The sequence below is a fragment of the Halobacillus sp. SY10 genome, from assembly GCF_045401165.1.
GTDB classification, from domain to species: Bacteria; Bacillota; Bacilli; order Bacillales; family Halobacillaceae; genus Halobacillus; species Halobacillus aidingensis.
This window is the reverse complement of sequence record NZ_CP174345.1, coordinates 3,896,092-4,011,434: the sequence shown is the minus strand read 5'-3', so window position 1 is coordinate 4,011,434 and position 115,343 is coordinate 3,896,092. Positions and strand designations below refer to the sequence as shown.

Here is a 115,343-nt window from a genome sequence, read left to right as displayed (position 1 = left end):
GCCTGAGGAGGCTCACCGCGCTCCCGCGGAAAGCGAGCCATTCCCCGCAGCACCATCCACTAAACAAAGGCTCGAAACAGAGTCTTCAACAAAACGGAGCATATGTATGATATAAGAAATCCCCTCTTCACGAATGGTGAGAGAGGGGATAAGAGTTAACCGTTGATGCGGTCGTATTTATCAATTTGTTTCTTGCGGACAACATCCCAGCGGTTTTCCGGGTGTTCTTTACATTCTGCTGTACATGCAGCATGCTGCTCTTCTTCACACTCTTTACAGCATACATATTGACGGTTACATACCGGGTTACTGCAGTTGATCATACGATCTTCTGCTTTCCCACAATGTTCGCACTCTGCAATGACCTTTTCTTCCACTTGGTTGATTGGAACAGCGATACGCTCGTCGAATACATACATTTTACCATCGAAGAGCTCACCTTTGACTTCTGGATCTTTGCCGTAAGTCGTGATTCCACCTTCAAGCTGATAGACATCTTCGACACCGTTTTTCTTAAGAATACCTGTCAATTTCTCACATCGAATTCCGCCTGTGCAGTAGGTAAGGACTTTCTTATCCTTCCACTGGTCAGCATTCTCGGCAATCCATTCGGGGAATTCACGGGAGTGATTGACATCCGGCTGAATCGCATTGCGGAAGTGGCCGATGCGGTATTCATATTCATTGCGGCCGTCGATGACGATGGTATCTTCATCTTTCAGCATTTCATTGAACTCTTTAGGTTTTAAGTGTTTTCCACCGAACGTTTTCGGATCAATATCATCTTCTTCAATACTCCAGTTGACCAGCTCAGGCTTCACGCGGCAATGCATCTTCTTGAATGCGTGCCCTTCATGCTCATCAATTTTGAAGTGGATATCTGCGAAACGCTCATCAGAGCGAACATAGTTCATATATTCTTCCACTTGTTCAACAGTACCTGAAACTGTTCCGTTAATGCCCTCGTGAGAAACGATGATACGTCCCTTCAATCCAAGGTCTTTACAGAATTTCAGGTGGTTTTGGCAATATTCTTCATAGTCAGGAAGGTCGACATACTTATAATACAGCAGAACTCGATAATCTTTTGAGCTCATAAGTGATTCCTCCTAATATTTATATCTATACAGTAGTAAATAACATAAATGTCCATAGTCCATCATATTCGATTCTTAATCGGATTTCAAATGTCAGTTTTTTGAACAAATTCCATACGTCTGATCTTGTATGAATACAGCCACAGGACCAAGGTGGAAGCCGTCATTAAAACGATCAGGGAACCGAACGGTAGGATAAAGTTCTCGGCGGTATAAGGTTGTGAACTAAATTCTAATAATATACCGGCAAGAACAGAACCGGTCGCACTTCCAATGAATTGCATCTGTTGCTTGAGTCCGATTCCGGCACCGATCTGTTCTTTAGGCAGGATTCGTGAAACTTCATTGGTCGAACTTGAAGATAAACTAGAGAACCCGAAACTTGTAAACATATAAGCAATCATAATCATATACGGACTCTTGCCAGCCAGGAAAAAGAAAATTAAGGCTGAAATCATCAGTAAAATTTGAGACAAAAATAGAATTTTGATGTTTCCGTAGGCATCAATCAGTCGTCCTACGTAAATCGCGGCTGCGGCGGATAGCATAGCGCCAGGGAAAATGATAAATCCGATGGCGGCTGCCCCACGTCCATACACTTGCTCCAGCATGATCGGCATTAAAAACAAAACTGCGAAGTGCAAAGTAAAGCCGATGTAGCTTGTAAAGACAATGCGGCGGTAGTGGCTGTTTTTTACAAGTTCTGGCTGGATGAAAGGCGCTTTCGTCCGATTGACTCTCCACCATAGGAGAGAAGCAGACAGGAGACCGCCCAGCAAGTAGTATGGAGTTAATGTTGAAATGTAAAGCAAAAACATGGTGGCGCTGATTCCGGATAACAAACCTCCAATGACATCAAAACGCCCTTTCTCAGCTTTTTCAACAGGCATAAACTTGTACAAAACCGGGATGACGATGAAAACCATAATGGTCACAATGAACAAGTAGTTCCAATCAAGATAGTCTGTAATCAACCCACCAATGACTGGACCAAGGCCGAACCCTAAGGATGTTGCAGAAGCAATCAGCGCATAGGCGCTTCCTCGTCTCGTCATCGGGATGTACCTCCCGGCGAAGACCATGGATAAACCAGGGATCGCTGCCGCTCCTGCCGCCTGGCATAACCGAGCAATCAACAACCAGACGTAACTGTCCGCCAAAAATCCGATGATGGAAGAAAGGCTGAAAATACAGATCCCTATCGTTAATAATGTCCGAATCGGCATATAGTCAGACAGGCGTGTAAAGGTAATCGTGAAAATCGCTAACACAATCGAATAGCCGGAAACAACCCATGCTCCTTCTGAAGGCATGAGCGAGAAATCTTTTAATATATTTGGTAAAGCGATGTTGAACATCGTCGTATTCATAACAACAATTAAAATCGTAGCGGCTAAAATGAAGACCGTACGAAAATGTTCCTGGGAAGGACGAGAGGTCAGTGGCATATCGTCTCTTCTTCCTTTCTATTATTTCATTAGACACTCGAAATACTATACCACAAGTTTCATAGAGAGAAAAATGACACGCGTAAAAACTCCCGTTGCCGGCAGCAACGGGAGTTTTTTATGATCTGGAAATTTCAAGCTGGACATACTTTCCTTTGGAGATACATCCAGGCAGAGCCTGTGGTGTTATAGAATTTTCGCGCCCAGAGTGGACTCGAAGTGTGAAAGAGCCCATGTATGGCCAGCTTCATTAAAGCTTGCGACTCCATCCTTGTGTACATGAATGTGGTAACCAAGATTATAAGCATCGATGGCTGAGTGGAGCACACAGATATCTGTACAGACTCCGACAAGGTGGAGATCCGTGATCCCGCGTTCTCTCAGTTTCAAGTCCAAGTCTGTTCCGGCGAAGGCGCTGTAACGGGTTTTATCCATGTAAAGAGTATTCGGCTCATGCTTATTTTCTTTATAGAGTTTTTGAAGCGATCCGTACAACTCCCGTCCTTTCGTTCCCCGGATGTTATGAGGAGGAAAAAGGTCTGTCTCGGGATGGTAAGGGTCACCTTCTTCGTGAACATCTACCCCGAACACGACTAAGTCATCCTCATTCATAAATGTCTCCGTTACATCATGGATGTATTTTTCCAAAGCTTGAGCGGGTGGTCCACAGGTCAATGCTCCATCATTTTCTACAAAGTCGTTCGTATAATCGATGATGATTAAAGCCCGTTTCATTATATCCCCTCCGATGTCTTTACACTTATCTTAACAGATGTAAAAAAGAAACGTGCACTTAATAGCCGGGAATATGCTTTGCGGAGGTCATGCTTTTATTCATTGCCAGAAACAATAGTGATCCCGAGATAACAAGGAGTGCACTTGTAACGAAAAATACCATAGAAAAGCCATAAAACCCTGCAATCATTCCGCCCATTGACGGACCGATGATATTCCCAAGGAAACGGATGCTCGTGTTGTAACCTAATACCTCACCTTGCATAGCAACTGGAGCCTCTTGTCGGATGTAAGCGGTCCGGACAGGAATAATACCACCGATGGATACGCCTAATAGAAAGCGGAGAACAACCAGCTGCCAGATATTCGTAACGAAGGCAGCGGGGAGGTAAACGATTCCTGCCATGAACAAAAGGAATACGAGAATCTTCACATAACCGATTCGATCGGCGATTTTCCCCCATTGTTTGGCCATCATTAAGTTCCCGAGCCCTGCAGCTGAGAAGGCGATTCCTGAGAATAAGGCTAAATTTTCTGGCCCGTGTAAATCACCAACGAATAATGAAAGAATCGGTTGAATACTGAAATGGGCAATTTGGACAAATAAAGAAACAATCATAACCATTAATAACACAGGGTGCTTGAAAATATGCGCAAGAACCTCTCTGGATTGATAGCTTGTTTTTTCATGGTCTCCTTCTTTTTTAATACGCTGTTCATGAATGCCAAAGTAAACTATAAGAGCAGACAGAGCGACTGTGATGGATACATATTGAAAAGTGGTCGCATAGCCAATGGAATCAGCAATCCAACCTCCGAGCAACGGCCCCATTAAACTTCCGGTAATGCTTCCTGTCTGCAATGAACCTAGAACTTGACCGGCGATATTTTTAGGCGTTTGGGTAGAAATCAATGCTTGTGATATGGGGATAAATCCCGTGAAGATGCCCATGAATAAACGGAGAAGAAAAAGCTGCCACACGGATGTGACGAATCCCATAAGAAATACGGAGAGCGCGAGCCCTGTAGCAGAGATAATTAAAATGTTCTTTCTTCCATATTTATCTCCAATTTTCCCCCAGATTGGGGAACATAGAAAAGCGGACACGAACGTAATGCCGAAAACCCATCCAGACCAGGTCTGGACATAGGCCTCTGTATAATTTCCGAGTTCTTCGATATATAAAGATAAAAACGGCAGGACCATTGTAATACTTCCGGCTATAAAGAAATTGGCAAACCACATGATCCACAGGTTCCGTTTCGCCCGAGATTCGTTAGTAAGGATAATATCCCTTCTTCCTATTTATTTCGACACCCTAAATACATAACATAATTCTTAAAAAAGGGGAACCGTAAACGACCTAATTCCAGCAACTTTTTTACATTTATAAGTTTCTTATTGATAAGGAAGGGAATTCCATTTATATTGTCGGGTTGTTAACGGTTGCAAAACATGTATATACAAATTATAATCATAATTAATTGATGTATATACAAGTTATAAGAGCTTCATTGAAAGCGTTTGAGGAGGAGAAACATATGTTTAAGAAATTGTTTGGAAATAAAGAGACAGAATTGAAAGTGGCTTCACCATTAACTGGAAAGAAGGTAGCATTGGAGGAAGTGCCGGATCCTGTGTTTTCTCAGAAAATGATGGGTGAAGGAATTGCAGTGGAACCAAAAGACGGTGAAGTACTTAGCCCTGTAGAAGGTACAATTGTTCAATTGTTCCCAACGAAGCATGCGGTAGGCTTGGAAACGAAAAGTGGTGCAGAAATTCTAATCCATATTGGTCTTGAAACCGTTGCAATGGAGGGAGAAGGCTTTGAAGCTTTTGTGTCTCAAGGGGACAAGGTGAAAGTAGGAGACAAATTGATTTCATTCGACTTGGATCTCGTGAAAGAAAAGGCGAAGAGTACAGTAACACCAATCATTGTCACAAACAGCGATGATTTTGATACGCAGGTAGCTGAAGAAGTTGAATTGATCGCCGGTTCTACACCATTAATGACTGTGAATAAAAAGTAAAAAACACATCGGGAGGTAGGGAAAATGAACCATAAAAAACAGGCCGAACAGATTTTAGAAGCGATCGGCGGGAAGGAAAACTTGTCTGCTGCAACCCACTGTGTCACACGTCTTCGTTTGGCGTTACATGATGAAGGCATTGTCGATCAGGAAAAACTGAACAATATTGATGCTGTGAAAGGATCTTTTTCAACAAACGGTCAGTTTCAAATCGTCGTCGGACAGGGGACTGTTGATAAAGTTTATAAAGAGTTTGTAGCTCTTGCCGGTGTTGGAGAATCTTCTAAAGAAGAGGTGAAAGAGGCTTCCAAAGGGAATATGAATCCTCTTCAACGAGCAATCAAAACACTTGCCGATATTTTCATTCCGATTCTACCAGCGATCGTAACCGCTGGTTTGCTGCTTGGTATCAATAATATCTTGACTGCGGAAGGAATCTTCTGGGACAAACAGTCCATTATTGATGTGTATCCACAGTGGTCAGGAATAGCGAACATGATCATCATCATAGCCAATACTGCCTTCGTGTTCTTACCCGGGCTCATTGGTTGGTCCGCGGTTAAAAAGTTCGGTGGTAGTCCCATTTTAGGTATTGTCATAGGTCTTGTGCTTGTACACCCTGACCTATTGAATGCCTGGTCTTACGGGGATGCCGTAGCTGAAGGATCTGTACCAACATGGGACTTATTCGGATTAACCGTTGAGAAAATCGGTTACCAGGGACAAGTCCTGCCAGTCCTTGTTGCGTCTTATTTGTTGACTAAGATCGAACTATTCTTACGTAACCGTATCCCTGATAACATTCAGTTGTTATTCGTCGGACCGATTTCCTTGTTAGTGACAGGTTTCTTGACGTTCATCATCATTGGACCAATTACATTTGCAATCGGTAACTGGATTACAGACGGCCTTGTCGCTACCTTTGATACATTCGCTTGGTTAGGCGGTCTTATTTACGGTGGTCTATACGGTGTACTCGTCATTACAGGAATGCACCATACGTTCCTTGCCGTTGATATTCAGCTAGTTGGCAGCACGGGAACAACGTTCTTGTGGCCGATGCTTGCTCTATCCAACATCGCTCAAGGTTCTGCCGCATTCGCTATCTGGTTAGCTTCAAAAGATGATAAGCTCAAAGGTTTGAGTGTATCTTCTGGTATTTCTGCATGGCTCGGGATTACAGAACCAGCTTTATTTGGAGTGAACCTGCGCTTTAAGTATCCATTCATTATTGCCATCACCTCTTCCGCTCTTGCCGGCCTTTATATCTCAGCCCAAGGTGTATTGGCAAGTTCCATCGGAGTCGGTGGTGTGCCGGGGATCTTCTCGATCGTTGCGGAGTACTGGCTAGACTTTGCTATCGGTATGGTAATCGTCATTGTCCTGCCGCTAGTAGGAACGTATCTCTATGCGAAGCGTAAAAAAGACGTATAAAAATTAAAAAACGGTGGTGCTACAATGATTGAACAACCTTGGTGGAAAAAAGCTGTCGTTTATCAAATTTATCCGAAAAGCTTCAATGACACGACAGGAAACGGTGTCGGAGATATCCAGGGAATTATTGAGAAACTGGATTACTTGAATGAACTCGGGGTCGACGTCCTTTGGCTGACCCCGATGTACAAGTCTCCACAAAATGATAATGGATATGACATTAGTGACTATTACGATATCCATGATGAATACGGGACAATGCAGGATTTCGAAACACTGCTTGAAGAAACACATAAGCGTGGCATGAAACTGATTATGGACATCGTCGTCAACCACACCTCAACGGATCATCAATGGTTCCAAGAGGCCAGAAAGTCAAAAGACAATCCGTATCGTGATTATTACATTTGGCGTGACCCTGTGAATGGAGAGGAGCCGACGAATTGGCAGTCTAAATTTGGAGGCAATGCCTGGGAGTATGATGAAAAAACAGGCCAGTATTACTTGCACTTGTTCGATGTCACTCAGGCCGATTTGAACTGGGAAAATGAACAGATGCGTGAAGATATCTATGAAATGATGCGCCTCTGGGGGGAAAAAGGGGTGGATGGCTTCCGTCTGGATGTCATCAACTTGATCTCGAAAAACCAGGAGTTCCCTAACGATGATGGAAGTGTTGCCCCTGGTGACGGGCGGAAATTTTATACGGATGGACCTCGGGTGCATGAATTCATGCAGGAAATGAACCGTGAAGTTTTCAAACCTTATGATCTTATGACCGTTGGAGAAATGTCTTCGACGAGCATTGAACATTGCGTCAAATACACGGCTCCAGATCGTGATGAGCTGAGTATGACGTTCAGCTTTCACCATTTGAAAGTGGACTATCCGAACGGTGAAAAATGGACAGTCGCTGATTTTGATTTTCATGAGTTGAAGCAGATCCTTTCAAGGTGGCAGCGCGAAATGAATGCAGGAAATGGCTGGAATGCTTTGTTCTGGTGTAACCACGACCAGCCCCGCGTATTGTCAAGGTTTGGGGACGATGAAAACTATCCGGTAGAGTCCGGGAAAATGCTTGCAACGACCATTCACATGATGCAGGGAACGCCATACATTTACCAGGGTGAAGAATTCGGAATGACAAACCCTAAATTCGCAAGCATTGACCGTTACCGTGATGTCGAGTCCCTGAATATGCATGAAGAGTTAAAAGCAAAAGGTGTCAGTGAGGAAGGAATCATAGAGATTTTAAAACAGAAGTCTCGTGACAATTCTCGTACTCCTGTACAATGGAATAGAGAAGAAAATGCCGGCTTTACTGAAGGAACCCCTTGGATTGATGTCGCGGATAATTACAAAGAAATCAATGCAGAAGTGGTGATGAACAAAGAGAACTCCATTTTCAACCACTATCAAAAATTGATCGAACTGCGTAAATCTCACGACATCATAACCCATGGAGATTATCGTTTGTTGGTACCAGACCATAATCAGGTCTTCGCTTATCTTCGTGAATGGAATGGGGAACAGTTGCTTGTTGTGAATAACTTCTATGGTGAAGATACGACGTTCACATTACCAGAAGATGTTCAGGTATCTGGTGAGGCTGACATTCTTCTAAGCAACTATGAAGATTCAGCAAAGGATTACCGTGAAATCAGCCTTCGCCCATACGAGTCGGTCGTTTATCATCTTACCGATTAACAGGTGAGGGGGCATAGAATGAAAAATAAATATGTCGAGATTTATCATAAACTCGTCAAAGACATACAAAAGGGAGAGTACGCCGCAGGTGGTACTCTCCCTTCTGAACATGATTTGTGTGCACGATTTGAGACATCAAGAGAGACGATACGTAAAGCTTTAACCCTGCTTTCCCAGAATGGTTACATTCAAAAAGTACGCGGGAAAGGTTCTGTGGTGCTGGACCGGGATAAATTCGAGTTTCCGGTTTCAGGTTTGACGAGCTTCAAGGAACTCTCGGAACGATTGGGCCAAAGTTTTCAAACACATGTCCATGAACTGACTCTTGTCAAAGAGGCGGAAGTCTGCCGTCAGCTCAACTGCCAGGAAGGTTCTCACCTATGGAAGGTCGTACGATCAAGAGAAATTGGCGGTGAACGAATCATTTTAGATAAAGATTTTTTGAGGCAGGATCTTGTCCGTGACCTGACAAAAGATATTGCCGAAACTTCTCTTTATCACTATATCGAAAATGAACTCGGACTTGATATCAGCTTTGCGAAAAAGGAAATTGTTGTTGAACCGGTGACGGTTGAAGATGAAGAATTTCTGGATTTGAATGGACATGATCAAGTCGTGGTGATTCGCAGTTATGTCTATTTAGGAGATACGACAGCCTTTCAATTCACAGAATCCAGACACAGACCGGATAAATTTCAATTCGTCGATTTTGCGCGGAGAACAAAGGTATAAGGTGAAGAGGAACCACTTTTTGGTTCCTCTTTGTTTTTTAACCTATACACGTTAGAATAAGAATATCGACTAGTAAGGACGAGGTGGACAAATTGTTCGTAATCGGAGCAACAAAAAAGTTACAAAACGAAATTGATCAACCGATTGAAAATGTAGAAGAATATCAGAATGTACCAGAGATTTACCAATGGCATGCGAATGTCGTTACCATTAATCGAAGGAAATGTCTTCTCTTAATGAATAATGCAACAGGATTGAACTTGACATTGTTTGGCTTAAGAAAGCAGCAATTCCAACATCTCGACAGTGTCATTAAAGGTTCCCTAAAGCAATTGTTTCAACTGTTAGGGGTAGAGAAAAAGGTCGCTGATCAAATGTTAGACGCGGCTGATGAAATCGTTTATACGAAAACGAAGAGCCGGAAGGTACTTGGTATGCTGAACGAGATTAAATTTTTCTCTGAAGATATGGCAGCAGGTAAAGCCTACGAAGATATAGATGCTGCTGAAATTAATCAATTTAATAATAAAGAACTTGTATTTTCTAATTTGGAACACATCAAGCCTTATAAAGAATTTATTCATTACTTTGAACAGCAGTAGTGCCTAGTCACTGCTGCTGTTTTTCTTTATCGTTGTTCACGAATTTGAATACGTATCCTTTATGAAGGATTTTATAGCTTAGGTGGATAATAATAATAAAGGGTTATGTTTCTTTTATACACATGAGGGTATATTACATAACAAGGATTTCATAAATGGAGGGTTATTGAATGTTTTTTAAATCTTATTTTGATGAAGAGTTAGCGCAAATGTCTTACATGATTGGCTGCCAAAAGACAGGGGAAGCCATGGTCGTTGACCCTGCCCGGGATTTATCTCCTTATTATGAAACAGCCAAAAATGAAGGGTTTCACCTGGCTGCAGCTGCCGAAACCCATATCCACGCAGACTTCCTTTCAGGTGCGAGAGAACTGGCTAACGCCGAAAAGGATTTGAAATTGTATCTATCCGATGAAGGTGATGATGATTGGAAGTATCAATACCTTAATGAAATCAATCACGAACTTGTGAAAGATGGCGATGAAATTTATGTAGGGAATGTGAGACTTGATGTTATTCACACCCCTGGCCATACCCCTGAAAGCCTTTCTTTCTTATTGACTGACGAAGGGGGAGGTTCTTCGGTACCTATGGGAATATTTACAGGGGACTTTGTCTTCGTTGGTGACGTAGGGCGTCCGGATTTGCTCGAGAAATCTGCCGGAGCCGAGGGCACAGCAAGCAAAGGTGCTGCGGATATGTATCAATCCATCCAGCGCTTCAAAGAACTGCCTGATTACGTGCAAGTATGGCCGGGGCACGGGGCAGGTAGTGCCTGCGGGAAATCATTAGGAGCCGTCCCTTCTTCAACTGTAGGTTATGAAAAAGAGAACAACTGGGCTTTAAATCACACAGATGAAAAAGCATTCACAGAAGAATTGCTGGATGGACAACCAGAACCGCCTAAGTATTTCTCCATGATGAAAAAGCTGAATAAAGAAGGCCCGTCTCTTGAAAAGGAAAGAGATGTGGAGGGAATTTCCGTGTCTGATGTGGGGAGCTACATGTCTGATGAGTATATGGTTGTGGACACAAGACCATCATCTGAGTTCTCAAACGGTCATTTAAAAGGGACAATCAACATTCCTTATAATCGTTCATTTACAAATTGGGCAGGCTGGCTGATTGAATATGATCAAAAGATCGTAGTCGTCGCATCCAAAGAAACCATTCCAGCGATTAAGCGTTCCTTAGAATCTATCGGTTTGGATGATCTAGTCGGTTATGTGGATGAATCAGAAATCAATGGCTATGGTGGATTAGAAACGTATGCAAGCATTACAGCAGAAGAACTCGAGAACAAATTCAGAGGACACGAAGATTATGTCATCATTGATGTAAGAAATGATAGCGAATGGGATGATAATCACATCGAAGAAGCCCAGCACATCATGCTTGGGAAGTTAAAAGAAAGCATCAAGGACGTACCTGACGATAAAACACCGATTGTTCATTGTCAGTCAGGCATGAGATCAGCGATTGCTGCAAGTTTACTGCAGGCTTTTGGTTATAAGGATGTTTTGAACTTGAAAGGTGGATTTTCAGCCTGGAAAGAGCATAAAGAAAAAGTGAACTCTTAATTACTCAAAAGCCTGCCCTGTTATCAGGGCAGGCTTTTTTGTGCAAAAAAAAGACCTCTACCATAAAGATAGAGGCAAAAGTTTGTATAGGTATAGGATTAGGGGAGGTGTTAATTATATAAAAATTGAATTAACACACAAAATTAAAAACTTAAATCAATATTGCAGAAAATTAAATTTGATCCACAACTAGTGGTCGAGGATGAGCTTCATCTGCAGTATTAGTATAATTAATATCCGCAGTTAATGATAAAACAACCCCTAGTATAGCAAGTAAGCCTACTAGTTTTTTCATAATAACATTCCTCCTAAATTAGAGTATTTATTTAGTAAATCAATTGCTAACCTTAGGTATCTTGAAGATTTTTTATAACTTCTCTCAGCTTCTAGAAGGTCTGAAACGATCATGCAATACCTTATAACAAAGCGATGTTGTTTTTTTTCTTGGAAATGTGGGATTGCAACATTTTCTAAATACTGAGCTGTAGTTACATCTTTATTAATTAACATAGTATAGATGTTCAAGTGTATTCTAGCAGTAGATGTATCCCTTGTAGTTGAATCCAAATAAGTTTGACCCTCACTGATCCATTTCTTACAATCATCTAATCTGCCAATTTTGTATGTTTCAAATACTAAACAGTAAATAGCTTCAAATATTTCATGTACTGATGCTCTACCTGTTTTATAAGATAAGCTTTTTTGGTAATTCATTAGAGCTGCCTCAAAATTACCTCTTCTGGACTCTATGACTCCAATATTATGATATACAAGTCCTAGCTGATAGTTGTCTTGTGTTTGAGTAGCAATCTTACTAACAAGATGATAGTTTTCTAGTGCTTTTCCATAATTTTTAAGTCTGCCATAATTAATACCTAAAAGAATATGACAATCCGCGCTTTTTACCAAGTTGTACTGTTGCTGGTATATGGTTAAAGCTTGATCAGCATTAAAGATTGATGCTGAAATATTGTTTGCTTGACTAGCACTCAGAGCGAGAAGATAGTACAAATCACTTTCTTCCCATCCCTCTAAACTGATTGAAGCACTGTAATTTTTAGCTTCCATCAACTTGAGGTAGGAGTCTTCAAAGTCTCCACGGTAATAACTGACTAGGCCTGAACTTAAGTGGAAATAATACTCCATCTCTTCATCAAATGTATCCTCATGCTGGCGGATATTTTTCCATGCTTCATAAGCCTCCTCCACCTCGTTTTCTAACAGCAGATGGCGAATGCGGAACAGCTCGAAAAATATATACAAATGATGATTATTCAGCGTATCTTTTTGGTGTTTAAGTTCTTCCTTTAACTCCCTGGCCTCTTCTTTCCGTTTAAAGACGATCATCTCATACCATTCCTTCAATCTTTCCTTGGAAGGGTGATGATAAGAAGAGTCATGGAAATCGAGTCCGAGACGTTCGTAGAGGTGTTCAAGTACCTCGAACGCGGGAACGGTTTGGTCGTTCTCAATCTTAGACAAATACGCCGGCGAGATTATCCCATCTGCAAGCTGGTTCTGTGTCAAACCCTGCTTCACACGATGGAATCGAAGCACTTTACCATATTCCATTTTTCTCACACCTAGTTGATCAACTGTTGATTTTTCAGAGTGTTTGCTCTTTCAAATCTATATTTAGAATACATGTTCGTTCTGGGATTTTCAACAAAATTCACTAGTTTCCCAAGTCGGGAAAATTTTGTGGCTTTAAGGGGACTTTGGAAGGGGGACTTTCATAGAATTCCATTTAATGGGACTTTTCACATTTGTAAAGGAACTTTTTGGAACCTATGAGTAATCATACAACATTAAGGGTATAAAAGGTATAGGAATTTTATAAAAAGTATCATCAAGACCGTCATCAACTACAAGTGAGAAGGAGGAATAAATGTGGGATATAATGTCACACAAAAATTGATTAAGGATCACTTAGTAGAGGGGGAGATGAATCCGGGATCGGAAATTGGTTTGAAAATTGATCAAACGCTTACACAGGATGCGACCGGGACAATGGTTATGCTTGAACTGGAAGCGATGGGTATTGATCAGGCAAAAACGGAAGCTTCCGCTCAGTATGTGGATCACAATTTAATTCAGGAAGATAGTAAAAACCCTGATGATCACCTTTTCCTTGAAAGTGCAGCTAAGCGGTTCGGTCTGCATTTCAGTAGACCTGGAAATGGTGTGAGCCACCCTGTTCATATGCAGCGATTAGCGAAGCCTGGGAAAACGTTACTTGGTTCGGACAGCCATACATGTGCGAATGGCTGTATGGGGATGCTTGCCATGGGTGCTGGCGGGATTGACGTAGCCATGGCTATTGCCGGTGAACCTTTTTATGTGAAAATGCCGAAAGTCTGGGGAGTGAAAGTGACTGGAGAGCTTCCGGACTGGGTGAGTGCAAAAGATGCCATTTTAGAAATGCTCAAAAGGCATGGGGTTAAAGGCGGGGTCAACCATGTCTTTGAATACTATGGTCCTGGTTTGAAAAACTTAACGGCTATGGACCGTCACGTAATTGCAAACATGGGTGCTGAGCTTGGAGCCACAGGCACGGTCTTTCCATCAGATGAAGAAACGAAACGCTTTATGAAGCTTCAAGGAAGAGAAGATGAGTGGCTTGAACTTGTCGCAGATGATGATGCGACCTATGACGTTCACGATGAGCTGGATCTTTCTTCATTAGGTCCAATGGTGGCCAAGCCATCGAGCCCGGGTAATGTGGTTCCAGTAGAAGAAGTAGAAGGGGAGCCAATTTATCAGTCTTACATCGGTTCGTCAGCGAACCCTGGATACAGGGACTTTGCGATTGCTTCGAAAATCGTAGAAGGACGGCACATTGCAGATGGGGTATCTTTTGATTTGAACCCAACTTCGCGTCAAATGCTGATTGATTTATCTCAAGAAGGTCATATTGCTAACTTTCTTCAAGCAGGAGGGCGGTTGCACCAGGCCGGATGTAACGGTTGTATCGGAATGGGACAGGCACCTGCGACAGGAAGGAATAGTTTGCGTACGACCCCGAGGAACTTCCCGGGACGCTCAGGTACGAAAGAAGATAGTGTTTTCTTATGCAGTCCTGAAACCGCAGCTGTTTCGGCACTGACAGGTAAAATTACAGACCCTAGAAAATCAAACTTTGGATTTCCACAGGTAAAGGACTTGGATAATCCAACGGTGGATACAAGATTACTTGATGAACCTTTACCTTTTGAGGAAGCCAAAGATGTAGAGTTGGTCAAAGGTCCAAATGTGGCCTCCATTCCTGAGATGGGTGAACTGCCTAATGATATGGAATTGCCTATTTTACTGAAAATGGGAAATGATATATCCACGGATGAAATCTTAGCGGGCGGAGCACGTGTTCTTCCATATCGAAGCAATCTGCCCGAAATCAGCAAGTTCACATTCGAAATTGTTGATGAAACCTATTATGATCGTGCTATGAAAGTGAGAGATGACGGAGGACATGCAGTCGTCGCTGGAGCAAACTACGGACAGGGATCGAGTCGTGAACATGCGGCTCTCGCACCGAAGTACTTGGGACTTAAGGTGGCCATTGTGGAAGATTTTGCCCGTATCCATTGGCAGAACCTTGCTAACTTTGGAGTGTTGCCATTAACCTTTACAGATCCATCCGATCTTAATGACTTAGAGCAAGGAGACGTACTTGTATTCAAAGGTCTGAGAGACAAAATCAAGCAGTCTCCTCAAGTGGAAGTTGAAGTGAAAGGGAAAGATAAAACCCTCAAACTTGAACATGCCCTTTCTGATCGTCAAATTGAAATTATGCAGATGGGCGGTTTAATCAACTGGGTCAAAAAAAGGTTAGAAGCATAAAAAATTCCGGCAGGTTACGAACCTGCCGGAATTTTTTTGCTTGCTTTTATGACCGTGACGTATCCAAAGGAGTCAAGTCTTCTTCAATCTCCTGACGTTTGTGCTCTAAGAAAGGGGGAAGAGCAAGTCTCTCTCCAAGATGATCGATGTCCTCATCTGTAGCAAATCCAGGTCCATCCGTAGCTAGTTCAAAAAGGATGTGATTGGCCTCCCTGAAATAAAGGGATTTGAAGTAATAACGATCGACAAGGCCAGAGTTAGGGTAACCTGCGGCTTGGATGATTTCATGCCATTTCTTGAGTTCATCTTCATTATTTACACGGAATGCCACATGGTGAACGCTTCCGCGGCCAGGTTTTTCGGGCTGTTCATCGGGCTTTTCTTCCACATGAACTTCTGCACCTGTTCCTCCTTCGCCGGTTTCATAGACGTCCCACTGCTCATAGGATCCTTTTTTTCGAAATCCTAAGAGCTCGGTCAGGACTTTTTCTGTTTTAGCTGCTTCGTTCACGGTAAGGTGAACGGGACCAAGTCCGGTAATTCCGTATTCCTCAGGAACGGAAGAATGTCCCCATGCTTTGCCGGCTTCCACTCCACTGTTGTTTTCATCGGATATGAGAATGAGCCGCTGTCCCTCAGGGTCTCGGAAGGAGAACGTCTTTCGGCCGAGTCTTTCTTTTATATCATCTTGTTCGACAGAATGCTCTTCAAAGCGTTTCTTCCAATACTCCAGAGCTTCATCGCTTTTTACACGAAGCGATGTGGTAGAAATACTTCTCGTTCCAGGATACGTATGTCCTGCTCGGTGGATCTCGAAAAAGGTGAGGTCCGTTCCGGGTCGACCTTTCTCATCTGCATAGAACAAATGGTACATGGATGGGGCATCCTGATTGACCGTTTTTTTGACTAAGCGCATGCCCATAACATTTGTATAGAAATCGTAATTGCGTTTTGCATTAGCGGTTATAGCTGAAACGTGATGAATGCCCTTGAGTTGCATGGTCATTCCTCCTTGTTTTCAATAATCTTGAATTCGAGATAATTATATAATCTTTACATGAAACTGTCAAAATCTCTGTTTCAGCCTTTTCTTTCAAAAGGGAAGATTTTTGTATGCAGGGATTTTGAGGAATAAGTGATAGGCTTGGTTGCAAATAAAGAAGGGGGAAGGAAATCCACAAGTTGATTCACGTGGATATCAGCTTCCGCTTTTTGCAGCCTCCAATTCTTATGGAGAATAGGACCTTTGTAAATTTTAGAACGGCCTCTCACCAACCACAAGGCATACCTTTCTGTTAACCAATAAAGGAGAGATCCTGGCTGAGCATGTATAGGTTCCGATACCGTATGAAAGTTTGCATGAAAATGAGAAGCAGGATACCCCTTATGAATTCGTCTGCTCGTAAACTGATATCCCGCCTCTGTTTGGTCCATTCTCATTTTCGCATGGACATAAGGTAGTCCAAACAGCGTGCGGGCTAAAAATACACCAAGGGGATGGTTGGCATCAAGAGTGATGAAATAGACCCCTGGTTCACCATTGAACGTCACGTATGTTCGAACATTTAATTCAAGCAGTTGATTTCCAAATGGGAGAGAGGGGAGAGTGCGGAAGCGGATATTTTGCATGCGGAAGGGAACGATGGCAATCCATGCGGAATCGTCATATTCGTCGATAGTAAAAGCAGGCGGAATGAAAGGGCGTAATACTTCTGCTGGGACAGGCCAATGCATGAAAATCAAGTCATCCCACTCTTGATGCATAATCCAATGATTTCGGTCCATGTGTATCACCTCTGTCATGGTTTACCCTCACGATCATTGAATCATACATCTGGGTGTGTGCATTAGGTAATGTATCAAAAATCATAGTTTTTTGATCGTCTTGTCTTCCTTTTCTCTTTTTGAAATTTCCTCTTTTAACATATAAATGAAATCGTCTTCCAGCTTTAAGTCTATCGCTCTTAGGAGTGTATCTTTTAACAACCTTGAAGAGAGCTGTTCAATGATCATTTTATGGCCCCCTACATGCGCGGTTTTATCATTTCCATCGAAACACTTGCTGTTCCTATGATATTGCCATTCGAATCATAGATCGGCTTGCAAAAAATATCATAGGCGATGGCTCCCTCTGATAGTGGGAATGATACCACTTTTCTTATTGGTTTCTTTTCTAACACCACTTTTTTCTTTATGTTCAGTAATTCTTCTGTGGATTCATGTGGGAAGATTTCATCCACTCTTTTTCCAATCACTTTACTCATTGTAAAGTCAGGATGATTATTGAAAAGCCATGTATAACGATGTTCAAGGTCACAATGGGCGATTGTAATGGGGGAACCTGTGAGTGCTGCTTCGAAAGGTTCACTCAAATGTTCGGAAAAAAAGAGTGAAGGATTAATATGAAGATAGGAAGCAATGCGAGAAGCGACCGTCATGCTTGGATTTCGTGTGCCGTTTTCAAGTTGAGCATAATAGGCCCGGTCAATGTGAGCTCCTGCTGCAACTTCTTGTTGTGTTAATTGTTGTTCTTTTCTTAATTGAATAAGCCATCTTCTCATTTTTCCACATCCTGATTTCTATTTTCATATAATTAGTTCGATTTTCTTAGCTAGATTCCTTGTGGCAGATTGCTACAATTTCAAGGATTTTTCTTATATTAATCGTTATATTTTCCATTTCAGGTGATAAAAGGGACATGTGGGGGTGTATCCTAATCCATTCTCTTTCTAGCATTAGTATTCTAGCAAAAATATAAAAAAACACCTATTTTGTGGATGAGAATTTGTTATAATCAATCAGTCTGAAATAAACGGAAAGAATTACAAAGAAATGCATCTTCAGGGAGGGGGAAGACAATGACATGGGAAATATTGAACATACTAGCCGTGTCGGCGTTTGCTTTTAGTGGAGCGATTGTAGCATTAAATGAAAGATATGATATATTTGGCACATTTATTCTTGGTATTGCGACACCATTCGCGGGAGGAATCATCAGGAATATTGCCCTGGATGTACCGGTCGTCCATGTTTGGGAACAAGGCTATCTCTTTTATGTAGCCCTCGGTACGATTGCCATTGTCTATTTCTTCCCTAAGACGTGGGTCATGACCTGGGACCGTTGGAATATATATCCCGATGCCATCGGCTTATCTGCATTTGCTCTTCAAGGGGCATCTTTTGCTATAGAGAATGGTTTTCCTCTTGGAGGGGTTATCTTTGCAGCTATTCTGACAGGCGTAGGGGGAGGGGTCACAAGGGATGTACTCGCTCAGCGACGTCCTATGGTTATGCACCAAGAAATTTACGCTGTGTGGGCATTGATGGCAGGGCTCCTTATAGGAGTAGGTTGGATCGATATCGAAAGCGCCTGGCAGACCTATATGATTTTCCTTCTCGTCATCATCTGCCGTGTCGCGTCCTTCCACCTTGGTTGGCATTTACGCTTCAGAGACCTATACCGCCTGTAAATCACTCAAGCTCATCTTAAGCTAAATGGCAGGATTGTGGAAGACTCAGTTTCGAGACTTTTGTTGAGTGGATGGGGGCTGCGGGGAATGGCTCGCTTTCCGCGGGAGCGCGGTGAGCCTCCTCGGACTGCGTCCTGTGGGGTCTCACCAAGCACTTTTTTCCCGCAGGAGTCTCCCCATTCCCCTCCGCCCCTTTGCCATGGAAGATTCTCGAAACCACTTCTGGAAAAATCAGCTTGTATGATTGAGGGAAGTGGATAATATAACCCTCTCCACACCTGGCATTCACAACGTAAAAGCTTGATACAGAGCGCTTTATGCATGCTTAGGAGAGAAGAGTGGTAGAAACTCCTTCTCGGTATAGGGGTTCGTTTCTTCCTTACATGGAATGGGGTTGTTGGGAAGCTGCGAGACTCCCGTGGGAGAAGGAGATAGGCGAGATCCCGCAAGGCGATAGCCTGAGGAAGCTCGGCGCTCCCCCACAGGAAGCTCGGCGCTCCCCCACAGGAAAGCGAGTAGCTTCCCAACCACCCCTGACTCCAAATACGGCAAACGAACCCCGGTTATCGAAACTAGGTCTTTCAGAAAAGGGAACTATGGTGAAAGAAGGATATAAAAAAGCACTCAGAGATCTCAAACTCTGAGTGCTTCGTTGTTTTTAGTAGCGGAATAAGTCTCCTGAGAGGTAACGCTCTCCGGTGTCTGGGGCGATACATACGATCACTTCACCCGGCTTTTTCTTTTTTGCGACCTGAATGGCTGCCCAGCAGGCGGCCCCACAGGATGTTCCAAGGAGCAAGCCCTCTTCTCGAGCAAGCCTGCGAGTGATGTCATAAGCATCTTCATCTGTCACTTGGAAAATCTCGTCGTACACTTCCTGATTTAAGATTGAAGGGACGAAACCCGGGCTCGTTCCTACAAGCTTATGCTTTCCGGGCTTTCCACCGGAAAGTACAGGGGAGCCAGCAGGTTCTGCCACATGGATGGTCAGATCTTCATAGCGTTTTTTCAGCTCTTCCCCTGTCCCTGTAATGGTCCCGCCAGTTCCGGCAGTGGAAACGAAAGCGGATAGAGGTTTGCCGAGCTCATCCATAGCTTCTATAATTTCTGCGGCCGTCGTATGGCGGTGGGCGTCTGGGTTGGCCATGTTTTCAAATTGCATGGGCATAAAACTTCCTTCAATTTCACCGACCAGTTCTTTCGCTTTGGCGATGGCTCCTGGCATTTTTTCATCTCCAGGTGTCAGAACGATTTCGGCACCGTATGCTTTCAAAAGATTGATGCGTTCTTGGGTCATTGTATCGGGCATAACAAGAATGGCTTTGTATCCTCTTGCAGCCGCGTTCATAGCAATTCCGATTCCTGTGTTTCCACTCGTCGGTTCGATAATCGTGGCTCCCTTTTTGAGGTGTCCATCCTTTTCCGCCTGTTCCATCATATTGAAAGCGGCGCGGTCTTTGACACTTCCGCTTGGGTTGTATTTTTCCAATTTCATATAAATGTCGGCTCCGCCTTCTGGCGCAATACGATTCAGCTTAACTAAAGGTGTATCACCGATGAGATCGGCAATATTGTTTACAACGCGCATATCTGTCACTTCCTTATCCTTGGGAATGGTAGTCCAATTTTATCATAGTTGAACAGCGGCATTCATCTGCTTTGCTTTTCACTCCAAATGATCGTTTACAACTCGTTGTGCGAATTGGAAGCTATTGCTCGGTACGGCAATTTTGAATGCAAGCTGGTTGGAATTCAAGTTAAAGCGATCGACCTTTACATTGAAATTGCTTGCCGTGTCCATTTGAGTGACAGCTACATAAATATTTTCTTCATTTGGATTTACGATGACCCATTCAGGTAAGTTGTAGTTGTCTTTCACGAATTCCAATACTTTTTTATTTGGGAGGGGGAGCTTCCCTAAGGAGATCTTCTCTTGTCTTAACACAAGATCTCCGTTTTTCTGCACTTCAGGATGTAACTCTACATTAATGGGGATGACCTGATCAAAGGCCTTGATGTTCCCTGATAAAGTAACATTTCGGTCTAAGGAGATGGAGTAATCGAAGACCGTTTGGGTTGAGAGTTCTGAGAGGTACTCATTGGCGAGTTGCTCCATATTCTCTTTTGTGGAAACGATGGTGAACTCTGCATCAGGGCTTTCTTTCTCCTGATCCACATTAACAATGGTATAAGAGCTTGGTAAGAAAACTAAAGCGACAAGCCAGATGACAACCCCTACATTAATCAGAGCTAAAAGCCAAAAGGATGTTCTCCATTTATTATTTAACAATAGTCGTTTCATCTTATACATTCCACCTGTTATTGTTCGATGTCTTCTCTAATGTATTGTAACACGCGCTCCGCCATCTTTTTATAACCTCTTTCATTGGGATGGAAAAGGTCTTCTTCCCAAAGAAGCTCTTCTTCGTTTCCTTCAAACAAGTCTCTAATGGGTATGAAGGTGGCCTGTTCGTAGTCAGCGGTGACTCGACGACTGATGTCATTCCAATCCCCCATAATTTTCCCGAGTTCGGGAATGTTAGTGAAGTATTGGTTAAAAGGATTATAGAGACCCACTAGATACACAGGGGCATCAGGATTCAATTCCTGGACCCGACTGAAAATGTTACGCATCCGGTTCTCATAACCTTCTTGTTCCTCAACGAAGTCCTGATAATTCAAGCTTGTAAAATTATTTTTCACTACTTTCATGACATCGTTGGCGCCGATGGTAATCAGAATCAGGTCCGCTTCTTGGAGGGACTCGGCAATTTTTTCGTCTTCCATTCGTTCAAGCATTTGGTCTGTCCGATTTCCTCGTTTTCCGTAGTTTGTTATATTGAGGGTTTCTGTATCCGGGTTAGCATTGAAAGTTTTTTCAAGGATCCCTATATATCCGCCATTTTCTGTAGAGTCGCCCACACCTTGTGTCAAAGAATCACCAATAGCTACGATATTCAGGTCATCTTTTATAAACACATCCCGGGCACTTTCAATCACACTAGTAAAGACCTCACGTAATCCTTCACTCAGTTTCCCTTCTTTTTCTTCACTTTCCTGTTCATCTTCTTCGGGTTCATCGGTTTCAATCTGTTGTTCTTGAGCGGGGATGGTTTCCGCTGGTTGCTCTGATTCTTTCGGTTCAGTCGACAGTTCTTCTTCCGGGGTATATATAAAAGCTGCTATGATAAAAAAGGCGATCAAGAAGGAGAGTGCGACGGCTGCCATCCATCTCCATTTTTTCAAGGCTGAATCCCTCCTGAAGGGTAATCTCACTTCTATTATATGTGCTTCCCATCTAATGGGAAATGAAAAGTTTTAACCACAATTATATCATGGTCCTATACAATAGACATACGGAAAAGAGTGTAAGAAGATGAGGGTAAGAAAATAAAACCGCTAAGCAGGGAGGGAAATCGATGGACACACAAATGACGATTTCCGTTAGAGACCTTGTCTCCTATGTGTACAGGACGGGAAGTATTGACGAACGTTTCCAAACGAATACAGCGCTTGTGGAAGGAACGGCCATACATCAAGAAGTACAAAAGAAGTATAAAGAAAAAGACGAATCAGAAGTCTTTCTGGAATATGAGTTTCAACAGGAAGGGTTGAATCTTAAGGTACAGGGACGGTGTGATGGTTTATTGGACACAGAAGAAGGTCCGGTGATTGATGAAATCAAATCCACCTCAAGGGATCTTGAAGAAATTGATGATACCACTTATCCCCTTTATTGGGCCCAAGCCAAAGGGTATGCCTTTATTTATGCAGCACAAGAAGAGCTTCAAAAAATCCAGGTGCAGTTGACGTATGTCCAGAAAAGAACAAAAGACAAAAAGCGGATTCTACGTACATTTACATACGAGGAATTGCATCAATTCATGGAAGAAACAGTCAGCGAATACGCGTCTTATGCGCGGATTCTTCTTCATATACGAGAGCAAAAAGAAAAAACAGTCCCTGATTTGAATTTTCCATTTCCGAGTTATCGTGACGGCCAGCGGAAACTAGCAGGAAGTGTCTACCGCACGATTGAAGAAAAGAGGAACCTGTTTGCCCAAGCGCCGACAGGGATTGGGAAGACGATATCCACCCTTTTTCCAGCTATTAAAGCGTTGCAGTTGGAAGGTTTGGAAAGAATTTATTATTTAACGGCAAAGACAATTACAAGAGCGACGGCAGAAGAAGCTCTACAGAAGATGGGAGAAAGGGGACTTAAGCTCCGATCAGTTACATTGACAGCAAAAGATAAAATCTGTTTCCAGGAAGAAACAATTTGTCAGCCGGACTACTGTGAATTTGCCGACGGTTACTATGATCGAATCAATGGAGCAATTGTTGATATTCTGCTCCATGAAACACAGATGACACGTTCGGTTATTGAATCGTATGCAAGGAAACATAAAGTTTGCCCCTTCGAATTTTCACTGGACCTTACGGATGTGTCTGATGTGATTATTGGGGACTACAATTATATCTTCGACCCTCGGGTTTCTCTGAAAAGATTAATGCCCGATCGGAAGAAAAAAACAGCGCTGCTCGTGGATGAAAGTCATAACCTTGTAGAGCGTGCTCGCGAGATGTATTCCGCCTCCATTGCCAAGCAATCCTATGAAAGCGTTGCGGCTGAATGGGATGGGGAAGAAGATAGCTTAGTCAAAGTGGCTGACGCGATCGGAAAAGATTTAGAGCGTTTTTATTCTTCCACGGAAGAATTCACCCAACTGGATCAGGTGCCCGGAGAGTTGGAGGAAAACATAGAACGTTTCCTTTCAGAGGCGGAGTCGCTTTTGCAGGAGAATACGGAAGGGGAAAGATCTGAACGGCTGATGGATGTATATTTTCAGTCTCAGAGGTTTCTAAAAATCCTCGAATATGTAGATGAACACTATCGTTTGTTGGGGGAGAGTACGCGAGAGGGAAACTTCATATTAAAGCTGTTTTGTCTTGATCCTTCTCACGTACTAAGCGAAACGACGAAAACTTTCAGGTCAGGGGTGTTTTTTTCAGCGACTCTTTCACCATTTGCTTATTATAAAGAGATGCTAGGGGGCACCAAAGACGATTATATTTTACATTTGCCTTCTCCATATGACTCATCACAAATAGATGTGATGATCACTCCGTTGTCGACGAGGTATAAGAGCAGGGAGAAGACGGTTGGTGAACTGACCAAACGCCTGTATGAACAGGTGGAACTCCATGAAGGGAATCATCTTTTCTTTTTCCCTTCGTATCACTATATGGAAATGGTCTATCGTGAATTCAAAAACTTCTCTCCTGTGGATGCGGTCATGCAGGAGAGAGGGATGGATGAAGAAAGAAGAGAAGACTTTCTTGCTCAATTTGAGGAAGGAGGCCGACTCGTCGGTTTCGCTGTGCTGGGAGGGATATTCTCTGAAGGTGTAGACCTTCGTGGGGATCGGTTGAACGGTGTAGCAGTGGTAGGTATTGGGCTTGCTCCCAGAAGCTTTGAAAAGGAATTGATCAAAGATTATTTTAATCAAAAAGGAAGAAACGGCTATGATTATGCCTATGTTTATCCGGGAATGAACAAGGTGTTGCAAGCAGGCGGGCGGTTAATCCGTTCAGAAGAGGATCACGGATCGATTCAGCTTGTCGATGACCGCTTTCTTTCGCGCAAATATTTGCAGCTTCTACCTGATGATTGGGGAAATTATCGAATTCTTAAATGATTTGATTTCCCAGGAAATATTGTGCCGGAAAATGAGAGGGGAGGTGGAGAAGAGTCAAATCTTCTCCATAATATCATGGCAGAAATCATGGACTTTCGAACGACTGAAACTCGATATTCCATAGATTTCATAAACGGTTTGATCCACCAACGACTGCCATTCACCGGTTTGAAAAGATGGATCCTCTTTCTTCTTATCAACGATATTCCGAGCTGTTTCAATCATTACCTGCTTTTGCAGAGGATCAGGTTCTATGTAAGGAATCTTCTTGATGTAGCCGGAGGTAATCATGTTGGTTCGGTTGAGAACTTTTCTTACCATATATTTGATCAACTTGCTGTTTAACAGCCCGAGGAAGTAGTATAGATCTTCCTCATGTTCTGGAAAGAGGTTGGCGTTCACACCGAACAAGGAGCCTTCCGGAAGTAAAGCAGCCGAGAAATCTACTCCCATGGACGAGCATGTAATGCCTCTCTGATAGAAATACGACCGGTTCCGTACCGTGAAGTTTTCCCCTTTATTGACATATTCAGGCCAATTTTTATGGATGTAGTATTTAGGTTCATAATACCAGGCATCTTTTCTACCGCCATTTTTGTAAAAAGGAATCCAGTCCGAGGGCGCATGCTCGTTCTTGAATTCCCGTAAGAAAGAACGGTCATCTCCGGTAGATATGCCTGTCCCTCCTTTCAGGACACTTCCAAGTGGCTGGTAGGGGACTTTGAAGTGCCTCAAGATATCTTCAGGAACATTGATCGCAAAGTTATGAGCAGGCATCTGCTCAAACGTTTGCTGGGATAGATATTGAATGTTGTCCTCTGGTGGATGATTGTAATTTTGCTCATTCAGGCGGTCGACTAACCTCATTTGTTTGAAGGCAGCTGCTTCCATGTCTCTTTTCTTTAGAGTAATGATAGCTGTACGCACATCCGCTTTCCCTATATGGAAAAGGCGTCTGGGAGCAAGAACGATTTCTTTGATTTCGGTCTCTTTTAGTAGAAATTCACGAAAGTTTTTGTAGTAAATGTTTGTAAGAAATGAGTCCTGTACAATCATGGTCATCACTCCACCAGGCTTCAAGCATTGTATGCCTTTGTGAATAAAGAGGGAATATAAGTTATGGATGCCGATTTTTCCAAATTCGCGTTCTATTCTTTCACGGTTTTCGGAAAAGTAAGGGCTTTGGCGCTTGGACTTATAGGGAGGATTACCTATGATTGCATCATATTGCCCTTGTTGATCAACCTTTAGAAAATCTTCATAGTAGAAATGAACATCTGGGTGAGGAGACGCTGTTTTCTGGTCGATATCAAAGGCATAGAGGTTCTCTGCTGTAAGGCCTTCTTCCAGCAGTGTATGGATGAAAATACCATCCCCGGTAGCAGGGTCTAGAATCTTCAGGTCGCTCTTCTCTGGAAGTTCTGATAGAAGTTTCCGAGTCATATATTGCACCGTTTCTTTCGGGGTCGTATATTGACCCATCATCCTTTGAGGAGAAAACATATACTCCCCCTCCTACTTTTTGAGTCTATATTACTACATTAAGAGGGAGAAGTCACCATTTAATAGGTTATAATTACCTAGTTAAAAAGAATGATAGAGGAGTGGTATAGCGATGCCATGGATTAAACCTGTAAAACAAAAAGAAATGAAGGAACTCAATGTACAACATAACATGCCGAATCCAGCCCCTTTGTTTGATCGGCTGCTGGCGAATGATGAGAAGTTATATGAAGCTTTTCTTCCCTTGCAGAAAGCGATCAAAGAGACAGACTTCCCAGACGATTTGAGAGAAGCTGTAATCACGTTCGTTTCTATGAAGAATGGCTGCAAATACTGTACCGATAGTCACTCCAAATTACTTGAAGAGCTGGTAGATCAAGAGGATGTGCTGAAATGGCTTAACAATTATAAGGAATCCAACATGAGTGAGGAATGGAAAGCGGTACTCACCTATGCGGACCGCTTAATTGCAAAACCAGTAAAAGTGACAAAAGATGATGTGGAACGGTTGAAGGAATATGGGTATGATGCTCAGAAAATGGCAGCATTGAATCAAACCGTTGCTTATACAAGTTATACGAACCAACTTTCTATGGGGTTGGGACTATAAATATTAAAAAGGAGTGCCGGTTATCATGGCACTCCTTTTGTTAACTATAAAAATAGTTAGTTGACATTATGAGGTGAATTCTCGTATCTTAATAATAGTTAAAGAGATTTTATATATAGGAGGACACCGTAATGAAACCATCTCGTTTATCGGCTTACGACATTACTTTGGGAAGCTTATTCGTTGCTCTCATGGCGATCGGAGCCAACATCACCGCATTTATGCCATTCTTGCAGGTCATGGGCGTACCGCTGACGCTTCAAACATTCTTTGCCATCCTGGCAGGACTCGTCCTGGGGAGCAGGTTAGGCTCATTCTCTGTTCTTGTTTATGCCCTTCTGGGACTGGTGGGTGCACCCATTTTTGCTGGATTTAAAGGTGGAGTATCCACACTCATATCGCCAACATTTGGATTTATTTTATCTTTTATTGTCGTCGCTTATGCTGTTGGAAAGATTGCAGAGTCTAAACGGAACCTTCCGACCTATATCACCGCAGCCCTTGTCGGAATTGTGTTGAACTATTTTATTGGTGTCAATCTATTCTATCTCGCTATGAACTTCTGGGTTGGAGGGGATGGTATTGGATTTGTTCTGGCCTGGTCAAGCATGGTGCCATTTTTAATTAAAGATGTCGGCTTAGCCATCGTGTCCGCATTTTTTGCTATCCGATTAGAAAAGTCGTTGTTACAACGTACTCCGTTAAGACAAGCCGCATAAGAAAAGAGATCCGCTATGGGGAGCGGATCTCTTTTTATGCGTTCTCAGAAATTTGTTTACCGTGAACGAAAGTCATAATCGCAAATAAGACGAATGCGATGAGAAGAACTGTCCCTCCAACGATGAAGAAAATTGTGTTGAATGTGCTCAAACCTGGAAGTGGCTGGGTATAATACAGCCACATACCAACCGTTAAGCCGAATACACCAAAGAACGATGTCCATACGTGGGCTGTTGCGAGCTTAGAATCTTTGGGTATGGAGAACACTCTATAATAAACACCGAAAGCAAAAAGAGAAAGCCATCCAACAACAAGGATGTGAGCGTGAATCGCGCTCAATTGCAGTCCCCCTCCGCCGGCCATATGGGAACCCATAAATGCGCCGATCAATGCGTAAATCGCAGCTACCCGCACAAAAAAACGAGTACGGTCCATATCAGTTCACCTCCTATTTTTTAATCACCTTTCGCCATTATATCGAATGCTTCTCATTATGAGAATGAAAAAGATAAAAGTGTCGTTAAACGTTCACTCCTATTTTTGGACTTTTGTGTGATTTGGATTGCTTGAAAGATTGAGCTATGATGAAAAAAGAAGCGAAGAGGAGTGATGAATGTTGGAACATCGATTGGAACTATTTTCTCAATACTTAAAAGATACAAACGTTGATGCAGCGTTTATTAATTCAACAGAGAACTTTTTTTATTTGACGGGATTTCATACAGACCCACATGAAAGGTTGCTGGGATTGCTCGTTTTCCCTGAAGCGGATCCGATTGCTGTCCTGCCCGGGATGGAGAAAGGTCAAATCCGTGATGCTGGATGGACAAAGGAAGTGATTGGTTATGCCGATCACGAAAACCCATGGCAGATGATGGCGGACAAGATGAAAGAGAACGGAATTGCCAATGTGAAAACAGTAGGGATAGAAAAACAAGTCCTTTCTTATGGCAGAAGTGAATCGTTTTTCGAGCTCTTTGAAAATGTGAAAGTGGAAGACATCGAAGGACAATTGAACAACATGCGTGTTGTCAAAGACGATCACGAAATCGGCATTATGAAAGAAGCGGCTGAGCTTGCAGATTTCGGTGTGAGCGTAGGTGTTGAAGCCCTTGAAGAGGGAACCACCGAAATGGAAGTGCTCGCAAAGATTGAATATGAACTGAAGAAGAAAGGCGTTGCGGAAATGTCCTTTTCCACGATGGTCCTGTTCGGCGAAAAATCCGGTCAACCCCACGGGAACCCTGGGGACCGCCGCCTGAAGCCGGGGGATTTTGTCTTATTCGACCTTGGCGTCGTATGGAAAGGGTATACGTCCGATATTACCCGCACGTTTGCTTATCGTTCGGTGAGTGAGGAACAAAAGGCGATTTACAATAAAGTGAAGGAAGCCTTGGAAGCCTCGTTTGCAATCAGTAAGCCGGGAACACGAATCGGGGATCTTGACCAAGTCGCACGTGACGTCATCACAGATGCAGGTTACGGAGACAAGTTCCCACACCGCATCGGTCACGGTCTTGGAATCAACGTGCACGAATTCCCTTCCATGAGTCATTTGAATGATGGCGTCTTGAAGGAAGGCATGACGTACACGATCGAGCCTGGCATCTATGACCCGGAAGTCGGCGGCGTGCGTTTAGAAGACGATGTACTCGTTACGGAAGACGGGTATGTGACATTGACAAAAACACCGAAAGAACTGCGTATCATTGAATAAAAGAAAGGCCGCCTTAGTTAGGCGGCCTTTTTGTGTGTTGCGGTGGGGATTGTCCTCCTCTAATTAATGGTCAACTTCCTCGTTCTACTGCTTAATACCCTCTACCATTTGTTCTGTCTCCACATTTTCAAACCTACTATACGCCTCTGGTCTTAGTAGAAAATATATCTCTGGCTCATTACGACATGATTCTAATCTCGATATGATAAAAACAAGAAATCAGCAAGGAGGGAAAAACGATGAAGAAATTTTTACTGTTCCTGGCTGGATTAGTCGCTCTTACCGTATTGCTCGCCAATTTAGGACCGATGATCCTCCTGGGTGTAAGTGTCTGGCTGCTTTATGTCGTGTTCAAGCAGTTCATGAAAAGTGACTCCACGGCCGGAAAGATTGGCTGGGGCGTGGTTGGACTGATCATCCTCAGTATAGCCGTCTCAAATGTCTATGCAGTGATTGGTGTCGCCGCTGCTTTTGCGCTTTACTGGATCTATAAAAATTGGACAAGCAAAAGCGAAGAGGTACGTTCAACCAAATCCGATGATCCTTTTACCAACTTTGAACGTCAATGGGCAGAAATGAACAAATAAACTAAAGGAGAGATATACCGTATGGCTAATTTATTTACAAGGTTGAAAGATTCCATTACTGCAGATTTGCATGAGGCGTTGGATCAAAAAGAACAAAAAAATCCAATCGCGATGTTAAATCAGTATTTGCGTGAAAGTGAAAAAGAAACGGAGAAGGTAAGGAAGCTTGTAGAGCGTCAGTACCGGTTAAAAGATGAGTTTTCCCGTGAGTTCCAGAAAGCACAGGATATGGCGGACAAGCGCAGACGCCAGGCTGAAGTTGCCGAAAAAGCCGGGGAAACCACGATGTATGAATTCGCCGTCAAGGAGCAGCAGGAATATGAGGCAAGGGCCGATCGCCTTCAAGCGTCAAGAAGGGACAGCATCGAACAGCTGGAGACTCTTGAGCGCAAATATGAAGAAATGAAACACAAACTGAAGGACATGCATTTGAAACGGATGGAACTGATGGGGCGTGAAAACATTGCCCGTGCTCATCATCGTATGAATCGTGTGATTGAGGACACAGCGGACAAGCCTTACTCCAGATTTTCAGAAATCGACCGCTACATCGAGGACCTGGAGTACAAAGTGAACAGCGCGTATTACCACAATACGTTTGACAGTAAAATGGCCCAATTGGAAAAAGAAATGGAGAAACGGGAGGAAGTACCCGCTAAATAGAAAACATGGTATGATGAAGGCGCAGATTTCTGCGTCTTTATCGATTTAAGGGAGGAGGATGACCTTTATGCTTAAAAAGCTTTCGACCGATACGATCAACACGATTTTAATCATAGGGGTGATTCTCCTCGTTGTGGAAATCGTCTTCTTCAACGGGGGACTTGTATTTTCTGTCGTTTTCTCTGGAGTCCTTATATATATCGGATGGAAAAACTATCGTCCATTGTGGAGGAAAATCCTTTTCTGGATTGGTTTGATCAGTTTAATTTTCACCGTATTAAGTATGATTGCTGTTAGATTCCTTGTTATTGCATTGATTCTCATGTTCCTAAGAGATTACTTTAAATCAAGGGAAAAGCCGGAGCACATCCGACCTGAGATCATTGATCATCACCAGGAGATCCCTGATCAGGAACCATTGTTAAGGCAGAAGTTCTTTGGAGATGATGCTACACCGAAAACCTCTTATGAATGGAAGGATATCAACATTCATGGCGGTTTTGGGGACAGAATTGTCGATTTGAGCCAAACGGTTCTTCCTCACGATGAGGCCGTCATTTCCATACGCCAGTGGATTGGTAATCTGACCGTTTATGTCCCTTATGAAGTAGAGGTAAGTATTCATCATAGTGCTCTCATTGGCCGGGCTTCCATTTTTCAATATAAGAAGTCGAAAGTGTTCAACCAGGTCATCTCCTTTCAAACCGAAGGGTATCGAAAAGAAAAGCCACGCGTGAAAATCATAACGTCTATGGTTTCCGGTGAGCTTGAGGTGAAGCGCGTATGAACGTATGGCATAGACAATTGTTGTCCGGCACCCTTACTTTTTTCGGGTTCACCATTCTGTTGTTGACCATTACGTTCTATGCCTTTCCTTTCGGCTCGTGGGGAGAGCTTTGGGAAAGGGAGGTTTTTGATCTTCCTTATATTTTCTTTGCTTTGTTCATTTCTTTATCTTTCGGGTTTGTGGTCGGCGTCATCCAGGGATGGTTTTGGCGCAGGCAGCTCTTCACCATCGAACATCGCGTGTCTGAATTGACAAAGGGGAATGAGCTTGCGGAAGAAGAGGTTGCTTTGAAAGAGATGGAGCAGATCGACCTCGCCCTTAAACAACTGGAAGAAAAAATGACGAAACAAACAGAGCTTGCTCAACGTATGGTTACAGAAAGGGCAGAAGAACGCGAGAAGAGCCTGCAGGAAGTGGTGATTCAGGAAAGGAATCGTCTTGCAAGAGAACTTCATGATTCCGTCAGTCAGCAATTATTTGCAGCTTCCATGATGATGTCTGCCATTAATGAAACAGATCCGGATGATTGGCAGGCAACGAAAAAACAAATGCAGATGGTCGAACGAATGATTCACCAGTCTCAGCTTGAAATGAGAGCTTTGCTTCTTCATTTAAGACCGGTGGCCCTCAAGGATAAGTCTCTGTCGGAAGGAGCAGAAGAGCTGCTTTATGAACTCACACAAAAAGTACCCATGGAAATTGAATGGTCCGTGGAACCTTTAACCCTTGAAAAAGGCATCGAAGATCAGCTTTTCCGGATTCTTCAAGAATCGGTTTCAAACACCTTAAGGCATGCGAAAGCTCATTTATTGAATGTCATGCTGATTGAAAGGGATCAGAACGTCATCCTGCGTATCGTTGATGATGGCATCGGTTTTGATGTGGAAGAAGCGAAGACGAGTTCATATGGACTGCAAAACATGCAGGAACGAGCATTTGAACTCGGAGGTACATTAAAGATTGTAAGCGTGAAGGAACAGGGGACCCGGTTAGAAGTGAAAGTTCCTCATCGAATAAAAGGAGGCGAGGAAGAATGATTACCGTATTATTTGCTGATGATCATGAAATGGTGCGCATCGGCGTATCCGCATACTTATCTGCACAACCAGATATCGAGGTTATTGCGGAAGCGGACGATGGAAAAGCAGCCGTGGACCTTGCGTTGGAGCATCGTCCTGATATTATCTTGATGGACTTAGTCATGGACGAGATGGATGGCATTGAAGCGACGAAACGGATTACTGAACAATGGCCGGAAGCCAAAGTCATTATCGTCACGAGTTTTCTGGATGATGAAAAAGTGTACCCAGCACTTGAAGCGGGAGCGACGAGTTATATGCTCAAAACATCAAAAGCAGAGGAAATCGCCAAAGCCATTCGCTCTACATACGCAGGTCAGTCCATCCTAGAACCTGAAGTGACAGGCAAAATCATGACAAAAATGCGTACGCCAGGTGGAGCTGAACTTCACGACCAACTGACAGGAAGAGAAAAAGAAGTCCTTCTTTTAATGGCAGAAGGGAAAACCAACCAGGAAATCTCAGATCAATTGTTCATCGCCCTGAAAACTGTAAAGGTACACGTCAGCAATATCCTTGGAAAACTCCAAGTATCCGACCGTACCCAGGCCGTCATCTATGCCTTCAAACACGACTTAATCAAGTAAAACCTCGACCATGGAGCGGTCGAGGTTTTTTGAATATATATGGGGTAATGATTCAACATTAATTAAACGCTTGTTCAACAATATGGCAGGATTCTTGAAGACTCAGTTTCGAGACTTTTGTTGAGTGGATGGGGGCTGCGGGGAATAACTCGCTTTCCGCGGGAGCGCGTTGAGCCTCCTCGGACTTCCGTCCTGCGGGGTCTCACCCAGCACTCTCTTCCCGCAGGAGTATCGCCATTTCCCTCCGCCCTATGCCATGTAAGTGTCTCGAAACTTTTTCTGGAAACGCTGCTTGTGTACTCAAGCAAAATGGATAATATCATACTCTCTCCAGTAGTCATTCAAAGGCTCGAAAGTCTGATATAGAGCCCCTTATGCCTGCTTCTGAGTATGGTGTGAATACCACGCATCTTGGTATAGGGGTTCGTTTCTGCTCCACATCGAATGGGGTTGTTGGGAAGCTGCGAGACTCCCGCGGGAATGGATTGGCTGGCGAGATCCCGCAGAGCGAAGCTCGAGGAGGCTTGCCGTCATCCCCCGCAGGAAAGCGAGTAGCTTCCCAACCACCCCTGACGTACAACCCAAGCAACGAACCCCGGAACATCTCGAAACTGAGTCTTCAACTAAAGGGAGCTTTTATGGAGAATCATCGTAGTGTTTATTGATTGAATGTGACGAGTACGATGGCGGCGATGAGGATGAGATAGAAGATGAACAACTTCCAATACACTCGTTTCAATTCCATCCCCTTCTTTCTGCAGAACAATGGATTACCTTATATTTATGTGAAGACAGCGTTAAGAATGACAAAGTTTTGGCGTAGGAACGGGAATGGGCTCCTTCATCTGATACACTTTCTTTACCACCCATGCTTGTTTTCCAAGTCATTCGGGAATACCAAAGAAAGAGGTGATACCTGTGAAATGGAAGAATAATCTAGCCGATCAGCCGGTCTGGTCAGGGGAGATTTCAAATCGTGAACGAAAAGAAAAAGTCGCTCAACAAGTGAGCCGTTTTGTAAAGGATGGAGATGTCATCGGCATCGGCTCAGGGTCGACATCATTTCTTGCTCTCGAAAAGATTGCAGAAAGAGTAGCGGAGGAAAAGCTGGAGATATTGGCTATTCCTACTTCTAAAGAGGCAGAGATGAACTGTAGTTATTATGGACTGACAACGACTTCTCTCCTCAATCACCAACCGGATTGGGGATTTGATGGCGCGGACGAGGTGGACGGAGAGCATCGTCTCATTAAAGGAAGAGGAGGCGCTCTTTTTGCGGAGAAGCTCGTGATGGCAAGTGCTGCAAAAACGTATATTTTAGTTGATGGAAGCAAGCATGTTGAAAGACTCGGGGAGAAGTTTGCGGTTCCTTTAGAGGTGGATCCACGAGCGGTTCATCTTGTAGAAACATCCCTTCAAACTTTTGAGTGTGATCACATTCAGCTGCGCATGGCTGCAGCGAAGGATGGCCCGGTTTTGACAGAAGCTGGCAACATGCTCATGGACGTAAGGTTCGCTCATATACACGATACGTTGGAAAAAGAGTTGAGCGCGATTCCAGGTGTCATAGAAACGGGGCTCTTCATTGGGTATTCCGTGGAAATTTTAACAGTATGACGCCCATTTTACTTATATTTATTGGTACATCGTAATACTTTTTCTATAATAGTAGTAAATCCTTATTCAAAGGGGAATCATTATGGGACTGCCAAACAGGATTGCTTACCAGGATCAACGATACCCGTATGTAGTACTTGCACCGATCGGAAAGAAGAACAAACAAATCCGGTCGATTGGACATAAATTTGAACGGGGGTTACTATCCAGGCTTAACGACGCAATCGTGGACCAAATCAATGACAAAGCTCTTGATGTTGCGAAAATTCGCCCCTACCTAGGGTTGTCAGGAAAAGCTGTCCTAACAGTTTCTTTTGAAAAAGAAGAGACGATCCATCCACATTTGTTGCGCCCAGAATTGTTTTTATGGAGGTCCTTGTCGGAAGAACATGGACTACCATTAAAAGAAGAATTTTTATACAGTACAGATTTCACTCAACTCTCCTCGGAACAACTTTATGAACACGTAGGGGAAGTACTTGAGGACTATCTTTTTTTATCCCATATAAGTGAACACGACCGCAAGGATTGGATTGATAAAATATCAGCTGCTTTCCACAATCACCCGATCGTACGATTGTTCCATGAAAAAAGGGACGTCATTGATGCGGTTGAAGTCATGAATCAATCCGCTCTTATATCGGTTCTTAATTACCCGGAGGATGTGGCCTATTGGCGTCACAGAGTCAGCATCGTTATGCGTCCTTTCCGCACTTTACCAGCCGATTGGTTGGAAGGAAGGGAAGGGTGCTGTTCACATAGGAAATCGCTCACCTTTCTTTCAAAGGAGCGATGCATCTGTTGTTCTTGTGAAAGGTGTGATTATTCCCTGCTTTATTATATTGATGATGATAGAGTTGCTCTTGAAGAGGAATTCGATGTGGAGCGAGCAACGAAGCGAGTCATGACCATTGAGAAACAGTTCAATGAGATCGCTGCACAAAACCAGCGTCTTCTGGAACAACTGATTCAGTTAAATGGTTTGAAAAAACAGTTGACCGTCGCCAGAAAAACGCTCGATGAAAGTTTAGATGTTGTCAAACAGATTGAACGTTATCAGCGTAAAGCAGAAGATATGAAATCACATCCCCTGCTCTATATGTATGACAAATTAAATCGGAGCCAGATCCCAGAGCGTACGTCTGAATCTGAGCTGTTATGGCTTTCCGGAATAGTACTCGACGACGTAAGAATGTTGAAAGAACTACGGGATTGGCAGAAGATTGTTCCTGAAAATGTATATCCAATGACAAGCCATGTCTTAGAAGAGTTGAAAAATAAGCTGACTGAAGTTCGTTATGAAGAGAATGATGTCATCATTACTGTCAAAGGAAGATCACTGACGTATGCAGAAACTCAACAAGTGCTTGACTTGATCTATTATTATGGAACAGATTATCCGGCCCATACCTTAGTACAAGTGCTTGCAGGAAAAGCGACCAACAAACTTAGGCAGCTCCATTTGCACGAAACACGGTGGTTCGGCATCCTTTCAAGTTGGCCTGAAAAACATATTCAAAAACTTTTCAACCAGCTCGAAAAACAAGGATGGCTTATGAAACAACAAAAAGGCTACTCTATCAGTGACTACGCAGAAGAAGTCATGTGATTGTGTTATATGAGAGTGATTCGACGGAGACACATAAGCAAAGTCGTGAGTTGGTAGTCTTTACTGCATCTCGGGGCGGCTAATGTCACCAAGGACTGCCTCCAGGCACAACATAAGACGAAATGAGGCAAACGTTTTTGTAGACCTTCGTTATTCCACAAATACAAGCATAAAGACCTGCTGAAAGGCAGGTCTTATTTCATTGCATGTTTAATGGAAAGCGGTTACTTATGCTATAATGCCATTACATACATCAAAGAAAATAGGTTTCTAAATAAAACCATATTCTGATCTGAATCATTTCATACCTGCTTTGTTAACCCTGTTTAAATATGGAACATTACATAAATGGCACGGGGCAGATAATTTAAAACCATCCAAAAAGAAACACGGATGGAAACCTGTTTTGGGAGGAGTTTTTCCATGAAGTCGATTTTTCATCGAGCACTAGGTGAGCAATTCCACAATCTTCATCCAGAGCTACAAAAGAAGTATGGATTGACGAGCAAACAAAATCTAATGATCCTTGGTCAAGGGAGAATGACTGAAATCAGAGGGACACATCCTTTGCTGCGCCCTTTTCTTCAAGTGGGAACAAAAGATCATCTTGTGTTTGCAGAAAGAGGAAAAGATGTCCCCTTCACTCTTGAGAATTATATCTATGTAGATGAAAAAGGACGGGAGACGATTAGTTGGATTCGGAGGTTTTTCTTTCCTTACTCTATTCGAGGTTTTGATGCAGCGATGCGATTTGATGAAGAGAAAGGTTGTATCGTTGATGATTTAGGAAAGACAGGCCTCATACAAACCGAGCTGGAGACCCATGTCACAGCAGAAGGTGGACTATATATGGAGTCGAAAGCAATGCATGTGGATGGCCTCATGTCTATGGCCAATCCGACGACCAGTGTGTACGAACATTATGATGAAGAGGAAGAGGCTTTTCGTGTCCATGTGCACGCAGAGCACCCTGTTTTAGGAACGCTTCTTATGTATGAGGGGACGGTTCATACGGAATTTTTACCGATGACTTTTACCAACATTCCTGAACGCGGCGTGTTGGATTGAAGGAGGGACACCAGTGACAAATCATAAAAATGATGGCAGCGAGAACATCCATACTGATTTTTCCAGCCGGATGACCTATGGTGAATATTTGAACTTGGATGAACTGCTTTCTGCGCAAAATCGTCTGTCACCTCATCATGATGAGATGCTTTTTATTATCATTCATCAAGTCAGTGAATTATGGATGAAGCTGACTTTACACGAACTTCATGCAGCTATAGAAGCAATTAGAAAAGATCAAATGCAGGCGGCTTTTAAGATGCTGGCACGAGTATCGAGCATTCAAAAACAGATTATTCAAGCGTGGGATGTCTTATCAACATTGACCCCGTCAGAATATATGGAGTTCCGTGATCACCTCGGACAGGCTTCCGGCTTCCAATCCTATCAGTACAGAATGATTGAATTTGCACTGGGGTATAAAACCCCTCACGTGTTAAAGATCTACGAAAAAGACCCTGAGTTGCATCATCGACTTGAAGAGGCATATCGTGCACCAAGCCTTTACGATGCTGCCATCGAAAAGCTATCCGACTCCGGTTTTCCGATTTCAAAAAAACTGTTGGACCGTGATTACACGCAGCTGTATGAAAAAGACTCCAGCGTAGAAGCTGCCTGGACGAACGTCTATAAAGATGTGGAACAATATTGGGACTTGTACCAATTAGGGGAGAAGCTTGTTGACATTGAAGACAGTCTCCAGCAATGGCGTTTCCGTCACATGAAAACAGTCGAGCGAATCATCGGTCATAAAAAAGGCACAGGCGGTTCCTCAGGTGTCGGCTACTTAAAGAAAGTCCTCGATCACCGCTTCTTTCCCGAACTATGGGACGTCCGAACCAATATCTAGAACTTTCCTTATTGGAGAGTTCTTTTTTTATTCCGCTATATGAAAGGATTTTTGAAGACTCAGTTTCGAGACTTTTGTTGAGTGGATGGGGGCTGCGGGGAATGGTTCGCTTTCCGCGGAAGCGCGGTGAGCCCCAACCACCCCTGACGCTCAACATAGGCAGCGAACCCGGTTATCTCGAAACTGAGTCTTCCACAATCGGGAGCATTTAGGAAGAAGGGAATTGTTTGAATTAACTTAATTTACTGAATATATCGAAGTAATTAAGTCATTGTTACATTTATGTTACAATAGATTGTGTGACTATGAGATAAAGAGGGAAAAGCATGAGACAACCAATTATATATACCATTTTGTTTGTTTTGTTGACGGCGTCCGGCTGTTCTTTCATTGCGAATGCTAATGAAGAGTCGGGAGAGAAGATGGGTAATCAGGCGATGTATGACGTAAGTATAGAAACAGATATCAGTGAATTTGAAGAGTATCACATGACCGCCCATTATCCCCAAACACCGAATAACCAAATTGACCAAACCATTATAGATTATGTGAATCAGCAGAAAGCTTTGTTTAAACAAGAAAGCTATAAAAGTAAACAAAAAAATGATGGAAGCCAGGCGCATGAATTGCACATTGATTTTGAAGTCATTCATCAAAATCAACGTTTTTTTGTTGTGAGGTTTATAGAAACGATCGACCTTGGTGAAGGCGGAGTCATGACTAAACAAACCGTCTTGAATTTCGATAAAAAGAATGGAAAAGCTTTGTCGCTGGAAGAATTATTCAAGGAAGACATCTATTATGTCGATCGTCTTCACGATTGGACGAAAGAGAAATTGATCGATGCAGGTGAAGAAAACGCGAAGCTTCTGGATAAGCTTGAGGCTAAACCTGCATTTTACGAAGATGTCGCTTTGACGGGGGAAGGGGTCCTTGTTTTTATAAATGATCCTGCAAGTGAGGAACCACTCCGTGTGATGATTGAGAAGGATAAAGTATCCAAACTTCTTCGTTCAGATTATGCAGATGCCTTTAAAGAGGCCGCTGAAGTAGGAGCTAAGCCAACTTCAGAGAATCAGGGAAGCGATAATAAATATCAGGACTTTTCTTTAGAGAACCATTTACATGGGGAAGGGAAAGAAGTGGCTTTAACCTTCGATGATGGCCCTCATCCGGAAGTGACCAGAAAAATCCTTGATGTACTGGATAAGTATGAAGCAAAAGCCTCTTTCTTCATGATCGGAAAACGGGTAGGTTACTATCCTGAAGTGGCTCGTGAAGTGAGTGAACGCGGGCACGAAATTGGAAACCATACGTGGAATCACCCCCGATTGGGACGCTTGTCAGATGAGCAGATCAATCAGCAGATCTCATCGACTCAAACAATTCTGGAACAAGTAACCGGACAGAGGGTGGATTTACTGCGATTGCCTTTTGGAAACCTGCCTTCTGCCAACTATCAAGAAGAAGGCAATGTTGTTCCGTGGACCATCTATTCTGAGAAGTGGGAAGATCAAAAACCGGAAGCGGTTGCTGAGGATATTCTTTCAGAAGTAGAAGAAGATTCCATTATTTTGCTTCATGATCTTCAACTGTCTACAGTGGAAACCGTAGATCTCTTACTGGAAAAACTGTACGCTAAAGGGTATGAAGTCGTTCCTGTCGGTCATTTAATCGATAAACAAGAAAACCGTTCCGTTTTAAACTAAAAACGGAACGGTTTTTATTTTGATTATACACGTGGAGGAACAATTAGTTTAATTGTTCTTCCACCCATTTGCCCCAACGTTCAAACTCTACGAGAAATCCATCATGCCCATAGTCGGTGGGTATATGGTGATGCTTCCCTTTTTTACAGAAGGTAGAGAATGGTTGGATCAAGGCTTCTGGATAAAGGAGATCGTGTTCAAAACTGAAAGTGTGAACCTCTGCTTTGTATTGCTTCGCTGCTTGGGCCCATCCGTTTCTTCCTCGTCCGATGTCATGGTTGTTCATCGCCTCAAGAAGGTAAAGATAGCTGTTGGCATCAAAGCGTTCTTTGATCTTATCCCCCTGGTAATCCAAATAAGATTGAATCTCATAAGAGGTATCGGCATGATAGGAACGGTCGAACCTTTTTTCAAATAAGGTACTGCTGCGGTACGTGACCATCCCGGTCATCCGGGCGATTTCAAACCCCTTTAGATCTTCATTTGAATGATAGTCCCCATTATGGAAATGAGGATCACTCTTTATGGCTCGAGCACCGATATGATTAAAAGCGATGCCATAATCACTTAAATAAGGGGTAGCTGCGAGAATGAATAATTTTTTCATGAAATCAGGGTAAAGAAGTCCCCATTCGTACGTCTGCATACCTCCAAGTGATCCGCCTGCTATAGCGTGGACATGAGTGATGCCTAAGCGATATAAAGCTTCATACTGAGCGTGGACCATATCCCGAATGGTAACTTTGGGAAAGGTTTGACGGTATGGTTTGCCGGTGTCTGGATTAATGCTCGCAGGCCCTGTAGATCCGTGACATCCACCCAAAACATTAAAGGTGATCACTTGATAGCGATTGGTGTCGATCGGACAATCTTCACCAATCAAACCGGCCCACCAGCCACGTTCTTCCCTTGAACCGACGGCGAGCTGGTTGCCCGTTAATGCGTGACATACGAGGATGACGGGAGCATTTGTCGGCCCGTATCTTTCGTAGGCAAGCTCGACATGCGAAAGCTTTTCACCAGACTCGCAGGTGAAAGTTCCAATCGATATCGTTTGATTGGTTCTTGGGTGACTGGTGGGGTTTTTTAATGACATGCTTTTCATTCTCCTTTCTTTCACTAGACCGATACGAGGGAAGTAGAAAAATCTTTCCCTGACCGGATATTTACAACAGCGTCATAGAGGCTTACCCCTGATATGATGGCTGCATCTTCGTGAGTGATTGGTTTTCGTGACCAGAGTAGTGTCGGTTTTACTTCTTTCGTTATGTTCAAGACATCCTCATTCGCTTCCTCAACATAGACAATATCCCAGTGGACATTCGTTACTTTTTGAAGGTCCTCAAAGTGAGAGAAGGCAACGACTTCAAATCCCAACCTTTCCAACTTGTTCTGCTCCGCAAGAAGAGCACTTGTTCCAACAATTCCGATTACCCTTTTTCTTAATTCCCCGTTCGAACGATCCAGGGAGGATGATAAAACCGGCTCTGCCACATGCTTACTTTTACCGTAGGATCTCCTATATCCAGTGGCATGGAAAATGGCGTTGTCCAGGTCCTGAATCAAGTCTTCTACAGACTCTAACCCGACAGACAAACGGACAAGTTCTTCTGTTACACCAGATTTACTCAAGTTTTCGTCGCTTAATTGCTGGTGAGTCGTAGAGGCCGGATGGATGATTAAAGATTTGGCATCCCCTACATTGGCTACATGCGACCAGATAGTGCTCTGATCAATCAGCTTACGCCCTGCTTCGCGTCCTCCTTTAATCCCGAAGACAACGATCGACCCATGGCCGTAGTGGAAATATTTTTCGGCTAGAGAATAAGTGGGGTGATCTTTCAATCCTGGATAATTCACCCATTCGACACCTTCGTGATGGTTTAAATATTCGGCGATTTCTAAAGCTTGATCCGCATGTGTTTTCGCTCGCAAGTGTAAAGTCTCCAGTCCTTGCAAAAGTAAGAAAGCGTTTTGCGGGCTGAGACATGCGCCAATGTCCCGAAGCAGCTGTACGCGCAGTTTTATGGCGAAAGCGGCCGGACCCACATCGACCCCGAAGCGTATGCCGTTATAGCTTTCATCAGGCTCTGTGAACCCTGGGAATTTTTCATGATTCCAGTCAAAACGTCCACTATCAACAACAACACCTCCAATGGCCGTGCCGTGTCCACCAATCCATTTAGTAGCAGAGTGGACAACGATGTCTGCTCCCCAGTCGATCGGTCTGCACACATACGGGGTGGCGAATGTGTTATCGATAATGAAAGGGATGTGATGATCATGCGCGACATCTGCGATCGCTTCAATGTCCAGTACATTCAAACTCGGATTCCCAATGGTTTCGGCAAAGATTGCTTTTGTATGAGGAGTAATCGCCTTGGCGAATGATTCGGGGTCATCTCCTTCTACAAAATGTACATTGATTCCATAGCGGGGGAGGGTGTGGACAAACAAATTGTATGTCCCTCCATAAAGGTTCGTAGAAGTAACAATGTCATCCCCGGCTTTAGCGACATTCAGAATGGCCATCGTGATGGCAGACATGCCTGATGCTGTCGCCACCGCCGCGGCACCGTCCTCAAGAAGAGCGATTCGTTGTTCGAATACATCCACGGTCGGGTTTCCGATTCGTGAATAAATGTTGCCGGGTTCCGCAAGTGAGAAAAGGTTTTGAGCATGCTCTGTATCATTGAAAACATACGATGTCGTCTGATAAATCGGTACAGCACGAGAACCTGTAGCGGGATCAGGTTCTTGACCGCCGTGAAGCAAATTCGTTTCAGGACCGAACGTATGGAATGGTAAACTCATGGAAAAATTCCTCCTCTGATTTTTTCCTAGGGCATCCACTTTATAGAAGAGGGAAATCGAAAAGCCCTCTTCTGTAAGTAAGAAGAGGGCTTTATGTATCTCATACCTCCCCTTATCTTTCAGATCATGTGACCTGTAGGATGTAGCACCTTTTCAAGGTTTTGCCTTGAAGGTTGCCGGGCGTCGTAGGGCCTAGTCCCTCTGCCGCTCTCGATAAGAGTTGTTTTTATTAAATTTTTCTGACTTGTTTGAAATTATAAAGCCGTCCTTTCTCATTGTCAAACAATTTCGATACGTTTGAACCCTCCTTGCTGTGGGAATGGTTAATTAAGTCTATGAGATAGGAGTGAAGTTCATGAAACAATATAGTGTCGTACCTAATAAAGATGTAACCGGTTGGTTTGTAAAAATCGAGGATGTCGCTCCGACAGACCTTTATGATGAGCGTGATACCGCTGTTGCCAAAGCAGAGGAAATCGCAAAAGAAAACAAACCGAGCAAACTTCAAATCTTGGATCAAAACCATGAAGTTGAAGAAGAACGCACCTACTAATTAAAACTCCCCATCGCGGGAGTTTTTTTATGTACATAGAATGATTAGTTATTAAAGGAAATGGCAGGATTGTGTAAGACTCAGTTTCGAGATAACCGGGGTTCGTTACAAAGTTGAGCGTCAGGGGTGGTTGGGAAGCTACTCGCTTTCCTGCGGGGATGACGGCAAGCCTCCTCGAGCTAAAGCTCTGCGGGGTCTCGCCAGTCAATCCATTCCCGCGGGAGTCTCGCAGCTTCCCAACCACCCCCTTCGATAAGTGTGAAAAACGAACCCACTTTGCGCAGGATGAGTGTCTTCCATCATCCCAGTTCTGGATTGATAAAGCGCTCTGTAGCAGCCTTCCATGGAAAGTGTACACTCTTTAGAATCTACACGCTACTATTGGAAGCTCCGCTATTTGTTGAAGTGGTTTCGAGATCCTTATATGGCAAAGGGGCGGAGGGGAATGGCGAGACTCCTGCGGGAAAAAAGTGCATGGTGAGACCCCACAGGACGCAGTCCGAGGAGGCTCACCGCGCTCCCGCGGAAAGCGAGCTATTCCCCTCCGCCCCCATCCACTTAACAAAAGTCTCGAAACTGAGTCTTCAACTAAAGGGAGCTTATCTACAAGAAACCCAATGTAGCTGCCTCTAGAGTTTTCATAGTCATCCAGTTATGATGGAGGTAAACGATACATAGAGGTGTGTGCAATCATGAATCATCATTATGATGTCATCATCGTCGGTGCACGTGTGGCCGGCGCGAGTTTAGCTATTTTACTAGGAGAGATGGGGAAGAAGGTCCTCCTTGTCGATAAAGCCAGTTTTCCGAGTGATACATTGTCCACTCACTTTATGTCCCATACAGGATTTTTAGAAAAATTAGGCGTGCTTGAGAAACTCGAAGATTCGGGTTTGAGAAAAGTAACGAGGATGCGGACCTATATTGGAAGCAGTTTCGTAGAAGGGCCGAGGACCTCTTATACCATCATTCCAAGGAGAGACAAGCTCGACTCGATGCTGATTGAACGAGCGCTCACATTCCCATCCGTCCATTTCAAACCCGAAACGGCGGCACGAGAATTGATATGGGAAGAGGGAAAGGCCGTTGGCATCAGTCTAATAGAAAAAGGGAACCTCCATGATGCCTATGCTGAATTGATCGTTGGGGCAGATGGGAAAAACTCAAACCTTGCTCACTGGACAGGGTCAGAAAAATATGAAGAAACGAAGCCTTTGCGCCCGGTCGTCTACGGATATTTTGAGGGGATAGAGCCTCTACCGGAACCTGCCACAGAGATCTTTCTTCATGAAGGTCGAATCGGCTTTGTTTTTCCAATGGAGCCCAATCGAGACTGCCTGGGCATAGAAATCCATCCAGAAGAATTCAAAACGATGATGAAAAACCCGGAAGAATCGTTTAAACAAACGTTTGATCAAATGTACGGAATGAAAGAAAGAATGAAAGGTGCCAGACTTCAAGGGAAAATGATTGGAACACCAGGCATGCCGAATTTTTTTCGAACGGCCTATGGAGATGGCTGGGCATTAATTGGCGACGCTGGTCACAGCAAAGACCCGAGTACAGGTTTAGGAATCAATGATGCTTTTATGCAGTCATTTTTACTGGCCGATGCATGCTTGAAAATAGATGAAGGAATCTCGAAAGAAGAGGCGATGAAAGAATTCGCAAGGAAAAGGGATGAACAGCTTCTACCAGGTTTCCAAATGACACTTCATTATGTTCAGTCCCTCAGAAAATGGACAGATAATGAAGTGGCCCTGTTTCAATCAATGGCCGCAAATCCAATGGTATGGAACAAACTCGTCCCGAATTTGTCCCGTCATTTAGAAAACGATGCTGCTGATTTTCCTCTTCTTCATACAGCGATGCAAATGGAAGCAGAACAGTTCGGTTTTAAAAAGGAATCCTAGCAAGAAAAGTCGAATGTAGGTAATGAGGTGATCAAGGTGGAATGGACAAAAGAAACCGCATTTGCAAAATTGCAGGAAATTTATAATGATAAAGTCATGCAGGACGAAAAACGGAGAGTTTTCCAACAAGTGCACAACCATTTGCAACAACATCTCGATGATCTTGCGGTCCAATCGGGGTTGAAGGAAAAAGCGCAGGAACAGCTGAAATTCTTTAAGGAATATACGTTTATGCCTGGAGACAACTTGTTTCAGTCGATGCGCTACGTGTTCCTAATTGCTCGGGGTGAAAAGGAAAGAGATCCAGAAGAGACAAGGCAGCACTTGAACCGCATCTACCGTTCGCTTTACCAGCCGGCAGGGCTGAAAAACCCTTATATTCCTGATTCCTTTTGGGAAACCCCGCTTGGTGTCGCTTGTTTAGTTGCAGAAGAAGGTGTAGAAGCTGTCTATCCAATTCTCGATGAAGTATTAGAAGCAGAGCGCGTATAACAAAAAAGCTCAGGCAATGCCTGAGCTTTTTTGTTATAACTATAGGATTGTAAAAAAACTTCTTTATAACTGGTAGAACTTTTTGATGCTAGTGATAGCTTCGGTGAAACGCGAGGACCCTTCGAGGTTTGCGATCATTCCCTTTAGAATGGCAGAGCGAGGCTGATCCCTTTTCATTTCTTCCGTCAGGACATGCACGGTGTCTTTAATCTCCTGGTCCCCTTCATTGGCTAGTTCTTCTAAGTTTGATAGTAGTTGCTCTTTTTCTTCTCCATAGAGGTTAGTAGGTAAGAGCTGACGCATGGTTCCTCCAGTTATGACTGGTTGGTCACCGCTCTTTTCGAAACCTTCCACAATGTAGTCTGTTCTACGTAACATGGCTTCCGACAGGGCCTCAAGGTCCAAATCAGCCCCCTCGATAATGATGAGATCCATATACCCTTTGAACATTCCCTGCAGAATCAAACTAACCTCCCATACGGTTTCATTCACCCGCTTTTGATAGATATTTTGCAGATGGCTTTTGTAGAAAAGATAGGAGTTCACCCGCATTTGAGTGAGGAATTGTTCAATATTTTCATTGAAGGGAATGGCCTGCTCCCGGATTTGCATAATGATGAATTCACGGTGATCGGCCAGTTCTTCGAATGTGACCTGCAATTGTTTCTTAAACTTCGTACGGTCATCAGCATCGAGTTTTTGAATCTCGTCAATGCGCGTCTGGATTCGCTGATAATAATAATTGAATATGTCGAGAAGCAAAGCATCTTTCGATTTGAAATGGAGGTAAAAAGCTCCTTTGGATATTCCACATGCACTTGCGATTTCTTGGACGGAAGTAGAGCTGAATCCTTTTTTCGCAAACAGCTTGATGGACTGTTCGATAATATATATTGATTTTTGTTCCATGGTTGTCGCTCCTTCAAACTTGGAGAAGTTGATGTTTTCTCTTGACCTCTGACCAGTTGGTCATTTATATTTTATAGTGTTATGACTAACTGGTCAATAAAGGGGAGAGTTGAGTATGAAACGAATCATCGATTTTTCGATGAATAACAAATTTGCGATTTGGCTTATGACAATTCTCATTACCGCTGCAGGATTATATGCAGGATTGAATATGAAGCTTGAAACGATACCGGATATCGAGCCACCGATCATTACGGTGACAACAACCTATCCAGGGGCTACACCAGAAGAGGTGGCTGATCAAATATCAGAACCACTTGAAAAGCAAGTGAGCAATTTGAGTGGAGTGAAAACGGTCAGTTCTTCCTCTTTTCAAAATGCTTCTTCGCTTCAGTTGGAATATAGCTTTGATAAAAGTTTAGACGAAGCAGAGGATGAATTGCAAGAAGCTGTCGATCAGGTGACTTTGCCGGAAGGAGCAGAAGATCCTTCCGTATCACGTCTGAACTTCAATGCCTTTCCTGTCGTGAGTTTAAGTGCGATCAATGGAGATGGATCTCTTGAACAATTGACGAAGACAGTAGAAGAAGAGATTGTGCCGTCTCTTGAAGGGCTTGAAGGTGTCGCGGATGTGCAAGTTTCCGGACAGCAGCTTGAAGAAGTCCGAATTGATTTGGATGAGAAAGCATTGAATGAACGTAGTCTGGATCAAGATACCATTACAAGTTTCATTCAAGGGTCTGATGTTTCCTTCCCGTTAGGTTTGTACACGTTTGACGATACTCAAAAATCTGTCGTCATCGATGGAAATCTTACAAGTGTGGAAGAATTGAGAGAATTGCAGATCCCTGCCATTCCTTCTGCGGGAGGGACTGCTTCCGGTCAGCAAATGCCTTCACAAGGGGCAGGTCAAGTTCCTTCAGAAGCGCAGCAAGGAGGCCAGGGGCAGGGAGCAGCGACTGGCGACATGCCGGCCATGGATGGCATCCCGACCGTTACCTTAGGTGAAATTGCTGATGTGGAGGTCGTTGGAGAAGCTGAATCTATCTCCCGTACGAATGGGGAAGATTCCATTTCCTTGCAGATTGTCAAATCTCAAGAAGCGAATACGGTTGATGTCGTAAACCTTGTAAAAGCAGAAACAGAATCTTTCCAGGAAGAACTGGATGGAGTGGAGTTCGTGTACTCCTTCGACCAGGGCGAGCCGATTGAAGAGTCTGTCAGTACGATGCTTAATAAAGCATTGTTTGGTGGAATATTCGCCATCCTCGTCATCTTGTTGTTCTTACGCAACATCAAGACGACACTGATCTCAGTCATTTCCATTCCGCTATCCTTACTGATTGCCATTCTATTCTTGAACTGGATGGATATCACGTTGAATATCATGACCCTTGGAGCCATGACGGTTGCGATTGGACGTGTGGTGGATGACTCCATTGTTGTTGTCGAGAATATATACAGGCGGATGTCGTTATCGGAGGAGAAGTTAAAAGGAAAAGCACTGATTCGCGAATCGACGAAAGAAATGTTCATGCCGATCCTTTCTTCGACGCTTGTAACGATCGCTGTGTTCCTACCGCTGGGTCTTGTTGAAGGTACAGTCGGTCAAATATTCTTACCGTTTGCACTTACCGTTGTTTTCGCCTTGTTAGCATCTCTACTTGTGGCTGTTACCATTGTTCCGATGCTGTCACATTCTCTATTAAAAGAGTCGAAAATAAAGGGACGTACACATGAAGAAGGGGCAGGGAAACTCGCTCTCTTTTATAAAAAGGTCCTAAACAGCACGCTGAACCATAAAATCATTTCAAGCATCATTGCTGTCTTGGTTCTTGTCGGAAGTATCGCTCTTCTTCCACTTGTGGGAACAAGTTTTCTTCCTGAACAAGAACAGAAGATGGTCGTTGCAACCTTCAGCCCGGAACCGGGGCAGACGTCAGAAGACGTGGAAAGAATTGCTGAAGATGCACAGCAATTCTTTATGGACCGTGATGGAGCGGAGACAGTTCAATATTCAGTCGGTGGCGAAAACCCGATGAACCCTGGGGCTTCCAACCAGGCAATGTTCTACGTGGAATATGCCGATGATACCGAAGAATTTTCGGAAGAAACGCAACGCGTCATAGACAGCCTGAATGAACAAACGGAAAATGGCGAATGGATGAGTCAGGACTTCTCTGGCGCAGGATCAAGCAGTGGTCTTGAACTGCGTGTGTACGGAGATAATACAGAAGAAATCAAACCAGTCGTTACCGAAGTTGAAGAACTTCTGGCAGATGAAGGGAAGTTGAGAAACGTCGATTCCAGCCTTTCCGAATCCTACGAGGAATACACGCTCGTCGCTGACCATGAACGTTTAAGTGAATTAGGACTTACAGCCGCACAAATCGGTATGGAGCTCGGGCAGAACCGTCAGGAACCCGTGGTTACGACCATTGAACGGGATGGAGAGGAACTGAATGTCTATCTGGAAGTAGAGAAAGAAGACATTACTGGAATTGAAGACTTAACAGAGAAAGAAATTACTTCCCCAATGGGTCAGACAGTCACAATTAGTGAACTTGTCGAAGTCGAAGAGGGAACAACAGCTGATACGATTACACGGAGGAATGGACGTGTGTATGCAAGTGTCAGCGCAGAGATAACGGTTGATGATGTAGGTGCTGTCTCACAAGAAGTCAATGAAAAAGTACAGAAGATTGACACGCCGTCCGGTGTTGAAATTACTCAAGGCGGGGTAGCTGAAGATATCAATGAGTCCTTCTCCCAATTAGGTTTAGCTATGCTCGCGGCGATCGCGATCGTGTACTTGATTCTTGTTGTCTTCTTTGGCGGAGGACTGGCGCCATTAGCAATTCTATTCTCTTTACCGTTTACCATTATCGGAGCGGTTCTTGGACTATTGATCAGTGGAGAAACGCTTAGTATTTCAGCCATGATCGGTGCATTGATGCTGATCGGAATTGTTGTAACCAATGCGATCGTTCTTATTGACCGTGTCATTTATAGAGAAAAAGAAGGCTTCTCTACACGTGAAGCGTTACTCGATGCAGGGATGACAAGACTCCGTCCAATCTTGATGACAGCCCTGGCCACAATCGGAGCCCTGCTTCCACTAGCGCTTGGATTTGAAGGAGGTTCGATTATCAGTAAAGGTCTTGGAGTTACGGTGATCGGAGGGTTAGCGAGTTCCACACTCCTAACACTACTCATCGTACCGCTTGCGTACGAAACATTAATGAAGTTCCGTAGACAGAAAAAGACACAAACTCCGAAATAGATTTTGGTAGAATAAGAACATCCTCACATGACGAGGATGTTCTTTTTTTATACATTAGTAGAAAGTTCATCGTTTTTAATTATATGGCAGTGGGAATGGACTATAAATCGTTTAATGGAGGGGTTCGAATGGAACATTATGAAATTACGATCGTAGGTGCTGGACTGGCTGGCATCACAGCAGCACGAAGATTAAAGAAGCAAGGAAGAAGCAATCTATTGTTAACAGATAAAAGTAAAAGTGTTGGTGGACGATTGGCAACGAGAAGAGTAGCAGATGGACGAGCCGACCACGGGGCGCAATTCTTCACCGTAAGAACAGGTGAATTAGAAGAAGAGGTGCAGGATTGGCTCGATCAAGGATGGATTAAACAATGGTTTGGAGAGAAATACCCTCGCTACACCGCTGTTCAGGGCATGAACGGCCTTGCGAAGCAGTTAGCCTTAGATCTTCCTACCTCCCTACATACGAAAGTAGTCAAACTGCTTGAAGTAGAGGGAGGATACCGTATGTATAGTGAAGACGGGAAGGAATGGCAGTCAGATAAAGTACTTCTGACGATGCCGGCCCCTCAAATCATTGAACTATTGAAAAATAGTGAGGTGGAGGTTGATGAAGAAGAACTGAAGCAACTCAGGAACATTTATTTCGAACCGACGTATGTGGGCATTTTCCAATTTAGAGAAGAAACGGAATTGCCGGACGGTGGCCATGTAGATGTTGGTCTGCCTGAAGGGATGGAACGGATGGTTGATCATCGGAAAAAAGGGATATCAGGTGATACGATTGTGAGCGTCTATATGGAAGCGGACTGGTCACGTAAACATTATGGGGAAGATTATGTGATGTCTTTAATTAAAGAAAAAGCAGCAGGGTATTTGAACTGGAAGCAGCTGGAGTCCGAACAGTTGAAACGTTGGAGATATGCCCAGGCCAAAAAAGTGATGCGGCAGCCTTATGTTGATCTTTCAGGAGATGGACGTCTTGTAGTCGCCGGGGATGCGTTCTTGCGACTGAATGATGAAGCAGGGCGCACGCGCTTTGAAAGTGCTTATCTGTCAGGGAAAGATGCGGCAGCCTACTTGAGTTGGTGAGCTTACTTTAGGCGTTTTGCATAAAAAAGCGAAAGGTCATCCGTTTCGAGGATGACCTTTCGCGCCAAAGGAGCCCCGGATCGCGCCAAAGGAGCCCCGGATCGCGCCAAAGGAGCCCCGGATCGCGCCAAAGGAGCCCCGGATCGCGCCAAAGGAGCCCCGGATCGCGCCAAAGGAGCCCCGGATCGCGCCAAAGGAGCCCCGGATCAAACGAGAAAAAGGTTGGGCGGAATGTGTATGCATACCACCCAACCTTTTTTAACTTGCTTTCGCTTCGTATTTTTTCAGTCTTTTCATTCTCGTGACGGTATAAACTGCAAGTCCTGCCCATATAAGGGTGAAGGATACAGCGTGAACATCCGTAAATGGTTCATCATATAGGAAGATGCCTATGATCAGCATGATGGTGGGTGCGAAATACTGAAGGAATCCTACCATCGATAATGGAATTCTTTTGGCCCCTGCCGAAAATAGAAGGAGAGGAATCGCTGTGACGATGCCGGCTCCGAAAACGATGGCCGTCGTCCATGACCAAAAGTCGATCGTAGACCATTGGCCTGTCTGCTGTTGAAAAAGAAAGACCAGTGCAACCGGCGTGACAATCAGCGTTTCAATCGTCAAACCGAACATGGCATTCAAAGGGACGAGCTTTTTCAAAAGGCCGTACGATCCAAAACTGAAGGCAAGCAGCAAAGCAAGCCACGGGACGGAACCGAAGTTGACCGTCATATAGATCACTCCGAGTGCGGCTAGTAAGAAGGCGAGCCATTGGGCTTTTGAAAATTTTTCTTTTAACACGATCATTCCAAGCAAAATACTGACCAGCGGATTGATGTAATAACCGAGACTTGCTTCAACGACATGGTCGGTGTTGACCGCAAGAATGTACGTGACCCAGTTAATGCTGATCGTGATGGAGGCAAGGGTGATGCCGACCAACTGTTTTTTATTTTTTATGATTTGGCGGCATTCTCGCATGAATTCTTTCTGTTTCCTTGCAATCATGATTACAATTCCCATGAAGAGGAAGGACCAGACGATGCGGTGAGCTAGGATTTCGAAAGCGGGAATCTCTTGAATCATCTTCCAGTAAATGGGGAGCACACCCCACAATATGTAAGCTCCGGCCGTATAGAAAATGCCGAGTTTTTCTTCATTGATCATGGTTAGGACCCTTTCGTATGTCAGGATATTTGTTCATCCGCTTTATTATATCACCGTTCGAAAGGGGAAGCTTGAAAAATGCATGGCCCAAATTACGGGCCATGCATGTTAAGGTTGTTCACCGTGTTCTTCCTCGTTGCTTTCTCCTAATGGAGCATGCATATCCTGGGTTCCTTCCAATGCAATCTTCATCAGAGGCTTGTCAGCAGGTCCTTCGACAACCGCTCCGTCATAGGAAAAGCGGGAGCCGTGACATGGACAATCCCACGTATGTTCACCACTATTCCATTCGACTTCACACCCCATATGTGTACAGGTCGTGTCCAGTACATGAAGTTTGCCTTCATCATCTCTGTACGCACCGGCTCTTTCTCCACGCCACTGGACGACCATCCCTTCTCCTTTTTTGAGTGAATTCGGACGATCGGCTACGAGTTCCAGTTTCCCTTCGGCCAGATGTACAGCGACATCGAAGTTCTGGGATAAGAATTGTTTCATGCTTGGATCTGACTTGAAGCGTGTAGGTTTGAATAGTTCGTGAAAAAGAGATTCCTCACCAAGGACGTAATCACAAATCAGCTTAGCTGCGAGTGTACCGTTCGTCATCCCCCATTTTCGGAAGCCTGTAGCGATGAATACGCGGTCATTGTTCCGTGTGATCGGTCCGATATAAGGGACTTTATCAAGTGTCGTGAGATCCTGCGCCGACCATTGGAACAGTTTTTCTTTAATGCCAAACGTCTCGGCAGCGAATTCCTCCAAGGCGTTGTAATGGAAGGACGTGTCGACCCCTTGCCCTGTCTTATGGCTTTCTCCACCAATTAGCAGCACAGGTTTTCCATTGTAGTCAGCCGTGCGGATGGAGCGTTTCGGCTCATCGATCGATAAATACATCCCCTCAGGCACTTCTTTCTCGGGCTCAATAGCAAGGAGATAGGAGCGCTCGGCATACATGCGGCTGAAATAGAACCCTTTTCCATCGTAAAAAGGGAAGTGGCTGCATGAAACCAACTTCTCACAGGCAAGCGTATGCCCCTCTCCTGTTTGGACCTCGATGCGGTCCTTTTCTTTCACATCTGTCGCTTTTGTATGTTCAAAAATTTCCCCGCCCAGTGTAACGAATTCATCAAGGAGTGCAGATAAGTATTTGATGGGGTGGAAGCGGGCCTGGTTCTTCATGCTGAGCGCCTTGGTAGCTTCCATATCAAAAGGGAGTGCGTCAATCATGCCACCTGGAATGCCCAACTTTTGATAGGACTCATACTCATTTTCCAGTTTATGTGCGCCTTTTTTTGTAGTAGCGAAGAGATAAGCATCCTCTTTCACCCAGTTACAATCAATCTGATATTTATCAATCCATTCTTCCATGGATTGCATGGCACTCATTTGGGCCTGATAATAGAGCGAAGCTTCTTCTTCACCAAAGTGTTTCAACAATTCGTGGTAGATCAACCCGTGTTGAGCGGTTACTTTTGCTGTCGTATGACCTGTCGTACCATTCAACAACTCGTCCGCTTCGATCAGGGTTACCTTTTTTCCTGCTCTTGCTAGAAGGTAAGCGGTCGTAATCCCGGTGATCCCGCCACCTACGACAGCCACCTCTGTCGTTGTATCCTCTTTCATAGCTTCAAAAGTAGGCAATGACATATTCTCACGCCATAATGGTTCTGGTTGAGTCCATTTCTCGTGTTGTTCCATGACTTTCCCTCCTGAGTGACTCGTTTCTCTCAGTCTTTCCCTCTCCAAAGGTTTCATGTATTTTTCCATGGAAAAATTAACAACATTTAGGCTTTGTAGTATACTTGAACAAGATGTGAAGAAACACATGAAGGTGGTAAGCAGGATGGAAGTATTCGTGGCGCGGCAGCCGATTTTGACAGTCGAGAATAATGTGTATGCCTATGAACTACTGTACCGGAACAGTGAAGAGAATCGGTTCGTCCCTATGGATGGGAGCCAGGCGACTTCAGAAGTGTTGATGAACAGCTTTGTTACGATCGGCTTAGAGCGTTTGTCAAACAACAAGCCATGTTTTATCAACTTCACGGAGGATCTTTTGCTCGAACAAGTCCCTGAATACTTCGATTCTGAACAACTGGTCGTGGAAATCCTTGAACACGTTTCCTTCAGCCTCGATCTCATCAGAGTGTGCAGAACATTGAAGGAAAAAGGGTATTTAATTGCTCTTGATGATGTCATCGATATTGATCGGCCGTCCGTCTATGAACTCCTGCATTATGTCGATATTTTAAAAGTGGATATACGTGAAGTGACGGACGAGAATCGGGCGCGGATCATTCAGTTGGGGGAAGAGTATGGATTGACGTTGTTAGCAGAAAAAGTGGAAACCCATGAAGAGCACCAACGTTGTATAGAGGAAGGTTTTTCGCTCTTCCAGGGATTTTATTTCAGTAAGCCAGTGATCGTGAAAGGGATGGATATTCCTTTTCTTTCTTCGACCTATTTTCAAATGATCAAAGAGCTCACAGCTACGGATGACGAAATTAATATTGAAAAAGTAACGGAAATTATGGAACAGGATCTAGCTCTTACTTATAAATTGCTGCGCTTAATCAACTCTTCTCAACAACGGACAAGAGTACCGATCCAATCGATCAGACAAGCCGTGATGCTGTTAGGTACAGAGGGCTTGAAAAAGTGGCTGTACGTATTATCGGTTGAACAAACGACGGCGGTCACTTCAACACAATCCCAGCTTGTCATCAAAACAAGTCTCGTTCGTGCCAAATTGTGTGAACAAATGGCCGTAAGAATCAGGGCGGAAAAGAAGGCGGACGGATATTTCCTGACCGGGTTCATGTCGCTGATCGATGTGATAACCCAACGCCCTGCCCACGAAGTGATTGGTTCGCTGCCGCTCGATGAAGAGATAAAGAAAGCGTTAGAAGGAAAGCAGAATACGTATCGGCTCGTATTGGATTTGGCTGTAGCGATGGAAAAAGCGGATTTTGAGTGGTTGGAAAACCACTTGGCTGAATGGAATTTGTCCTATTCGGAAGTGTTTGAAGTTTACGGCCAGGCGATTGCGTGGTCTGAACAGCTCTATCACGAACATTTTACTGACATGGTGTGAAAATAGCTGAAACGATCGATCTATGTTAAAATTTTGTAAGATGCTCTCGTAAAGAGAGCCCTTTTTTTGTTAAGAACGTTACCTAGGTAACGAAAAGGAGCGGTCATCATGAGTTTAATTTTTCACCATATTCAACAATTGTCGAGAAACGTGAATCAATTCTTGAATGAAGGATTGCAAGGTGAAGACATTTATATGTCTCACTGGGCGGTATTATTTCAATTGCATAGCCATGGAGGATCAATGACACAAGCGGAGCTTAAAAACCGGTTGAATATCGAAGCCCCTCCATTATCGAGGGTTATAGCTAAACTGGAGACCCAAGGGTATGTCCAAAAAAATAAAAGCAGCGATCAGCGAACGAATGATATAACGCTGACGAAAGCAGGGAAAGACAGATATCCGGTGTGGGAGCAGGCCATACAAAAAGCAGAAACGCGTTTGCTGGAACGTTACGGCGAGCGGAGGGAAACGGTATTGGAAGAGCATGTACTCTCGCTCTCCCGCCTGATTGAAGAAGAAAGGGGGAGGGACTGATGGAAAGACAACCTCGTTTATGGACGTCGAGTTTTCTTAATGTATGTGCGAGCAATTTCCTCGTATTTTTAGTCTTTTATCTTCTGTTCGTCACGATGCCGATCTATACGATTGAATCCATTGGAGTGGCCGAGGGAGAAGCGGGGTTGATTATTACGGTCTTCTTGCTTGCAGCCATTCTCATACGTCCACTTTCAGGGCAGTGGGTGGAATCCTTTGGACGGAAGCCAGTGGTCGTGACTGCTTTGAGCATCTTTTTAGGAAGTTCTTTTTTGTATCTATGGTTTGACGCCTTTTCTGCGCTTCTAATCGTTCGCTTCATACAAGGCATCGGTTTCGGGATGGGGACAACGGCTTTGGGAGCTATTGCTGCAGATGTTGTTCCAGATCAAAGAAAAGGGGAGGGCCTTGGTTATTTTGCGATGTCCATGAACTTCGCGATGGTCATTGGTCCTTTCCTTGGTCTTACTCTGATTCAAAATGCAGGCTTTACCGTGATGTTTTATGTTTGTGTCTCCCTTGCCGTTATGGCTTTACTTACAGGGCTTGTTATTCGGGTGGATCCTCTCGCTGAACCTGCAAAGAAAAGCTTAGTCCCAAGCATGCACAATCTTCTAGAGAAACCTGTGATCCCTATAGCGTTGACCGGGGCCGTCATGGCGCTTGCGTACGCGGGGGTATTATCGTTTGTTTCTGTCTATGCAAACCAACTCGGCCTTGCGGAGGCGGCTAGTTACTTCTTCGTCGTTTATGCTCTTGTGCTGCTTGTCTCCCGGCCATTTACAGGAAGATGGTTTGATCAATATGGAGAAAATGTGATCGTCATTCCATCCATCCTTATTTTTGGTGCAGGGATGATGATTTTAAGTTTTGCCAACACAGCTTTTGTCCTGTTATTGGCAGGTGGATTGATCGGACTGGGGTGGGGAACGCTCGTCCCAAGTATGCAGACGATTGCTTTGAAGAAAGTACCAGAAAGAGCAGGTTCAGCTACAGCGACCTTCTTTACGATATTTGATATTGGCATTGGGGTAGGTTCCTATGTCGTTGGGGCGATCGCAACAGGTATTGGATTTTCCTCCCTTTATTTCAACAGTTCTTTTGTTGTCTTCGGGGCTGTCGTCCTTTATATTCTCTTGCATGGAAGGAAGGTTCGCTCGAACGCTGAGCATAGGGTTGAATATAGTAGTTAAGAAGGAGGTCTTTTTCTCCTTCTTTTGTTAAAATTAATTGAAAACGCTTACAAAGTAAAGGGGGAAGACCATTTTGAAAAACAAAGAGAAGCGGATAGAAACAGCGATGATCCATAATCATGAAAAAGCAGAGAAGTATGACGGAAGCTTGACGACACCAATCTTCCAAACCTCTACCTTTTCTTTTTCTTCTGCCGCTGAAGGTGAAAGGAGATTTGCCGGAGAAGAGGAAGGTTACATTTATACGAGGCTCGGAAACCCGACTGTACGAACATTAGAAGACCGCATCGCCACTCTTGAGGGTGGAGAGCGGGGCCTTGCTTTCGCCTCAGGCATGGCTGCGGTATCCGCAGTTTTAATAGCACTCACAAAAGCTGGTGATCATGTGTTGTGTTCGAACGGTCTTTACGGTTGTACTTATGGTTTACTGCAAATGTTTGAAGAAAAATATGCGATCACCCATGACTTCAGCTATATGGAAACAGAAGAAGACGTGAGGGCGAAGATCACTCCTGATACCCGCTGCATCTTTATTGAAACCCCCATCAATCCGACGATGAAAATCATCGATTTAGCTATGGTGGCACGGGTGGCGAAAGAACATGGCATCCCTGTCGTTGTCGACAACACTTTTTGCACCCCATACCTACAGCGCCCGTTGGATCTTGGGTGTGATATCGTTTTGCATAGTGCCACCAAATACATCGGTGGACACGGGGATGTCATTGCCGGACTTGTCGTAGGGGAAAAAGTGTTCATGGATGACTTAGCCATGTCTCAACAGAAAGATATCGGGGGTGTCCTTTCTCCATTTGATGCCTGGCTTTTACTCAGAGGCTTGAAGACTCTCCATGTCCGTATGGATCGCCACAGCATAAACGCTCATGACCTGGCCAAAAGGCTGGATAACCATGCAAAGGTGAAACAAGTGTTTTATCCAGGAATGGAAGGGAACGAGCTATACAACATTGTCCGAAAGCAAATGAAAACAGGTGGAGGCGTACTAGCTTTTGAGATCGGAGGGGGTAAAAAAGAGGCGCAGCAATTCATGGACCGGCTGAATTTGATTCAAATTGCGGTCAGCCTTGGGGATGCGGAAACACTGATTCAACATCCAGCCACCATGACCCACGCAGTCGTCCCGGAAGAAAAGAGACAGGAAATGGGCATTAGCGACACACTCATCCGCCTATCCGCCGGCCTCGAATCCGTCGAAGATCTATGGGAAGATCTCGAGCAGGCTTTGAAGGAAGTATAATTTCATACACACAATCAAGAGCTCTATGGTCAAAGCATGGAGCTCTTTTAGTTTTCTTAAGAAGTTCTTAAACAATATGGCAGGAATGTTGAAGACTCAGTATCGAGATAACCGGGGTTCGTTTGCCGTGTTGAGCGGTAGAGGTGGCTGGGAAGCAACTCGCTTTCCTGTGGGGGAGCGCCGAGCTTCCTAGGACTACGTCCTGCGGGATCTCGCCTATCTCCTTCTCCCACGGGAGTCTCGCAGCTTCCCAACCACCCCATTCGAGAGATGAGATAAACGAACCCATGTACACGAATGGGGCGTCTTCCATAATAACTGCTTTCTACTGCTTGTTTGAGAGTTGAATACACTATACACTAACTCCCATTACGATGGAGAGCTGCTTATTCTGGAAGTGGTTTCGAGATACTCTTATGGTCAAGGGGCGGAGGGAAACGGTGAGACTCCTACCATGAAAATAAAGTTCTATAATATGGAAAAATGGCAATACTAAAGTAGACGCAGCTCATTCTTCTTTTTTCGAGGAGAGCGTCTCATACAAATGGCTAGTGAGTTGGAGGGTGGATTTAAGATACCTTTGGTTCCTCAATCCTCACGGTGTAACCTAACCCCTCTAACCTACGCAATGAGTGCTTAACAATGGCTTGTTGTTTTTGTTTATCGAAGTAATCTTCTCCTAAATCTACATACATTTCCTTTCGTGTTAAGAGGTAGTAGGAGATTCGTAACATCGCATGAGCTACAACGATTCCTGCGCGCTTTTTACCTTTACGTGAAGCCGTTCTCCGGTAAAGAGCGCCAAGGTAGTTCTTGGATCCTCGGACGGAATGAGCTGACTCAACCAGTGATGATTTAAGGTATTTGTTTCCACTCAACGTTTTAGAAGACTTCCGTTTCCCGGCACTTTGGTTATTTCCGGGAACTAACCCTGCCCAAGAACACATTTGAGGTGCCGTAGGAAATTGCTCCTTAATATTTGTGCCAAGTTCGGCAATCATTTGTTCCGCCACTTTTCTCCCAATGCCAGGAATGGAATCTAAACGTTCGATATCCTCTTGAGATTCTTCCATTCTTTTTGATATCTCACTGTCTAATTTATCAATTTGATCCGTAAGTAAATCGATATGATCCAGGATCGTCTTTATCATGAATCGTTGATGGTCTTTAATGCATCCTTGAAGAGCGAGTTTCAAGTCCTCTTTTTTATTTTTCATAACGCCTCTCGCCAAGTTTGATAACTCTTCAAGGTCATCATTTCCTTCAGCTATGGAACGAAGCATCTCACGAGCAGAAACTCCTAAAACGTTAGAAACAACAGACCCAAGCTTGATATTAGCTCCTTCTAACACTTTTTGCATTCGATTGTGTTGTCTGGCACGTTCTTCAATAATACTCCGACGATAACGAACAAGTTCACGTAATTCCCGCTGATTTCGATCAGGAATGTAACTCGCTTTAAGCAACCCATGGCGAAGAAGTTTGGCAATCCATTCGGCATCTTTCACATCGGTTTTACGTCCAGGAACAGCCTTAATATGTTGAGCATTCACAACTAGAAATTCAATATCTTCGGCTTCAAGTAGATTAACAATAGGTTTCCAGTAGACACTTGTACTTTCCATGGCCACATGGGTACAATTCCGTTTCTTAACCCAGTCCACCAACTCAATGAGATAGATGGTTTTCGTTGAAAATGTTTCAATCTCCTTTCCTTCCGGTGTAATGGCACAAGCAGTAATGGTATCTTTGTGGACATCCATACCACAAGCATTCTCAATGACTACATCCATTGAAAACATCCTTTCTGCGGCAAGTAATTGTAGAGGCTGGCGCAACAACCAGAATAGGGTTAATCTACCATGAGTGCTTCCTATAAAGGAGCAACAGTCTGTGATGCACCGTGGTCGAAGGAGTCAGACTATGGGGAGGGCTCTCACGCACCAAGGAGTCTCGACCTTCCTCATCCAGCCGTAGAATCAGTATAGGCATACCATAACCATTTTCATTCTCTGTGGTGTAGAGCTGTTTTTTGCGATACATGAATGGCTATGGGACGTGTGGGACAGCTGAGACCCCGGAAGGCGTAGCCTGAGGAGGCTCAGCGCCCGCCCCATGGAAAGCGAACTGTTTCCCGGAGCCCCTAAACTCCAACAAACATCTCGAAACTGAGTCTTCAAGAATAGTGAGCTTATATGGGTTTATTCATGAACACATAGGGAAAAGTATTAACAGTTTGATGAAACATTGAGTGCTCATGTATATTGCCATAAGAATTCATATAGAAAGGGACGATGGAGAAATGCTTAAGAAACTATTTGGCGGAAACAAAAGTGTGGAGGAACAGATTGTTGCTCCGGTAAGTGGAAAAGTGGTTCCTTTAGATGAAGTAGACGACCCTGTATTCAGTCAGCGAATGATGGGGGACGGCGTAGCAATTGAACCGACAGACGGAAAAGTAGTGAGCCCGGTTTCTGGAGAAATCGTCCAACTGTTCCCTACCAACCATGCCGTTGGAATTAAAACAAAGTCAGGTGTGGAAGTCCTTGTCCACATCGGCCTTGAAACGGTTTCTATGGAAGGGGAAGGTTTTGAAGGCCATGTTACTACCGGAGATAAAGTAAATGCCGGCGACCATTTGATTACGTTTGATATGGATCTTGTTAAAGAAAAAGCGAAAAGCACCATCACTCCTGTAGTCATTACAAACTATGACGATGTAGTCGAAAACTTCGATCCATCCTATAGCGACGGTGCCAACGCTGGCGAATCAACCATCGCCACACTGAAAACGAAATAATCAAACCCACAAAGCCTGAGGTACCACTAGTACTTCAGGCTTTTTCTACACGTATGATCCAACAAGAGAACATTTTATAAGACATTAAAAAATTTATCAGTGGGTTTTAAGCATTTATCGGTGGGTGGTTGGTATTTATCAGCGACTTCCGGCCTTTTATCGGTAACTTTCGCACTTTTATCAGTGACTTTAATGATTTTATCAGTATCAGCAAGCAGTCCCAAGCGAAGCTCGAGGAGGCTCAAAAGATTAGAGGATGTTCGATAAAATCCGGCACGTCCTGTGCCAACATCGAACGACCCCACATTGGGGCCTCATGGAAAGCGAACCACTTCCCGCAACCCTAGGCTCCCGCTAACGTTTTGAAACTGAGTTATTAAGAATAGAGAGCTTTCTGGCGGAGGACGGTGGGATGTTTTATAATGGGGCAAGAAAGAAGACGGATAAGGAAGAAAAAGGAGGAGAAGCGTTATGTCTAAACATGATGCAGAGCTTCGTAAGAAAGTGGAGACAGAAATACAAGAACATAAACAAATCGTAGAAGCGGACACGTATCGTCAGAACTACCATCACATGCCACCTGTTGGTTTGATGAACGACCCGAATGGATTCATTCAATGGAAAGGGACCTACCACCTCTTTTATCAATGGATGCCTTTCGAGACAGCTCATGGCGCAAAATACTGGGGGCATTACACATCTGAAGATCTTGTGAATTGGAAGCATGAGGCTGTCGCTTTGACTCCATCCGAATGGTATGACAAGGACGGTGTTTATTCCGGGAGCGCAATCGTTCATGATGATCAATTGCACCTTTTTTATACGGGGAACATTGAAGGAGAACGTGAACCAGAGGCAGAATATCAATGTCTTGCTGTGTCTCAGGATGGCATACATTTTGAGAAAAAAGGCGTCCTCATTGAAACTCCAAAAGGTTATACGGGTCATTTTAGAGATCCAAAAGTATGGAAAAATGGTGACCAATGGTACATGGTGGTTGGAGCTCAAACAGAAGACAAGCAGGGGAAGGCTGTATTGTTCCGTTCGGAGGATCTCCAAAATTGGGAGCACATCGGTCCCATCGCTGGTAGTAAAGAAGGGAAGCTAGGCGAGTTCGGTTACATGTGGGAGTGTCCGGATTTATTCGAGCTGGATGGTGCAGAAATGCTTATGGTCTGTCCGCAGGGGCTAGAGGCTGATGGAATGAATTATGCGAATACATATCAGAGCGGGTATTTTGTTGGGAAGTGGGACGAAACCGCAGAAACATTCCAGCATGGAGACTTTCGTGAGTTGGATCGAGGTTTCGAGTTTTATGCTCCTCAAACCACACGGGATGAAAAGGGTAGAAGGTTGCTTGTCGGTTGGATGGGTGTTCCGGATCAGTATGAACAAGCACACCCGACTGTTGAAAATGGATGGGTTCATTGCTTGACGATTCCTCGTGAATTGAAGTGGAATGGTGAGAAAATCATTCAAACTCCCGTTCCTGAGCTTGCCCATATGCGTGGACCAGTTTTAATGCATTCATCGATTACGATTGAAAATGACCAAAAAGCGGTGAGAGGGGTACAGGGGAGATCGATTGAGTTGAACCTTGATTTTGAATCACTCGAAGACATGTTCGCCATCGAACTTTTCCAATACGCCTCTCTAAGTTACAAGGACCATGTCGTCACATTATCCAGGCCAAATTTAGAAGACCGGTCAAAAACGGAGTTCCGTCGGGTGAAATTGGATGAGGGATTGAAGAATCTTCGTTTGTTTATTGATCAGTCATCCCTGGAGATTTTCATTAATGGCGGGGAAGAAGTATTTACTTCCAGGATTTATCCTCAAGCGGAAGAAGAACATATTCTCTTTACGTCCTTGGGATCCACCACTTTCTCCGTTGAAAAGTGGGACTTGAAAGGTTATGAGTATTCTTAAATGGGATGGGGCTCACTTTCTGAAAGCCTTATTATTGTGGTAAGATAATTTTATGTAAATTGCACGAAGGGGTCATGTCTATGAGTCAATCTTCAAAGAAAATGAAAGCGAATGAACGAAGAGAGTATATTCTCGCTTTATTAAAACAAAAAGGTGCTCCTGTGACAGGTAGTTCTCTTGCAGAGGAAATGAACGTGACCCGGCAAGTCATTGTCGGTGATGTCTCCCTCTTAAAAGCAAAGAATGAACCGATTGTCGCCACAAGTCAAGGGTATATGTACATGATGGATGGAAAAGAAGAACTGCCTTATCAACGTACGATTGTATGCCAGCATCAAGGCGACGATACAGAACAGGAACTTAATATTCTCGTCGATCATGGCGTACATGTCCAGGATGTCGTTGTCGAGCACCCTATTTATGGTGATTTAACAGCCAGACTCAGAATTTCGAATCGCCGGGATGTAAAGAAATTCATCGAGAAAGTGAACAGCACCAAAGCCTCTTACTTACTCGAATTGACAGATGGCATCCATACACATACCATAGCGGCGGACAGCCAGGAAGCCCTGGATGAGGCGCAAATGGCATTGGAAGAAGTAGGTATATTGATGACGAAATAACATTGAAATCTTGAAAAGAGATAGGCATTCTGAAAGAGAAGCTTATCTCTTTTTACTTTTTCCATACAAGGACCAAATGCCAGGCATGTCGTAATCAATGAATGAAAGGAATATGATATATTTATATCATGATTTCTTGTTAGAAAAAGGAAGGTGGCCACGTTGAACATCCTGCCGATTTTTGTGAGTATCATTCTTACCTTGAACGTGTTGCTTGCTTTAGCCATCATCTTCCTTGAAAGAAGAGATGCCAGCGCAACATGGGCGTGGTTGATGGTTTTACTATTTATCCCTGTCGCAGGTTTCTTTCTTTATTTAATTTTCGGACGCCGACTCAGCAATAAAGAAATATTCACCTGGGACAAAAAAAGTCGTCTTGGACTTCTTGCCGCTGTCCAGGAACAATTGACAGCCATCAAGAATAATGAATTGAAAGTCCAACATGAAGATATCATTCCATATGAAGACTTAATTTATATGCATCTGAAAAACAATGATGCGTTATTATCACAAAATAACGAAGTTGAAATTTTCACAGATGGTCAAAAGAAGTTTCATGCACTTATTGAAGATCTTGAAAAAGCAGAAGATCATATTCACTTGCTTTATTATATTTTAAGAGACGATAACTTGGGGCACCGCCTTGCAGATGTATTGAAAAGGAAGGCGATGGAAGGCGTGGAAGTCAAGCTCTTGTATGATGACATGGGTTCAAGATTATTGAAGCGTTCATATAAGCGGAGCTTGAAAGAAGCTGGTGTGCAGGTTGAGTCGTTTTTCCCTTCCTTTATCCCTAAAGTGAATATGAAAATTAACTACCGGAACCATAGAAAGCTTGCGATTATCGACGGTGAGATCGGGTATATCGGCGGTTTCAACATCGGTGACGAATATTTGGGCTTTAATAAAAGGTTCGGCTATTGGCGGGATACCCATTTACGCGTGGAAGGAGAAGCGGTGAACAACATGCAGACACGCTTCATCCTTGATTGGAACCACGCTTCAAGCAGAGATATCGTCTATGAACAGAGATATTACCAGGCGAAACCGAAAGGCGATGTCGGTATGCAAATCGTCTCCAGTGGTCCTGATTCGGAGTGGGAACAAATCAAGCATGGCTATTTGAAAATGATCCTTTCTGCCAAAGAGTACGTGTACATTCAGACCCCGTACTTCATTCCTGATGACAGCTTGCTTGATGCGCTACGCGTAGCGGTCCTGTCAGGAGTAGACGTGAGAATCATGATTCCCAATAAACCGGACCATCCATTCGTGTACTGGGCAACATTTTCCAACATAGGAGATATGTTAAAAGCAGGAGCCAACATATATGTGTACCAAAAAGGATTCTTACATGCCAAGACGATCGTCGTTGATGGCAAAATTGCTTCCGTAGGTACCGCCAACATTGATGTCCGGAGCTTCCGTCTGAACTTTGAAGTGAACGCCTTTTTGTATCATCCAGAAGTCGCACAGTCCTTAGCCGACCGTTTCCATGAGGACATTGTCGAGTCGACAGAGCTTACATTTAAACTCTATCAATCCAGAACAAAATGGATCCGCTTCAAAGAAGCCGTCTCAAGACTACTATCACCAATCCTATAATCACACTAGTCTTAAAGAAGAAAAGCTCCCGGTTTTGGAAGACTCAGTTTCGAGATGTTCCGAGGGTTCGTTGCCGAGGTAAGCGTCAGGGGTAGTTGGGAAGCTACTCGCTTTCCTGTGGGGATGGCGGCAAGCCTCCTCGAGCTTCGCTCTGTGGGGTCTCGCCAGCCAATCCATTCCCACGGGAGTCTCGCAGCTTCCCAACTCCCCCATTCTATACTTGTGAGAAACGAACCCTCTCGCCCAGAAGGACTGTCTTCCACTAACCCTGGGCTGTACGTAGAAGTTTCTTTATATCAAGCATTAGGTTGAACAAACACCTGCCCCCAGGGCGTTTCAATTACTCGCCTCAACCAAGTTGGAATGAGAAGTTTCCATAAGTGTTTTCGAGACCTTAATATAGCAAAGGGGCGGAGGGGGATGATGAGACTCCTGTGGGGAAAAAGTGCTTGGTGAGACCCCACAGGACGCAGTCCGAGGAGGCTCACCGCGCTCCCACGGAAAGCGAGTCATCCCTCGCAGCCCCCATCCACTCAACAAAAGTCTCGAAATCGACCCTTACACAATCCTGCCAGAAATTGTTAAAAAGCCCTGCGCGTATTGCGCAGGGCTTTTTGAGAGAGGTTGTTTTGGTATTGGTTTTCCTTTGTAACACGAGAAAGGCTGAAGGGAATCCTTTGACCTAATAGCTATTGGAGGGGGGAGGTCATATCTATTGGGTGTTGAATCCCCATCAGCGTTTCCACTTTTCATTCTTTCTTCATCACGTATTCTTCATATCTGTTCAATTATTGAGAGGTTAGCGTGATTTGGACGGTGGTTGGTTTGCCGTCACGGTAAACTTCAAGCTCGGCTGTATCTCCGTCTTGTGCTTGGTTGTAGAGATACTGTCTCAAGCTGATGAGTGACTCGATTTCATTGCCGTCGATGGCGGTGATCACATCGTATTTTTCGAGTCCTGCTTCATCAGCAGGGGAGCCTTTTTCGACGCCTTGGACGAGGACGCCTTGAGTAACTTCTTCTGGCAACCCTAGTTCACGTTGTAACACAGGGTTAGGGATTTGGTTCAAGTCTTGCAGGGAAACCCCCATGTAAGGACGTTCAACTTCGCCGTTTGTCTCTAAATCTTCGATGACAGGTTTAGCAACATCCATAGGGATAGAGAATCCAATTCCTTCAACTTCTGCTTTTGCGATTTTCATAGAATTAATTCCAATGACTTCGCCTTGCAGATTGATGAGCGCACCTCCACTGTTACCTGGATTGATGGCTGCATCGGTTTGAAGGACTTCGGTCTGCCAATCTGGCTGTTGATCACCGTTAATATCGACTGGAATATTACGGTTCAATCCACTGACAATGCCTTTCGTTACGGATCCTGCGAACTCCATGCCCAGCGGGTTACCGATGGCAATGGCTGTCTGCCCGACCTCTACGTCACTGGCTTTACCTAATTCAGCAACCTTTTGCACATGTTCGCTATCTATTTGTAAAACGGCCAGGTCTGTTAAAGGGTCACTACCTTTTAATTCGGCTTTCACTTTTGTTCCATCACTCAGAATGACTTCAAGTTCGGAAGCATTTTCGATGACGTGATGGTTGGTGGCAACAAAAGCTTTTCCGCCTTCTTCCTTATAAATGACCCCGGAACCTGTACCGGCTTTTTTAGCACCTTGTCCTGTATTCTGGACATTACTAATACCGACAACCGCTTCGGAAGCTTCATTGACTGCTTGAGTCACTTCCTCCTGGTTTTTCCCGAGATTCAGTTCATTGGCTTGTGCTGTAGGCTTTTCTGTATGGATATCTATCGAAATGCCCTGCCACTGAAAAACGGTGGTAATTAGAAAAACAGCTGCAATGGCTCCTAAAACACTGAAAGCTATACCGGAACGTTTGTATTGTTTCTTATCATTTCGCTTCTGTTCATCAAACATTAGAGAAACGACGCCCCTTTCAATAAGATTCGCTGTTGATCTTTGGTGTTTCCCTCTGACAATTTTTATTCTACGACAGAGTTATGGAATGACTTTGGTGTAATTGTGGAAAAAGTGTGTAATGTAGGAGTAATCCATAAAAATATGAGAGAATAAAGCAAACGCAGATGTGAATAGAGGAGGATACCATCTATGAATCAGATGATTGGACTTGTAGAAGATGATCCGAATATTCGAGATATTGTAGAAGGTTATTTAAATAAAGAAGGGTATCAGGTTATAGCTGTCGATACAGCAGAGAAGGCCTGGGATATTTTTCAGGAACAGACTCCTGACCTTTGGGTACTGGACATCATGCTTCCTGGAATGGATGGCTATGAGTTTTGTAAAAAAATCCGCCAGACTTCAGAAGTCCCGATTATTATTATTTCCGCCAAAGATGAAGAGGTCGATAAAATACTGGGTCTAGAACTGGGTGGGGACGATTATTTAACCAAACCTTTCAGTCCGAGGGAGTTAGTGGCAAGGGCTAAGCGCCACTTGAAGCGTTGGCAGGCGATGAAGCCGAGTGAAGTTGAAGAACAGGACACGATTGTAGCTGGTGAACTTGAATTGAATGATGCGGAGAGACAAGCCTACTTCCAAGGTGAAGAGATCGAAGTGACAACAAAGGAATTTGAAATGTTGAAGATCCTGGCTTCTCAAGAGAATCGGGCCTTTGCACGTGAAGAGCTGTTAATTAAAGTATGGGGAGAAGATTATTACGGAAGTGATCGTGCGGTCGACGACCTGATCAAACGATTACGTAAAAAGATGAAAGACCTGCCGATTGAAACGGTTTGGGGACACGGATATCGATTGAAGGAGAAGCGTACATGAAGCTTTTGTATCAGTTGAATGCCGCTTTTGCAACGTTAATCATCGTCATCATGTCCATCACCGCATTTTTTATCTACTCGTTACTCATGGACATGCTCATTCAGGATGAACAGCGCCAGCTTGAGGGGAGAGCGGATCTTCTTGTGGACATTATCAATGATCAAGATCCTGAACGGAGCCCTGAACTTTCCCAACTATTGCAGGACAGAAATTATCCGATTTTATTATTCGATCGGGAAAATGACGAGATATTGTTCAGGACTATGCCGGCAGTCGTTGCATATGCCTGGGTGGAACGTTATGAAGAGGAACTCATCGATCAGGAAGTTTGGGAAACGATGGGGGAAAAATATGTGGCTTATGATTTTCCTGTGAGCAACGACGAGAGTCAGGTGCTCGTTATGGCCACGCCACTTAATGACTTACAGGCGGTCCAGTCCGTTTTTGCTTCACGTATGATTGTTGTTTTCCTCATTGGTCTATTCCTTGCAATCATCGTGAGTTATGTGTTGACCTGGCGTCTCGTGACCCCTCTTACAAAATTGAAAGAAGAAGTGAAAAAGATTGAAAAGCGTCAGTTTTCTGATGTAAAAAAAGTACACGCTTCTGGTGAAATTGGTGAAGTAGAGCAAAGCCTCAGGCACATGGCTGCAGAGCTCTCCAGGTACATACACTCCCAAAAGCAGTTCTTTCAAAATGCTTCCCATGAACTTAAAACGCCTTTAATGTCTATTCAAGGGTACGCCGAGGGGATCAGGGATGGAGTGTTCGAAGGAGAAGCGGCAGAAAAGGGTTTGAATGTGATGGTGAGTGAGACTGAGCGTTTGAAAAAGATCGTTAATGAAATGATTTTGCTCGCCAAGCTCGACAGCAGCGAAGACGTGTATAACCCTGAAGGAACGGAGATATCTGAAGTGATTAGTCAGGCGAGGGATCGGTTGTACCCACTTGCTAAGGAAAAAGGAATTGAACTGAGAACGGAAGATATTCATTCGTACTATACATTCGTTGACAGGGAAAGAGTGCTGCAGGCCATGATCAATATATTGAGCAATGCGGTCAGACATGCGGAGAGTTCAGTAACAATGACAACAGAGAAAGAGCAAGATCTGTATAGAGTAAAAGTGCTCGATGACGGACCTGGCATTCCAGAAGAACTTCTCCCTCAACTTTTCGAACGTTTTATTAAAGGAAAAGAAGGGGAAACAGGGCTTGGGCTTGCCATATCCAGAGCGATCGTTGAACGGAGTGGCGGGGAAATCCATGCCTACAACCGGAAAGGCACGACGGGTGCAGTTTTTGAAATTGTATTCCGTGAAAAAGAGTGAGAAATACCAAACATGGTATAATAGAAGGCAGAGAACGATTCCATATGGAAGTGAGGAATACAGGATGGAAGCAAAACCTTGTATCGATTCATTAACAGTAAAAAGTTCACACGTTTTACCACCAGATACCAATAGTCACGGAACGTTGTTCGGTGGAAAATTAATGGCACATATTGATGATGTAGCAGCGATTGCAGCTGTCAGACATGCAAGAAAGCCGGTTGTGACAGCGTCTACAGATTCTGTCGATTTCCTGCAGCCGGTTTTTGAGGGAGACACCATTTGCCTGGAGGCATTCGTCACATGGACACATAACACGTCCATGGAAGTGTTCGTCAAAGCAACGACTGAGAACCTTTTGACTGGAGAAAGAAAGGTTTGTACGACTGCTTTTCTATCCATGGTAGCCGTGGATGAGACGAATGAACCTTCCCCTGTGCCAGGGGTGTATCCTGAATCAGACGAAGAAAAGTGGCTGCATGAGAACGCGCAGAAGCGCCATGAACACCGGAAAAACAGAAGGAAAGAATCCAAGGAGCTTGCTGAGAAGTTTGGTACTAGCTTTCCTTGGAAACGCGATTGCTAAAAAAAGCTTGGCTGCCGTTAATGGCAGCCAAGCTTTTCTTTATTTGAGCCGAACGAGCTCTGGTTGACGTTGCTCTTCTTCAAGACGGGTCGTAGTACAAAGGGAATCCCAATCGTGGGCAGCTCCGTCTCTCATAGTAATAATACGATCTGCAATGGCTCTCGAGTCTTCTCGGTCGTGAGTCACGAAAATAGAAGTCGTGCCTGTTTGTTTAATGATTTCTTTCAATTCACTTCTAATTTTGATTTGGAGGTCTGCATCCAAATTACTGAATGGTTCATCCAATAGAAGAAGGGAAGGCTCCGGTGCTAGGGAGCGGGCAAGAGCGATTCGCTGCTGCTGTCCACCACTTAATTCGTGGGGATATCTTTTTGCATAGCTGATCATATTCACAAGTTCAAGCACTTCATGCACGCGATTCTTTCTTTCTTTTCTTTTCCAATTCTTTAATCCGAATTGAACATTTTCATAAACCGTCATATGAGGGAATAGAGCATAGTCCTGGAATACCATGCCAATGCCTCTTTTTTCAGGGAGGACAAACGTCCGTTCATCGGTCATCGTCTGGCTGCCGATTTTTATGGTTCCCTTGGAAGGTGTCTCAAGACCACACAAAAGGCGCAGCACGGTGCTTTTTCCACTGCCACTTTCACCAAGAATGGAGATGATCTCTCCTTGTTCGATATCGAGGTTGAAATGGTGGATCGTCAAATTCTTTGCGTTTTTATAACCGAAACAGAGATCTTTGATTTGAACGTACATATCAATTCGACTCCTTTTCTAAAACTTGATGAAAAACAAAAACGGCTATGGCACTGATGACAACGATGATGATGGAGGCAAGAGCCGCCTCATGAATCTGCTCGTCACTCGCGTACTTAAAGGCATTCGTCGATAGCGTTCCAAAGTTAAACGGACGCAAAATCAAGGTGAGAGGCAATTCTTTGATGATTTCGATAAAAGCGAGCAGAAACCCACTGATGAGCGGGGCTTTGATCATTTTCAAATCGACCTTGAAAAAGGTGCGTGTCATGTTCATGCCGAGCATCCTTGAAGCTTCCGTGTACTTATTTCCGATTTTATCAAAACCTGATTCGATGGAATTGTACCCAATTGCAAGGAAGCGAATGATGTACGCAGAAATTAAGATGATCAAGCTCGTACTCAAGAATAGGCGGCTTTCCAAGCCGGTAGCCTCATAAAAACGTGAAAGACCACTATCTAAACCAATGAAAACGGTACTGATCCCGACCGCGATGACGGCTCCCGGAATGGAATACCCTAAGATCGTCACTTTTGCTGCGGATTTTGATAATGCGCTCTGATGCATTCTGGCAAAGTTACCAATAATTACAGCGAACAAGACGATCAATAAGGCACCAACGAAAGAGACAAGAAGTGAATTCCATATGAGTGTCGTAAATTCGGGTGACGCGATTTTTTCAAAAGTTAACAACATCCAGTCGACGAGTTGGACGAATGGGATAAGAAACCCTAATAAGAAAATAAACAAACAGTATCCAAAAGCTCCCCATGCCTTCCAACCTTGTAATCGAGTAGGGTGGAGAGGGCGAGCTTTAGCCGTTGTCGATGCATATTTTTTACGGCCGCGGAGCACTTTTTCTAAAGTAAGGATGGCAAAGACGATAAACATGAGGGTCGCCGATAATTTGATGGCTGAATTGAGATCATTCATCCCAAACCATGTTTGAAAAATCGCTGTACTGAAAGTCGGTACACCAAAATATTGGACAACCCCATAGTCATTCAATACTTCCAAGAGCACAAGGCTCACGCCTCCGACAATTGCCCCACGGGAAATAGGGAGGACCACCCTGAAAAAGATATCTACCGGAGAGCGGCCGAGGAGCCTGGCATTTTCAATGAGTGATGCGGACTGGTTAGCCAGAAAAGATCTTGTGATTGTGTACACATATGGAAAGAGAAAGAGCGTAAATATAAAGACGGCCCCCGGCAGGTTTAGAATGTTGAAATAGACTTGATCCACCTCAATGCCCCAGTTGTTTCTTAATGTCGTTTGAATGATGCCAGTATAGTTCAAGATTCCATTGTATGTGTAACCTGCAATGTAGGGGGGAATCGCCAGTGGTAAAATCAGCGCCCATTTAAAGAACTTTTTCATAGGAAAGTCATAAGCCGATACGATCCATGCTAAACTCGTGCCGATGATGATGGTTAATATCCCTGTGAAAACAATGAGCAAGCCGGTATTTTTTAATAGATCCGGCAAGATGTATTCCTGGATGTGATTCCAGTTTTCCGCTTTTTGAGTAAAGAAGTTGAATAGGATAGTCACGTTGGGAATGAGAATCAAGATGACAATCGCTAGACTGAGGATCGACCATATATTCATATATCCAGGAAGCTTACGTAACAAATTCAAGCGTGACACGTCCTTTATCCTACCAATCGCTCAGCCTTGAATGAAAAAAGCCGGTGAGCTTTCTTCATTCAAGGTTGAGTCCGCTTTAATGATAACAGTTCTCAACTGTTTTGTATAGAAAAAACCGCATCATGGGAGGCATGATGCGGTTAGAAGGCTTACTATTTCCAGCCGACTTCATTCATGATTTGAATCGCACGGTCGTTGTTCTCACCAAGTTCATTCAGGCGAATGTCTTGTTCCTTGAACTCACCCCAGCTTTGCAGAAGCTCAGAAGGCTCTACATTAGGGTTGACTGGGTATTCATAGTTTGCTTCAGCAAATTGTTTTTGTGCTTCCTCTTTGGAAAGGAACTCAATAAACTTCTGCGCGTTTTCTGTGTTTTGGCTGCTTGCTGTCACACCTACGCCACTGATGTTCACGTGAGTACCCGTTGTATCCTGGTTCGGGAACATAATTCCCAGCTGTTCAGCAACTTTGACTTCTTCTTCATCTTCAGAATTCAACATTTTACCCATGTAGTAGGTATTCATAACGGCTACATCACCTTCACCGGCAGCCACAGCTTTTGCCTGGTCACGATCTCCGCCTTGAGGGTCACGTGCCATGTTATCTACGATGCCCTGTGCCCATTCTTTCGCAGCTTCTTCACCTTCTGTTGCAATCATAGAAGCGACAAGGGACTGGTTGTAAATGTTAGAAGATGAACGAATTAAGACTTTGTCCTGGAATTCATCTTTCGTTAGGTCCATGTAAGTTTGAATGTCTTCTTCATTTACGCGTTCTTTGTGGTAAGCAATGACACGAGCACGTTTTGTCAATCCAAACCAATTGTTGTCTTCATCACGGAATTTTTCCGGAATGTTTTCACTTAGTACATCACTTTCAATGGGTTGCAAAAGGTCTTGGGATTTTGCGCGGTGCAGACGTCCAGCATCAGCTGTAATTAAAAGGTCGGCTTCAGAAGCTTCGCCTTCACGGTCAAGACGAGCAATCAATTCATCGTCTTTTCCTTCAATCACATTCACTTTAATACCTGTTTCTTCTTCGAACTTGTCGTAAAGCTCCTGGTCTGTGTCATAGTGGCGGCCAGTATATAGATTGACCTCTCCGCCAGTTTCTTCTGACGCATTTTCTTCGCTATTTTCTTCTGTGTTTGTTGTTTCTTCTTCATTTGAGTCTGTTGCTTCTTCCTGATCGTCTCCGCCGCAAGCAGCGAGCACGAACATAGAAAGGATAAGGATGAAGCTCATTAAAAACCATTTGTTTCTCATGTTCTTTCCACCTCTTATGTAAAAATTTTATTAATCATTGATAATGATTTTCATTCCAGATTCAATTCTAATAGATTGAGCAAAGAAGTCAAGCGAATATTGAGAATTTTTTTCATTTAGACTATTAGGTGGTTTTAATACTCTATTAAACTATATGGCAGAATTGTGGAAGACTCAGTTTCGAGACTTTTGTTGAGTGGATGGGGGCTGCGGGGAATGGCTCGCTTTCCGCGGGAGCGCGGTGAGCCTCCTCGAGCTTCGCTCTGCGGGGTCTCACCAAGCACTTTTTTCCCGCAGGAGTCTCCCCATTCCCCTCCGCCTCTTTACCATGTAAGTGTCTCGAAACCACTTCTCAGCAACTCTGCTTGTATGCTCAAGTGAATGGGGTAATATAAACGATCCCCAGTGATCATTTCTAGCATGAAATCTTGATGTAGAGCGCTTTATACTTCTTAAAGTGGGAGGGTGGAAGACAATCCAACTTGGTAAAGGGGGTCGTTACTCACATACATCGAATGGGGTGGTTGGGAAGCTGCGAGACTCCCGTGGGAGAAAGGAGATAGGCGAGATCCCACAGGACGGTAGTCCGAGGAAGCTCGCCACTCCCCCACAGGAAAGCGAGTGGCTTCCCAATCACCCCTGCCTCCTAATATGGCAAATGAACCCCGGATTATCTCGAAACTGAGTTTTCCACAAACGGGAGCTTTAGTGGAATGATGGGTTGTATGATATAGGAAGTAGAGGGTGGGGAACATATATGGTAAAATAGTTGAGTTCTTGTAGTTGTGTGTTTGTTTGTAAGCGATTATGGGAAATGACTTAAAATGGAAAATAATACTTAGAGAGGTGAAGGTTATGGTGGAAGATATACTTACTTTTCTGAACGACTGGATGTGGGGGACCATTCTTGTTGCCGCCTTGCTCGGTTTAGGATTATGGTTTTCGATCAAACTGAACTTTGCCCAGTTTACATACATACCAGAAATGTTTCGTGTTCTCTTTGATAAGCGATCCATTTCTGCTGAGGGCAAAAAAGGAACTTCTCCGTTCCAGGCTTTTGCCATTAGTACCGCTTCACGTGTCGGTACGGGAAACTTGGCAGGGGTTGCCGCTGCGATTACGGTCGGTGGTCCCGGCGCCGTTTTCTGGATGTGGATTGTAGCTATTCTTGGAGGAGCGTCAAGCTTTATTGAGAGTACTCTTGCACAAATCTACAAAGTTCCTGAAAAAAATCAGTATCGAGGTGGCCCTGCCTATTATATTGAAAAAGGGTTGAAGAACAGAGGGCTTGGTATTGTTTTTGCGATAACCATTACGTTTACGTACGGGTTAGTTTTCAGCTCCGTGCAATCCAATACGATTCGTCTAGCTTTTGAGAATTCCTTTAATATGGACAAATGGCTTCTTGGAGGAATTCTTACCTTTATTGTTGCTCTTATTATATTTGGTGGTTTAAAACGAATTGCTCAAGTGACTCAGTTTATCATTCCGATTATGGCTATTTTCTATATCATCCTTGCTGCATACGTTCTAGTTGTGAATATCGGACAGGTGCCAACGATGTTTGGACAAATTTTCGCTGGTGCTTTCGGTTTTCGTGAAGTGGCTGGGGGTACGTTTGGTGGTATGATTTTAATTGGAATCAAACGTGGATTGTTCTCCAACGAAGCAGGTATGGGGAGTGCGCCAAACGCAGCCGCTACATCTGAAGTTACGCACCCTGTCAAACAAGGTTTGATTCAGACATTGGGGGTATTCACCGATACCTTACTTATTTGTAGTGCCACTGCCGTCATCATTCTATTTGCCGGAGATTATGTAGGCACAGACCTTGATGGAATTCAACTGACCCAGGAAGCGTTTGAATCTGAACTCGGTGCATGGGCGGCTAATTTTATTGCTGTAGCGATCTTCCTTTTCGCATTCAGTTCGATCATCGGAAACTATTACTATGGGGAGACGAACATAGAATTCATCAAAACGAGCAAACCAGCCATCTTTATTTACCGAGTGGCTGTGCTGCTTATGGTCATGTTCGGTGCGATTGCGGAGTTTGGTCTTGTATGGTCACTAGCTGACTTGACGATGGGGATCATGGCGTTGATTAACTTGTATGCTATTTTCCGATTGTCATCTGTAGCTTATGCTGCATTGAAAGATTATCGTAAGCAAAAGAAAGCAGGAAAAGATCCGGTCTTTTATCAAGATCATCTCCCGGGTGTCGACGGGATGGAATACTGGAGAAGAGATCAATCCTCGGAGAAAGAACAAGGATAACAAACATAAACAGCCTCAGGATTTCGTTCCAGAGGCTGTTTTTCTTATGGCGCGGACGGGCATCCATTTATAGGATGCCCGTCCGCGCCAAACGAGGTCCGAATCGCGCCAAACGAGGTCCGAATCGCGCCAAACGAGGTCCGAATCGCGCCAAACGAGGTCCGAATCGCGCCAAACGAGGTCCGAATCGCTACATCAGTCTTCACACTTGCATATATGATATGATGGACAGAGATATTCAGTAAAAGGAATGAGCGGAATGAGTTTACTATCAGTCAATCAATTGAGTAAAAGTTATGGAGATAAAGATCTGTTCGACGACCTCACTTTCACGATATCCAATCAACAACGGATCGGCCTGATTGGAGTGAATGGTACAGGGAAATCCACACTTATGAAAATTCTCGCAGGCTTAGAGAGTGGAGATTCAGGGGATATGGATCACGCGAAGGACTTCACGGTGGAATATTTGCCGCAGGAACCGGAATTAGATGAGAGCAATACAGTTCTTGAGCAAATCTATCACGGTGATGCGGAAATTATGGTTGTCATGAGAGCCTATGAAAAAGTTCTATTAGACTTAGCAGCTCATCCGGAGGATCCACAAGTCCAGGCACGTATGCTGGACCTTCAGCAAAAGATGGATGAAAAAGGAGCCTGGGAAGCTAACACGGTGGCCAAAACGGTTCTATCCAAGTTGGGGATCGAGTTTTTCGATAAGAAGATCAGCGAACTTTCTGGAGGACAGAAAAAAAGGGTTGCCATTGCGAAAGCCCTGATCCAGCCGGCTGACTTGCTGTTGCTGGATGAGCCTACGAACCACCTTGATAATGAAACCATTGAGTGGCTGGAAGAGTATTTAGCTTCCTATAGAGGATCACTCGTCGTCGTCACGCACGATAGATACTTTTTGAATCGTGTGACGAATTTGATTTATGAACTAGACAAGAGTCGCTTGTATATTTATGAGGGAAACTATGAAACATTCCTCGAAAAAAAAGCGGAAAGAGAAGAATGGGAGCGTCAGGCTGAACAAAAGCACCAAAACACGCTACGTAGAGAGCTGGCCTGGTTGAAAGCTGGTGTGAAAGCGAGAACGACGAAACAAAAAGCTCGTAAACAACGCGTGGAAGCTATGAAGGAAGAAACCTTTGATACGAAGAAGGAAAATGTGGATATGGCGATTGGTTCTACGCGATTAGGAAACCAGGTCATAGAGTTAGAGGGAATCACGCACAGTTTTGGAGATCAACCGCTCATCGATGATTTAGATTACCTTGTCGTGCCGGGAGAAAGACTCGGAATCATCGGCCCGAATGGATCAGGCAAAACAACGTTGCTGAACATCATGGCTGAACGCATTCAACCGGAAACCGGAAGTGTCCACATCGGTTCGACCGTCAAAATAGGCTATTACACACAGGACCATGGAGAGCTTGATGAAAGTCTGAAAGTCATTGAATATATCAAAGAAGTAGCGGAAGTCATTACGACAGCCGATGGGTATGAAATTACAGCAGAACAGATGCTTGAGCGTTTCTTATTCCCGCGGCCGCAGCAGTGGACGTATATTAAGCGTCTTTCTGGAGGAGAACGCCGCCGTTTGTATTTGCTTAGGGTTCTGATGAGCGAACCGAATGTTCTTTTCTTAGACGAACCGACCAACGACCTGGATACGGAGACGCTGAGTGTGCTTGAGGACTACTTGGAACAGTTCCCAGGTGTCGTCATCACTGTTTCACACGACCGTTATTTCTTGGATCGTGTGGTTGATCGTCTGTTAGCTTTTGAAGAAGATGGAGATATCCGGAAGTTTTACGGCAATTACACGGAATATCTTGAGAAAAGAAAAGATGAGAAGAAAGTGGAACAGGTAAACAAGAAGCCTTCCACTCAGGAAGATACACGCCGTGCGAATCGAAAACGTAAGTTATCCTATCGAGAGAAGCAGGAATGGGAGACGATTGAAGACGAAATCTCCGCTTTGGAGGAGAGGGTTGAGCTTCTTGATGAGCAGCTCGCGGCAGAAGCGACGAACTACGATCGTGTCCAGGAACTTTCAAAGGAAAAAGATGAAGCCGAATCCGAATTGGAAGCCAAGATGGAGCGGTGGGAAGAGCTTTCCTTGATTATTGAAGGAGTAGAGGAAGAATGACTGAGTGGAGAGTGGAGAACCGTTGTTTTCCGCTCTCTTTTTTTATAATGAGGATTGGCTTATTTTTGTAGTTCCGTGCGTTTTATGGAATAATGAATACGGATACAAGCATTGACAGGAGGAATGTAATCATGAAAATGCCAAGCAAAGAAAACTTGGAAAAATATGCAGAATTAGCCTTACGTACAGGTGTCAATTTGCAAAAGGATCAATTGCTGATGATTAACTCCACGATTGCTGGAGCGGACTTTACACGCATCGTCGCAAGAAAAGCTTTCGAAATGGGAGCGAAAGATGTACATATTAACTGGGGTGACGATGAACTGACGCGCATGAAATATGAACATGCTGATCAGGAAACGTTATCGGACGTTCCAGAGTGGCAGAAGCAGCAGTACACTTATTTTGCTGAGCAGGGAGCGGCGATCCTTTCAATTCGCTCTACAGACCCTGATCTTTTGAAAGGCATTGATGCAAGCAAAGTCGCAGCTGCTACCAAAGCGAGATCAGAAGCGATGTCCAAGTTCCGTGATTATACGATGAATGATCGTATTCAATGGTCGATTGTCAGTATCCCTATTCCTAAGTGGGCACAAAAGATCTTCCCTGGAGAAGAGGAAGATACAGCGGTTGAGAAGCTTTGGGAGCAGATCTTCAGCATTGTCCGCGTCGATCGTGAGGACCCGGTAGCTGCATGGGAAGAGCATAACCAAACATTGATCAAAGCTCGTGAATACTTGAATAAGAAACAGTACCAGAAGTTGATTTACAAAGCTCCAGGTACGGACCTCGAAGTAGCTCTGCCTGAAGGACACATTTGGAAGGGTGGACCTTCGAAGACGGTTGAAGGAAAGGTGCAATTCAACCCGAACATGCCGACAGAAGAAGTGTTCACAGCTCCTCATAAATATGGAGTAGATGGAAAAGTTTCCAGCACGAAACCGCTGAATTATGGTGGAAACGTCATCGACAATTTCACCTTGACGTTTAAAGAGGGGAAAGTTGTTGACTTCACAGCGGAAGAAGGCGAAGAGACACTCAAGCACCTTCTGGAAACAGACGAAGGTTCACGTAGACTTGGAGAACTGGCGCTTGTGCCGCATGAGTCCCCGATTTCTCAATCTGGTCTGATTTTCTATAACACGCTTTATGATGAGAACGCTTCTTGTCACCTTGCCCTCGGAAAAGCTTACCCGAATAACATGACAGGCGGGTCAGATATGAGCGCAGAAGAACTTGATCAACATGGTGTGAATGACAGTTTATCCCACGTTGATTTCATGATGGGATCCGGTGAGCTTGATATTGATGGTGTACTTGCGGACGGGACGACAGAATCCGTCATGCGTAAAGGAAGCTGGGCCATTACATTTGAATAAATAAACGAAAGCCGGCAGCGTCTAAAAAGCTGCCGGTTTTGTTATGCATAAGCGAGATGGTTTTCTTCTTCTTGAAGATGTACCTCTTTTCCAAAATAGACTTCATACCATTGAATAAACACATAGACGGTCCAAATATAACGATGATGATTTCCTTTCCCCTCATAATGTTCGTCCAAGTATTGGACTAATGAATCGGTGTGGAAGAATTCCTGAGCTGTTTCAGACGTTAAAGATGCTTTCACCAAGTCATAGTATTTTTTCTGTTTCAGCCAATCGCGGATAGGAACTGGAAAACCGACTTTTTTACGGTTCGCCCATTCTTCAGGGAGCACAGCCTTAGCTGCTTCTCTCAGTGCATATTTCGTGTCCTTGCCATTGGCTCTTAAAGAAGGAGCGAGGGAGGACGCGACATCCATTACTTTTGCATCCAAAAAGGGGACGCGTAACTCAAGAGAGTGAGCGGAACTCATTTTATCAGCTTTCTGAAGGATATCCCCAGGAAGCCAATGATGAAGATCTGCGTATTGCATCTTCGTCGAATCATTCGCTCCGGAAACTTTGGCATAGGTGTCTGATAAAAGGTCTGCTGGTTTACGATTCTGCCGGTAAGCGGGTTTAAGGACTTCGTGAGCGTCCTCAGGGCGGAAGACTTTCGCATGTCCGATAAATTTTACTTCAATTTTCTCTCCGCCACTCCTCAAAAAGGTGGTGATCCTATTTTTAGGAAGCTTAGAAGAAACAGTGGCAATGGATTGGCGAATCGCAAACGGCACTTTTTCATAAATCTTCTGTTCAGGGCTGATCTTATACCAATCATATCCTCCGAAAAGTTCATCGGCTCCTTCTCCTGAGAGAACGACCGTTACATGTTCTTTAGCCAATTCACTTAAGAAGAAAAGAGGGACGGAAGACAAGTTCGCATGAGGTTCATCCATATGATATTGAATGGTCGGAACCGCCTGGAAAAAATCATCCGCTGAAATTAACCGTTTATAGTTTTTGACTGCTATTTTTTGTGATAACTCTTCAGCGAGTGTCGTTTCATTAAACATGCCTTCATAATCTTCAAAGCCGATCGAGAACGTTTTATTCGGTTTCAATAAGCTCGTCACATAGCTTGAATCAATGCCTCCTGAAAGGAAGGATCCCACTTCCACATCACTGATTTTGTGATGACGGATGGAATCATCCATCGCTTCCTGGATTTTCTCAATGGCTTCGTTTAAATCCGTTGTCTGCTCAGAATAAGAGGGCTCCCAGTAGGGTCTTATTTCAAAATCATTCCCATCATGGATCATATAGTGGCCGGGAGGAAGTTTGTAAACGCCTTTGAAAAATGTTTCCTCCATAGCCGAATATTGAAAGGTGAGATAAGGTTGCAGTGCTTCCTCATTGAAGGACTTGCAATATTGAGGGTGAGCAAGAAACGATTTGATTTCAGACCCAAATAAGAAGGATCCGTCTGTCGTTTCCTGTGTATAATAAAGCGGTTTGATCCCGAATGAGTCTCTGGCAATGAAGAGTTGTTTTTCAACTTTGTCCCATATGGAAAAAGCGAACATCCCCCGTAACTTCTGCAAAATATCCGTGCCGTATTGCTCGTATCCATGAAGGACAACTTCACTATCCGCCTGGCTATGAAACGTGTGCCCCTGTAGAAGTAAATCTTCTCTTAAGTTTTGAAAGTTATAGATTTCTCCATTGAATACCATCACATACCGTTCATTTTCACTACACATCGGTTGATTACCATTTTCAGAAACATCGATAATCGTCAGTCTCTGAAAACCTAAACTGATTTCTCTGTTTGTGTATGAACCTTGGTTGTCTGGTCCGCGGTGATGAATTTTTTCCATCATGTTCTGGATGAGGGCATGATTCTCAATGCCATTTTTATTGAAAATTCCAACAATTCCACACATGGAAATTCCTCCTTTTTAAAATCCTATACCTCATATAAGTAGGGAAGGGGATTGAAGCTCGCCTCCAGTCGGAAGCGGATCCCCGTACCCTTTACTTTTTTTCTGTTTACTACCACCGAACGTCCATACCTTCTAATTGTAAATCTTCGTAATTAGGAACAACGGCAGGATCGACCCTGACGATGTTCAAAGATTTCAGCTCAAGAATGTCTTCAGCCGTTCCTCTAAATGAGGAATTAATTAAATTCAAGTACGTGATGGTTTGCAGCCCTTCTTTGACACGACTCAAATCGTCGACGGTAGGACCGATGAAGGTTGCTTGATCCAAATAAGGAACTTCTTTTAATAACTCCCCTGGAATGATGGCTTGATTTAGCTTCAGCACGAAGAGCGACTGCATCGCTTTAAAATATTCAATATCTTCGTCTACTTCATAGATGCCGCTCAAATGGGAGGCGTTAATCGTCAATTCTTCTAAGTACAATAGGTCACGCTTGGTGATGGCCTCTGGCTCTTTATCTACAGATCTTGCAATGGAGCCAAGGATTAAGTCGTCCATGACAACGGGTTCATTAGGATTTTTAACATTGATGAAATTTCGCTCGCGCTCGTGTACTTTGTAGTTTTCTTCGATCAGATCCCCTTCTTCTGATAGGTAAAGGAGTGTCGCTTCATTTAGGTAGGTCCGCTCTCCCCCCTTTACCCAGTTAAGCTTCATAGAAATTTCTATCTCATCATTTTTAAAGGCATCTTTTGGGGGAGGCAGAGGGCCGTCGTAAGCAGGTGGATTTCCTTGTTCTTTCCGGCTGGCGAATGCATAATAACTCTCAAACAACTCATACTCGTTTCCATTTGCATTCTCTGTATCTGCTACTTTGGATTCAACTTCCGTACCTTCAAATTGATCAATGGCGACTTTCATTTTGCTTTTGCTCGGCATAGAGACAATGACTTCTTTAAGTTTCTCAACCTTTACATGGGTAGGTTCTTCTGGATCCGGATCAGGTGCAGGAGGCGTTTCTTCTACTGGTTCTTTTTCTTCTTGCGTCGGTGAAGAAGGTTGCTCAAACCAGTCCGTCTTTATAAAGGTATAAAAGGATCCGCTTAAAACAAAGAAAGCAAGAAGGACCGTAACAATTTTCGGAGCAGCAGGGAACCGTTGCCGTCGGTTCGGCTTGTTTTTATAAAAGCGCTCTTTATCTTTATCTGTGAATAAAGGATCCTCGCCAATTTGACGGTTGATGGCTTCTTTTATTTGTTGATGATCCACGGGTCTATCCCTCCTTCATCTGCCTTTTCTCTAAGCAGTTGACGTGCACGCTGCATCCTTGTTTTGATCGTGCTTAAAGGTGTGCCGGTCGCTTCAGCAATCTGTTTCTGCGTCATATCTTGCTGGAAAGTCAGAATCATGACTTCCCGGTATTTGATAGGGAGATGAAGGATGGCTTCCGCTATTTCATCCCACTGTTCCTTTTGGACGACTTTTTGCTCCGTGTAGTTCGGGTCTTTTTGCTCGCGCCATTTATCTGTAGCGATTTTGATGCGGTGAATAGGGGAACGTAAATAGTCTTTGCATCGGTTGATGGCGATTCTCATCGCCCATGTCTTCAATTGGGAATCTCCGTTGAACCTGTCCCACTTCCGATAAATCTGCAGGAGAACATCCTGAAAGATATCGTCTGTGGTATGGTGATTTTTCACATATGTAAAAATGGTTCGTTTCAACGATTCTCCGTATTGGTCCATTATGTACTCAACCGCTTCCTCGCGTGTGTAATGAGTTTGTGTATGTCCGGACACCAGGCTTTCCTCTCCTTTCCTCTTCATTAGACGAGCGTCTCATTCAAAAGGTCTGCAAAAATACAAATTTATTCAATAAATTCATAAATTATCTCCACTAAAGCTCCCGATTGTGGAAGACTCAGTTTCGAAACTTTTGTTGAGTGGAAGGGGGCTGCGGGGAATGACTCGCTTTCCGCGGGAGCGCGGTGAGCCTCCTCGGACTGCGTCCTGTGGGGTCTCACCAAGCACTTTTTTCCCGCAGGAGTCTCGCCATTCCCCTCCGCCCACTTGCCGGAAGAGATTCTCGAAACTACCTTCCAGTAATAGGAGCTTTTATGGTTAATAATCCTATTTCGACGCAGTTTAAGCAGGGTTACACAACACAACTAGGCAGTTTACTATAAGAGGGGTTTCGAGAACCTCATTTGGTATAGGGGCGGAGGGAAACGGTGAGACTCCTGTGGGAAGTGCGTGGTAGATGAGACCCCGCAGAGCGTTAGCTCGAGGAGGCTCATCACTCGCCCACGGAAAGAGAACCTTTTCCCGCAGCCCCTAGAATCACATAAAAGTCTCGAAAATGAGTCTTCCACAATACTGCCATATACTTCAAGAACATTCGTTACGCCTAAAAAGGGGGAGATGGGGGAAAAGAAGAGGAGGGAGGTGAGCGGATGATTTATGATGTTGGAGTTGTAGGTGCAGGCTTTGGTGGGCTGGCAGCTGCAGCTACACTCGCCAAAAAAGGAATGAAAGTTGCTGTCTTTGAAGCCTCCAATGAACTCGGGGGTAGCGCAGGCAAATTCGAACGAAACGGCTACCGTTTTCAGTCAGGGGCAACCCTTGGAATGGGATTTGAAGAGGGAGGGGTTCTCCATCGACTCTTCGATCAGTTAAACATCGATCCTCCTGCCATGACGTTATTGGATACGATCATGGATATTCACATGCCGGATCGCACCATTCACTATTTTCGTGAGCGAAGCCGCTGGTATGAAGAGATTCAACGAGTCTTCCCAACCCAATCTTCCGCTATACAGTCGTTCTATGATGAAGTATATAGGGTAGGAACGATGGTCGATCAGTTAACAGAAGATCTTCCTGTATTTCCACCACGAACCTTAAAAGATTTCATGCATTTGGTACCTTTCGTGAACAAAGATGCTATGAAACTTCTCCCATTCATGAACCAGACGGTAGAAGATCGTTTGAAAAAGTATGGCCTTCATAACCATCGTCTTTTCCGCGTGTTTTTGAATGGTGAGTTGATGGATAGCGTACAAACAAGCGTTGAATATTGCCCTGCGTTTTTGGGTTATGCTGCGTTACAAACCTTCCATAAAGGCGCTTATGCTGTACATGGAGGTCTTGCAGCGGTTGCCGAACGTTTGGCATCTTTCATTAAGCATTCAGGGAGCGACCTTTATATGCGTCATCCGATTCATAAAGTAGAGAAAAGCGGCCAACATTTTGAATTTCATACGAAACGTGATCGAGTATTTCGAGCGCAAAAGGTACTGTTGAACAATTCTGTTCACAACTTCCATGATACGGTATCAAAGGATATGGGTGAACAGTCCTATGTTAAAGCGTTAAAAGAAGAAAAAAGAGATTCATGGGGAGCGTTTATCATTCATGGAGGTGTGGAAGGGGCGGTTTTTGAGGGAGAAGACGCCATGTATCATCAGTTTATTGATCCGCAAAAACCGGACGACCTCCATGATGGGGGACAGTTTTTAATGTCATTATCTGACCCTCGAGATTCGTCGATGGCACCTGTCGGAAAGCGCTCATTGACGATTTCTACTCACACATCCATTTCACCCTGGTGGAATTCGGAACAATATGAAGCGGATAAGGAACAAATGAAGAATCGACTCCTGGATACGGTGGATTTTTACTTCCCGAGTTTTAAGGAAAAGTTAGACATTGTTCTTCCCGGGACTCCGATTACTTTTCAAAAGTGGTTGAGAAGGAAAAATGGAAAAGTGGGTGGATACGCGCCAACGGGAAAATACAGCTGGCTCAACAGTTATTCTATTCGCACCGGGATTCCGGACGTTTATCAGTGCGGGGATACGGTTTTCCCAGGAGCTGGAACGCTTGGGGTGACATTGTCTGGAATGACCGCTGCAAAGGAAATGACAAGATGATTAACGAAAAGCGAATAGGGAATAAGAAAATAAAAGGTGAAAGAAAAAGGAGATGAACTTGTATGTATAACGATGGAAGTAATGAAATGCCGGGATTTCAAACAAATCCGAATAACTATGATGAGTGCCAGCGTTGTGGCAAACCGCTTCAGATCAAAGAAGAGCGAGAAATTAATCTTTGTAAGGAATGTCAGAACATACAGGAAGATCATAAGGTAGAGTCCACAGAAGATTAAAGAGAAGCGATCTCTTGCTAGGGATCGCTTTTTTTATGCCGTTCTTCTCAAAAATCATTTCTCTAAAGGATAAAGGAAATATCTTTACACCATAATAAAAAGAGTGATAAAGTTGTAAATTGTGCATTCAAACACATTATGAATTAAAGGAGATAACTATGGAAAATAAAACATCAGGCCGTATTGACTGGCCGGTATTTGTAATAAGTGGAGGATTATTAGTCCTTTTCGTTATTCTTGCACTCATTGATATTGATTTGATTGAAATGATCGTTAGTGAAAGCTTCGCATGGTCAGCCAAGTACTTCGGTGCTTTTTGGCAAGTGCTCATGCTTGCCACATTCTTTGTTGGATTATATTTAGCCTTTTCACGTTATGGAAAAATAAGAATGGGGGATATGGAAAAGCCTGAACTGGGATTATACAAATGGCTATCCATCATTATGGCAACACTGTTGGCCGGCGGAGGTGTTTTCTGGGCTGCCGCTGAACCGATGTGGCACTTTTTGACTGTACCCCCGTCTCAGTCTGGAATTGAAGCCGGGACAGAAGCAGCAATCAACCCGGCCCTCGCGCAAAGCTTTATGCACTGGGGATTCCTGGCATGGGCTATTCTTGGTACGATTAGTGCGGTTGTCATGATGTACGGTCACTATCATAAAGGAATGCCAATGAAGCCTAGAACGTTGCTGTATCCGATTTTCGGCGAAAAATTACGCCACAGTTGGATAGGGACGATCATTGATGCCTTCTCCGTCATTGCTGTGGCGGCAGGGACGATCGGTCCAATTGGTTTCCTTGGTCTGCAAGCGAGCTACGGACTTCAGGAAATTTTCGGGATACCTAATCAGTTCAGCACACAGTTTTCCATTATTTTTGCCGTTGTAATCATCTCGACGATTTCAGCAGTCACTGGTTTATATAAAGGGATACAATTTTTAAGTAGCTTCAACGTCCGCATGGCCATTGGGCTAATGGCGTTCATCGTCATCTTTGGACCAGGTGGTTTTATCATCGACCACTTCTTAGCAGGATTTGGTTATTATGTTGATCAATTCATTCCTATGAGTACGTATCGAGGAGATGAAGGTTGGCTATCTCTATGGACCGTATTCTTCTGGGGCTGGTTCATCGGGTATGGACCGATGATGGCCATTCTTGTCAGCCGTATTTCAAGAGGCCGGACAATAAGAGAGATCATCATTGCCGTATCTGTTTTTGCTCCTGTTATTTCTACGTTCTGGTTTACAGTCCTAGGTGGATCCGGAATCTTCTTTGAATTGAACAATCCTGGTTCTGTATCCAACGCACTGAATGAAGCAGGCAACCCGGCAGCCATGTTTGCCATTACAGAACAGTTCCCATTGGCAAGCGTGATTTCGCCGCTATTCTTGCTTCTAACGATCCTATTTGTCGTAACGACGAGTGACTCCATGTCCTACACGATTGCCATGGCTGTCACAGGAGAAGGAAACCCACAAAGCTGGCTTAGAATCTTCTGGGCCGTATTGATGGGCGCGATCGCTGTGATTCTGTTAATTACAGGAGACAGTGGGATTACACAACTGCAAAACTTCATTGTCGTCACAGCTGTTCCAGTATCCATTCTTCTACTGCCAATGATTTGGCTCGCACCAAAAGTAGCGAAGAAGATGGCGATCGACCAACGAATCACGAAGAAATAATATAGGCTTACACTAAAAACACCTAGGGGATCCCTAGGTGTTTTTAGTACAAAATCTTCAGCTATATGTCAGTATCTTTGAAAACTTGATTACGGGATGTTTATTTGAGGCTAGGATGCTTCGATGGTTCGTAAGACGGCGCGGACGGGGCTGCCGTCGGCTTGCTCCATTTTTAATGGAAAAGCAAAAAGCTCATAAACTCCTTGCGACACCTGAGAAAGATCAATCCCTTCAAGAATCAGGATATCATTCTGGTACAGCGTGTGATGGCCTTTCAACTCTTTACTTGTTTCAGGGTCAACAGAAGGAGTATCGATGCCGATAAGGTCGATGCCTTGCTTTTTTAAAAATGGACCTACATCATCACCGATGACCGTGTAATGATCAGGGAAGCGGGTGCGGTCTTTCCAACTGTCCGTATGGAACAAAACTTTACTTACCTGACTCAAGTCTACGCCTTCCAACAGCTTTTTAGTGATGACAGGGTCATCTTTTACGGAAACGACCAGAGCTTGACCGGAAAATCGATCGACGGGAAGATCTGCGATTTTTAAGCCAGCTGAATCATAGTGATAGGGGGCATCCACGTGGGTCCCAATATGGTTGCTGCCTTTGAATTGGCCGACATTGACCGATCCCGTATCTTCCATGGACCACGTCAGCTTGTATTCAAACGGCTCGTCTCCCGGCCAGGGAGGCGTATCATTGTTCAGTGGCATTGTAATATCGATAAATTTCATTATCACAAACCTCCTTAGGCGATGGTGTCTCTTTCATTTTTGAATTGCTTTTGTTTTTCATTCTCCATGATGTCTTTCAAGCGTAACACGACGTCATACACATCTTCGTAAGACGTATAAAAAGCGATCGGGGCAAGGCGGATGACGTTCGGTGAACGGAAGTCGGGAATGATGGCTTCTTGTTTTAATGCTTTACAGATACTTGCCGCCTCGTCATGGACGAGACAGACATGGCCTCCACGGCTTTCATCATTCAAAGGGTTGCCGATTTTGAAGCCATAACCTGAAAGCTCCTGGTGGATAAGGTCCATCAGTAAACGAGTGAGCTTTAGTGATTTTTCTCTAATCTGTTGAATGCCCGCTTCTTCAAAAAGTTCCAGTGACCCTATGAGAGGCGCTGAACTGAGCACATGAGGCGTTCCGATTTGGAATGCTCCTGCGGTTTCTGCAGGAGTTAGTTCGTGGCTCATATCGAACTGCTTGTCTTTGTCCGAACTGAACCAACCTGCAAGTCCTGGCCTTTTGCCGAGGTGTTTTTTGTTCACATACAGTCCGCCGACCCCGCCAGGTCCACTGTTCAAATACTTATACGTACACCAGACAGCAAAGTCGACGCCCCATTCGTTCAAGCGGTGAGGAAGAGCACCGATCGAGTGGGCAAGGTCAAAGCCAACGATGATGCCATATTCATGAGCTGCCCTTGTTATTTTTTCAATATCGAGCAGTTGGCCACTACGATATAAAACGGAAGGCAGGAGAAGTACAGCGATGTCTTCGTCCATTTCTTTGATGATGGTATCTTCCGATAACGTATAGCCATCCTCACTTTGGACACGAATCAAGTGTTCTTCCGGGTCTAACCCGTGCCATTTGATTTGGCTCTTCATGGCGTGAATGTCAGACGGGAAGTTTAGTTCATCTGCGAGGATTTTCGTCCGTTTTCCTTCTGGCTTATAAAACGTCGCCAGCAACTGATGAATATTTGATGTAATAGAACCGGTATTGATGACTTCTTCTGGTTTCGCCCCGATGAGAGGAGCAGTCAGTGCCCCGATTTTTTCTGACATGTAAAACCAAGGTTCTTCTCCTTCGGTCCATCCTCCGATGGCATGTTTCTTCCAATCATTCAGGGAGGTTGAGAGGGTTTCTTCAGAACGTTTCGAAAGCAGACCTAGGGAATTTCCATCCATGTAATAAAATCTTTCTTGGTAAAATTCACGTTTGAAAGGTTGAAGCGGGTCATGTTGGTCCAATGCTTTTACATCTTCTCTTGAGATTACAGGTTTAGTCATAAATCTTCCTCCTCAACTATCATTCATCCATCAAGTTATGCTTCACAAGGACGGCCTTGATCATAGAGTAGGAATACCCCTCAGGCAGAGATTCTTTCAAGGGTTTCAATTTATGTTCCTCCATTTGATCATAGGCCTGCACAATGTTGCTTTCTTGTTCTTCATCAAACCATCGGCTCCAATCGATCTCATTTCCTTCTTTTCCAGCTCGGAAAATATGGTTCTCAATCGTTTGTTTGCCTATACCCCTTTCTTTGGCTATGTCTTTCACATCATTTCCTTGTATCCAAAGGTCGTAAGAAATATGGTGACTGGGGCGGTCATCAAACGGGTCTTTCTGTTGGATTGAAGGTTCGGTCGAACGAACCGGCGTAGGCTTCGTCTCCGTCTCTTGTGCCCAAGGTCGTAATTTCTCAAGAAACTGTTCTCCATACTTCTCGAATTTCTGCTCCCCTATTCCTTTGATGTTCATCATCTCTTCTTTGCTTTCTGGGAGATAGATGGTCAAGTCTTTGAGTGTGGCATCAGAGAAGATGACGTAAGGGGGAAGGTTGCTTTCATCTGCAATCGATTTACGTAACTGTCGCAACTCTTCGAAGTATTGCTCATTGTATTCGGTTTTCTGTTTTTTCGTTGTGGATTCAACAAGCATAAGAACAGGCTGGTTGCCTTTAATGACAGAAACGGCTTCATTCGTCAGCTTTAATGAAGGATAACGTCCTTCGCCTGTCGATAGGTAGCCTTCCGCCGTTAAAAACTGAATGAATCGAGTTAATTCTTTTTCTGTATAATTCGGCATAATGCCATAGGTCGATAAATCTTGGAATCGAAACTGTTTCACTTTTTGGTCAGAAGAACCTTTGAGTACCTTCGCTGTCAGGCCGGCTCCGAACCTTTCGCCCATACGTTTCACACAGGATAATACCATTTGCGCTTCTTTTGTCATATCCTGCTCTTCACCATCGTGGGTGCAATTCGTACATTTACCACACGGCTCGGATTCTGTCGGATCATCAAAATAGTCAAGAATGTATTGCTGCAAACAGGAGTGGGTATGGCAATAATTCACCATCGCCTGGAGTTTCGTGTACTCATCCTTTTTCTTTTCTTCATTTGGTGACTGGTCGATCAAAAACCGTTGCAGGTTGATATCCTGACTTGAAAAGAGCAATACACAATCACCAGGCTCACCATCACGGCCAGCACGACCAGCTTCCTGGTAATAAGATTCAATATTCATCGGCATGGAATAGTGAATAACATAACGGACATTTGATTTATCGATGCCCATCCCGAAGGCGTTGGTTGCAATCATCGTGGTGATTTCATCCTGAACGAAATCCATCTGTGCTTGCTTTCTTTGATGCTCTGTCATTCCTGCGTGATATTTTCCAGCAGCAAATCCTTTTTTCGTTAAAAGGTAATGAAGCTGGTCAGCATCTTTTCGTGTGGCTGTATAGATGATGCCGGATTCATTGGGGATCTGAGTCAAATATTCGCTGATGAATTCTCGTTTGTCACGGCCTTTGATAATACGAAAAGATAAGTTGTCCCTTGCGAATCCAGTATTAATGACGTTTGTATCCTCGACATCGATCAACTCTTTAATGTCCTTAATTACTTCCTGGGTCGCTGTAGCGGTTAGAGCCATAAGGACAGGAAGGTTTGCAACTTTTTTCAAGGTAGGAACAATCGATCGGTAGCTTGGACGGAAGTCATGTCCCCATTGGGAAATACAGTGCGCTTCATCAAAGGCAATCAACGAAAGGGGAATGCTGTTGATAGCGGCCAAAAAGTTGGGTGAGTCAAACCGTTCAGGAGCGACATACACAAAGGAATAGCGGCCGCTTTCCATATCCCGCAGCCTTTGTTGCTGCTCTGTATGAGAAAGGGAGCTATTAATATAAGTAGCGGCGACCCCATAGGAATGGAGGGCATCCACTTGGTCTTTCATCAAAGAGATCAAGGGGGATATGATGATCGCTGTTCCTTGCAAAGTGAGTCCGGGGATTTGATAGCAGAGGGATTTTCCGCCTCCTGTCGGCATGACGGCCAGTGTGTTCTTTTGATCTAAAACATGAGTAATGGCCTCTTTTTGACCAGGGCGGAACGAGGAATAACCGTAGTATTGGTGGAGAATTTTTTCGGCCTGTTGAATCATCGTGATCATCCTTTTATACATAATCTTCTTTCTCCCACATCTTATCATGTTTCACGTGAAAACTGTGGGGAAAACTATAGAAGTCATACCTCTTAAAAGGAGCGATTATAATATGAAAGCCATTGTTATTGAGCAATATGGAGATAGAAATCAACTAAAAGAAAAAGACGTGGATTTTCCTGTTCCAAATGAGAACCAGGTCATCGTGGAATTGCACGCAACATCGATCAATCCCATCGACTGGAAGCTTAGGGAAGGTTACTTAAAAGAAATGCTGGACTTTGATTTTCCTATCATTTTAGGATGGGATGCTGCAGGAATCGTCGCAGAGGTTGGTTCTGCAGTGGAAAACTTCAAAGTAGGAGATCGAGTTTTTGCTCGTCCGGATACAACACGATTCGGAACGTATGCAGAGTACACAGCAGTGGATGAACATCTTCTAGCACATCTTCCTGAGAACGTTTCTTTTGAGGAAGCGGCAGCGGTGCCATTGGCAGGACTTACTGCATGGCAGTGTTTAGTGGATTTTAGCGATATTCAGGAAGGAGATCATGTGCTCATACATGCAGGGTCAGGTGGTGTCGGCCATTATGCCATTCAAATTGCGAAGCAAAAAGGTGCTTATGTAGCAGCGACAGCCAGTGGAAAGAACCAGGAGTGGGTAGAGAAACTGGGTGTCGATCGTTTTATCAATTATAAAGAAGAGGAATTCTCAGAGGTGTTAAGTGATTACGATATCGTCCTTGATACTCTTGGTGGAGAAATCCAGGAAAAAAGCTTTTCTGTCCTGAAAGAAGGTGGGCGTCTTCCGTCCATTGTCCAGCCACCGGATGAAGACCTCGCTGCCAAACATGGAGTGAAAGCAGGATTCGTCTGGCTTGAGCCGAGCGGAGAGAAACTGACAAAACTCGCTTCCATGATGGAAGAAGGAGATTTAGTATCTGTCATCGGACATCGTTTCGACCTCAGCGAGGAAGGTCTAAAAGAAGCCCATAGCGTCAGCGAAACCCACCACGCCAAAGGTAAAATTGTCATCAACATCAAATAGTGTCTACCATTTCCCACCGGACCAGCTCATCCCTTAAAACAGATGAGCTGGTCCGTCTTTCATCAGAAAACCTCTACGTAGTTTTCACTTAAGCTCCCGTTTATGGAAGACTCGATTTCGAGATAACCGGGGTTCGTGTTTGCCGGAATGGGAGTCAGGGGTGGTTGAGAAGCCACTCGCTTTCCTGTGGGGGAGCGCCGAGCTTCCTCAGGCTATCGCCTTCCGGGATCTCGCCTATCTCCTTCTCCCACGGGAGTCTCGCAGCTTCCCAACCACCCCATTCGATGCATGTGAGAAACGAACCCCTTTACCACAATGGGGCGTCTCCCACCCTCACTTAGATGCAGGAATAAAGCGCTCTATATCAAGCTTTCATATTCGGATTCACACTGGGGAGAGTATTATATTATCCACTTCGCTTGAGCATACCAGCAGAGTTTCCGAGAAATGGTTTCGAGACACTTCCATGGTAAAAGGGCGGAGGGGAATGGCGAGACTCCTGCGGGAAAAGAGTGCTAGGTGAGACCCCGCAGGACGGAGTCCGAGGAGGCTCAACGCGCTCCCGCGGAAAGCGAGTCATTCCCCGCAGCCCTATCCACTTACACAAAAATCTCGAAACAGAGTCTTCCACAATCTTGCCATTTACTTTAATAACTCTCATAAGAAACGACAATTGTTGTGTAAATTTTCTTACAATTTATGAGTGGGTGGAGTAAACTAAGGGTAAAGGATTTGTAGTAAGTAGGAATGGAGGAGAGGTCGTGCTAACTAATTATCAAACGGGTGTTTACTTTGATGAAATGATGAAACAGGGTGGTGAGCCGAAGAAACACTACCAATGGTTTTATCAACTGGTCAATCAATTTACAGAACGCGATTTGATGAAAAAGCATGAAACAGCTCAGCTTAATTTTCTTAGACAAGGCATTACATTCACCGTGTACAACCACACAGGAGGTACAGAGAGAACGATGCCGTTTGACTTTGTTCCGATTATCATTCCGAGGCAAGATTGGGAAGAGATTGAAAAAGGGATGAAGCAGCGGATGACCGCGCTCAATCATTTTTTAGAAGATATTTATCATGATCAGGAAATTGTAGAAGCGGGAGTCATTCCGAGAGAGTTGATCGAGAACAATCCTTATTACTACAACAAACAAGTCAGTGGCATAGATATCCCTTTAAGGAACCATATATTCCTTGCAGGAGTAGATTTAATTAGAGATGAAAAGGGTCAATACCGGGTATTGGAAGATAACTTGCGTAATCCTTCAGGAATGTCATATGTTTTCCAAAATCGGTATGTTATGAGACAAGTGTACCCTGAATTGTTCTTCCAACATTCTATCGAAACATTGGAGCATCAGTTGTCAGAACTTCACCAGGCGGTAACCAGCCATCTGCCTGCCAATGCAAACCCTCATAAATCGCCCACCGCTGTTTTATTGACGCCGGGGATTTATAATTCTGCTTATTATGACCATGTCTTTCTTGCTCAACAGATGGGAATTGAACTGGTAGAAGGAAGAGATATGATTGTCAAAGATGATGTTGTTTACATGAAGACCATCAAAGGGTTAAAACGTGTGGATATAATTTATAGAAGAATTGACGATGATTTCCTTGATCCGGAAGCGTTCCGTCCTGACTCTGCTCTCGGAGTACCCGGGTTGCTCAGGGCTTATCGAAAAGGAAATGTATCGATACTTAACGGCATAGGCAATGGCGTTGCCGATGACAAGGCGATGTATGTTTATGTACCTGATATGATCCGCTTCTACCTTGGGGAAGATCCGATTATCCCGAACGTTGAAACATACTTCCTTAGTGATCCTGAACGTCTGGATTATGTGCTGGATCACATTCATGAACTGGTTGTGAAAAATGTCGGTGCATCAGGCGGGTATGATATGTTAATTGGTCCGCAGTCGGATGAAAGTGAACGTGAGGCGTTCAAGAAGAAAATTATAGAAAATCCTCATCAATATATCGCTCAACCGACCATTAAATTATCAAGAGCTCCTGCGTATCAGGAAGGTAGATTTTATCCATGTCATGTAGATTTACGCGTGTTTGTCATGAATGGAGAAAAGACGAATGTACTTCCTGGAGGGTTATCACGAGTAGCTCTCAAAGAAGGTTCCCTTGTTGTGAACTCCTCTCAGGGTGGGGGAGGAAAAGATACGTGGATCTTGACAGAAAGTGGTGATCAACATGCTTAGTCGTGTAGCAGATTCTCTTTACTGGATGTCCCGAAACATAGAACGAGCCGAAAACAATGCAAGGGTACTCAGTGTCCAGCTCATTCATATGTTGGAGGCACAAAATCAGGAGGCAGCGGATCGCGACTGGGAAGAAATTGTGGAAGTCTGTGCGTCCGCGAAAGATTATTACAACCTGTACGATCGTTTAGACAGGGAAACACTTATCCAATACTTGACCATCAGTCCATTTAACGTCAATTCTCTTATGAATAGCATGAATTATGCCCGAGAGAATGCCCGTTCGACAAGGGATATCCTTCCCGAAGAACTTTGGGAAGTGTTAAATGCATTCCATTTGGACCAAAAGGATTGGCAGGAGCTCCCGAATACGAGGCAGCATACCCAGGATTACTTGGCTCAAGTGATTAAAACTTCGATGACATCACAAGGAGTCATTGAGTCCAGTATGAGCCGTGGAACTCCTTATACTTTTATTAAAGTTGGGAAATGGTTGGAGCGCGCTGAGAAAACAGCAAGAATATTGAATGTGACCTGTGAAAAGAACAGAAAAGAAGCCGATATCCCGACAGATCATTACTATTATTGGCTTACAGCTCTGCAGTTTCTGAATGGATATGATGCGTATATTAAAGAACACCCACCTACAATGGAATCGAAGCATGTCCTCAGCTTTTTAATTAAAGAGAGGACGTTCCCAAGATCGATCCGATACTGTATGGATCATGTCCTCGAAGCGGTTGACAAGCTTGAAGGTGGGAAAATCTCTCACTATTCTGAGGATCTTTTCCAAATGCTTGAACTCATTCGGGAAGAAATTACGAGTACGAACATTGAGGAGATGGATATGAATGAGCTGATGTCGTTTCTCGACCACTTCCAAGATCGATGCATGACACTGAGTCGCATGTTCTCACAAACCTATTATTTAATTGAACCCGTACACGCCAAGTAAAGGCTATCCAGGAGGAATACGCTGTGAAATTCCAAATTGAGCACACCAATACGTTTTATTATGATAATTTTGTCGATCAGAGCATGAATCATATCCGCCTGAAACCGAGGACGGATGAATGTCAGAGGCTGCTTGCTTACCGGACTGAAATCACTCCAGGATCGATGACGAAAGAACATATCGATCTATGGGGGAACCATGTGGAGACTTTTTTCATTCCTGAGAAGCATGAACATTTAACATTAAAAACGACATCGACGGTCAGCATTCAAAAAAGTCCATTCATCCGTATGATCGAATGTTCGGATGAAATGCGTACAATCTTTCACTCGGAACTTTTCCGTCGCCATTACCTGGCTTATTTGAATGAAACACCGTATACATTCTTGTATAAAGAACAAATCGAAGAAATTTTCAATGAAGTTGGAGACGCCAGCGATCCAATCCGCTTTTCTTTAAGGTTGATGGAGTACATCAATCAATCGATCCGGTACGATACGACGACAACCCAGGTCAATACCAAGGCCTACGAATCATGGCCGTTAAGGAGCGGGGTGTGCCAGGATTATGCACACGTTATGATTGGGGTCTTAAGATCACAGGGGATACCAGCCCGTTATGTGAGTGGTTACCTGTATGTCGGAGAAGATTCAGCGCTTGTGGGTGATGCGGCCACACATGCTTGGGTGGAAGTGATGGTACCCGGAATCGGCTGGATTGGTTTGGATCCTACGAACAATGTGGAAGCATTAGAACAGCACATCAGAATTGGTACAGGAAGGGATTATGCTGATGTCAGCCCACTTCAGGGAGTATATCGAGGCGGCGGTCAGAACCTTGATGTGAAAGTCAGCGTAACGCTTCTGGATCAATAAAAAAATCCCTCTCCACCATGGAGAGGGATTTTCATACGTTAACCGTTCTGAAAGCTTTCTTTATGACGGGGTTCTCCTTTAAAGTAATCAATCAAAAGCCCAACGACGCCGCCAATAATGGCAGGGAAGACCCAGCTTAAATTCAATTCGAATAAAGGAAGTTGACTGATCAATGGCTCGATGCCAGAAACATCGGCGCCAAAAGCCACGAGTCCGTCATAGACCCCTATGATGGCAGTCAACAAAATGGCTCCTCGATACACATAAGGAGAGTGGTTAAAGAGCGGGCTCATGAATGTAAGGGCTACGAGAACAATGGTGATCGGATAAACGAACACAAGCACCGGGACAGAATAAGCGATAATTTGATTCAATCCGATATTGGATATAGCGAAACTGATCAGAGTAACTACGATTGTGACATGTTTATAAGTAAGCCCTGGCACACGTTTTGAAAAGAACTGGCCACAGGCGACGGTCAGACCGATACATGTCGTCAAACAGGCAAGTCCTACAATCACACCAAGTAACAGCGTTCCTACATCTCCATACATGATTTGTGCAGCACCAGCAAGGATGGCACTTCCATTATCAAAAGACCCTTCCGTTGCCATTCTAGCTCCGATCCAACCAATGGCTACATAGACAGTGGCTAGACCGATGGCAGTCACTAAACCTGCTTTTAGTGTTCGAATGGTCAACGTTTTAGGATCAGTAACCCCACGATCGCGGAAGGATGAAACGACGATAATACCGAAAGCAAGAGAAGCAATGGCATCCATGGTCAAGTAACCTTCAATGAATCCTGTAAAGAAAGGTTGTGCCTGATATTTTTCACCGGCTGGTTGAATAGGACCATCAAGCAGAAAGAAGCTTCCAATGACAAGACCAAGGATGGCCAAGAACAAAGCAGGGGTTAAAATTTGTCCTACGCGATCCACGAGTTTAGATGGATTGCGGCTGAGCCAATAAACGAGTACAAAAAATAAGACCGTAAAAATGAATAATGTCAACGATTTTCCGTTCGTAAATGGAACGATGCCTGTTTCAAAGGCGACGTTTGCGGCCCTCGGAATGGCAAAGAAAGGTCCAATGACAAGGTAGACCATCGATGTGAATAATAATCCGAACATCGGGTGGACGCGTCCAGCTAATTGAACAGCGCCGTTACGTACAAGCGATATAGCCGCTACGGTAATAATAGGTAACCCTACACCAGTAATAACAAAACCGAATATAGCCGGGAAGTAGGATGTTCCTGATTCAATACCGAGGGAAACAGGATAGATCAAGTTTCCAGCACCGAAAAACAAAGCGAACAATGTGAATCCAATAAAAATTGTGTCTCTTGCTTTCATACTGGCTCCTCCTCATAGATGTCTGTATATTTTGCGTAAAAAAAGCGCTCTTATCCAAAAGATGAGCGGCAATAATCAAGGCTTCTGCATGATTTTCATTATTGAAAAGTGAATGAGATTAACGCACCGCCGTAATACTATCAATGTCACACCTTTCTGTCAATTATTTTTTTAGAAAATTTAAAAGGTTATGATTACCATACCATTTTTTGTGGGATTGCCTTACAAATTAAGGGTTTATTCAGCAATATGGCAGAATTCTTGAAGACTCAGTTTCGAGACTTTTGTGTAAGATGGATCGGGGAGGCGGGGGATGAGTCGCTTTCCGTGGAAGCTTGGTGAGCCTCCTCGGACTGCGTCCTGTGGGGTCTCACCAAGCACTTTTTTCCCACAGGAGTCTCCCCATCCCCCGCCTCCCCTTGCCATATAAGTGTCTCGAAACCACTTCTGAAATCATCCGCATTTACTCAGCGAAAGTAAAGGGATATAGGTTCCACCGCCGCTACTTTGTATGTAAAAGCTTGATATAGAGCGCTTTATACCTACTTGCGAGAGGGGTGGAAGACGCCCTATCTTGGTATAGGTGCGTTTATCTCCTGCATCGAATGGGGTGGTTGGGAAGCTGCGAGACTCCCGTGGGAGAAGGAGATAGGCGAGATCCCGCAGGACGCAGTCCGAGGAAGCTCGGCGCTCCCCCACAGGAAAGCGAGTAGCTTCCCAGCCACCCCTGACTCCCAATACGGCTAAACGAACCCGGAAACAACTCGAAACTGAGTCTTCCACAAACGGGAGCTTTAGTGGGAAGTATTTTACAGACAATTTAGTTTACAGATGAGGGAGAGGCATATAGAATATGTCTATATTACTCGAGGGTCGTACATACACCTTACAGAAGGAGACTGTTCAATGATAGATTCGTTACTCTTACAACTGATGTTAGTGGGGTTTCTCGGCGTAGGATCGCAATGGGTGGCCTGGCGCTTTCGGTTGCCTGCCATTGTAGTCATGTCCATCGCCGGTCTCTTAGCCGGACCTGTACTAGGCCTCATGAACCCTGAGCAGGACTTCGGAGAACTTTATAAACCGATCATATCTTTGGCCGTCGCCGTCATTCTTTTCGAAGGAAGCTTGAACCTGGATATGAAGGAAGTGAAAGGTTTAGGCCGCCCCGTGTTCAGGATCGTGACTTTCGGTGCGTTTCTAAGCTGGATATTAGGTTCATTAGCGGCTCATTATGTGGCGGGTTTATCCTGGGCTGTCGCTTTTACAATCGGGGGCTTATTCATTGTTACTGGACCGACTGTTATCCTGCCTTTATTACGTCAGGCAAAGTTAAAACCACGTCCAGCTAAAATCTTGAAATGGGAAGGAATCATTGTCGATCCGATCGGCGCATTACTTGCGGTATTTGCGTTCGAAATCATCCTATTCCTGACCAACAATGATCCTTCTGCGTTATTGATGTTCTTTGCCGCTTCCGCCTTTGCTGTCTTTCTTGGCTGGGTTTGCGGAAAAGGAGTCGGCTGGATGTTTGAAACAGGGTATATCCCTGAGTTCCTTAAATCCCCAGCCGTCTTTGCCGTTGTTATTGCTTGTTTTACGATTGCTGATGAAATCATGCATGAAACGGGTCTATTATCTGTAACAGCGATGGGGATGACTCTTGCAAATATGCATATCTCGTCCATTGCAGATATGAGACACTTTAAAGAAAATATATCCTTATTGTTGATCTCTACCATCTTTGTCATGCTGACCGCTTCCCTGACGGTTGATACGTTGGTAGAAATCTTCAACATACAGATTATTGGGTTTGTAGCTTTAATGTTGTTTATCGTCCGACCGTTGTCGATTTTTCTATCCACTGTAGGGACGGATTTATCTAAATCAGAGAAGCTTCTGGTCGGTTGGATTGCACCGAGAGGGATTGTCGCCCTGACGGTTGCCAGTTATTTTGCGAGTGTCCTTTTGGAGGAAGGATTTGAGGATGCATCGATTCTCATATCATTGACCTTTGCCCTTGTATTTACAACTGTTGTGGCCCATGGCTTTTCTATTGGCTGGCTTGCGAAAAAATTGGGATTATCGATGGAGGGACCTCCAGGAGTACTCATCGCTGGAGGAAGTGCCTTCACAACGGGTCTTGCCAAGACATTGGAGGACCTTAAGATCCCCGTTCTTCTTACGGATTCTTCATGGGAGAGACTGTCCCGAGCACGTTCCCGAGGCATTGAATCCTATCATGGAGAAATCTTATCGGAGCAAACCGAATACTATTTAGATATGACACCGTATGAGTATCTAGTTGCCGCTACAGAATTAGATTCATACAATGCCCTCGTGTGTACGACCTTCGTACCGGAATTCGGTCGTAACAACTCATTCCAACTTAGTTTAAGCAATAAAGAGGGAGACGATTTGGAAGATCTTGTGCATACGATCGGAGGGAGAATCCTATTTGAAGAAGGGGCTTCCTGGGAAGAATTGAATGCTAGAGTGGAAAATGGCTACGTATTCCGCAAAACGACGATCACAGAACAGTATACCTTCAAAGACTACATGAAGAACATGGATCAACACGCCTTGCTCTTATTTGCGAAAAGGGCCTCAGGAAAAGTGGAGTTTTTCACTCCCGATATGGAGTATAAGGCAGAAAACGGTGATGTCATCGTTTCTTTAATGCCTCCAAGCAAAGAGTTTGAAAAGATCCAGGAGAAACTTGAGGGGCAGCGAAAAGAAAAAGAAAATCAAAAGAAATCTTAACATGAAAAGACGGAGGAAATCAGGTTCCTCCGTCTTTTTTTACTGCTCTGCCTGAGCTAGCTGCTTATTTAGTTCTTTTAATTCTTCTTCCATCCGAGCCAGCTGCATTTCGGCATTTTGAATGTTACCGCCGGCAGCTTCAAGTTTATCTAAATCTCCTTGAATACGGATATAGTCAGATTTTAAGAAAGCAATTTGATCTTGGATTTCTTTTTTTGTCATGGTTTATTCTTCCTTTCTTTATGTTGTTCTACTTGTCTTTGAGACGTATAATGGAAATAAAAATTCATCTTATTCAGAATTTTAACAAAAAACTGGTTTGAAGCAAAAAGAAAAGGGGTACTCATTGATGACTATAATTTATGAACACGACCCAATCAAGTTCCATGAACGAGTGGAAGCATTGCTACTGGATAAGGAAGCGGAAAACAACCTGCCTCTGGGGATTTTAGAACGTCTGAAAAAATCCCATGGGAAAGAAGCTTGTCATTTAATCAGCTTCCAGGACAATGGAAAACCTGTGTTCATGTCAATGAGAACGCCTCCGCATTTATGGATCATTCCTTCGCTCAATCATTGGGAGCCTGCTCATATTCGTGCATTTGTCCAGTACTTGGTTAAGGAAGAGCAGGATGTCCCCGGTGTACTTGGAGAACGGAACGCAGTGGAATTTTTCTTGAAAGAATGGATGCGGCATACCGGGCAGGAAGCAGAGCTGCAGATGGAGCAAGGAATATTCAGGTTGAATCAATTGAAAACGATTCAAAAACAAAAGGGTCAGTTAATTGAAGCAGACGCTTCCTATCAGTCCCTTGTCGAAAATTGGTTGGAACAGTATGGAAAGGAAACAGGAGAGAACCATGTAGCGGGACGAGCGAAGGAATTGGCTGAAAGTCTAATTGAGGATCAACGCCTTCATTTATGGATCGTCGATGGAACAGCCGTTTCCATGGCAAGTCGGGCTCGAACAACGAAGAATGGAGCCACAATCAATGCTGTGTTTACACCTGATCAGTATAAAAGGAAGGGGTATGCTTCTCAAGCCGTATGGCATCTGACAGATAAGCTGTTGCATAGTGGCTACTCTTTTTGTTCTCTCTATACGGACCTTGCCAATTCTACATCGAATTCCATTTATAAAAAGATTGGATATGAAAAAATAGGGGATTCAATTGTCTATCATTTTACAGAATAAGGAAAAGGTAATAGTGAAATTGGAGCATTCAGCATCTATGTTGAGCTATGTGGAACATATAAGCATCCAACAATTACAAGTTCCTTACAATGTGAAATATACATAAAATAAACGAAAAATTCTGTTTAAACTGATTTGAGTGAAAGGGAACAATTTCGGTATTATGTTTAGTAATTGACCTAAAAACTACCACACCAATCATTTAGGAGGATTACATAGTTGAATGTATTAAAGGTAGTAGACAAAATCATTCTGAAGATCGAAGAATTCATATTAAGTTATGCGGTCATTATCATTGCATTGATGGTAGTCGGGAAAGCGATTATAAGGGAGACCTTCGGTTATTCGCTGCCATTTGCTGATGAAGTTAGTCAAATTGCTGTCGTCATTGCTACATTCATGGGAATTAGCTATGCAGCCAGAAAAGGACGCCACATCAGTATGTCGGCATTTTATGACTTGGCTCCTTTTAAGGCAAGAAAAGTATTAGCTATTTTTATTCCATTTGTAACGGCTATCGTCTTGTTCGTTCTTAGTTACTATTCTTGGTTATACGTAATGGATGTACGAGAATCGGGCAGGGTGACTTCTGCACTTCAAATGCCTGCTTTTTATTTGTACATCTTCATTCCCATAGGCTTTTTGCTGGGAGGAATTCAGTTCTTAAGAAACATGTGGGTCAATATTCGTAACCGGGAGGATGTGTATTTGGGAACGGATGCGAAAGATTACAATGATCAGGACACAACAGAAGAATTAGAAGGAACACACTTGTAACAAAAAATCCAAGTCCAGAAAGGGTAACGATATGATAGCGACTATGCTTATAATCATGGTGGTTCTTCTCTTTTTGAACTTCCCAATGATGATTCCGCTAATGGTTGCCCCATTAGTCATCATGTTCATTTATTTTCCTACATTGGATCCCATGATACTCATGCAGCAATTTTCTACTGGAATTGAAGCGTATGTACTGTTAGCTGTACCACTTTTCATATTTGCAGCTGATATTATGACCACTGGAAAAACATCGAATCGATTATTAGATTTTATAGGTTCATTTATCGGACATATCCGAGGGGGGTATGCGGTAACGACAGCTGCTGCCTGTACATTATTCGGAGCTATATCGGGTTCTACGCAGGCGACTGTTGTAGCCATCGGTAAGCCCATGCGGCAAAGGTTGTTGAAGGTTGGGTACAAAGATTCCTCTGCCATGGCCTTGATCATTAACTCTAGTGATGTGGCTTTACTTGTACCACCTAGTATCGGAATGATCATTTATGGTCTTGTTTCCGGTACATCCGTGGGTGATTTATTCATAGCAGGTATTATCCCAGGGGTACTTGTCTTCCTTTGTTTTGCTATTTACAGTGTTATTTATGCAAAGGCAGCCAATATTCCACTTGCAAATAAGGCGAGCTGGAGTGAGCGTTTACAGATGACAAAGAAAGCGCTTCTGCCTTTAGGATTCCCTGTATTAATTATCGGAGGAATCTATACGGGTCTTTTCAGTCCAACTGAGGCAGCTGGTGTATCAGTGCTTTATGCCTTTATTCTGGAAGTGCTGATCTATCGTTCCGTACATATCAAGGACATACCTAAAGTCGCTAAATCAACAGGACTTGTTACATCAGCGGTCTTTGTCTTGGTGGCAGGAGGGCAGGCCTTTACATGGGTGATTTCCTTTGCCAGGATTCCGCAAATGATTACGGAATCCGTGCTTGGTTCTGATCCAAGCGCCATCTATGTCCTGTTGATGGTGACGATTTTCTTCTTTATCGGCTGTATGTTCGTCGATCCAATTGTCGTCATTCTTATTCTGACTCCTATTTTCTATCCTGCCGCAATGAGCGCAGGAGTGGATCCTATACATTTAGGAGTTGTCATTACATTCCAAGCAGCATTAGGGTCAGCCACTCCACCATTTGGAGTTGATATATTTACAGCAAGTGCGGTATTTAATAAACCGTATTTACAGGTAATTAAAGGGACACCGCCGTATATCCTGATGATGTTTGTGATATCTGCTTTGTTAATATTCTTTGAAGAACTTTCACTTATTCTTTTGTAAGGGATAGAGTGAGAGCAAATATACAAAAATTAGGGGAGGTCATTTTTATCTTTAAGAAAAAGAATCTTTTAGCATTAATGACGTTAGTGGTTTTGGGCATGGTGTTAGCTGCTTGTGGCGGAAATGGTGAAGGTGATGGAAGCGCAAGTGGAGATGGAGGAGAAACATATAATTGGAAATTTGTAACAGAAGAAATTGACGGGCAGGTTCAATACGAATATGCTGAAGAATTTGCCAAACGTATGAATGAAAAAACAGACGGCGCCGTAAATATTGATGTATATGAATTTGGTGGCCTTGGAAGCGAAACTGACCAGGTGGAGCAGCTGCAAAGTGGTACAGTTGAAATGGCTGTCATGTCACCGGGCTTTACTGGGAACATGGTTAAAGAAGGACAGTTGTTTGCCCTTCACTTCCTTTTCCCGGATAGCGTAGAAACTACACAACAGATTTTGAATGATAGTGAAGCTTTGAATACCGATTTACGTGAGTTGTATGAAGAACACAGTATCTCACCTTTATCTTATTGGACAGAGGGTGCTATGCAGTGGACATCCAGTCGGGCAATCTCTGAGCCTGCAGACTTTGAAGGGTTGAAAATGCGTACACAAACTTCTCCATTGATTCTTGAATCTTATAAGGCTTATGGAGCAGATCCACAGTCTATGAGCTGGGGAGAGCTTTACACAGGACTTGATCAAGGAACAGTAGAAGGCCAAGAGAACCCGATTTTCTTTATCGGAGACGCTTCTTTCCATGAAGTACAGGATTATATGACGATTTCAAACCACAACAACTACGTGGCGATGACGACAGTGAACACAGATTGGTATAATGGTCTTGATGAAGACATGCAATCAACAATTGATGAAACTGTAGAGGAAATGCAGGACTGGGTATTCGAAGAACAGAAGAAACAGAACGAAGAATACCTTGAAGTCATTAAAAATGACACAGAAAACCCAACAGAAATTATCGAGTTGAATGAAGAGCAGCGTAATGCATTTAGAGAGAAGGCGGCACCAGTGCGTGACTTCTACCGTGAGGAAGTCTCTACAGTAAACGGAGAAATCCTTGATAAGCTTCTAGAAGAAATCGATTCTTCCGGTCAATAATTGATGACAAAAAGAAGTCCAAAGCTATGAGCTTTGGACTTCTTTTTTTACATACTCTTCAACTATAGCTCCCTTTAGTTGAAGACTCAGTTTCGAGACTTTTGTTAAGTGGATGGGGGCGGAGGGGAATAGCTCGCTTTCCGCGGGAGCGCGGTGAGCCTCCTCGGACTGCGTCCTGTGGGGTCTCACCATGCACTTTTTTCCCGCAGGAGTCTCGCCATTCCCCTCCGCCCCTTTGCCATATAAGGATCTCGAAACCACTTCAACAAATAGCGGAGCTTCCAATAGTAGCGTGTAGATTCTAAAGAGTGTACACTTTCCATGGAAGGCTGCTACAGAGCGCTTTATCAATCCAGAACTGGGATGATGGAAGACACTCATCCTGCGCAAAGTGGGTTCGTTTTTCACACTTATCGAATGGGGTGGCTGGGAAGCTGCGAGATTCCCGCGGGAATGGATTGACTGGCGAGACCCCACAGTGCGAAGCAGATGACGTACAATAGTCTGTGTAAACAAGTTTTAGGCATAAAAAAACAAGGTAGGGTATCCTTAATGTTAATCACCACAAAAAACATTGAAAGGATGTGCCCTACCTATGTCTATAAGTATAGACTACGAAGCATTCATAAAGCAATTAGAACCGATGTTAAAAGAAATGATTAAGGCTCAAGCGGAAGTGTTGATGAGAGAAGAGATGAAAAATTTCTTTGAAGTCGAACACCCTGAGTTGAAGAACAGTAAAAACGGCTCCTATGAACGTATATTGGATACGAGATATGGAAGAATTGATGATCTTTCCGTGCCTCGTGATCGTAATGGGGCGTTCAGAACACAACTCTTCGATCCCTACCAAAGGCGTGAAAAATGGTTAGGGGAAACCATTATTGAGATGTACAGTAAAGGAACAAGTACTCGGGAAATCGGCAGGTTTATCGAAAGAATACTCGGTAACTCCTATTCAGCTGCCACGATTAGTAATATCACAGAAGTTGTCATCGAGGAAATGGAGAAGTGGCATCAGCGCCCTCTTGAAAAGCGGTATTCCGTCCTTTACTTGGATGGGACTTACGTTAAGCTCAGGAGAGGTGACGTAGAAAGTGAAGTTGTGTATGTGGTGGTCGGCATTACAGAGACCGGAATCAAAGAAATCATAAGCTTTCGGGTAGGTGGAAAAGAAAGTTCCAATGGCTGGCGGGAAGTTCTTCTTGATCTCTATAACCGAGGGATCGAAGAAGTCTTATTAGGTGTGTTTGACGGCCTTCCTGGTCTGGAAGAAGCTATGAAGGAAATCTATCCTAAAGCTGATGTTCAACGCTGTGTGGTCCATAAGATCCGTAACACTCTTCACTCTGTCCGCTCAACAGATAAAAAAGAGCTCACCAAAGACTTAAAGGACGTTTATAAATCGGATACGAAAGATGAAGCGCATGAACATTTCCATTCCTTTAAACAAAAATGGGGGAAGAAGTATCCCAAAGTAATTAAAAGTTGGGAAGAAGACCTAGGTGTCTTACTCACTTTTATGGGCTATCCCCGCCTTATTCGAAGAATGATCTATACTACAAACACGATTGAAAGAACCATCAAAGAAGTGAAAAAGCGTACTCATAAAATGAACAGTTTACCAAGTGAAAGAGCCCTAGAGAAAATTGTTTACCTCGTGGCCAGGGACTTCAATGAAAAATGGAGTCAAAGAGGGATAACAGAATTCGTCTCTGTTTCCGGGGAGTTGGATGAAATGTTTGAGGAAAAGTACGGCCCCTCAGCTAACAAGTAAATTTAATGATTAACAAAGGAGCCCCAATTCGATTTACACAGACTTCTTGACACTACCGCGAAGCACGAGGAGGCTTGCCGTCATCCCCGCAGGAAAGCGAGCTGCTTCCCAAACACCCCTAACACTCAACACCGTAAACGAACCCCAAGAACATCTTGAAACCGAGTCTTCAACAATCCTGCCATATTGTTCAATAAACAGCGGTTAAAAATCTTATTCGGGAGCTACCCATGGTTCGGTTTGTTTTCTGTAGTCCAAAATCGTGAGCAGTAGGACGAGAAGGAAAAGGAAGCTGGAAAGTTTGAATAACGTCGCCGTTTCGACGAACTGATAAATAAACCCAAGAATAAATGCACTTGATCCAATTCCGAGGTCAATCGATGAATAATACATCCCGTTAGCAATCCCGCTTCGCTCTGTCGTCGTTTTGGAGATGACCCATGCTTGAAGAGCGGGCATCATGGACCCAAACCCAATTCCGAATATCGCCCCTGCAATGACCAAGTGGACGTTTGAACTTGCTAGAGCAAGCACCCACATCGCACTAAACGAAAGAACAGAGCAAATCATGATCAATTTCCACGGACCGTTTTTATCAAAGTAGCGGCCTGTGATCGGTCTCGTTATGGTCGCAAATACAGCATTAAAGAAGTAGAAAAGAAACGTCCCGGAAAGCCCTTGTTCATTCCCGAAAATGACGATATAGGTAACGACAGAGCCGTAGCCGAAGGTATTCAAAATTGTAACGAGTGCCGGATACCAGCTTCTTTTTTCAATGAGAGAACCAGTAAAAGAAAAGCGTGGAGGAGCTTCTTGGTTCTTATATACCTGCTCAGGTGTTACAAAGCTGGTAATGGAGAAGAGCAGAATGGCGATCATACCTAAAGCAACAGCAATCCCCACAAGTAAATCAAAGGAATAATTCTGGTAAAGGTAGATGCCCAGGCTCGGAGCCATAATCATCCCGACCGTTACGGAAAGGCCGAAATACCCCATGCCTTCTCCTACGCGTCTTCTTGGAACGAGATCGACAGCGGCGGTCCCGTTAACCGTTGTCGACCATCCCCATGCAATTCCGTGGATGAAACGAATGATCAAAAGAATGACAACCACTTGGGTAATCGGGTAAAGGGCGGTCATCACGAGTAGGGAGATGGCTCCGATCAACACCAGGATTTTACGTGGCCGCGTCATTAACAAGTGGCCGATGAAAGGTCTGATGATGATGGCGGCAAAGGCAAACGTCGTCGTAATCAGTCCTACTTGTAAACTCGAGCCTCCAATGGATTCAATATAGGGAGGCAGGTTTGGAAGAAGCATTTGAAAGCTCATGAATGTGAATAGGTTGGCTAAGATCAAAAATATGAACGGCCATGTCCAAAGTTTCGGTTGTGGCATTTCTTTTCCTCGCTTTCATATCGTGTGGCGTGCGTCTTGTTTTCCAAAAAATGAAACCCACTATAAATAGCGGGCTTCAGCTGATATTATTCTGGATTCGTTGTTTCTCTTCTCTCAAGCCATTCTTCGTAAAAATGACTGATGATGGCTTTCAGTACGGCATAGGTCGGTATGGCAAACAATAATCCCAAAAATCCTGCGAGACTTCCAGCTGCTAAAATCAATGTGATGATAGTCAGTGGGTGGATACTGAGTGCTTTCCCCATAACGTTCGGGGAGACAAAGTTTCCTTCCAGCTGTTGCGCGATGATCGTAATAACGGCCACCCAGACAGCGAGGATCGGATCCTGAAACAGACCAACGAGCAAGGCTGGAATGACCGCTAAAAATGGTCCGACAAATGGAATGACATTCATGACCATGGCAAACAAAGCCAGAGTCAGGGCGTACTTCAAGCCAATAATCATGTATCCGATTAAAAGCAGAAGACCAACGACAATACTTACCGTCATTTGTCCCAAGATAAAGGCATTCAACGTATAGTCTACAGAACGTGCCAGCTTTTCGAAGCTTTTCGCAGCACGATTATTTAAAAACTGTTTAATGAATGGTACAAGCTTATCTCCATCCTTCAACATGAAGAAAAGGAAGAAAGGGATAAGCACGAGGGCGAAGACAAAACCGATCAGCTGACTGACGACGTTGATAATGACCGTTGGTGCTCCTTGTAAGTATGTTTCTAAGTTATTGACTACACTATCAATAGTGCTGTTGAATTCACTTGGAATAATATCCTGATTTTGCTGCCAGTACGTAACTGTTTCACTTAGCATTTCAGCCATATCGGGAATGTTGTCCACAAGTTTTGTGAATTGCTCCTGGGCGATCGGAGCTATGAACCGGGTAATCAAAAATCCGATGAATATGTAGAGAAGAAAAATGATCAGAATGCCCAGTATACGAGGGACGCGGTATTTTTCTAATAGCTGCAGCATCGGACGAGAAATATAAAAAAGAATTCCCCCGCCAATGAGAGGAACAGCGATGGCTGCGATATAAGTCAGGATGGGTTCAAAAAAGAACTTGATTTGGTTTAATAATAAAACCAACAGAGAGAGGAGAATGGCGGTAACAATGACTTGGAACCAACGTTTATGAATCAAAAGCGGACACACCTTTTTATAAGAGTTTAATCACTATGTTAAGAATACCAAAGTTTGCCGGTGAAGCAATACATTTACTTTTAATCTTAGTAAGAATAAACTGAAAAAAGAAGCATGAATTTGGAGGAGGAAATTGAATGAAGAATGAATTACTGGAACGTTTTACTTCTTACGTGAAAATCGATACGCAATCGGATGAAAACAGTCCGACAACTCCTTCTACCGAAAAACAATGGGAGCTTGCCAATAAATTGGTGGATGAACTGAAGGAGATTGGAATGGAAGAGGTCATAGTCGACGACAACGCCTATGTGATGGCGACCCTTCCAGCCAATACGGACAAAAATGTTCCTGTGATCGGTTTTCTTGCGCACATCGATACAGCTACAGACTTTACAGGGACAGGTGTGAACCCGCAAGTGGTAGAGAATTATGACGGTGGCGCTATTGAATTGAACAAGGATGTTGTGTTGTCACCGGAAGAGTTTCCTGAACTTCCTACATATAAAGGACAGACCTTGATTACGACAGATGGTACGACACTACTGGGTGCGGATAACAAAGCGGGAATTACGGAAATCATGACCGCACTGAATTATTTGATTCAGAACCCGGATATTAAGCATGGGAAAATTCGGGTTGCTTTCACACCAGATGAGGAGATCGGCAGAGGCCCACATAAATTTGACGTGGAACGTTTTGGTGCGTCTTATGCTTATACGGTCGATGGTGGCCCGCTTGGTGAACTCCAATATGAGAGCTTCAATGCGGCAACAGCTAAGGTGATCTTCCACGGCCATAGCGTTCACCCGGGTACAGCTAAGAATAAAATGGTGAATGCGGCCAAGTTGGCGGTGGCCTTTCAAGAATCACTACCTGAACAAGAAGCTCCTGAGTATACAGAAGAATATGAAGGATTTTTCCATCTTCACTCTATTCAGGGAGACGTAGAGAAAGCCGAATTGACTTATTTGATTCGGGATCATGACAAAGATGCGTTCCAACAGAAAAAAGAGAAGATGAAGCAAATAGCGGAAGCCATCCGTGAACAATATGGCATGAAACGAGTGAATCTCACCATTGAAGATCAGTACTACAACATGGGGGATAAAATCGAACCTGTGAAACAAATTGTAGATATCGCCCATGCGGCCATGCTGAATAAAGAAGTAGAGCCACTTGTGAAACCGATCAGGGGAGGAACAGACGGGTCGCAGCTCTCCTATATGGGTTTACCGACTCCAAACCTATTTACTGGAGGTGAAAATTTTCACGGGAAGTATGAATATATTTCGCTTGAAAGTATGGAAAAAGCGACGCAGGTCATTGTCGAGATTGCCCGATTATTCGAAGAAAAGGCAGAAAAGTAACAGAAGACGCGAATAGCTCAAACGTCCGTTCAATGTTGCATAAGGAAACCTTCCTGTTCTCATACTAAAATTATTCTATAAAGTGGGCAGGAAAGTCGTTGACAAAACATCGTTGCGTGCTATGATGAAGGATAGATGTAGCATTCCTAAAGGGGAGTAGCTGGGACAATAAAGTCGTCATTTCGGGAAACATTCCCCGGCTTTATTGGCAACGGAAGTTGTTAGCGAGACCTTTACCCACTGTGGTAAAGGTCTATTCTTTTGGTCCTTACCATAGTGGTGGGGACCATTTTTTATGGAAAAGGAGAGAATAGAATTGGATGCTCAATTATTGATTGAATACGGTTGGGTTTTGATCGTGCTTGTCGGTTTGGAAGGGATTCTTGCCGCAGACAACGCTCTTGTACTAGCGATTATGGTCAAACACCTGCCGGAAGAAAAAAGGAAAAAGGCGTTATTTTACGGTTTAGCTGGTGCATTTATACTTAGATTCGGATCTCTGTTCATCATTTCCTTCCTTGTAGACGTATGGCAGGTTCAAGCATTGGGGGCTGCCTACTTACTCTTCATTTCAGGAAAACACCTCTTTGATCGGTGGCGGACCAAAGGGGATGATTATGAAGAAGAAATGGAAGAAGATGCAGGAAATCAGCGAGGTAAAGGCTTTTGGGCTACTGTCCTTAAAGTAGAGCTTGCCGACTTGGCTTTCGCCGTGGATTCTATATTGGCTGCTGTCGCTCTTGCTGTCGCGTTGCCTGAAACAGACTTACCGAATGTAGGAAGTCTTGATGGCGGGCAATTTGCCGTCATTCTTGCTGGTGGTATGATTGGAATTATTATCATGCGTTTTGCCGCAGGATATTTTGTGAAACTATTGAAAGCTCGTCCTGGTCTGGAAGTTGCAGCTTTTGTGATCGTAGGATGGGTTGGTGTGAAATTGGTTGTATCTACACTCGCACACCCGAATATACAAATTTTGGATGAGCATTTCGCTCATTCAGCTCTATGGAAAATCATTTTCTATTCTGTCCTTGTCCTCATTGCTGTGCTTGGATGGTTCTTATCCGATAAAAAAGAAGTGGAAGAAGCTTAATAAAAGAGCTGTGGCCTTCGCCACAGCTCTTTTATTATGGGCAAAATCTTTTACTTTCCTTATGAGCAAGTTAAGATAAAAGAAGAGGAAAATAAAGGAGGGCTTACAAATGGGTAAGGCAGCTCAACATCCTTCACAACAGTTTCATTATATAAAAAATAGAATCCAAATGCTTAATCAAGTCGTGTCCAGCATGGATGCAGAAGATGTGGATATTGAAGATTTCAATCGTGTTTTGGACATGATTGAGCAGCTGCAGGTGAAAATGTCCCGCTTCAAAAAAGATTGGGAGCAGGAATCTTGAAAATTCAATGGACACCCACCACCCAACAGGAAGCAGAAGAAATGGCAGGCTGGAAATATCCTGCCCCCTATGATTTTTATGACATGACGGCTGACGAAGACGATTTGGAGCTATTCATAAATCCGGAGAAGCGGAGCCCACATACGTATAGTGCCCATAAGGATGGGGAGTTGATCGGCTTCCTAACGGTGGACTTGAAAAATCATCCCGCCGTTGACCTTGGGTTAGGGATGCACCCGGATGAAGCAGGTAGAGGGCAAGGGGAAAGTTTCGTTCAATCTTGTCTCTGCTTTGCGACCGAGAGGTATCAAGCGCGTGCTTTTACACTTTCTGTTGCTACATTCAATAAACGTGCCATTGCTGTTTACGAGCGTGTAGGCTTCAAAAAGAAGCACACGTTCATGCAAGCAACGAATGGGGGACAATATGAGTTCCTTTCTATGGAAAAATAAAGAAGGAGAGTGACACCATGGCTTTGCATCATTTTCACTTAAAAGCCGACTGGCCAGGCGGAAGGAATGAAGTCGGTCATATCGAATCAGGTAAGCTGAAAACGAAAATATCGATTCCGAAAGAGATGGATGGTCCAGATGTGGGTACGAACCCAGATGAAATGCTCCTTGGAGCGGCGGCCACCTGCTATATCATCAGTCTCGCTGCTATGATTGAAAGGGCAGAACTACCTCTGAAAGAAATGGACATGCAGTCAGAAGGAATAGTGGATGTTACCGATGGAGTCTTCACCTATCAAAAGATCATCCACAGACCGAGAGTGGTCCTGCACGCGGAAGCGGATGAAAAAGATTTATCCAAACTGAACCGCCTCGTTGAAAAAGCTGAAAAAAGCTGCATGATTTCAAAAGCCATTCAAGGTAACGTTGAACTTGAAATGGAAGCAGATACAAGCATTACTACATGACAAAAAGGACGGCACTCACAAGGTAGCCGTCCTTTTTAGTTCTCATCAAGCGGATGAAGACATGTGATTTATTGGTTTAATAAGTAAACACGTGCTTCAAAAGGCTTAAGCGTAAAACTCTTTACATCCACATGTTTATCAACAATTAGGTTTGACAGGATTAAATCCTCCGAGTTCAGTGTATAAGAGGATGTGAATGCTGCTGCATTTTTCGTCAAGTTTGTAATCACTAAAGCGGTTTTGTCACCAAGCGTTCTCGTATAAGCATAAATCTGTTTATCCTCTGGAAGAATCAGCTCATAGGTACCATATGTGAACAGATCATGCTGCTTCTTCAGACGAATCATCTCTTTATAATGATTCAGAATCGAATGGGGATCGTCCTGTTGGTCTGCGACGTTGATTGCTTTGTAGTTCGGATTGATTTTCATCCATGGCGTGCCGCTCGTGAATCCAGCGTTTTCTTCACGGCTCCATTGCATAGGCGTACGACTGTTATCCCGGGAGGTATTCCAAAGAATCTGCATGATCTCATCATGGGACATGCCTTGTTCTTTCTTCGCCTTGTACAAATTCTTCGCTGCGACATCATCATAATCTTCAATAGAAGGGAAGGCCATATTTGTCATGCCGATTTCCTGTCCTTGATAGATATAGGGTGTTCCTTGCATGAAGAAATACATCGTTGCAATGGATGTTGCACTCTCGCGCCAGTAGACATCGTCGTCGCCCCACGTAGATACAACACGGGCTTTATCGTGGTTTTCTACGAACAAAGCGTTCCATCCGTCCCCTTCCAAAGCTTTCTGCCAGCGTGTGAGGACTTTTTTCAATCCTGGGATATCCAGCTGCTGTTCTGCATCTTGATCCCAAAGATCCAAGTGTTCGAATTGGAAAATCATATCCATTTTCCCGTTATCTCCGACCCAAAGATCAGCCTCATCGGCACTGACACCATTTGCTTCGCCGACCGTCATGACGTCATAATTGCTGTACGTTTCGTCTTTGAACTCTTGTAAAAATTCATGGATGCCTTCCTGGTTCATGTGCATATCGAAAGAGGAGACGTACTTTTCTTTCTTCGGATTTGGCATATCCGGAAAGTCCGGCCGTTTCTTAATGTGACTGATGGCATCGATGCGAAAGCCATCAATTCCTTTTTCCAACCACCAGTTGACGGTATCATATAACGCTTCACGAACATCAGGATTTTCCCAGTTCAAATCCGGCTGCTTTGTGGAGAACACGTGCAAATAATATTGATCTGTTTTTTCATCGTACTGCCAGGCTGAACCATCAAAGATACTTTCCCAGTTGTTTGGCTCTCCACCGTTTTTCCCGTCACGCCAAATGTACCAGTCACGCTTCGGATCGTCTTTAGAGCTTCTTGATTCAATAAACCATGGGTGTTCATCACTCGTGTGGTTGAGAACAAGGTCTATGATCAGCTTCATGTCACGTTTGTGTACTTCCTGGAGCAAACGGTCGAAATCTTCCATCGTCCCGAATTCCTCTAATATGTCCTGGTAATCGGAGATATCATAGCCATTATCGTCTTTAGGAGACTTGTACATCGGGCAGATCCAAATAAAATCAATGCCCATTTCTTTTAGATAATCAAGTCTGTCGATCATTCCTTGCAAATCACCGATTCCGTCACCGTTCGAATCTTGAAAACTACGAGGATAGACTTGATATCCAACCGCTTCCTTCCACCATACACGTTCCATAGTATTCGCCTCATTTCGTAACGTTTATAGATGCCTATTACAGGCAGATGCAACCGATTGCGCATTTGTATAAAAATAAAAACTTGATTCCATTACAAGCTATCTCAAAAATATTGCTGTATATGAGTTTGTGCACAGTTTTGTGCAAACGTTTTCCCAATGTAATCTATCTTATCCGATTTTATTATTTTTTACAATAGGGATCGGGTTGAAAAATGAAAAGGATACGAGTTCTTAGAATTGCACTTTCCCGTCATTTCCTATATATTTAGGATGTAAGAGATAATCGTATATTGAAAACCTTCGGGGTCGGGTGAAAGTCCCAGCCGGCGGTAATGAGCATGTTGCTCCTAGCCCGCGACGGAGAATCAGTGTTAGGCACGGTTCTCCCTGATTTGGTGAAACTCCAAAGCCGACAGTTAAAGTCTGGATGGGAGAAGGTTGTAGAAACGTAAAGGTACAAAAATTAGAGCATTACGTGTACCCTTTTTTAAGTGTATGCGATTTACGTTCAACGACCCTGGAGAAGTCTGTCTTCTTCAGGGTTTTTTTATTTTTTCTTAAGCATAGGGAAACGGTGGTGAAGGTCTTGGATCGAGATCAAAGATACATGAGAATTGCGATAGACATGGCGCGGGAAACGGTTGGGCAGACAAGTCCGAATCCTTCCGTCGCTGCCATTGTTGTTAAGCATAATCAGATCGTGGGAGTAGGCGTTCACGTCAAGGCAGGCGAACCTCATGCCGAAGTCCATGCCCTTCGTATGGCAGGAGAGAAGGCGAAGGGTGCAGAGATTTATGTCACGCTCGAACCGTGCAGTCACCATGGGCAGACCCCCCCATGTGCAGAAGCTGTCATCGAAGCTGGAATAAAAAGAGTGGTAGTTGCATCGAATGACCCCAATCCTAAAGTATCCGGCAGAGGAATTCGAATGATGAGAGAGCATGGTCTTGAGGTGAAGACAGAGGTGTTGAAAAAAGAAGCCGATGAGCTCAATACTCCTTTTTTTTACTTCATTCAAAAGAAAGAGCCCTATGTCCGTTTGAAGACGG

The 115,343-nt window shown here is 44.0% G+C and carries 97 protein-coding genes and 2 riboswitches (1 of these 99 running past the window's edge); of the genes, 60 read left to right on the top strand and 37 right to left on the bottom strand.

What is annotated here, in order from left to right:
• Positions 1–155 precede the first annotated feature (155 nt).
• The 4 genes from ACJA3J_RS20165 to ACJA3J_RS20150 all read right to left on the bottom strand — a co-directional run bounded on the left by ACJA3J_RS20165 (position 156) and on the right by ACJA3J_RS20150 (position 4,526).
• A complete protein-coding gene (locus ACJA3J_RS20165) occupies positions 156–1,097 on the bottom strand; it encodes a rhodanese-related sulfurtransferase (RefSeq protein WP_115823503.1) in 942 nt (313 codons plus the stop codon).
• 86 nt (positions 1,098–1,183) lie between these two features.
• On the bottom strand, positions 1,184–2,545 hold the full coding sequence (locus ACJA3J_RS20160) for an MFS transporter (RefSeq protein ID WP_089654372.1): 1,362 nt from the start codon (positions 2,543–2,545) through the stop codon (positions 1,184–1,186).
• A 186-nt stretch (positions 2,546–2,731) separates the two neighbouring features.
• Entirely contained in the window at positions 2,732–3,280 is a 549-nt protein-coding gene (locus tag ACJA3J_RS20155; protein WP_406945108.1) for a cysteine hydrolase family protein, read from the bottom strand.
• Between the two features lie 58 nt (positions 3,281–3,338).
• Complete coding sequence (locus ACJA3J_RS20150; protein WP_406945107.1) at positions 3,339–4,526, bottom strand: MFS transporter; 1,188 nt, start codon at positions 4,524–4,526, stop codon at positions 3,339–3,341.
• A 296-nt stretch (positions 4,527–4,822) separates the two neighbouring features.
• On the opposite strand from ACJA3J_RS20150, the gene ACJA3J_RS20145 reads away from it, so the two are divergent.
• The 6 genes from ACJA3J_RS20145 to ACJA3J_RS20120 all read left to right on the top strand — a co-directional run bounded on the left by ACJA3J_RS20145 (position 4,823) and on the right by ACJA3J_RS20120 (position 11,366).
• Positions 4,823–5,311 (top strand): PTS glucose transporter subunit IIA, encoded by a 489-nt coding sequence (locus tag ACJA3J_RS20145; protein WP_089654375.1) that lies wholly within the window; start codon positions 4,823–4,825, stop codon positions 5,309–5,311.
• 24 nt (positions 5,312–5,335) lie between these two features.
• Positions 5,336–6,745: a PTS system trehalose-specific EIIBC component gene (gene treP, locus ACJA3J_RS20140; RefSeq protein WP_089654376.1), complete on the top strand. Its 1,410-nt coding sequence runs from the start codon at positions 5,336–5,338 to the stop codon at positions 6,743–6,745.
• 24 nt (positions 6,746–6,769) lie between these two features.
• Positions 6,770–8,452: an alpha,alpha-phosphotrehalase gene (gene treC / locus ACJA3J_RS20135; RefSeq protein WP_406945106.1), complete on the top strand. Its 1,683-nt coding sequence runs from the start codon at positions 6,770–6,772 to the stop codon at positions 8,450–8,452.
• An 18-nt stretch (positions 8,453–8,470) separates the two neighbouring features.
• Positions 8,471–9,184, top strand: coding sequence for a trehalose operon repressor (gene treR / locus ACJA3J_RS20130; RefSeq protein ID WP_406945105.1), 714 nt, complete (start codon positions 8,471–8,473; stop codon positions 9,182–9,184).
• Between the two features lie 92 nt (positions 9,185–9,276).
• The gene (locus tag ACJA3J_RS20125) at positions 9,277–9,786 is read left to right on the top strand and encodes a DUF6933 domain-containing protein (protein WP_406945104.1); all 510 of its coding nucleotides are present in this window, start codon (positions 9,277–9,279) and stop codon (positions 9,784–9,786) included.
• A 170-nt stretch (positions 9,787–9,956) separates the two neighbouring features.
• The gene (locus ACJA3J_RS20120; RefSeq protein ID WP_406945103.1) at positions 9,957–11,366 is read left to right on the top strand and encodes a rhodanese-like domain-containing protein; all 1,410 of its coding nucleotides are present in this window, start codon (positions 9,957–9,959) and stop codon (positions 11,364–11,366) included.
• Positions 11,367–11,538: 172 nt separating this feature from the next.
• Here the strand turns inward: ACJA3J_RS20120 and ACJA3J_RS20115 are convergent, their stop codons facing one another.
• Together ACJA3J_RS20115 and ACJA3J_RS20110 are read right to left on the bottom strand one after the other, a co-directional pair.
• Entirely contained in the window at positions 11,539–11,661 is a 123-nt protein-coding gene (locus tag ACJA3J_RS20115; protein ID WP_279615131.1) for a hypothetical protein, read from the bottom strand.
• The gene (locus tag ACJA3J_RS20110) at positions 11,658–12,938 is read right to left on the bottom strand and encodes a tetratricopeptide repeat protein (RefSeq protein ID WP_406945102.1); all 1,281 of its coding nucleotides are present in this window, start codon (positions 12,936–12,938) and stop codon (positions 11,658–11,660) included. Before ACJA3J_RS20110 ends, ACJA3J_RS20115 begins: the two co-directional genes overlap by 4 nt.
• A 318-nt stretch (positions 12,939–13,256) precedes the next feature.
• Here ACJA3J_RS20110 and ACJA3J_RS20105 point away from each other — a divergent pair, with 318 nt between their 5' ends.
• Positions 13,257–15,206 carry an aconitate hydratase gene (locus ACJA3J_RS20105; RefSeq protein ID WP_406945101.1) on the top strand — a complete coding sequence of 650 codons (1,950 nt, stop codon included), beginning with the start codon at positions 13,257–13,259 and terminating at the stop codon, positions 15,204–15,206.
• A gap of 46 nt (positions 15,207–15,252) precedes the next feature.
• Here ACJA3J_RS20105 and ACJA3J_RS20100 read toward each other — a convergent pair whose 3' ends face one another.
• The 4 genes from ACJA3J_RS20100 to ACJA3J_RS20085 form a co-directional block, all read right to left on the bottom strand.
• Positions 15,253–16,206, bottom strand: coding sequence for a ring-cleaving dioxygenase (locus tag ACJA3J_RS20100; protein WP_406945100.1), 954 nt, complete (start codon positions 16,204–16,206; stop codon positions 15,253–15,255).
• Between the two features lie 80 nt (positions 16,207–16,286).
• The gene (locus ACJA3J_RS20095; protein ID WP_258871505.1) at positions 16,287–17,009 is read right to left on the bottom strand and encodes a YqjF family protein; all 723 of its coding nucleotides are present in this window, start codon (positions 17,007–17,009) and stop codon (positions 16,287–16,289) included.
• A 63-nt stretch (positions 17,010–17,072) separates the two neighbouring features.
• Complete coding sequence (gene sda / locus ACJA3J_RS20090) at positions 17,073–17,219, bottom strand: sporulation histidine kinase inhibitor Sda (protein WP_115894725.1); 147 nt, start codon at positions 17,217–17,219, stop codon at positions 17,073–17,075.
• A gap of 11 nt (positions 17,220–17,230) precedes the next feature.
• Positions 17,231–17,767 carry a helix-turn-helix domain-containing protein gene (locus ACJA3J_RS20085; RefSeq protein WP_115894724.1) on the bottom strand — a complete coding sequence of 179 codons (537 nt, stop codon included), beginning with the start codon at positions 17,765–17,767 and terminating at the stop codon, positions 17,231–17,233.
• A 297-nt stretch (positions 17,768–18,064) separates the two neighbouring features.
• On the opposite strand from ACJA3J_RS20085, the gene ACJA3J_RS20080 reads away from it, so the two are divergent.
• Entirely contained in the window at positions 18,065–18,676 is a 612-nt protein-coding gene (locus ACJA3J_RS20080; protein ID WP_089654385.1) for a trimeric intracellular cation channel family protein, read from the top strand.
• A 658-nt stretch (positions 18,677–19,334) separates the two neighbouring features.
• Here ACJA3J_RS20080 and cysK read toward each other — a convergent pair.
• The 3 genes from cysK to ACJA3J_RS20065 form a co-directional block, all read right to left on the bottom strand.
• Entirely contained in the window at positions 19,335–20,264 is a 930-nt protein-coding gene (gene cysK, locus ACJA3J_RS20075; protein WP_089654386.1) for a cysteine synthase A, read from the bottom strand.
• A 78-nt stretch (positions 20,265–20,342) separates the two neighbouring features.
• The gene (locus ACJA3J_RS20070) at positions 20,343–20,978 is read right to left on the bottom strand and encodes a YpmS family protein (protein WP_406945099.1); all 636 of its coding nucleotides are present in this window, start codon (positions 20,976–20,978) and stop codon (positions 20,343–20,345) included.
• 17 nt (positions 20,979–20,995) lie between these two features.
• Positions 20,996–21,922, bottom strand: coding sequence for an SGNH/GDSL hydrolase family protein (locus tag ACJA3J_RS20065; RefSeq protein ID WP_406945098.1), 927 nt, complete (start codon positions 21,920–21,922; stop codon positions 20,996–20,998).
• A 173-nt stretch (positions 21,923–22,095) separates the two neighbouring features.
• On the opposite strand from ACJA3J_RS20065, the gene ACJA3J_RS20060 reads away from it, so the two are divergent.
• Positions 22,096–24,375, top strand: coding sequence for a helicase C-terminal domain-containing protein (locus tag ACJA3J_RS20060; RefSeq protein WP_406945097.1), 2,280 nt, complete (start codon positions 22,096–22,098; stop codon positions 24,373–24,375).
• A 54-nt stretch (positions 24,376–24,429) separates the two neighbouring features.
• On the opposite strand, the gene ACJA3J_RS20055 is transcribed toward ACJA3J_RS20060, so the two are convergent.
• Positions 24,430–25,878 (bottom strand): class I SAM-dependent DNA methyltransferase, encoded by a 1,449-nt coding sequence (locus tag ACJA3J_RS20055; protein WP_406945096.1) that lies wholly within the window; start codon positions 25,876–25,878, stop codon positions 24,430–24,432.
• A gap of 112 nt (positions 25,879–25,990) precedes the next feature.
• Between ACJA3J_RS20055 and ACJA3J_RS20050 the strand changes: the two genes are divergently transcribed.
• Positions 25,991–26,488 (top strand): carboxymuconolactone decarboxylase family protein, encoded by a 498-nt coding sequence (locus ACJA3J_RS20050; protein WP_115893484.1) that lies wholly within the window; start codon positions 25,991–25,993, stop codon positions 26,486–26,488.
• A 131-nt stretch (positions 26,489–26,619) separates the two neighbouring features.
• Entirely contained in the window at positions 26,620–27,207 is a 588-nt protein-coding gene (locus ACJA3J_RS20045; protein WP_089654392.1) for a biotin transporter BioY, read from the top strand.
• Between the two features lie 34 nt (positions 27,208–27,241).
• Here the strand turns inward: ACJA3J_RS20045 and ACJA3J_RS20040 are convergent, their stop codons facing one another.
• On the bottom strand, positions 27,242–27,643 hold the full coding sequence (locus ACJA3J_RS20040) for a hypothetical protein (protein WP_089654393.1): 402 nt from the start codon (positions 27,641–27,643) through the stop codon (positions 27,242–27,244).
• A gap of 181 nt (positions 27,644–27,824) precedes the next feature.
• On the opposite strand from ACJA3J_RS20040, the gene ACJA3J_RS20035 reads away from it, so the two are divergent.
• From ACJA3J_RS20035 to ACJA3J_RS19985, 11 genes are all read left to right on the top strand, one after another.
• Positions 27,825–28,925 (top strand): M24 family metallopeptidase, encoded by a 1,101-nt coding sequence (locus tag ACJA3J_RS20035; RefSeq protein WP_406946339.1) that lies wholly within the window; start codon positions 27,825–27,827, stop codon positions 28,923–28,925.
• Positions 28,926–29,164: 239 nt separating this feature from the next.
• Complete coding sequence (locus tag ACJA3J_RS20030; RefSeq protein WP_089654394.1) at positions 29,165–29,512, top strand: flagellar basal body rod protein; 348 nt, start codon at positions 29,165–29,167, stop codon at positions 29,510–29,512.
• Between the two features lie 21 nt (positions 29,513–29,533).
• Positions 29,534–30,175, top strand: coding sequence for a PspA/IM30 family protein (locus ACJA3J_RS20025; RefSeq protein WP_089654395.1), 642 nt, complete (start codon positions 29,534–29,536; stop codon positions 30,173–30,175).
• 67 nt (positions 30,176–30,242) lie between these two features.
• Positions 30,243–30,962: a cell wall-active antibiotics response protein LiaF gene (liaF, locus tag ACJA3J_RS20020; protein ID WP_089654396.1), complete on the top strand. Its 720-nt coding sequence runs from the start codon at positions 30,243–30,245 to the stop codon at positions 30,960–30,962.
• The gene (locus ACJA3J_RS20015) at positions 30,959–31,999 is read left to right on the top strand and encodes a sensor histidine kinase (RefSeq protein WP_406945095.1); all 1,041 of its coding nucleotides are present in this window, start codon (positions 30,959–30,961) and stop codon (positions 31,997–31,999) included. Before liaF ends, ACJA3J_RS20015 begins: the two co-directional genes overlap by 4 nt.
• The gene (locus ACJA3J_RS20010; protein ID WP_089654398.1) at positions 31,996–32,628 is read left to right on the top strand and encodes a response regulator transcription factor; all 633 of its coding nucleotides are present in this window, start codon (positions 31,996–31,998) and stop codon (positions 32,626–32,628) included. Before ACJA3J_RS20015 ends, ACJA3J_RS20010 begins: the two co-directional genes overlap by 4 nt.
• A gap of 918 nt (positions 32,629–33,546) precedes the next feature.
• A complete protein-coding gene (gene rpiA / locus ACJA3J_RS20005) occupies positions 33,547–34,245 on the top strand; it encodes a ribose 5-phosphate isomerase A (RefSeq protein WP_089654400.1) in 699 nt (232 codons plus the stop codon).
• Positions 34,246–34,327: 82 nt separating this feature from the next.
• Positions 34,328–35,854 (top strand): RQC-minor-2 family DNA-binding protein, encoded by a 1,527-nt coding sequence (locus tag ACJA3J_RS20000; protein WP_406945094.1) that lies wholly within the window; start codon positions 34,328–34,330, stop codon positions 35,852–35,854.
• A 423-nt stretch (positions 35,855–36,277) separates the two neighbouring features.
• Positions 36,278–36,922: a DUF4166 domain-containing protein gene (locus ACJA3J_RS19995; protein WP_089654402.1), complete on the top strand. Its 645-nt coding sequence runs from the start codon at positions 36,278–36,280 to the stop codon at positions 36,920–36,922.
• Positions 36,923–36,935: 13 nt separating this feature from the next.
• Positions 36,936–37,772, top strand: coding sequence for a tryptophan 2,3-dioxygenase (gene kynA, locus ACJA3J_RS19990; protein ID WP_089654403.1), 837 nt, complete (start codon positions 36,936–36,938; stop codon positions 37,770–37,772).
• 326 nt (positions 37,773–38,098) lie between these two features.
• Entirely contained in the window at positions 38,099–39,481 is a 1,383-nt protein-coding gene (locus ACJA3J_RS19985; RefSeq protein ID WP_406945093.1) for a polysaccharide deacetylase family protein, read from the top strand.
• A 43-nt stretch (positions 39,482–39,524) separates the two neighbouring features.
• On the opposite strand, the gene ACJA3J_RS19980 is transcribed toward ACJA3J_RS19985, so the two are convergent.
• Positions 39,525–40,577: a homoserine O-acetyltransferase gene (locus ACJA3J_RS19980; protein WP_089653751.1), complete on the bottom strand. Its 1,053-nt coding sequence runs from the start codon at positions 40,575–40,577 to the stop codon at positions 39,525–39,527.
• A 23-nt stretch (positions 40,578–40,600) separates the two neighbouring features.
• A complete protein-coding gene (locus ACJA3J_RS19975) occupies positions 40,601–42,295 on the bottom strand; it encodes an O-acetylhomoserine aminocarboxypropyltransferase/cysteine synthase family protein (RefSeq protein ID WP_115895212.1) in 1,695 nt (564 codons plus the stop codon).
• 109 nt (positions 42,296–42,404) lie between these two features.
• Positions 42,405–42,515: riboswitch (SAM riboswitch) on the bottom strand.
• A gap of 135 nt (positions 42,516–42,650) precedes the next feature.
• On the opposite strand from ACJA3J_RS19975, the gene ACJA3J_RS19970 reads away from it, so the two are divergent.
• The 3 genes from ACJA3J_RS19970 to ACJA3J_RS19960 all read left to right on the top strand — a co-directional run bounded on the left by ACJA3J_RS19970 (position 42,651) and on the right by ACJA3J_RS19960 (position 45,253).
• The gene (locus tag ACJA3J_RS19970) at positions 42,651–42,848 is read left to right on the top strand and encodes a DUF2188 domain-containing protein (protein ID WP_089653746.1); all 198 of its coding nucleotides are present in this window, start codon (positions 42,651–42,653) and stop codon (positions 42,846–42,848) included.
• 692 nt (positions 42,849–43,540) lie between these two features.
• Positions 43,541–44,761, top strand: coding sequence for an NAD(P)/FAD-dependent oxidoreductase (locus tag ACJA3J_RS19965; protein WP_406945092.1), 1,221 nt, complete (start codon positions 43,541–43,543; stop codon positions 44,759–44,761).
• Between the two features lie 36 nt (positions 44,762–44,797).
• Positions 44,798–45,253, top strand: a complete 456-nt coding sequence (locus ACJA3J_RS19960) for a hypothetical protein (RefSeq protein WP_115895210.1) — start codon at positions 44,798–44,800, stop codon at positions 45,251–45,253.
• 63 nt (positions 45,254–45,316) lie between these two features.
• On the opposite strand, the gene ACJA3J_RS19955 is transcribed toward ACJA3J_RS19960, so the two are convergent.
• Entirely contained in the window at positions 45,317–46,162 is an 846-nt protein-coding gene (locus tag ACJA3J_RS19955; RefSeq protein WP_115895209.1) for a TetR/AcrR family transcriptional regulator, read from the bottom strand.
• Between the two features lie 115 nt (positions 46,163–46,277).
• Between ACJA3J_RS19955 and ACJA3J_RS19950 the strand changes: the two genes are divergently transcribed.
• A complete protein-coding gene (locus ACJA3J_RS19950) occupies positions 46,278–49,445 on the top strand; it encodes an efflux RND transporter permease subunit (protein ID WP_406945091.1) in 3,168 nt (1,055 codons plus the stop codon).
• A gap of 128 nt (positions 49,446–49,573) precedes the next feature.
• Entirely contained in the window at positions 49,574–50,539 is a 966-nt protein-coding gene (locus tag ACJA3J_RS19945; RefSeq protein WP_406945090.1) for an NAD(P)/FAD-dependent oxidoreductase, read from the top strand.
• Positions 50,540–50,797: 258 nt separating this feature from the next.
• Here ACJA3J_RS19945 and rarD read toward each other — a convergent pair whose 3' ends face one another.
• Entirely contained in the window at positions 50,798–51,703 is a 906-nt protein-coding gene (gene rarD / locus ACJA3J_RS19940) for an EamA family transporter RarD (RefSeq protein WP_115895208.1), read from the bottom strand.
• Positions 51,704–51,811: 108 nt separating this feature from the next.
• Positions 51,812–53,401, bottom strand: a complete 1,590-nt coding sequence (locus tag ACJA3J_RS19935; protein ID WP_406945089.1) for an FAD-dependent oxidoreductase — start codon at positions 53,399–53,401, stop codon at positions 51,812–51,814.
• A 145-nt stretch (positions 53,402–53,546) separates the two neighbouring features.
• Here ACJA3J_RS19935 and ACJA3J_RS19930 point away from each other — a divergent pair, with 145 nt between their 5' ends.
• From ACJA3J_RS19930 to megL, 4 genes are all read left to right on the top strand, one after another.
• Positions 53,547–54,797 (top strand): EAL and HDOD domain-containing protein, encoded by a 1,251-nt coding sequence (locus ACJA3J_RS19930; RefSeq protein WP_089653727.1) that lies wholly within the window; start codon positions 53,547–53,549, stop codon positions 54,795–54,797.
• 108 nt (positions 54,798–54,905) lie between these two features.
• Entirely contained in the window at positions 54,906–55,334 is a 429-nt protein-coding gene (locus ACJA3J_RS19925; protein ID WP_089653725.1) for a MarR family winged helix-turn-helix transcriptional regulator, read from the top strand.
• Positions 55,334–56,527, top strand: coding sequence for an MFS transporter (locus ACJA3J_RS19920; RefSeq protein ID WP_115895207.1), 1,194 nt, complete (start codon positions 55,334–55,336; stop codon positions 56,525–56,527). Before ACJA3J_RS19925 ends, ACJA3J_RS19920 begins: the two co-directional genes overlap by 1 nt.
• Positions 56,528–56,600: 73 nt before the next feature.
• Positions 56,601–57,785: a methionine gamma-lyase gene (gene megL, locus ACJA3J_RS19915; RefSeq protein WP_406945088.1), complete on the top strand. Its 1,185-nt coding sequence runs from the start codon at positions 56,601–56,603 to the stop codon at positions 57,783–57,785.
• 569 nt (positions 57,786–58,354) lie between these two features.
• Here the strand turns inward: megL and ACJA3J_RS19910 are convergent.
• Positions 58,355–59,578 carry an IS110 family transposase gene (locus ACJA3J_RS19910; protein WP_406944069.1) on the bottom strand — a complete coding sequence of 408 codons (1,224 nt, stop codon included), beginning with the start codon at positions 59,576–59,578 and terminating at the stop codon, positions 58,355–58,357.
• Between the two features lie 509 nt (positions 59,579–60,087).
• On the opposite strand from ACJA3J_RS19910, the gene ACJA3J_RS19905 reads away from it, so the two are divergent.
• Positions 60,088–60,585: a PTS glucose transporter subunit IIA gene (locus ACJA3J_RS19905; RefSeq protein ID WP_089653719.1), complete on the top strand. Its 498-nt coding sequence runs from the start codon at positions 60,088–60,090 to the stop codon at positions 60,583–60,585.
• A gap of 74 nt (positions 60,586–60,659) precedes the next feature.
• On the opposite strand, the gene ACJA3J_RS19900 is transcribed toward ACJA3J_RS19905, so the two are convergent.
• Positions 60,660–60,890 (bottom strand): hypothetical protein, encoded by a 231-nt coding sequence (locus ACJA3J_RS19900; protein WP_406945087.1) that lies wholly within the window; start codon positions 60,888–60,890, stop codon positions 60,660–60,662.
• Between the two features lie 166 nt (positions 60,891–61,056).
• On the opposite strand from ACJA3J_RS19900, the gene ACJA3J_RS19895 reads away from it, so the two are divergent.
• The 3 genes from ACJA3J_RS19895 to cls all read left to right on the top strand — a co-directional run bounded on the left by ACJA3J_RS19895 (position 61,057) and on the right by cls (position 64,742).
• The gene (locus ACJA3J_RS19895; RefSeq protein WP_406945086.1) at positions 61,057–62,514 is read left to right on the top strand and encodes a glycoside hydrolase family 32 protein; all 1,458 of its coding nucleotides are present in this window, start codon (positions 61,057–61,059) and stop codon (positions 62,512–62,514) included.
• Between the two features lie 80 nt (positions 62,515–62,594).
• A complete protein-coding gene (locus tag ACJA3J_RS19890) occupies positions 62,595–63,137 on the top strand; it encodes a transcription repressor NadR (RefSeq protein WP_406945085.1) in 543 nt (180 codons plus the stop codon).
• A 162-nt stretch (positions 63,138–63,299) separates the two neighbouring features.
• Positions 63,300–64,742: a cardiolipin synthase gene (gene cls, locus ACJA3J_RS19885; RefSeq protein WP_089653710.1), complete on the top strand. Its 1,443-nt coding sequence runs from the start codon at positions 63,300–63,302 to the stop codon at positions 64,740–64,742.
• A gap of 788 nt (positions 64,743–65,530) precedes the next feature.
• Here the strand turns inward: cls and ACJA3J_RS19880 are convergent.
• Positions 65,531–66,679 (bottom strand): S1C family serine protease, encoded by a 1,149-nt coding sequence (locus ACJA3J_RS19880; RefSeq protein ID WP_406945084.1) that lies wholly within the window; start codon positions 66,677–66,679, stop codon positions 65,531–65,533.
• A 192-nt stretch (positions 66,680–66,871) separates the two neighbouring features.
• Here ACJA3J_RS19880 and ACJA3J_RS19875 point away from each other — a divergent pair, with 192 nt between their 5' ends.
• From ACJA3J_RS19875 to ACJA3J_RS19865, 3 genes are all read left to right on the top strand, one after another.
• A complete protein-coding gene (locus tag ACJA3J_RS19875) occupies positions 66,872–67,558 on the top strand; it encodes a response regulator transcription factor (protein WP_089653702.1) in 687 nt (228 codons plus the stop codon).
• Positions 67,555–68,886, top strand: coding sequence for an ATP-binding protein (locus tag ACJA3J_RS19870; protein ID WP_406945083.1), 1,332 nt, complete (start codon positions 67,555–67,557; stop codon positions 68,884–68,886). The genes ACJA3J_RS19875 and ACJA3J_RS19870 overlap by 4 nt, the downstream gene beginning before the upstream one ends.
• Before the next feature lie 64 nt (positions 68,887–68,950).
• On the top strand, positions 68,951–69,472 hold the full coding sequence (locus ACJA3J_RS19865; protein WP_115823450.1) for an acyl-CoA thioesterase: 522 nt from the start codon (positions 68,951–68,953) through the stop codon (positions 69,470–69,472).
• Between the two features lie 39 nt (positions 69,473–69,511).
• Here the strand turns inward: ACJA3J_RS19865 and ACJA3J_RS19860 are convergent, their stop codons facing one another.
• From ACJA3J_RS19860 to ACJA3J_RS19850, 3 genes are all read right to left on the bottom strand, one after another.
• Positions 69,512–70,234 carry an ABC transporter ATP-binding protein gene (locus ACJA3J_RS19860; protein ID WP_406945082.1) on the bottom strand — a complete coding sequence of 241 codons (723 nt, stop codon included), beginning with the start codon at positions 70,232–70,234 and terminating at the stop codon, positions 69,512–69,514.
• 1 nt (position 70,235) lies between these two features.
• Complete coding sequence (locus ACJA3J_RS19855; RefSeq protein ID WP_406946338.1) at positions 70,236–71,846, bottom strand: ABC transporter permease; 1,611 nt, start codon at positions 71,844–71,846, stop codon at positions 70,236–70,238.
• Between the two features lie 191 nt (positions 71,847–72,037).
• Positions 72,038–73,150 carry a Fe(3+) ABC transporter substrate-binding protein gene (locus tag ACJA3J_RS19850; protein WP_406945081.1) on the bottom strand — a complete coding sequence of 371 codons (1,113 nt, stop codon included), beginning with the start codon at positions 73,148–73,150 and terminating at the stop codon, positions 72,038–72,040.
• Positions 73,151–74,005: 855 nt separating this feature from the next.
• Here ACJA3J_RS19850 and ACJA3J_RS19845 point away from each other — a divergent pair.
• The 3 genes from ACJA3J_RS19845 (at position 74,006) to ACJA3J_RS19835 (ending at position 78,961) form a co-directional block, all read left to right on the top strand.
• Positions 74,006–75,427, top strand: coding sequence for a sodium:alanine symporter family protein (locus tag ACJA3J_RS19845; protein WP_115823446.1), 1,422 nt, complete (start codon positions 74,006–74,008; stop codon positions 75,425–75,427).
• A 259-nt stretch (positions 75,428–75,686) separates the two neighbouring features.
• Positions 75,687–77,582 carry an ABC-F family ATP-binding cassette domain-containing protein gene (locus tag ACJA3J_RS19840; protein ID WP_406945080.1) on the top strand — a complete coding sequence of 632 codons (1,896 nt, stop codon included), beginning with the start codon at positions 75,687–75,689 and terminating at the stop codon, positions 77,580–77,582.
• 131 nt (positions 77,583–77,713) lie between these two features.
• Positions 77,714–78,961, top strand: a complete 1,248-nt coding sequence (locus ACJA3J_RS19835; RefSeq protein WP_115895142.1) for an aminopeptidase — start codon at positions 77,714–77,716, stop codon at positions 78,959–78,961.
• Between the two features lie 41 nt (positions 78,962–79,002).
• Here the strand turns inward: ACJA3J_RS19835 and asnB are convergent, their stop codons facing one another.
• The 3 genes from asnB to ACJA3J_RS19820 all read right to left on the bottom strand — a co-directional run bounded on the left by asnB (position 79,003) and on the right by ACJA3J_RS19820 (position 82,686).
• The gene (gene asnB / locus ACJA3J_RS19830) at positions 79,003–80,886 is read right to left on the bottom strand and encodes an asparagine synthase (glutamine-hydrolyzing) (protein ID WP_406945079.1); all 1,884 of its coding nucleotides are present in this window, start codon (positions 80,884–80,886) and stop codon (positions 79,003–79,005) included.
• Positions 80,887–80,995: 109 nt separating this feature from the next.
• On the bottom strand, positions 80,996–82,156 hold the full coding sequence (locus ACJA3J_RS19825) for a hypothetical protein (RefSeq protein ID WP_406945078.1): 1,161 nt from the start codon (positions 82,154–82,156) through the stop codon (positions 80,996–80,998).
• Complete coding sequence (locus ACJA3J_RS19820; RefSeq protein ID WP_244157225.1) at positions 82,138–82,686, bottom strand: sigma-70 family RNA polymerase sigma factor; 549 nt, start codon at positions 82,684–82,686, stop codon at positions 82,138–82,140. Before ACJA3J_RS19820 ends, ACJA3J_RS19825 begins: the two co-directional genes overlap by 19 nt.
• A 653-nt stretch (positions 82,687–83,339) precedes the next feature.
• Between ACJA3J_RS19820 and ACJA3J_RS19815 the strand changes: the two genes are divergently transcribed.
• The 3 genes from ACJA3J_RS19815 (at position 83,340) to ACJA3J_RS19805 (ending at position 86,739) form a co-directional block, all read left to right on the top strand.
• Positions 83,340–84,818, top strand: coding sequence for a phytoene desaturase family protein (locus tag ACJA3J_RS19815; protein WP_406945077.1), 1,479 nt, complete (start codon positions 83,340–83,342; stop codon positions 84,816–84,818).
• 62 nt (positions 84,819–84,880) lie between these two features.
• The gene (locus ACJA3J_RS19810) at positions 84,881–85,054 is read left to right on the top strand and encodes a hypothetical protein (protein ID WP_167356094.1); all 174 of its coding nucleotides are present in this window, start codon (positions 84,881–84,883) and stop codon (positions 85,052–85,054) included.
• Between the two features lie 158 nt (positions 85,055–85,212).
• The gene (locus ACJA3J_RS19805) at positions 85,213–86,739 is read left to right on the top strand and encodes a BCCT family transporter (protein WP_089653664.1); all 1,527 of its coding nucleotides are present in this window, start codon (positions 85,213–85,215) and stop codon (positions 86,737–86,739) included.
• Between the two features lie 110 nt (positions 86,740–86,849).
• On the opposite strand, the gene kynB is transcribed toward ACJA3J_RS19805, so the two are convergent.
• Genes kynB through recQ form a run of 3 tightly spaced genes read right to left on the bottom strand, consistent with a single transcriptional unit; the run spans position 86,850 to position 90,932 of the window.
• A complete protein-coding gene (gene kynB, locus ACJA3J_RS19800) occupies positions 86,850–87,479 on the bottom strand; it encodes an arylformamidase (protein ID WP_089653661.1) in 630 nt (209 codons plus the stop codon).
• Positions 87,480–87,493: 14 nt separating this feature from the next.
• Complete coding sequence (kynU, locus tag ACJA3J_RS19795) at positions 87,494–88,771, bottom strand: kynureninase (protein ID WP_406945076.1); 1,278 nt, start codon at positions 88,769–88,771, stop codon at positions 87,494–87,496.
• Between the two features lie 19 nt (positions 88,772–88,790).
• Positions 88,791–90,932, bottom strand: a complete 2,142-nt coding sequence (recQ, locus tag ACJA3J_RS19790; protein WP_406946337.1) for a DNA helicase RecQ — start codon at positions 90,930–90,932, stop codon at positions 88,791–88,793.
• Positions 90,933–91,044: 112 nt separating this feature from the next.
• Between recQ and ACJA3J_RS19785 the strand changes: the two genes are divergently transcribed.
• The 4 genes from ACJA3J_RS19785 (at position 91,045) to ACJA3J_RS19770 (ending at position 96,032) form a co-directional block, all read left to right on the top strand.
• Positions 91,045–91,980: an NADP-dependent oxidoreductase gene (locus tag ACJA3J_RS19785; protein ID WP_115894798.1), complete on the top strand. Its 936-nt coding sequence runs from the start codon at positions 91,045–91,047 to the stop codon at positions 91,978–91,980.
• A 761-nt stretch (positions 91,981–92,741) separates the two neighbouring features.
• The gene (locus ACJA3J_RS19780) at positions 92,742–94,202 is read left to right on the top strand and encodes a circularly permuted type 2 ATP-grasp protein (protein WP_115894799.1); all 1,461 of its coding nucleotides are present in this window, start codon (positions 92,742–92,744) and stop codon (positions 94,200–94,202) included.
• Positions 94,195–95,157 carry an alpha-E domain-containing protein gene (locus ACJA3J_RS19775; RefSeq protein WP_406945075.1) on the top strand — a complete coding sequence of 321 codons (963 nt, stop codon included), beginning with the start codon at positions 94,195–94,197 and terminating at the stop codon, positions 95,155–95,157. The genes ACJA3J_RS19780 and ACJA3J_RS19775 overlap by 8 nt, the downstream gene beginning before the upstream one ends.
• A 23-nt stretch (positions 95,158–95,180) precedes the next feature.
• Entirely contained in the window at positions 95,181–96,032 is an 852-nt protein-coding gene (locus tag ACJA3J_RS19770; protein ID WP_115823431.1) for a transglutaminase family protein, read from the top strand.
• 38 nt (positions 96,033–96,070) lie between these two features.
• Here the strand turns inward: ACJA3J_RS19770 and brnQ are convergent, their stop codons facing one another.
• Positions 96,071–97,390 (bottom strand): branched-chain amino acid transport system II carrier protein, encoded by a 1,320-nt coding sequence (gene brnQ / locus ACJA3J_RS19765; protein WP_089653644.1) that lies wholly within the window; start codon positions 97,388–97,390, stop codon positions 96,071–96,073.
• 906 nt (positions 97,391–98,296) lie between these two features.
• On the opposite strand from brnQ, the gene ACJA3J_RS19760 reads away from it, so the two are divergent.
• Entirely contained in the window at positions 98,297–100,153 is a 1,857-nt protein-coding gene (locus ACJA3J_RS19760) for a sodium:proton antiporter (RefSeq protein WP_089653641.1), read from the top strand.
• Between the two features lie 39 nt (positions 100,154–100,192).
• Here ACJA3J_RS19760 and ACJA3J_RS19755 read toward each other — a convergent pair whose 3' ends face one another.
• The gene (locus tag ACJA3J_RS19755) at positions 100,193–100,375 is read right to left on the bottom strand and encodes an SE1832 family protein (RefSeq protein WP_406945074.1); all 183 of its coding nucleotides are present in this window, start codon (positions 100,373–100,375) and stop codon (positions 100,193–100,195) included.
• 127 nt (positions 100,376–100,502) lie between these two features.
• On the opposite strand from ACJA3J_RS19755, the gene ACJA3J_RS19750 reads away from it, so the two are divergent.
• The 5 genes from ACJA3J_RS19750 (at position 100,503) to ACJA3J_RS19730 (ending at position 106,314) form a co-directional block, all read left to right on the top strand.
• Complete coding sequence (locus ACJA3J_RS19750) at positions 100,503–101,348, top strand: GNAT family N-acetyltransferase (protein WP_406945073.1); 846 nt, start codon at positions 100,503–100,505, stop codon at positions 101,346–101,348.
• Between the two features lie 219 nt (positions 101,349–101,567).
• Positions 101,568–102,125, top strand: coding sequence for a TRAP transporter small permease (locus tag ACJA3J_RS19745; RefSeq protein WP_115894800.1), 558 nt, complete (start codon positions 101,568–101,570; stop codon positions 102,123–102,125).
• A gap of 31 nt (positions 102,126–102,156) precedes the next feature.
• Entirely contained in the window at positions 102,157–103,422 is a 1,266-nt protein-coding gene (locus ACJA3J_RS19740) for a TRAP transporter large permease (protein ID WP_406945072.1), read from the top strand.
• A gap of 77 nt (positions 103,423–103,499) precedes the next feature.
• Positions 103,500–104,537, top strand: a complete 1,038-nt coding sequence (locus ACJA3J_RS19735) for a DctP family TRAP transporter solute-binding subunit (RefSeq protein WP_406946336.1) — start codon at positions 103,500–103,502, stop codon at positions 104,535–104,537.
• A 595-nt stretch (positions 104,538–105,132) separates the two neighbouring features.
• Entirely contained in the window at positions 105,133–106,314 is a 1,182-nt protein-coding gene (locus ACJA3J_RS19730) for an IS256 family transposase (RefSeq protein ID WP_406945071.1), read from the top strand.
• A 213-nt stretch (positions 106,315–106,527) separates the two neighbouring features.
• Here the strand turns inward: ACJA3J_RS19730 and ACJA3J_RS19725 are convergent, their stop codons facing one another.
• A complete protein-coding gene (locus ACJA3J_RS19725; protein ID WP_089653626.1) occupies positions 106,528–107,712 on the bottom strand; it encodes an MFS transporter in 1,185 nt (394 codons plus the stop codon).
• Positions 107,713–107,798: 86 nt separating this feature from the next.
• Positions 107,799–108,875, bottom strand: a complete 1,077-nt coding sequence (locus ACJA3J_RS19720) for an AI-2E family transporter (RefSeq protein ID WP_406945070.1) — start codon at positions 108,873–108,875, stop codon at positions 107,799–107,801.
• A gap of 137 nt (positions 108,876–109,012) precedes the next feature.
• On the opposite strand from ACJA3J_RS19720, the gene pepT reads away from it, so the two are divergent.
• The 5 genes from pepT (at position 109,013) to ACJA3J_RS19695 (ending at position 112,561) form a co-directional block, all read left to right on the top strand.
• Positions 109,013–110,245, top strand: a complete 1,233-nt coding sequence (gene pepT / locus ACJA3J_RS19715; protein ID WP_406945069.1) for a peptidase T — start codon at positions 109,013–109,015, stop codon at positions 110,243–110,245.
• Positions 110,246–110,561: 316 nt separating this feature from the next.
• Complete coding sequence (locus ACJA3J_RS19710; RefSeq protein WP_406945068.1) at positions 110,562–111,338, top strand: TerC family protein; 777 nt, start codon at positions 110,562–110,564, stop codon at positions 111,336–111,338.
• A gap of 109 nt (positions 111,339–111,447) precedes the next feature.
• Positions 111,448–111,642 carry an SE1561 family protein gene (locus ACJA3J_RS19705; protein WP_089653614.1) on the top strand — a complete coding sequence of 65 codons (195 nt, stop codon included), beginning with the start codon at positions 111,448–111,450 and terminating at the stop codon, positions 111,640–111,642.
• On the top strand, positions 111,639–112,094 hold the full coding sequence (locus ACJA3J_RS19700) for a GNAT family N-acetyltransferase (protein WP_115894866.1): 456 nt from the start codon (positions 111,639–111,641) through the stop codon (positions 112,092–112,094). Before ACJA3J_RS19705 ends, ACJA3J_RS19700 begins: the two co-directional genes overlap by 4 nt.
• 17 nt (positions 112,095–112,111) lie before the next feature.
• A complete protein-coding gene (locus tag ACJA3J_RS19695; RefSeq protein WP_089653608.1) occupies positions 112,112–112,561 on the top strand; it encodes an OsmC family protein in 450 nt (149 codons plus the stop codon).
• 68 nt (positions 112,562–112,629) lie between these two features.
• Here ACJA3J_RS19695 and ACJA3J_RS19690 read toward each other — a convergent pair whose 3' ends face one another.
• Positions 112,630–114,291, bottom strand: a complete 1,662-nt coding sequence (locus ACJA3J_RS19690) for a glycoside hydrolase family 13 protein (protein ID WP_406945067.1) — start codon at positions 114,289–114,291, stop codon at positions 112,630–112,632.
• A 295-nt stretch (positions 114,292–114,586) separates the two neighbouring features.
• Positions 114,587–114,737, top strand: a riboswitch (FMN riboswitch).
• Between the two features lie 164 nt (positions 114,738–114,901).
• On the opposite strand from ACJA3J_RS19690, the gene ribD reads away from it, so the two are divergent.
• A protein-coding gene (gene ribD / locus ACJA3J_RS19685) for a bifunctional diaminohydroxyphosphoribosylaminopyrimidine deaminase/5-amino-6-(5-phosphoribosylamino)uracil reductase RibD (protein WP_406946335.1) crosses the window boundary here: on the top strand, positions 114,902–115,343 show its start. 635 nt of this gene lie beyond the right edge of the window; 442 of the gene's 1,077 nt are visible here — the first part of the coding sequence; it begins with the start codon at positions 114,902–114,904; its stop codon lies beyond the right edge, outside the window.

Excerpts from the sequence above, each read along its gene's own strand:
- ACJA3J_RS20165 (WP_115823503.1), bottom strand. The coding sequence starts at position 1,097 with ATGAGCTCAAAAGATTATCGAGTTCTGCTGTATTATAAGTATGTCGAC.
- ACJA3J_RS20160 (WP_089654372.1), bottom strand. The coding sequence starts at position 2,545 with ATGCCACTGACCTCTCGTCCTTCCCAGGAACATTTTCGTACGGTCTTC.
- ACJA3J_RS20155 (WP_406945108.1), bottom strand. The coding sequence starts at position 3,280 with ATGAAACGGGCTTTAATCATCATCGATTATACGAACGACTTTGTAGAA.
- ACJA3J_RS20150 (WP_406945107.1), bottom strand. The coding sequence starts at position 4,526 with ATGTGGTTTGCCAATTTCTTTATAGCCGGAAGTATTACAATGGTCCTG.
- ACJA3J_RS20145 (WP_089654375.1), top strand. The coding sequence starts at position 4,823 with ATGTTTAAGAAATTGTTTGGAAATAAAGAGACAGAATTGAAAGTGGCT.
- treP (WP_089654376.1), top strand. The coding sequence starts at position 5,336 with ATGAACCATAAAAAACAGGCCGAACAGATTTTAGAAGCGATCGGCGGG.
- treC (WP_406945106.1), top strand. The coding sequence starts at position 6,770 with ATGATTGAACAACCTTGGTGGAAAAAAGCTGTCGTTTATCAAATTTAT.
- treR (WP_406945105.1), top strand. The coding sequence starts at position 8,471 with ATGAAAAATAAATATGTCGAGATTTATCATAAACTCGTCAAAGACATA.
- ACJA3J_RS20120 (WP_406945103.1), top strand. The coding sequence starts at position 9,957 with ATGTTTTTTAAATCTTATTTTGATGAAGAGTTAGCGCAAATGTCTTAC.
- ACJA3J_RS20115 (WP_279615131.1), bottom strand. The coding sequence starts at position 11,661 with ATGAAAAAACTAGTAGGCTTACTTGCTATACTAGGGGTTGTTTTATCA.
- ACJA3J_RS20110 (WP_406945102.1), bottom strand. The coding sequence starts at position 12,938 with ATGGAATATGGTAAAGTGCTTCGATTCCATCGTGTGAAGCAGGGTTTG.
- ACJA3J_RS20100 (WP_406945100.1), bottom strand. The coding sequence starts at position 16,206 with ATGCAACTCAAGGGCATTCATCACGTTTCAGCTATAACCGCTAATGCA.
- ACJA3J_RS20095 (WP_258871505.1), bottom strand. The coding sequence starts at position 17,009 with ATGACAGAGGTGATACACATGGACCGAAATCATTGGATTATGCATCAA.
- sda (WP_115894725.1), bottom strand. The coding sequence starts at position 17,219 with ATGATCATTGAACAGCTCTCTTCAAGGTTGTTAAAAGATACACTCCTA.
- ACJA3J_RS20085 (WP_115894724.1), bottom strand. The coding sequence starts at position 17,767 with ATGAGAAGATGGCTTATTCAATTAAGAAAAGAACAACAATTAACACAA.
- ACJA3J_RS20080 (WP_089654385.1), top strand. The coding sequence starts at position 18,065 with ATGACATGGGAAATATTGAACATACTAGCCGTGTCGGCGTTTGCTTTT.
- cysK (WP_089654386.1), bottom strand. The coding sequence starts at position 20,264 with ATGCGCGTTGTAAACAATATTGCCGATCTCATCGGTGATACACCTTTA.
- ACJA3J_RS20070 (WP_406945099.1), bottom strand. The coding sequence starts at position 20,978 with ATGAAACGACTATTGTTAAATAATAAATGGAGAACATCCTTTTGGCTT.
- ACJA3J_RS20060 (WP_406945097.1), top strand. The coding sequence starts at position 22,096 with ATGGACACACAAATGACGATTTCCGTTAGAGACCTTGTCTCCTATGTG.
- ACJA3J_RS20055 (WP_406945096.1), bottom strand. The coding sequence starts at position 25,878 with ATGTTTTCTCCTCAAAGGATGATGGGTCAATATACGACCCCGAAAGAA.
- ACJA3J_RS20050 (WP_115893484.1), top strand. The coding sequence starts at position 25,991 with ATGCCATGGATTAAACCTGTAAAACAAAAAGAAATGAAGGAACTCAAT.
- ACJA3J_RS20045 (WP_089654392.1), top strand. The coding sequence starts at position 26,620 with ATGAAACCATCTCGTTTATCGGCTTACGACATTACTTTGGGAAGCTTA.
- ACJA3J_RS20040 (WP_089654393.1), bottom strand. The coding sequence starts at position 27,643 with ATGGACCGTACTCGTTTTTTTGTGCGGGTAGCTGCGATTTACGCATTG.
- ACJA3J_RS20030 (WP_089654394.1), top strand. The coding sequence starts at position 29,165 with ATGAAGAAATTTTTACTGTTCCTGGCTGGATTAGTCGCTCTTACCGTA.
- ACJA3J_RS20025 (WP_089654395.1), top strand. The coding sequence starts at position 29,534 with ATGGCTAATTTATTTACAAGGTTGAAAGATTCCATTACTGCAGATTTG.
- liaF (WP_089654396.1), top strand. The coding sequence starts at position 30,243 with ATGCTTAAAAAGCTTTCGACCGATACGATCAACACGATTTTAATCATA.
- ACJA3J_RS20015 (WP_406945095.1), top strand. The coding sequence starts at position 30,959 with ATGAACGTATGGCATAGACAATTGTTGTCCGGCACCCTTACTTTTTTC.
- ACJA3J_RS20010 (WP_089654398.1), top strand. The coding sequence starts at position 31,996 with ATGATTACCGTATTATTTGCTGATGATCATGAAATGGTGCGCATCGGC.
- ACJA3J_RS20000 (WP_406945094.1), top strand. The coding sequence starts at position 34,328 with ATGGGACTGCCAAACAGGATTGCTTACCAGGATCAACGATACCCGTAT.
- ACJA3J_RS19995 (WP_089654402.1), top strand. The coding sequence starts at position 36,278 with ATGAAGTCGATTTTTCATCGAGCACTAGGTGAGCAATTCCACAATCTT.
- ACJA3J_RS19985 (WP_406945093.1), top strand. The coding sequence starts at position 38,099 with ATGAGACAACCAATTATATATACCATTTTGTTTGTTTTGTTGACGGCG.
- ACJA3J_RS19980 (WP_089653751.1), bottom strand. The coding sequence starts at position 40,577 with ATGTCATTAAAAAACCCCACCAGTCACCCAAGAACCAATCAAACGATA.
- ACJA3J_RS19975 (WP_115895212.1), bottom strand. The coding sequence starts at position 42,295 with ATGAGTTTACCATTCCATACGTTCGGTCCTGAAACGAATTTGCTTCAC.
- ACJA3J_RS19970 (WP_089653746.1), top strand. The coding sequence starts at position 42,651 with ATGAAACAATATAGTGTCGTACCTAATAAAGATGTAACCGGTTGGTTT.
- ACJA3J_RS19965 (WP_406945092.1), top strand. The coding sequence starts at position 43,541 with ATGAATCATCATTATGATGTCATCATCGTCGGTGCACGTGTGGCCGGC.
- ACJA3J_RS19955 (WP_115895209.1), bottom strand. The coding sequence starts at position 46,162 with ATGGAACAAAAATCAATATATATTATCGAACAGTCCATCAAGCTGTTT.
- ACJA3J_RS19950 (WP_406945091.1), top strand. The coding sequence starts at position 46,278 with ATGAAACGAATCATCGATTTTTCGATGAATAACAAATTTGCGATTTGG.
- ACJA3J_RS19945 (WP_406945090.1), top strand. The coding sequence starts at position 49,574 with ATGGAACATTATGAAATTACGATCGTAGGTGCTGGACTGGCTGGCATC.
- rarD (WP_115895208.1), bottom strand. The coding sequence starts at position 51,703 with ATGATCAATGAAGAAAAACTCGGCATTTTCTATACGGCCGGAGCTTAC.
- ACJA3J_RS19935 (WP_406945089.1), bottom strand. The coding sequence starts at position 53,401 with ATGGAACAACACGAGAAATGGACTCAACCAGAACCATTATGGCGTGAG.
- ACJA3J_RS19930 (WP_089653727.1), top strand. The coding sequence starts at position 53,547 with ATGGAAGTATTCGTGGCGCGGCAGCCGATTTTGACAGTCGAGAATAAT.
- ACJA3J_RS19925 (WP_089653725.1), top strand. The coding sequence starts at position 54,906 with ATGAGTTTAATTTTTCACCATATTCAACAATTGTCGAGAAACGTGAAT.
- ACJA3J_RS19920 (WP_115895207.1), top strand. The coding sequence starts at position 55,334 with ATGGAAAGACAACCTCGTTTATGGACGTCGAGTTTTCTTAATGTATGT.
- ACJA3J_RS19910 (WP_406944069.1), bottom strand. The coding sequence starts at position 59,578 with ATGGATGTAGTCATTGAGAATGCTTGTGGTATGGATGTCCACAAAGAT.
- ACJA3J_RS19905 (WP_089653719.1), top strand. The coding sequence starts at position 60,088 with ATGCTTAAGAAACTATTTGGCGGAAACAAAAGTGTGGAGGAACAGATT.
- ACJA3J_RS19895 (WP_406945086.1), top strand. The coding sequence starts at position 61,057 with ATGTCTAAACATGATGCAGAGCTTCGTAAGAAAGTGGAGACAGAAATA.
- ACJA3J_RS19890 (WP_406945085.1), top strand. The coding sequence starts at position 62,595 with ATGAGTCAATCTTCAAAGAAAATGAAAGCGAATGAACGAAGAGAGTAT.
- ACJA3J_RS19880 (WP_406945084.1), bottom strand. The coding sequence starts at position 66,679 with ATGTTTGATGAACAGAAGCGAAATGATAAGAAACAATACAAACGTTCC.
- ACJA3J_RS19875 (WP_089653702.1), top strand. The coding sequence starts at position 66,872 with ATGAATCAGATGATTGGACTTGTAGAAGATGATCCGAATATTCGAGAT.
- ACJA3J_RS19870 (WP_406945083.1), top strand. The coding sequence starts at position 67,555 with ATGAAGCTTTTGTATCAGTTGAATGCCGCTTTTGCAACGTTAATCATC.
- ACJA3J_RS19865 (WP_115823450.1), top strand. The coding sequence starts at position 68,951 with ATGGAAGCAAAACCTTGTATCGATTCATTAACAGTAAAAAGTTCACAC.
- ACJA3J_RS19860 (WP_406945082.1), bottom strand. The coding sequence starts at position 70,234 with ATGTACGTTCAAATCAAAGATCTCTGTTTCGGTTATAAAAACGCAAAG.
- ACJA3J_RS19855 (WP_406946338.1), bottom strand. The coding sequence starts at position 71,846 with ATGAATATATGGTCGATCCTCAGTCTAGCGATTGTCATCTTGATTCTC.
- ACJA3J_RS19850 (WP_406945081.1), bottom strand. The coding sequence starts at position 73,150 with ATGAGAAACAAATGGTTTTTAATGAGCTTCATCCTTATCCTTTCTATG.
- ACJA3J_RS19845 (WP_115823446.1), top strand. The coding sequence starts at position 74,006 with ATGGTGGAAGATATACTTACTTTTCTGAACGACTGGATGTGGGGGACC.
- ACJA3J_RS19840 (WP_406945080.1), top strand. The coding sequence starts at position 75,687 with ATGAGTTTACTATCAGTCAATCAATTGAGTAAAAGTTATGGAGATAAA.
- ACJA3J_RS19835 (WP_115895142.1), top strand. The coding sequence starts at position 77,714 with ATGAAAATGCCAAGCAAAGAAAACTTGGAAAAATATGCAGAATTAGCC.
- asnB (WP_406945079.1), bottom strand. The coding sequence starts at position 80,886 with ATGTGTGGAATTGTTGGAATTTTCAATAAAAATGGCATTGAGAATCAT.
- ACJA3J_RS19815 (WP_406945077.1), top strand. The coding sequence starts at position 83,340 with ATGATTTATGATGTTGGAGTTGTAGGTGCAGGCTTTGGTGGGCTGGCA.
- ACJA3J_RS19810 (WP_167356094.1), top strand. The coding sequence starts at position 84,881 with ATGTATAACGATGGAAGTAATGAAATGCCGGGATTTCAAACAAATCCG.
- ACJA3J_RS19805 (WP_089653664.1), top strand. The coding sequence starts at position 85,213 with ATGGAAAATAAAACATCAGGCCGTATTGACTGGCCGGTATTTGTAATA.
- kynB (WP_089653661.1), bottom strand. The coding sequence starts at position 87,479 with ATGAAATTTATCGATATTACAATGCCACTGAACAATGATACGCCTCCC.
- kynU (WP_406945076.1), bottom strand. The coding sequence starts at position 88,771 with ATGACTAAACCTGTAATCTCAAGAGAAGATGTAAAAGCATTGGACCAA.
- recQ (WP_406946337.1), bottom strand. The coding sequence starts at position 90,932 with ATGATTCAACAGGCCGAAAAAATTCTCCACCAATACTACGGTTATTCC.
- ACJA3J_RS19785 (WP_115894798.1), top strand. The coding sequence starts at position 91,045 with ATGAAAGCCATTGTTATTGAGCAATATGGAGATAGAAATCAACTAAAA.
- ACJA3J_RS19775 (WP_406945075.1), top strand. The coding sequence starts at position 94,195 with ATGCTTAGTCGTGTAGCAGATTCTCTTTACTGGATGTCCCGAAACATA.
- brnQ (WP_089653644.1), bottom strand. The coding sequence starts at position 97,390 with ATGAAAGCAAGAGACACAATTTTTATTGGATTCACATTGTTCGCTTTG.
- ACJA3J_RS19760 (WP_089653641.1), top strand. The coding sequence starts at position 98,297 with ATGATAGATTCGTTACTCTTACAACTGATGTTAGTGGGGTTTCTCGGC.
- ACJA3J_RS19755 (WP_406945074.1), bottom strand. The coding sequence starts at position 100,375 with ATGACAAAAAAAGAAATCCAAGATCAAATTGCTTTCTTAAAATCTGAC.
- ACJA3J_RS19750 (WP_406945073.1), top strand. The coding sequence starts at position 100,503 with ATGACTATAATTTATGAACACGACCCAATCAAGTTCCATGAACGAGTG.
- ACJA3J_RS19740 (WP_406945072.1), top strand. The coding sequence starts at position 102,157 with ATGATAGCGACTATGCTTATAATCATGGTGGTTCTTCTCTTTTTGAAC.
- ACJA3J_RS19735 (WP_406946336.1), top strand. The coding sequence starts at position 103,500 with ATGACGTTAGTGGTTTTGGGCATGGTGTTAGCTGCTTGTGGCGGAAAT.
- ACJA3J_RS19730 (WP_406945071.1), top strand. The coding sequence starts at position 105,133 with ATGTCTATAAGTATAGACTACGAAGCATTCATAAAGCAATTAGAACCG.
- ACJA3J_RS19725 (WP_089653626.1), bottom strand. The coding sequence starts at position 107,712 with ATGCCACAACCGAAACTTTGGACATGGCCGTTCATATTTTTGATCTTA.
- pepT (WP_406945069.1), top strand. The coding sequence starts at position 109,013 with ATGAAGAATGAATTACTGGAACGTTTTACTTCTTACGTGAAAATCGAT.
- ACJA3J_RS19705 (WP_089653614.1), top strand. The coding sequence starts at position 111,448 with ATGGGTAAGGCAGCTCAACATCCTTCACAACAGTTTCATTATATAAAA.
- ACJA3J_RS19695 (WP_089653608.1), top strand. The coding sequence starts at position 112,112 with ATGGCTTTGCATCATTTTCACTTAAAAGCCGACTGGCCAGGCGGAAGG.
- ACJA3J_RS19690 (WP_406945067.1), bottom strand. The coding sequence starts at position 114,291 with ATGGAACGTGTATGGTGGAAGGAAGCGGTTGGATATCAAGTCTATCCT.